An 89,226-nucleotide genomic window follows, 5' to 3' on the forward strand; every position below is an offset into this window, starting at 1 on the left:
CTTTTTTTTCTCCCCCCCACCAAATACTAAACCCCCCCCCCCCCACCACCACCCCCCCCCCCCCCCCCCCCCCCCCGCGGGGGGGGGGGGGGGGGGGGCGCCCCCCCCCCCCGCCCCGCGCCGCCCGCCACCGGGCCGGCTCAGCTCACGCCGAGGCGCAGCACGGTCGTCGAGCGGAACTCCTCCCCCGGCCGCAGCTCAGTGCTGGGGAAGTCCGGGTGGTGCGGGGAGTCCGGGAAGTGCTGGGTCTCCAGCGCGATCCCGGCGAACGGCCCGTACGGGACGCCGCTCGCGCCGGTCACCGCGCCCTGGAACTTGTTGGCCGTGTAGACCTGCAGCCCCGGCTCGGTGGTCAGTACCTCCAGCGTGCGGCCGCCGACCGGCTCCTCCAGCAGCGCCGCCCGGGCGGGGGTGCCATCGGCCGGACGCGGGCGCAGCACCCAGTTGTGGTCGTAGCCGCCGGGGCCGGTCAGCTGCGGGTGCTCGTCGTGCACCGACTTGCCGATCGGCCGGGCGACGGTGAAGTCGAACGGCGTCCCGGCCACCGGCTCGGTGCGGCCGTAGGGGATCTGGCGCTCGTCGGCCGGGGTGTAGGCGTCGGCGTCGAGGGTGAGCAGGTGGCCGAGGATGTCCCCGTTGCCCTCGCCGGCGAGGTTGAAGTACGCGTGGTTGGTCAGGTTGATCACGGTCGGCCGGCCGGTGACGGCGCGGTAGGCGATCGTCAGCTCGCCGGCGGAGGTCAGTGTGTAGTCGACGGTGACGTCGAGCGCGCCGGGGAACCCCTGGTCGCCGTCGGGGCTGTGCAGGCGCAGCCGGACACCGGTGGGCAGTTCCTCGGCCTCCCACATCCGGTGGGCGAAGCCGTCCGGGCCGCCGTGCAGGGTCATGCCGCCGCCGGTCGGGGCGAGCGGGTGCTCCTCCCCGTCGATGGTGACCTTGCTGCCGTCGATGCGGTTGGCGTAGCGGCCGACGACGGTGCCGTAGTGCCGGGCCGGGCCGAGGATCTCGGCCAACCGGTCGGAGGAGAGCAGCAGTTGCCCGGTCCGGCCGGCCCGGTCGGGGCCGCTCAGGGTGTGCAGGGTGGCGCCGAGGGTCAGCACGCTCGCCTCGTACGGGCCGGCCCGTAGGGTCCAGCGCTCGATCGCGGCGCCTGCGCCCGCGGGTTCGAGGGGTTCGTGCCGCACGCTGGTCGGCTGCGAGCCGTTCGCCGGGGGCGTCGACATGTCCTGCTCCTCACTGACGGCCGCGGCGTGCCGCGGCCCCTGGTACCGGGTCCGTCCGGGGCCCGCAGCCCCGTGGGTCAGCCTAGTCAGCGGGCCGGTGGCGAGGGCGCTCATGTCGCCCCCGCGCGCCGTTGTCCCACTGCCGTCCGCCGGTCCCTCGCGCGGCGCCGCTCCGACGCTCCGCCGCGTCGCGCGCGCCGCCCCGGGGTACCGGTCCGACCCGCCGCTCCCCGAGGCGCCGCGTCGGCCCGTACCGCCGGGCTGGTTCGTCCTGTCGTGCTGGATCGTCCTGTCGTGCTGATCCCTGGTGCCGTACTGGTCCGTGCCGCCGGGCTAGTCCGCACTGCCGGGCTGCTCGGGCGGCATGCCGAGGGCGGAAGCCAGGCCGTCCGGCCCGCTGCCCGCCTTGCGGTAGACGGCCGCCAGCCGCCGGTTGACCAGGCTCAGGTGGACGCCCAGCTCCTCGGCGATCCGCTGGGCCGGCAACCCGCGGACGGCGAGCCGGGCGACGTCCCACTCGGGCTGGCTGAGGATCTCCCGGACGTCCGCCAGCCGGTTGGGCCGCAGGCCGTAGTTGGCCAGCTCGCGGCGGGCCTGCTCGACCAGGCCGTCGGCGGCGCAGTGCTGGGCCAGTTCGATGCCCTGGTACAGGTACTCCTGGGCGTCCTCCAGCCGGCCGACCCGGCGCAGCGCGGCACCGAGCTCCACCAGGGCGACGGCGTGCTCGTACCCGGCGGGCGACTGGCCGAGGTGGCGCACGGCCTGCTCCAGCAGCTCCACCGCCTGCTGGCCGTCCTCGATCTGGGCGTGCAGCCGCAGCGCGGTCCCGATCGCCGAGGCGGTGCCGAAGCGGCGGGCGTCGCGGACGGACCGCTCCGCGTAGGCGCGGGCGCTGTCGGGTTCGTCCTGCGCGAGCGCGATGGCGAGGTGGCCGGCCCAGGGCGCCCAGACGGTGTTGTGCCAGCCCCGGGCGTCCAGTTGGGCACCGGCCTGGGTGAGCGCGGCGGCGGCCCCGGCGTTGCGGCCCTTGGCGAGCAGCAGCTTGCCGTAGAGCGAGGCCGCGTCCGGCAGCACCATCGCGGTCTCGTGGTACGGCGGGCTGAACCCGAAGCCGCTCGCGAGCTCCCAGGCCTCGTTGATCCGGCCGCGGGCGATCAGGGTGTCCACCAGGACGCCGACCGCGTCCCAGGCGAGCGGCAGCTTGGGGCCGATCCGCTCGGAGAGCCGCAGCGCGCGGCGCAGGAAGTCCTCGGCCTCGGCGAGCAGGCCCCGGCGGAACCGGGCCAGGCCCATCAGGAAGTACGCGAAGCCGCGGTGCGCGCCGCTCCAGCCGGCCACCTCGAACTGGACGATGGCGTCCCCGAAGAGCCGCTCGGCCTGCGCGATGCGGTCGCTGTAGGTGTACGAGAGACCGAGCGTGGCGGGCAGTTCGAAGCCCCAGGTGTTGTCGGTCCAGCCGAGGCCCTTGGGCAGCCGGCCCTGGTCGAGCACCTGGTCCGCGTGGCGCAGCACCTCGGCGGAGGGCTCGCCGCGCAGGGTGAGGTCCCAGGCGCGCAACGCGAGGACCGCCCGGTCGGCGGCCTCGCGGCCGGTGAGGCTGCGGCAGAGCGCGCCCAGCCGCTCCGAACGGCCCGGCCCGTCCTCCTCGGACTTGCGGTAGGCGTGCCACATGAACGAGGCGGCCTCCAGCCGGAGCCGACCGGCCGGGTCGCCGACCGTCTGCTCGGCCTCCTCCTGGCAGACCCGCGCGGCCTCGCCGAGCTGGCCGCTGTGCGCGAGGACCTCCGAGAGCCGGAAGGTGGCGTCCACCCGCAGGGCGGGGCGCAGCGGGCCCTCCTCGGGGTCGAGCGCGAGCCGCAGCTGGTTGACGGTCGCGCCGGGGTCGGTCAGCAGGGCGGAGCAGCCGAGCTCGTAGAGCACCTCGGCGCGGTCCTCGTCGTCCGGCGGCTCGGCGAGCGCGCGGTGCAGGCAGCGCTGGGCGGCCTCGGGCGCGCCGATCATCAGGTGCTCCTGCGCGGCCCGGCGCAGCTTGCGGACGGTGCGGTCGTCGCCCTCGCCGGGGAAGGTCTCCACCAGGTGGCGGGAGGCCGCGAGCAGGCCGAGTCCGGCGTTCTCGATCTCGGCGGCGGCCACCCCGTGCATCCCGGTGCGGGTGGACTCCGGCATGGTGTTGTAGATCGAGCTGCCGATCAGCGGGTGGACGAACTCCAGGTTCCCGTTGGGCGTCTGGGTGAGGACGCGCTGGCGGCGCAGCTGCTTGATGGATTCGCGGGAGCCCTCGGCGCTCTGGGTGGAGATCCGGGCCGCGAGCTCGGGCCGGATGTCGGTGCCGAGCATCGCGGCGGCCCAGGCGAACCGCAGGGTGGTCGCGCCGAGCCGGTCCAGCCAGCGCTTGAGGGTCATCCCGGTGGCGTCGACGGCGAGTTCGCGCAGTTGCTGGGAGTTCTCCTCGACCGGGTCGAGCGCCTGGTCGCGGACCTGGTCGAGCAGGGCGACGGCCTCGTAGGGATTGCCGTTGACGACGTTCCAGAACTCGTAGCAGAAGGAGTCCTCGGCCTTCGCCCCGAACTCGGCGCGGATCATGTCGGTGACGGAGACCAGCGAGAGCCTGCTGAGCTCGTGCCGGCGGGTGGCGAGCCCGGTGACGGCGCACCGCTGGTCCTGGGCCTCGGGCTGCCAGTCGGCGGCGTCCTCCCGGTAGGCGAAGACCAGCAGGACGGGCAACTCGCGGGCCCGGACGGCGAACTGGGTGAGCCAGCCGAGCGACTCGAGGTCGGCCCAGTGCAGGTCGTCGACGATCATCACCAGCGGGGCGCGCCGCGGGGCGAGCTGGGTGAGGACGTAGTCGAGGCCGTCGCGCACGCCCTGCGGATCGAGTCGGCGGGCCCCGCTCTTCGGCTGCTTGAGGCCCATGGCCGGTCCGACGACCTCTTCCCAGGTGCCCATCACCTGCCGGAACTCGTCGGGGGCGAGGTCGCCGAGGACGGGCTGGAGCAGCTGGCGCAGGACGTGGTAGGGCTCGTTGAACTGGCGCTCGCCGCCGCGGGCGAAGAGCACCGTGGCGCCCTCGCGGAGCTTGGCGATCCGGCGGACCTCGTGGAGCAGGCTGGTCTTGCCGATGCCGGGCCGGCCGGAGAACGTGAGCAGCTCGCCGATCTCGGTCCCGCCGGCCGCGAACTCCCGGCAGAGCTTCTCCACCGCGGCTTCGGCCGACCGGAGTTCGGCGTCGCGGTCGCGCAGCCTGACCCGGGGTGACAGGGCGTCCGCGTCCTGCTTCTCCGCGCCGGCCGCCTCCGCCCGAAGTTCGTGTCGCTGCTCGGTCACCGTCGTGCCTCCGCCTCACCGTTCCCTGCCCGTGGAGCCGAGATTAGCGCCGCTGGGGGCGCGTTGCGCAGCATTCGCGCAGGCTGGGGCCGAGATTGAGGGTTCGGACGGCTTGCCCAGGGCAATTGCCCTATATCCCTAACGTCCGATCATTGCATCCGATACTCTACGGCATTCCCACCGAGTTGATCTTCCTTGTGGGACCCCCTGATGGAAATCCGCCACACCAACTCCCCCACAATCAGCACGAGTACCGCCAGCGCCCCCACCCTCCGCCGCACCGGGAGTCCGATGTCTGACGACACCTCACTTCAGATTCCGTTCCCGCACCGCCGCAGCCCGCACGGCCCGCACGCCGCCGAGCTGCACCGCGCCTGGCTGACCCGGCATCCGCTGCTCCCGGATCCGGCGCACCCCTCCTACGCCCACTGGGACGTGGTCGACCTCGCCGCCCTCGGCTACCCGGACTCGGGGCCGGACGAACTTGCCCTGGCCGCCGACCTGATGGGCTTCTACTTCCTTTTCGACGACCAGTTCGACGGCCCGCTGGGCCGGCGCCCCACCGAGGTCGCCCCGATCTGCGAGCGGCTGATCGCCGTCCTGCACGGCGCCCGCCCCGACGCCTCCTCCCCTGTCGAGACGGCGTTCGCGGACCTCTGGGACCGAAGCGTGCGCGGCATGCCCGCCCGCTGGCAGGCCCGCGCGGCCTACAACTGGGAGTGGTACCTGGCCAGTCACCCGGCCGAGGCCGCCGGACGGATCTCCGCGCGCCCGCCGGACCGCGACGGGTACCTGGTGCTCAGGCGGGGCACCGCCGCGATGGAGACGATCTTCGACATGGTGGAGCGGCTCGGCAACTTCGAGGTGCCCGCCGCCGTGCTCCACCACCCGGTCCTGCGTCAACTGCGCCAGCTCGCCGCCGACATCCCCTCGCTCAGCAACGACGTCCGGTCCTTCCCCCTGGAGGCCCCGCGCGGCGACGTCAACAACCTGGTGATGATCGTGCAGCGGGAGCGACGCTGCTCGGCCGAGGAGGCCTGCGCCGTGGTGATGGCCGAGGCCCAGCTGATGGTCGAGCGCTGCCGCCAGCTGCACGCCCAACTCCCCGACGTCTTCCGGGAGCTGGGCCTGGCCCGGGTGGAGCGGGCGATCGCCGGACGGTACGCCGACGGCCTGGTCACCTGGCTGGCCGGCTACCTCAGCTGGGAGTCGCGCACCGGCCGGTACCAGTCCGCCTGAACCGGACCGCCCCGCGCCGGCCGGGCGGCCCCGGAACGCCCCGCGCCGGCCGGGCGGCCCCGGAACGCCCCGCGCCGGCCGGGCGGCCCCGGAACGCCCGGCCCCGGCCCCGGCCGTGGCGGGAATCGGCCGGAACGCGCACCCTCCGTGGACCCCTCCCGTACGGACGGTAGCCGCGGGGCGCCGTCCGCGGCTAGGGTGCCAGGGCGTGTCCGACACGCCCAGCGGCGGGCGCCCCGGCGGCGCCCGCCCGCGTGCACGGCCGCACCCTCCGCCGGGCCGCCGGTGCGGCCCGGCGCACCGCCCGGCCCGCGTGCCGCGGCGGTGCCCCGACAGCGCGAGGAGGCACCCAGCACATGACGGTCTACCTGCCCCCGGGTCAGCCCGGAAGCATCGTCGCCTACCGGCCCCGCTACGAGCACTGGATCGGCGGCCGCTGGACGCCGCCGGTCCGCGGCGAGTACTTCGAGAACCCCAGCCCGGTCACCGGTGAGGTCTTCACCGAGGTCGCCCGCGGCACCGCCGAGGACATCGAGGCCGCGCTCGACGCCGCCCACGCCGCCGCCCCCCCCTGGGGCCGCACCCCGCCCGCCGAACGCGCCCAGGTGCTGCTGCGGATGGCCGACCGGATCGCCGACCACCTGGAGGAGCTGGCGGTCGCGGAGAGCTGGGACAACGGCAAGCCGGTGCGCGAGACGCTGGCCGCCGACCTGCCGCTGGCCGTCGACCACCTGCGCTACTTCGCGGGCGCGCTGCGCGCCCAGGAGGGCGGCCTCTCCCAGCTGGACGAGGACACCGTGGCGTACCACTTCCACGAGCCGCTGGGCGTGGTCGGCCAGATCATCCCGTGGAACTTCCCGATCCTGATGGCGGTCTGGAAGCTCGCCCCGGCGCTGGCGGCCGGCAACGCGGTGGTGCTCAAGCCCGCCGAGCAGACCCCGGCCTCGATCCTGCTGCTGGTCGAGCTCACCGCGGACCTGCTGCCGCCCGGCGTGCTCAACGTGGTCAACGGCTTCGGCCTGGAGGCCGGCCGCCCGCTGGCCTCCAGCCCCCGGATCCGGAAGATAGCCTTCACCGGCGAGACCACCACCGGCCGGCTCATCTCCCAGTACGCCAGCGGCAATCTGATCCCGGTCTCGCTGGAGCTCGGCGGCAAGAGCCCCAACCTGTTCTTCGCCGACGTCGCGGCCGAGCAGGACGCCTTCTACGACAAGACCCTGGAGGGCTTCGCGATGTTCGCCCTCAACCAGGGCGAGGTCTGCACCTGCCCGAGCCGGGCGCTGATCCAGTCCGCCGTCTACGACCGCCTGCTCTCCGACGGCCTGGAGCGGGTGCGGGCGATCCGCCAAGGCGACCCGCTGGACACCGCGACCCAGGTCGGCGCGCAGGCCAGCGACGACCAGCTGAAGAAGATCCTCTCGTACATCGAGATCGGCCAGGCCGAGGGGGCCAAGGTGCTGACCGGTGGCGAGCGGGCCGACCTCGGCGGCCCGCTGGCCGGCGGCTACTACGTGACGCCCACCGTCTTCGAGGGCGTGAACAGCATGCGGATCTTCCAGGAGGAGATCTTCGGCCCGGTCCTCTCGGTCGCCCGCTTCGAGGACTTCGACGACGGCATCGCCCAGGCCAACGACACCCCGTACGGCCTCGGCGCGGGCGTCTGGAGCCGGGACGGCGCCACCGCCTACCGGGCCGGGCGGGCGATCCAGGCCGGGCGGGTCTGGACCAACTGCTACCACCTCTACCCCGCGCACGCGGCGTTCGGCGGCTACAAGAACTCCGGCATCGGCCGGGAGAACCACAAGGCCGTGCTGGAGCACTACCAGCAGACCAAGAACCTGCTGGTCAGCTACTCCCCGGACGCCCTGGGCTTCTTCTAGGCCGGGCGCCGGACGCCCGGCCGGGCACCGGGCGCTCCCGACGGACGCGAAAGGCGGAGCGGGAAGTCGGACCGGCCGACTTCCCACTCCGCCACCACTCCCCGTGGTCCGCGTCGCGGCGCCCCCTGCGAGGCACCGCACCGCGGTTCTCCCGAGCTCACCCGCCGAGCAGCCGCGCCTTCGCGGTCGCGAACTCCTCGGGGGTGAGCAGGCCCTGCCGGGCCAGCCGGCCCAGGTCGAAGAGCATGTCCGCGATCTGCCGCCCGACCGCCGGCTCGTTCACCGGCTCGTTCACCGGCTCGTTCACCGGCTCGTTCACCGGCTCGTTCACCGGCTCGTTCACCGGTCCGGCGGCCTCGGCCACCGGCCCGCCCGGCGGCCGGCCGGCCGCGGCGCCCAGCACCGGTCCGCGCACCAGCGGCGCGCCCACCGGCCGCTGCACCCGCACCGGCCGGATCGGCCCCGGGGATCGGATCACGGCGTCCTCACTTCCCGGCCGCGCGGTGCGCCTCGGCGGCGCGGACGGCCTCGTCGATGTGCTCGGGCGGGATCCGTACGCCAGAGGCGATCCGCCCGCCGACGGCGCTCAGGGCCTCGGCGGCCTCCCGCGCCCAGACGTGCTCGATCAGCACCAGCAGCGCCACCGTGCCCGGCACCAGCAGTTCGGCCGCCTCCTGGGCGTCCTCCGGCCCGATCAGCGGCAGGTCGGCGTGCCCGTCCGGGACGATGCCGCGCAGGTCGTCGTAGTCGGCGAGTTCGCCGTACGTCGCCTCCCCGTCCACGTGCCGGGTGACCACCAGCGAGTCGACCACCCGGATGTCGCCCCCGGTGCGCAGCTTGCCGAGCACGGTGGCCGCCTCGACGGTGATGGTCTGCCGGGGGAACGCCAGGACGAGCAGTTCGGCCGGACCCATGGGACTCCCTTCCGTGAGCAAATCACCCATATCGGGATCAAAGCACATGAATACCGAAAATCACCGACGCGCCGCCGACATGCCCGGACACGCCCGGCGGATGCCTTAGACAGGAGTCCCGTCCCCCTTCACCCTGGGAGAAACCGTGACCATCGCCATCGCCAAGCTCTCCGACCCGACCGTCCGGGCCGCCGTCGCCGCGATCAACGCCAACGACCGCGCGGCCTTCACTGCCCTGCTCACCGAGGACGCCACGATGTCCGACGACGGCGCCGACCGTGACCTGGCGGACTGGATCGACCGTGAGATCTTCACCAGCCGCGGCCACATGGACGTGCAGTCCGAGTCGGACGGCGGCCGCGCGCTGATCGCCAACTACAGCAACGAGACCTGGGGCGAGATGCGCACCGCCTGGCGCTTCGTCGTCGACGGCAACCGGATCAGCCGCTTCGAGACCGGCCAGGCCTGACGCCGCTCAGGACAGCCCGAGGCAGCCGCGCACCGCGTGGATCAGCCGGCGGGAGCGGACGTCTCCCGTCACCCCGGGCTGCATGCCGTTGGTGACGTAGCCGAACCCGAGGCCGAGCTCCGGGTCGGCGAAGCCGAGCGAGCCGCCCCGGCCCGGGTGGCCGAAGCTCGCCGGCGAGGCCATCAGCGCGGTCGGGCCGTGCCGGAAGAAGCCGAGGCCGAACGTCGAGTTGACGATCAGTACCCGGTCCGGCCCGCTGACCACCGGCCCGGCCGCGCGGGCCAGCACCTCCGGCCCCAGCAACGGTGCCGGCACCGTGCCCGGCGCCCCGCCCTCCCGGTCGGCCGCGCCGACGAGCGCCGCGTAGAACCGGGCCAGCGCCCGCGCGGTGCCGATCCCGCCCGCCCCGGGGATCTCGGCGGCCTGCACCGCCGGGTCGTTGAGGTCCACCCCGGGCCGCACCGAGGCGAACGCCCGGGCGGTCAGCGAGGCTGGGTCCTGGTAGGCGTCCCGGACCACCTGCTTGGGGCGCAGCCGCAGCCCGCTCGGGCCGGTCCGAGCGGCCTCCGGGGCGGGCAGGTCGACCAGCCGGCCGACCCGCGGCGCGGCGCCGGCCGGCAGCCCGATCCACAGGTCGAGGCCGAGCGGCCGGGCGATCTCCTCGGCGAAGTACTGGCCGACCGTGCGCCCGCTGACCCGGCGGACCACCTCGCCGACCAGCCAGCCGAAGGTGTACGGGTGGTAGCCGTGCGCGGTGCCGGGCTCCCAGGCCGGCGCCTGCGCGGCCACGGCCGCGACCGCCCGCTCCCAGGTGAGCACGTCCTCCAGCCGCAGCGGCACGTCCAGCGCCGGCACCCCGGCCTGGTGCGAGAGCAGCCAGCGCACCGGCACCCCGCCCTTGCCCGCCGCGCCGAACTCCGGCCAGTACGAGACCACCGGCGCGTCCAGGTCGAGCTGCCCGCGCTCGGCGAGCAGCAGCGCCGTGGTCGCGGTCAGGCCCTTGGTGACCGAGCGCAGCACCTGCGCGGTGTCCGCCGTCCACGGCACGGCCGGCGCGGGCCGGCCACCGACCTCGGGCCGGGCGTCGCCGCCCCACAGGTCGACCACCTTGCGCCCGCGCACGTACAGCGCGAACGCCGCGCCGAGCTCGCCGTACTCCTGGAAGTTGCGCGAGAAGGCCTCCCGTACGGGCTCGAAGCCCTCGGCCGTCTCGCCCCAGATCTCCGTCACCGCGCGCCCCCGGAGTCGTCCGAATCCTGTCGTGCCCGCGTTCGAACCGGGCCCGGAAACCCTAACCTGTCCGTCATGACCAACCCTGCGGATGAACTGCTGGACGTCGTCGACGAGCACGACCGGGTGATCGGGACCGCCCCGCGCGGGGAGGTGTACCGGCGGGGGCTGACGCACCGCTGCGTGTTCATCCTGGTCCGCGACCGGACCGGGCGGATCTTCGTGCACCGGCGGACCGACACCAAGCTGTTCGCGCCCGGCTTCCACGACATGTTCGTCGGCGGCGTGGTCGGCGCCGGCGAGACGTACGCGAGCGCCGCCGTCCGCGAGGCCGAGGAGGAGCTCGGCGTCAGCGGGATCGAGCCGCGCCCGCTGTTCAAGTTCCTCTTCCGGCGGGAGGGGCTCTCCTGGTGGTGCGACCTGTACGAGGCGCGCTGGGACGGCCCGGTCGCGCCGCAGGAGTCCGAGGTCGCCTGGCACGCCTGGCTGACCCCGGAGGAGCTGGACGCCCGGCTGGCGGCCGACGCGTTCGTGCCGGACGGCCTGGAGGCGTACCGCCGCTACCGGGAACGGCACCCGGCGCGGTAGGCCCGGTTCCCGGCCCCCGGACAAGATCCACGGCGGCCGCCCGGGCCGGATAGGGTGACGCCCATGGCTTCCCGTACGCCGTCGGCGGCGCCCACGTCCCCGCGCACCGCCCGGAGCAGCGGCCGGGCCGCCGGCCGCACCGGTGCCCCGGACGGCGCGACCCCGGACCTCGCGGCACCCGGCGGCACCGCCGCCGGCGCACCGGCCGGGAAGGGCGGCGAGCGCCCGCGCCGGCGGCTCAGCGTGGACGAGCGGCGCGAGCAGCTGATCGCCGTCGCCCTGGACCTCTTCAGCCGGCGCCCGCCCGAGGAGGTGTCGATCGACGACATCGCGGCCGCCGCCGGCGCCTCCCGCCCGCTGGTCTACCACTACTTCCCCGGCAAGCAGGCGCTGTACGAGGAGTCGCTGCGCCGGGCCGGCCGCGAGCTGGCCGGCCGCTTCGAGGAGCCCGCCGACGGCCCGCTCTCCGAGCGGCTGTACCGGGTGATGGGCCGCTACCTGGACTTCGTGCAGAGCCACGGTCCCGGCTTCGCCGCGCTGCTGCGCGGCGGCTCGGTGGCGGCCAGCGCCGGGACGTCGGCGGTGATCGACGAAGTCCGGCGGGCCGCGCACGACCAGATCCTGAGCCACCTGGCGGTCCCCTCGCCGAGTCCGGGCCTGCGGCTGACCGTCCGCGCCTGGATCGCCAACGCCGAGATCACCTCGCTGGAGTGGCTGGGCGAGCGCTCGGTGCCGCTGGAGGAGCTCCAGCTGCACCTGGTCCAGGAGTTCGTCGCGGCCCTGACGCTGACCGCCGCCCGGGAGCCCGCGCTGGCCGCCGAACTCGCCGGCTTCTTCGCCGCCGAGCACCCCGCCGGCCCGGCCGGGCGGCTGGTGCGCGAACTCGCGGGCCTGTTCGCCGTTCCCGGCATCGCGGACGCGGTCGCCGCGCTGGCGGTCGAGCCCGCGAACTGAACCGGCGGACGCCGGTTCTGCCACAGCGGCGGCCTCTGATAGGAATGGGCACGGATCTGACGCCGCGCCGGTCACGAGCGCGCCCGGATCCGCCGAACCACCAACGCACACGCAGCAGAGCGGGGGGCTCATCAGTTGACCCAGGACGGCCAGTTCACTACGGAGGCCAATCCCTTCGCCCCGGCGGAGCAGGTGTCCGCGACGCTCGGCGCGCTCACCGAAGCCCTCTTCGAGAAGCACACCTCGCGCCACCCGGCGGCTTCGCTGACGGCCCTGACCGCCGGCGCCCACCCGGCGGCCGAGGCCCTGTTCAACCTCCCACTGGCGCCCAACGGTCCGGTGCACGACGCCGTCGACCGGCTCGGCACCGTGGTCACCGCCGGGACGGCCCGCCCGGGCACCGGCGCCCCGCTGGCCGAGCTGGCCGGCGACGCGCTGCTCGCGCGCTACGGCGGCGGCCCGGTACGCGGCGCGGTGGCCGACCGGGGCACCGCCACGGCCGCGCTGTTCGGGCTGCCGGTGGCCGGCGAGGTCGCCGCCCCCGAGCTGCGCCCGCCGTTCGCCTCCGCCCTGGCGGCGCTCGCCGCCGGACAGCAGACCCGGCAACCGGTGGAGCTCGCCACCGGCGCCGGCGCCGAGGTCCGCCTGGTCGTCCCGCCCGGCTTCCACCCGCTGACCTCCCCGGGCGGCCCGGTCGGCGTCTCCGCCCGTACCGTGCCCGCCGGCCCGGCCGGGGCCGACGCGGTGGCCACCGCCAAGGGCGTCGACCCGGCCACCGGTGCGGCCGCCGCCGAGCTGGCGGCGCACCTGGCCGAGGTCGCCGAGGAGCTGTTCAGCGGCACCGGTCCGGCGCCGCGCCGCGACTTCGCGGTGATCGCCGCGTCCCTGGCCGACGCCATCACCGCCTCGGGCACGGTCTACGCCGGGGTCTGCGCCCTGGAGGTGGCCGGCCGGCCGACCGAGGCCACCCTGGTGGTCTCGCTCGCCCGCCACCCGCTGCCGATCTCCGGACTGGCCACCGAACTGGCCACCGTCCGCCGGCACGCCGAGGTCTGGACGGTCCTGCTGCCGGCCGGCCCGGCCGCCGTCCTGGTCGAGGGCCGCAGCGTCCCCGTCCCCGGTCCGCTCGCCGACGACGGCCGGCGCCGCTGGGCGGTCACCTCGGTGGTGGAGGCGTTCGTGCCGCTGCCGGACGGTGTCTCGGTGCTCTGCGTCCAGCTCACGACGGCGCAGCCGCAGGACTGGGAGCTGTACACGGAGGCCTTCGCCGAGCTGCTGAAGAGCGTCCAGTTCGGCTGGGACGGCGTGGCCGGGCAGCTGACCCCGCCGGTCCGTGCCTTCGCGCCGGCGCCCACCGCGACCCCCGCCCACGGCGTCCCCGCCGAGCCGTACCCGGTTCCGGCCCCGACTCCGGCCCCGACTCCGGCGGCCGAAGCGCTCGCCGCCACGGCCGGGTTCGCCGCCGAAGCCGTCCCGGAGCAGGCCGCCGCGCCCGTTCCGGACGACGCCACGCCGCTGCCGGTCCACCTGCGCGGCACGCCGGTCAGGGTCCCCCCGGCCGACTTCAACCCCTTCGCCCCGGAGGCCGACCCGACGCCCGTCGAGCCCCTCCTGGTGCCGGACGACAGCCCGGAGGCGGCCGAGCGGCGCCCCAAGGGCACCCCCGTCATGGTCCCGCCGCCGGACTTCGACCCCTTCGCCCCACAGGCCGCGACGCTCACCGACACCACCGTGCCGGAGACCGCCGACGACCCGGAGCGGGGCCCCAAGGGCACGCCGGTGATGGTCCCGCCGCCGGACTTCGACCCCTTCGCCCCGCTACCGGCCGACACCCCCGCCGCCCCCGAGGCCGCACCGGCCACCGCCCGGGCCGCCGACCCGTTCGGCACGGTGACGGCCGAGGACCGGCCGAGCGACCCGTTCGGCACCACCCTCCCGCAGCCCGCCGCCGTGCCGCCGCCGCCCTCGGCGCCGCCGACCGTGCCCGCGCCGACCGTCACCCTGCCGACGGCCGAGGACGGGCCGGACGACCCGGCGCGCGGCCCCAAGGGCACCCCGGTGATGGTCCCGCCGCCGGACTTCAACCCCTTCGCCCCGCTGCCGGCCGACACCCCCGCCCCCGCCGCCCCCGAGGCCGCACCGGCCGCCGCGCCGGAGACCAGCCCCTTCGGCTGAGGCCCGGACCACCGCGCACCGGCGGCCGCCCCGCACCAGGGACGGCCGCCGGTGCGCGTCCGCGCCCGGCCCCACCGACCGGCGACCGCGCCGCCCGCCATGTCCACCACCGTCAACTGGTACAGACCTATTGCCAGTTGCCGACCGGCTCCCTACCCTCGGGGAGCACAGGATCCTGACGGCACCCCGACGGCCGGAGGTCTCCGGTTCCGCGCCGCCCGACGGCCCGGAGCTCCCGCACGCTGCTCCACGCACCTGACACCTCCCCACAGGTAACGGGGCGACCCGGCATGCCCGGAGGCCCCAGGACAGGAGCCACAACCATGCGCCGACGTCGGATCAAGCTGCCGCTGCTGGCGGCCGGGGCCCTGATCGTCCCGCTGCTCGCCGTCTCCCTGCCCAGCACCGCCGCCCACGCCGCCGGGTCCGCCACCGCGACGTTCACCAAGGGCAGCGACTGGAGCACCGGCTACGAGGGCAGCTACACCATCACCAACGGCTCCAGCGCCACCCTGCCCAGCTGGACCCTGGAGTTCGACCTGCCGGCCGCCAACACGGTCGCCTCGCTCTGGAACGCGAGCTACACCACGGCGAGTTCGCACGTCACGGTCAAGAACCCCAGCTGGGCCGGCAACCTGCCGCCGGGCGGCACGTACAACTTCGGCTTCAACATCGCCTACTCGGGCGCCTACAAGCCGCTGCTCAACTGCAAGCTGAACGGCCAGCCCTGCGACGGCGCCGGCGGGGACCAGAGCGCGCCGACCGTGCCCGGCGGCCTCCGGGCCGGCACCACCACCCAGACCACCGTCGACCTCGCCTGGACGGCGAGCACCGACAACGTCGGGGTCACCGGCTACGACGTGTTCCAGGGCGCCACCAAGGTCGCCACCTCGGACGGCGCCACCACGGCGGTCACCGTCCAGGGCCTGACCGCCGGCACCGCCTACCAGTTCACCGTCCAGGCCTTCGACGCCGCGGGCAACCGTTCGGCCGCCGCCGGCCCGGTCACCGCCACCACCAAGCCGCCGACCGACCCGGACCGCCAGGCGCCGACCACCCCCGGCACCCCGCTGGTCACCGGCTCGGACGCCAACAGCGTCTCGCTCACCTGGGGCGCCAGCACCGACAACATCGGGGTCACCGCCTACGACGTCTACAACGGCACCGCGCTCGCCGCCACCGTCACGGGCACCTCCGCCACCGTGGGCAACCTGGCTCCGGACACCTCGTACACCTTCACCGTGAAGGCCCGAGACGCGGCCGGCAACGTCTCCCCCGCGTCGAACGCCGTGACCGGCAAGACCCAGCCCGGCGGGAGCAACCCCGGCGCGCTGAAGATCGGTTACTTCACCCAGTGGAGCATCTACGCCCGCGGGTACAGCGTGAAGCAGCTCGACACCTCCGGCTCGGCCGGCCGGCTCACCACGCTCAACTACGCCTTCGCCAACATCCACCCGACCACCAAGCAGTGCTTCATCACCAACAAGGCCGCCGGACCGGACAACGACCCCAACGCGGGCGACGGCGCCGGTGACGCCTGGGCCGACTTCGGCAAGGGCTGGGACGCCGGCAGCTCGGTGGCCGGCACCACCGACACCTGGGACCAGAAGCTGGCGGGCAACTTCAACCAGTTGAAGCAGCTCAAGGCCAAGTACCCCAACCTCAAGATCCAGATCTCGCTGGGCGGTTGGTCGTACAGCAAGTGGTTCTCCGACGCGGCCGCCACCGACGCCTCCCGCAAGGCGCTGGTGAGCTCCTGCATCGACATGTACATCAAGGGCAACCTGCCGGTCATCGACGGCCGCGGCGGCCCGGGCAGCGCGGCCGGCATCTTCGACGGCATCGACCTCGACTGGGAGTGGCCGGCCTCCGGCGGGCACGACGGGAACATCTTCCGCCCGACCGACAAGGCCAACTACACCCTGCTGGCCCAGGAGTTCCGCCGCCAGCTGGACGCCCTCGGCGCCACCACCGCCAAGCACTACACGCTGAGCGCCTTCCTCCCGGCCGACCCCGCGAAGGTCACCGCCGGCATCGACATCCCCGGGCTGTTCGGCGCCTTCGACTTCGCCACCATCCAGGGCTACGACTACCACGGCGGCTGGGAGATGAGCACCAACCAGCAGTCCGCGATCAAGCTCGCGGCCGGTGACCCGAGCACCCCGGACCGGCAGTTCAGCTCCGAGATCGCCATCAACGCCTACCTCAACGGCGGCGCTCCGAAGAGCAAGCTGACCCTGGGCATCCCGTTCTACGGACGCGGCTGGACGGGGGTGCCGCGCGGCACCACCAACGGCCTGTTCCAGACCGCGACGGGCCCCGGCCCGGGGACGTACGAGGCCGGCTTCGAGGACTACAAGAAGCTCAAGCAGATGGCCACCGGCGGCGGTTACACCATCTACCGGGACCCGGTGGCCGGCCACGCGTACATCTACAACGGGACCGTCCTCTACACCTACGACGACCCGATCGAGATCGCCCGCAAGACCGCCTGGATCAAGTCCCAGGGGCTGGCCGGCGCGATGGTGTGGGCCTTCGACGGCGACACCCCGAACGGCGAACTGATGGCCGCGGTGGACAACGGTCTGAAGTAGGCCACCGGTACAGCCCGGCCCAGCCCGCCCAGCCCGGCCCGGCCCGCCCGGCCCAGGACGACCCTGCCCGGCGCGGCGCTCAGTCGGCGCGCCGGGCCAGGTGCACCACGTCCGGCACTCCCCGGGCGACCTCGATCTCGTGGGTGACCACGTCCGAGAAGCCCGCCGCGCGCAGCGCCTCCTCGAAGTCCGGGGAGGGCTGCGCGCTCCAGACCGCCAGCACCCCGCCCGGCCGCAGCCGGTGCCAGAGCACGGCCAGCCCGTCGGCGCCGTAGAGCCCGGCGTTGGAGTCGGTGACCGTCCAGTCCGGGCCGTTGTCGATGTCCAGGCAGAGCGCGTCGTAGCGCTCGCCGTCCGCCGCCGCCAGGTACTCCAGCAGGTCGGTGTGGAGCACCGCCACCCGCTCGTCCTCCAGCGCGCCGCCGGAGAAGGCACCCAACGGACCACTCCGGTGCCAGTCGATGATCGCGTTCTCGCGCTCGACGATCGCGATCCGGCCCCAGCGCGCCTCGGCCACCGCGTACGCCAGCGAGAATCCGACGCCGAGCCCGCCGATCAGCACCGAGGGGCGCTCCACCGCGGGGCCGGTGCGGTCCAGCTCGTCCAGCGCCGCCTGGACCAGCAACCGCTCGGAGCGGCCGTCGGCGGTGTCCATCAGGAAGCAGCCGTTCGCGATGATCTCGAAGTGCCGTCCGCGCCGACGCAGCACCACCTCGCCGAACGGGCCCTCCCGCCGGTCGAGGGTGACGACGGCCTCCTGGTCGTCCCGTGCGGGCAGTGCGATGGACATGCGGCGATTCCTCCCGGGCTCGGGTGCAGAACGGCTCGGCGAACGAGTACCCGCCCGACAATAGCCGAGGCCACCGCCCCGCCGGTCACGTCGTGATCAGCACCCCCGCGTAGCTGACGCCGGCGACCATCACCCAGGAGGCCAGCCCCAGCAGGGCGATCCGCCCGCCGGTGCGCAGCATGGTCGGCAGGTGCACGGCGCTGCCGAGGCCGAACAGCGCGGCCGCCAGCAGCAGCTCCTGCGCGTCCCCGGCCAGCGTGAGCGCCCGGTCGGGCAGCACGCCGGTGGTCCGCAGCGCGATCATCGCGAGGAACCCGGCCACGAAGAGCGGCACGATCGGCGGCCGCTTGCCGGTGGCCCCGGGGGTGCCCCGGCGCGCCCGCCGCATCGCGACGGCGACCCCGGCGACCAGTGGCGCAAGCAGCACCACCCGCATCAGCTTGACCAGGACGGCCTCGCGCAGCGCGCCCGCCCCGCCGGTCTGCGCGGTGGCGACCACCTGCCCGACGTCGTGCACGCTGGCGCCGACCCAGCGCCCGAACCCGGCGTCGTCCAGCCCGAGCGGCTGGTGGAGCAGCGGGAGGACGGCGATGGCCAGGGTGCCGCAGAGGGTGACCAGCGCGACGGAGGCGGCGACGTCCTCCTCCTCGCTGCCGGCGGCCTGGCTGACCGCGCCGATCGCCGAGGCCCCGCAGATCGAGTACCCGGTGGCGACGAGCAGCGGCTGGTCGCCCGGCAGGCCGAGCCGGCGTCCGAGCCAGACGGTCCCGGCGAAGGTGGCGGCCACCACGGCGACCACCATGGCGACGGTGGCCCAGCCGAGGCCGAGCACGTCGTCCAGGCCGAGCTTGAGGCCGAGCAGCACGATGCCGAGCCGCATCAGCCGCTTCCCGGCCGTCGAGAGGCCCGGCCGGGCCACCCCGCGGACCACCGGGCGCAGCCCGGGCAGGTGGGCGGCGGCCATGCCGAGCACCACGGCGGCGGTGAGCTTGGGCACGGCGGGCACGGCCTGGTGGATCGCGAGCGCGGCGGCCACGCCGAGGGCGGCGAGCAGCAGCCCGGGGACGTCGCCGCCGAGCGGGGGCAGTGCGCGGGTGCGGACGGGCCGGTCCCGGAGGGTCAGTGCCACGGCGTGCTCACCGCCGCCCGTCGGCGGGCAGCCGGTAGACGCGCCGGATGCTGGTGCCCAGCCGGGAGACGTCGGCGCCGTAGACGTGGATCGAGATGGCCGTGGAGGAGCAGGCGTTGCGCACCAGGTGGATGTCGCCGGGCGGGGCGAAGGCGGCGACCGTGCCGGCCGGGCCGACCACGTGCTCGGTCTCCACCAGGTGGGCGGTGCGTCCGTCGGACACCAGCCGGTAGCGGGTCTCGCTCTCCTTGCCCTGGTGGACGCCGGCCACGCACCAGGAGACGTGGTCGTGGATCGGGGTCTCCTGGCCGGGCAGCCAGACCAGCGCGACGACCGAGAACCCGCCGTCGGCCTCGGCGTGCAGGACGTGCTGGCGGTAGCGGTCGGGATCCCCCTCGCGCTGCGCCTCGGTGAGCAGGCCGGCGTCCCCCAGGTGCGGGGCGAGTCGCTCACCGACCAGGTAGGCGGTGAGTTCCGGCGGCAGGCCGCGGTCCACGACCGCGCGGATCTCGCCGACCAGGGCGGTCATGCGCTCGGTGAGCCGGTCGCTGCCGACCGTGGCGGAGGGTGTCATGCCAGCAGGTTGGCCCCGGCCGACCCATCACGTCCAAGGAGGGTTCTTTCGCTCTTCCCCAAACCCCACTTATGGATTGACCCCGGGCCGACGGGCCGGTCGTCGAACGGCGGGGATCAGCAGCCCACCCGCGAGGCCGCTGCGGACCGCAACTGGTCCAGCACCAGCGCGGTGGCCGGGATCCGGCGGTGCTCGCGGAGCACGTACGCGCTCACCTGGCGCCGCAGGTGCGGCTCGACGGCGCGCCCGGTGACCTTGCGGTGGCACATGAAGGAGAGCACCAGCGCGGGCATCAGCGCGATCCCGACCCCGGCGGCGACCAGGCTCTGCACCGCCAGGTTGTCGTCGGTGGAGAAGACGATGTCGGGTGCGAAGCCCTCCTCGGCGCAAACGTGCAGCAGGTTGGCCCGGCAGCGCGGACACCCGGCGATCCAGCGCTCGCCGTCGAGGTCGGCCAGCCGGACGGCGTGCCGGCGGCCCAGCGGGTGGCCGACCGGCAGCAGCACCGTGAGCAGGTCCTCCATCAGCGGGATCTCGTCCAGCTCGGGCGGCAGCTCGGCGGCGACGCCCGGGTAGCGGAAGGAGAGCGCGATGTCGCACTCGCCGCGCAGCAGCCGCTGCACGGAGTCGGGCGGTTCGGCCTCCAGCAGTTCCACCCGGACCCCGGGGTGCTCGGCGAGCAGCCGGGCCATCGCCTGGGGTATCAGGGTCGCGTTGGCGCTCGGGAACGCGCAGACCCGGACCCTCCCGGCGCGCAACCGGGCGAGCGCGCCGAGTTGCTGCTGGGCCGCGGCGAGACTGCCGAGGATCAGTTCGGCGTGCCGGGCCAGTGCCTCACCGGCCTCGGTGAGGCGCAGCCCGCGCCCGGCCCGGGTGAACAGCGGCACTCCGACGGACCGCTCCAGCGCCTTCATCTGCTGGGTGATGGCGGGCTGGGTGTAGCCGAGTTCGCGGGCGGCGGCCGAGTAGGAGCCGGCCCGGACGACCTCGTGGAAGGTCCTGATGTGCCGCGAGTCGAATACCGGCTCCACTGCCCCTCCACCTGCCCGCGCCCCTGGTCCCAGGAATCATAAGCAGACTTTGGAGATGCCGGAGCTATTCCCACCCGCACCTATGGTTTCTCCGGTGCGTTCCCGCCGCTCCTACTCCTCCGGGGGCAGCCCCAGCACCAGTCCGGCCTCGGCGACCGGTGCGCCGCCCTGGGTGCTCGGACTGCGCCGGGTACGGGCCTCGACCCACCGGGCCAGCCAGGAGAGCGCCAGGCACATCCCGATGTAGATCGGCGAGATCACCATCACCACGGGGATGAACGGCAGGTCGTAGTCGAGGTTGGTGGCGATCAGCTTGCCCGCGTGCAGGAACTCCTCGTAGGTGATCAGGAAGCCCAGCGAGGTGTCCTTGAGCGCCACCACCAGCTGGCTGATGATGGCCGGCAGCATCGCCCGGTTGGCCTGCGGCACCAGCACGTAGGACATCACCTGGGTCTTGCGCATGCCCAGCGCGTACGCCGCCTCGCGCTGCCCGGCGGGCACCGCGAGCACACCGGCCCGGAACACCTCGGCCAGCACCGAGCCGTTGTACAGCACCAGACCGGCCACCAGCGCCCAGAGCGGTTCCACCTTGAGCGCGACGAAGATGAAGAAGATCATCACCAGCACCGGCATGGCCCGGAAGAACTCCACCACCAGGGTGGAGAGCCAGCGCACCGCCCGGTGGTCGGAGAGCCGCCCGGCCGCGAACAGCGCGCCGAACGGCAGCGCGAACAGCACCGTCCATCCGAAGGCCTTGAGCGTGTTCCCCAGCCCGCGCAGCAGCAGGTCCTGCACGCCCTCGTACTCGAAGGCCATCCACTTCTGGTACGTGAACTGCTCGGTGTGGAACAGCATGTAGACGATCCACCCGATCAGCGCGGCGATCGCGACCAGCGCGATCATCCCGTACAGCCGGTGCCGGGCCAGCGCCTTGGGGCCGGGGATGTCGTAGAGCGCCGAGGATTCCACCGTCATCGCGACACCGCCACTCGTCGTTCCAGCACGTTGAAGAGCGCGCTGACGGCCAGGGTGATGATCAGGTAGCCGACGGCGATCCAGACGAAGGTCCAGATGATGCTGTACCCCAGCTCGTTGATGGTCCGGTAGCTGCCGAGCAGTTCGGTCACGCTGAACGAGCCGGCGATCGCGGTGTTCTTGGCCAGCGCGATCATCACACTGCCGATCGGGGCGACCACCGACCGGTACGCCTGCGGCAGCACCACCAGGCTCATCGTCTGCCCGAAGGTCATGCCCAGGCTCCGGGCCGCCTCGCCCTGGCCGCTGGGCACGGTGTTGACCCCCGCGCGCATCGCCTCGCAGACGAACGCCGAGGTGTAGCAGCCGAGCGCGAGCACCGCGAAGGTGAAGAACGGCAGCGTGATGTCGAACCGCGGCAGGCCCAGCACCACGATGAAGAAGAGCAGGGTCAGCGGGGTGTTGCGCAGCAGCGTCACCCAGACCGTCCCGAACACCCGCAGCGGCCGCACCGGCGAGACCCGGAAGCCGGCGATCAGCACGCCCAGCACCAGGGCGAGCACGGCGCTCACCACGAACAGCGAGAGGGTGCCGAGGAAGCCCTCCCAGTAGGTCGACCAGTTGTCGGTCAGCGTCTTCACGGGGCGGCCCTCTCAGTACCGGTCGATCGGCGGCGGGGTCGGCGCGGGCACCCCGGACAGGCCGAGGGTGGCGTCGTAGGCCCGCTTCCAGTCACCGTTCTCCTCGTGGTGCGCCAGGGCGTCGTCCAGCGCGTAGCGCAGCACGGTGTCGTCCTTCGGCGTCCCGATCCCGTACGGCTCCTGGGAGAACAGCGGCCCGACCACCTTGAGCTCGTCCGGCACCTTGGCCGCGTAGCCCATCAGGATCGTGTTGTCCGTGGTGACGGCGTCCACCTGGCCGGTGATCAGGTTGTCCACGCAGGCCGAGTAGGTGTCGTAGCCGATCAGCTTGACGTCGGGGTACTGCTTCTGGATCCGCTGGTGCGGGGTGGAGCCCGCCGCCGAGCAGACCTTCTTGCCGTTCAGGTCCTCCGGGCCGTGGATGGTGTCGTTGTTCCTGCGCACCAGCAGCGACTGGCCGGCCAGGTAGTACGGCCCCGCGAACCCGACCAGCTTCTTGCGGTTGTCGTTGATGGTGTAGGTGCCGACGTAGTAGTCCACCTGCCCGTTCTGCAGGGCGGTCTCCCGGTTGGCGGAGGCGATCGTCCGGAACTCGATCCGGTCGGGCGCGAAGCCCAGGTCGGCGCCGACCATCTTGGCGATCTCGATGTCGAACCCGGAGTACTCCCCGGTGGCCGGGTTCTTCTGGCCGAGGTAGGGCTGGTCCTCCTTGGCCCCCACCACCAGGTGGCCCCGGGCGCGCGCCGCGTCCAGGGTGGGCGAACCGGTGATGCCGGCGGCGTCCCGCACCTGGTAGCTGGGCAGCGCGCTGGGCTGCGGACCCTTCGGCGGCGGGGTGCCCTCCTTGCCGCAGCCGGCCAGCAGCACGATCAGGGCCGCGGCGGCGAGCGTCCACTTCCTCGTCACGGCGCCCGCCTCAGTGCTTCAGGATCTTGGACAGGAAGTCCCGGGCGCGCTCGCTCTCCGGCGCGCCGAAGAAGTCCTCGGGGGCACGGTCCTCGACGATCCGCCCGTCGGCCATGAACACCACCCGGTTGGCCGAGGCACGGGCGAACCCCATCTCGTGGGTGACCACCACCATGGTCATGCCCTCGTGCGCGAGCTGGCGCATCACGTCCAGCACCTCGTTGATCATCTCGGGGTCGAGGGCGGAGGTGGGCTCGTCGAAGAGCAGTGCCTTGGGCTCCATGGCGAGCGCCCGGGCGATCGCGACGCGCTGCTGCTGGCCCCCGGAGAGCTGCGCCGGGTACTTGTCCGCCTGGGCGACCAGCCCGACCCGCTCCAGCAGGGCCCGGGACTTCGCGTCCGCCTCCGCGCGCGGCCGGCCGCGGACCTTGATCTGCGCCAGCGAGACGTTCTGCAGCACGGTCTTGTGGGAGAACAGGTTGAAGGACTGGAAGACCATCCCGACGTCCGCGCGCAGCAGGGCGAGCCCCTTGCCCTCCGCGGGCAGCGGTTTGCCGTCGATCGAGATGCTGCCCGACTCGATCGGCTCCAGGCGGTTGATCGCCCGGCAGAGCGTGGACTTGCCGGAGCCGGAGGGCCCGATCACCACCACGACCTCGCCGCGACCCACCGTCAGCTCGATGTCCTGCAGCACGTGCAGTTCGCCGAAGTGCTTGTTGACGCCCCGCAGCTCGATCAGCGGCTCGAAGGCGGACGCCCCCGGCGGTGCCGTCACTTGGTGCTCCGCCCCTTCAGCAACCACCCCAGCGCACCGCCCGCGAGCAGGGTGGCGAGCAGCGCGATCCAGAGCGGCGCGGTCACGGTGAACACCCAGAACTGGATCTTCACCTTGTCGAGGTTGGCGAACAGGAACCACACCGCGAGCACGACGATGACGCCGATCCCGATGTACCGGGTGGGGACGCCACCGATCTCGCTGCGCCGGGTGCTGGAGGAACCGTCTGAAATCTTGGTCACACGCGCAGTCTGGGGGCCGATCGACCGACTTGTCCGGTTACGCGCCCGGGAGTAACCCGCACGGGGCAACCCTGTCCCGTGCGGGTTTGCGCTGTGTCACCGGGAGCGGCCGGCCACCGGTGGCCGGCCGGGGCAGCAGAGCGCCCGGGGGGCCGCTGCCGCCCCCGGTTACCGCTCGTCCCGCCAGGACCGCCAGAGCGCCGCGTACGGACCGCCCGCGGCGACCAGCTCCGGGTGGCTGCCGTACTCGCTGATCCGCCCGCCCTCGACCACGGCGATCACGTCCGCGTCGTGGGCGGTGTGCAGCCGGTGCGCGATGGCGATCACCGTCCGGCCCTCCAGCACCCGCGAGAGCGAGCGCTCCAGGTGCCGGGCGGCCCTCGGGTCCAGCAGCGAGGTGGCCTCGTCCAGGACCAGGGTGTGCGGGTCGGCCAGCACCAGTCGGGCCAGCGCCAGTTGCTGCGCCTGCGGAGCGGTCAGCGCGGTGCCGCCCGAGCCGACCTCGGTGTCCAGCCCCTGCGCCAGCGCGTCCACCCACTCCCCGGCGTCCACCGCGTCCAGCGCGGCGCGCAGCTCGGTGTCGGCGGCGTCCGGCGCGGCGAGGCGCAGGTTGTCCCGCAGGGTGCCGACGAAGACGTGGTGCTCCTGGTTGACCAGGGCCACCTCCGCCCGGACCCGCTCGGCCGGCATCCGCGAGAGCGCCGCCCCGCCCAGCGTCACGCTGCCCCGGCCGGGCGCGTAGATCCCGGCCAGCAGCCGGCCCAGGGTGGACTTGCCCGCACCGGAGGGACCGACCAGGGCGACCCGGCTGCCCGGGGCGACGTCCAGGCTGATCCCGTGCAGCACGTCGGCGCCCTCGCGGTAGCCGAACCGGACCTCGTCGGCCCGCACGTGCCGGCCGTCCGGGTGCGCGGACTCGTCGCTCTCGTGCTCGGGCACCTCGCGGACCCCGACCAGTCGCGCCAGCGAGGCCTGCCCGATCTGCAGCTCGTCGTACCAGCGCAGGATCAGGTCGACCGGGCCGGTGAGCGCCTGGGCGTAGAGCACCCCGGTGGTCAGCTGGCCGACGGTGATCCAGCCCTCCAGCGTGAACAGGCCGCCGAGCACCAGCGTCCCGAGCACGGCCAGGGTGTAGACCGCGTCGATGGTCGGGAACCAGACCGAGCGCAGCCAGAGGGTGTACCGCTCCCAGGCGAGCCACTCGCCGAGCTTGCGGTCGGTGAGCCGGACCCGGTCGTCGCCCAGGCGCAGCGTCTCGACCGTCCGCCCGGCGTCGACCGTCTCGGCCAGCACGGTGTTGACCGCGGCGTAGCCGGCCGACTCGTTGCGGTAGGACTGCGGGGCCCGCCGGAAGTACCAGCGCGAGCTGGCCAGCAGCAGCGGCAGGCCGATCAGCGAGGTGAGCGCGAGCAGCGGTGAGGTCACCACCAGGGCGCCGAGCACCAGCAGCAGCGAGACCACGGCGACGGCCAGCTCGGGCACCGCCTCGCGGACCGACTTGTCCAGCCGGTCGATGTCGGTGGTGCCCCGGGAGACGAGGTCCCCGGTGCCGGCCCGCTCCAGCACACCGGTCGGCAGCGTCACCGACCGGACCAGGAAGTCCTCCCGGAGGTCGGCCAGCACCCGCTCGCCGAGGACGCTGCCGCGCAGCCGGGACCACCAGGTGAAGGCGGACTGCACCACCAGGGCCAGCAGGTACCAGGCGACGGCCACCGCGATGGTGGACCCGGCGGTGCCGGTGGCCAGCGACTCGACCAGCGTGCCGAGCACCCAGGGCCCGACCAGGCCTGCCACGGTGGCCACCGAGTGCAGGCCCACCACGGCGCCGAAGCCGGCCCGGTGCCGCCGGGCGAGCAGCCGCAGGTAGGCGCGGACGGTGGCCGGCGAGCCGACCGGCAGGGTGGTGGCCGGTCCCTGCTCCTGATGGGCGGGGGGCTTCATGCGGTGCTCCTCGGCTGGGCGGGGCGGCGGACGGGTGCGGGGCTCATACGCCCTCCCCGACGGCGACCGGTTCCTCGTCGCGGGTGACCACGGCGCGGTAGGCGGGCTCGGTGCGCATCAGCTCGCGGTGGCGGCCGGCCGCGACGGCCCGGCCGCCCTGGAGCAGCACCACCCGGTCCGCCTGGTCCAGCAGCAGCGGGCTGGTGGCGAACACCACCGTGGTGCGCCCCTCCCGGCTCGCGCGCAGCCCGGTGGCGATCCGGGACTCGGTGTGGGCGTCGACCGCGCTGGTGGGCTCGTCCAGGACGAGCACCGGCGGGTCGGCCAGCAGGGCGCGGGCCAGCGCCAGCCGCTGGCGCTGGCCGCCGGAGAGCGAGCGGCCGCGCTCGGTGATCCCGGCCCGCATGGCGTCCCCCGCGCACTCGGGCGAGCCGTCCACCAGCGCGTCCAGGACGTCCTCGGCGCGGGCGGCGGCCAGCGCCTCGGCGGGGGTGACCCGGCCCGAGGCGGGGACGTCGAAGAGCTCGGCCAGGGTGCCGGAGAGCAGCACCGGCTCCTTGTCGTGGACCAGCACCGCCGCCCGGGCCTCGGCCAGCGGCACGGCGTCCAGCTCGGTGCCGCCGAGCCGGACGGAGGGCTGCGCCCGCTCCCCCTCGCCCAGCGGGACGTGCCCGCCGAGCCGGCCGGCCAGCGCCCCGGCGAAGTCCGGGTCGCCGCAGACGACGGCGGTCAGCTCACCGGCCCGCAGCGTCAGCCCGGTCACCGGGTCGAACAGGTCGGCCCGGCCCGGCCCGGTGAGCACGGCCTCGGCGGTGCCGGTTGTCCGGCTGAGCGAGAGCACCCGGACGGCCCGCCCCGCGGAGACCCGGGCGACGCTCCAGGCGTGCGCGGCCTCGCCGAGGATGCGCAGCGGCGCGGCCAGGTAGGCGGTGGCGCCGTACACCGCGACGAGGGTGCCGATGCCGATCTCCCCGTCCGCGGCCAGCCGGGCCCCGTACCAGGTGACGCCGACCACGAAGAGGCCCGGCAGCAGGACCTGCTGGGCCTGCATCAGCGACCAGACCCGGGCCGAGCGGACGGCGGCCGCGCGGACCCTCTGGGAGGCCGCCCGGTAGCGGTCGAGGAACAGCTCCTCGCCGCCGATGCCGCGCAGCACCCGGAGCCCGGCCACGGTGTCGGCGGCCAGCTCCGTCGCCTTGCCGCCGAGCGCGCGCTGTTCGGAGTAGCGCCGCTCGAAGGGGCCGAGCAGCGGCCAGACGGAGGCGGCCAGCACCGGGACGCCGAGCAGCACGGCGAGGCCGAGCACGGGCTCGGCGACCAGCACCGCGGCGCTGACCGCCAGCCAGACCAGCACCGCGCCGCGGAGCCGGGCGACCAGCTCGACGTACCAGCCGATCTTCTCGACGTCCCCGCTGCCGACGGCGACGATCTCACCGGTGGCGATCCGCCGGGACAGCCCGGCGCCCAGGTGGGAGGCCTGACGGGAGACCAGTTGGCGGACCTGGGTGGCGGCGTGGATCCAGTTCCACACCGCCTGGCGGTGCAGCATGACGGCGCCGAAGGCGGCAACGACGGCCAGGGCCAGCACGGCGGCACCGGCCCGCCGGAGGCCGGCGGCGTCGCCGTCCACGGCGGCCTGGACGCCGAGGCCCACCGGGAGCGGCAGGGCCGCCCGGCTGCCCATCTCCAGCAGCGACCAGCAGGTGGCGAGCACCTGCCCGCGCCGCTGGCTGCGCTGCAGCCAGCGCAGGAAGGCGAGGGGGGAGGAGAGATCCGGGTCGCCGGGATCGGCCAGCGGCAGGGTCTTGAGCGGCATGACGCTCCGTTGGGGGTGGTGCGGGCGAATGGCGACGACGTGCTCGTCGCGCGGTGGCGCCGGGAGCACGTGGTGGGGGAAGGGGAGGACGGGGCCGGTGCGGTCACGGCCGGGGGGCTGCTCAGGAGGTCATGGCAGCGAGCCTGCCAAGGCGACTGTGAGCTGCGCAACAGGTTTTCCGCGTCGCGCGCCCCCTCCCGGACCTCCTGCGCACGCCGGTACAACGCGTCAGAAAATTCTTTGCCCGGCCGGGAACAATCCGGACAACGGGCAGGTTGGTCCACACGAACCTATGGACAACCAGGAGGGCACCCCTTCCCGTGAGCACCATCCCCAGCGTCACCCTCAACAACGGCTCGCAGATCCCGCAGCTGGGCTTCGGCGTGTGGCAGGTCCCGGACGCCGAGGCCACGGCCGCCGTCCGCACCGCCATCGAGTCGGGCTACCGCTCGATCGACACCGCGGCGATCTACGAGAACGAGGCCGGCACCGGCCGGGCGATCGGCGAGGCGATCGCGGGCGGCGGCGTCGCCCGTGCGGACCTCTACGTCACCACCAAGCTCTGGAACTCGGGCACCCGCGACTGGTCCGGCCCGCAGGGCCGGGACGCGGTGCTGCGCGAGTTCGACGCCTCGCTGGCCAAGCTCGGCCTGGAGTACCTCGACCTCTACCTGATCCACTGGCCGCGCCCGATGCACGGCACCTTCCCGAACGTCTGGAAGGCCTTCGAGCAGCTCCTGGCCGACGGCCGGGTCAAGTCGATCGGCGTCTCGAACTTCGGGGCCGAGCAGCTCACCCGCCTGCTCGACGAGGCCTCGGTCGTGCCGGCGCTGAACCAGGTCGAGCTGCACCCGTACTTCCCGCAGGACGAGCTGCGCGCCTTCCACGCCCGGCACGGCATCGCCACCGAGGCCTGGAGCCCGCTGGGCCAGGGCAAGGAGCTGCTCGCCGAGCCGGTGCTGGCGCAGATCGCCGAGAAGCACGGCCGCACGGTCGCCCAGGTGGTGCTCCGCTGGCACCTGCAGAGCGGCGTCGTCGCGATCCCGAAGTCGGTCACCCCCTCCCGGATCAAGGAGAACCTGGACGTGGCCGGCTTCGAGCTGGACGCGGCCGACCTCGCCGCGATCGCCGGCCTCGCCACCGGCGTGCGGATCGGTCCGGACCCGCAGGAGTTCGACTGGAGCTGACACCCTCGGTGAGCACGGCGCCGTCGCCATGCTCCTGAAGGACCGTCAACACCGAAGGCCGCCTTCCCCCATTCGGGTCGGCGGCCTTCGGTACGTTGGCGAATCGTTTTGGCTGGATTTCGAAGGCGAAGGCTAGAGCCTGGCCGCCTTGGCGATCAGCGCCATCGCCGGTTCGTGCTCGTCCTCGTCCAGCGGACCGAGCAGCAGCCGCTGGACCTGGGCGACGCCCGCGGCCGAACGGTGCAGCAGGTCCTGACCCGCCGGCGAGAGCGACAGCAGGTTGCGCCGCCCGTCCGAAGGGTCGCGCCGGCGCTGCACCAGGCCGCGCCGGACGAGCCGGCTGACCATCTCGGCCATCGTGGCCTTGTCCAGCGAGGCCAGCTCACCGACCGTGCGCTGGTCCGCGCCCGGTTCCAGTTCGAGGGCGTCGAGCACCGCGTACTGCGGCGCCGTCAGCTCCGAACCGACGTGCTCCGACCAGAGCTTGGTGTGCACCTGCTGGCTCACCCTGATCAGATAGCCGATCGCCCGCTGGGCGTCCAGCATCGGCCGCGCGTCGGTGAGGACGGCGACCGCAGCGGGTTCAAGCCTGGCTATCTTGGCCATCACCCGGACAATCTCCAGCTGCTCCTCGGCCGCGAGCGGCTCGAAGAGCGTGCGCTGCACGCGGACCACTCCGCCGGTGGCCTCGCGCACCGCCTGTGCGCCGCTCTGCGAGAGAGCGAGCAGTTTGCGCCGGCCGTCGGCCGGATCGCGGCGTCGCAACACCAGGCCGCGCCGGACGAGCCGGGCGACCATCTCGGCCATCGTGGCCTTGTCCAGCGAGGCGCGCTCGCCGACCGTCCGCTGGTCAGCACCCGGTTCGAGGGCGAGGACCAGCAGAACGGCGAACTGCGGAGCCGTGAGATCGGCTCCGACGTGTTCGGACCACAGACGGGTGTGTACCTGCTGTGCAACGCGGATCAGGTGCCCGGGCGACTGCTGCAGTCGCGCGGACACGCGGGTCGTCGGGATCTCCCCCAGCACCATGTATCCGTCCCGATGTCACACCCGGTGTGTGTGGGACACCCGGGTGGGGCAGTAACGGCGAGTGGGCGTCCCGCTGTGAGGGAGGGCGCTCCAGCCGTGCAGCCGGTGGCTGCTGGCGGACACTATACAAACGGCTGGCCCTTGCTGGCAGGCGGGGGCGGATAGTAGACGCAGGTTCGGCAACATTGGCATATTTACGCGCCGTGCCGACCCGTGGGTAACCCGTTCGCAGGAGAAAGCCGACCGGCCGGTCCTTACCCTCGGTCACCTGCGCCTTCCGCCCTGGCCGCGCACCCTACTCGCCGGTAGGGTGTGGCCCACTCAGCGGTCCACCCTCCGCCGGGCGACTCCGCGGGAGCCTCCCGGCGAGATCCGAGAGAGACGAGAGCGAGCATGACCGAGCAGAGCACCGCCCCCAGGGTCGCCGTCGTCACCGGCGCCGCACGCGGCCTGGGCGCAGCCACCGCCGAGCGGCTGGCGGCCGACGGCTACGCCGTCGCCGTGCTGGACCTGGAGGAGGCGGCCGGCCAGGACGCCGTCGACCGGATCACCGCCGCCGGCGGCCGGGCGATCGCCGTCGGAGCGGACGTCTCGGACGCCGGACAGGTGCAGGCCGCCGTGGACCGGATCGCCGCCGAACTCGGCCCGCCGGTCGTCCTCGTGAACAACGCGGGCGTGCTGCGCGACAACCTGATCTTCAAGATGTCCGAGTCCGACTGGGACACGGTCATGAACGTTCACCTCCGCGGCGCCTTCCTGATGACCCGCGCGGTGCAGAAGCACATGGTGGACGCCGGCTTCGGCCGCGTGATCAACCTGTCCTCCTCCTCGGCCCAGGGCAACCGCGGCCAGGCCAACTACTCCGCCGCCAAGGCCGGTCTGCAGGGCTTCACCAAGACCCTCGCCATCGAACTCGGCCGCTTCGGCGTCACCGCCAACGCGGTCGCCCCCGGATTCATCGCCACCGACATGACGGCGGCCACCGCCGCCCGGGTCGGGATGGAGTTCGAGGAGTTCAAGAAGGCCGCCGCCTCGCAGATCCCGGTCCAGCGGGTCGGTGTGCCCGCGGACGTCGCGCACACCATCTCGTTCCTGGCGAGCGAGGGCGCCGGATTCGTCTCCGGCCAGGTCATCTACGTGGCCGGCGGCCCCCTCGACTGAGCCATCGAACCTACACAGGGTTACCACGGAGTGGGAACCGGCGTGGCCGGTCTCCCACTCCGTGTGTTTTGCCCGCCCTTGAGAATGGGCGATCGGTGTTCGCTTGCACATTCGACAGGGGAATATCGGGAAATCGGACTGGAGCGAGGGCGATCCGGTCATTCAAACGCCGCTCCGAAGAATTCCGAATTCCACCGGGAGTCACGCCGGTCCACTGGGTAGGGTCACCCGCGTGCGAGCGCCGAGTGAAGTGCAGGAGAACCCGAACGCCCGCGGCAAGCGCTCCCGCCGCACCTCCGGAGAACCCGGCTGGCCCCCGCTCGGCCGACGGCGCGCGGGGCTGCTGGCCCTCACCTCGCTCGGTTACCTGATGGTGGTGGCGGGCGTCCTCCTCGACACCCCGCTGGTCGACCTCGACTGGGCGGTGCGCCTCGCCCGCCCCTACGAACGGTGGCCCGGGCCGCAGCCGCTGCTCGACAACTGGGTGGTGGCCGGGCAGCGCGGCCCGTCCGCCGTGGCGGCCTTCGCCTGGCTCGGCTGGCGCGCCCTCCGGCTGCGGCGCCTGCGCCCGCTGCTGGTGATGGGGGCGGCCCTGCTACTGCTCAACGTCACGGTGGGCGCGGTGAAGATCGTCACCGGCCGGCTGGGCCCCCACTACGCGCACTACGTCGGCTCGCCCGAACTCTTCTCCGGCGGCACCATATTCCCCTCCGGGCACACCGCCAACGCGGTGGTCACCTGGGGCGTCCTGGCCTACCTGGCGGTCCGGTGGCGGCGCGGCGGCGCGGTGCTCGCCGGCGCCACCGCCGCTTCGGTCGGGCTCACCACGATCTACCTGGGCACCCACTGGGTCACCGACGTCCTGGCCGGCTGGGCCGCGGGCCTGCTGGTGCTGCTCTCGCTGCCTCTCCTGGAGCCCCTGGTGACCGCCCTCGAACAGCGGGCCGCCCGGCGCCGGGGGCCGGCGCTCACCCCTCCCAGCTGCGTTCCACGACCCCGTCGCGCACCGCGAGGTTGAGCCGCCCCTCGCGGTGGTCCATGGTCATCATCGCCCCCGGCCGGAGGACCCGCACCGAGGTCCAGCCGTCCCGGTGGGCCAGCTCCCGCGCCCGCTCGACCCGCAGGCCCGCGTAGCCCTCCGCGTCCGCTTCCGGCATCGCCCCTCCCCCGCTCGTACCCGGACGTACGCTGGAATCGTAGACCGGATCCCGTCCGACGGGAGGTGCGCGGGTATGCGAGCCACGACGCCGCGGCGCTGGCGCAGCGGCACCGAGCCCAGTACCGCCCGGAGCGACCTCAAGCTGCGCTATCTGCTCTCCCTGACCTTCACCCCGCTGTTCGCCGTCGCGACGGTGGCTTTCGCGATATGGGCCGCCAACGCCCCGGCGTACGGCGCGCCCGGCCGGGGCACGCTCACCGGATTCGCGGTGGCCTGCGGGCTCCTCACCCTGTTCGCCGTGGTCGATCTCGTCATCGTCATCCGGCGCCGCCGGACCGAGCTCTGACGCGGTGTCTCCCACGGAGTGGGAAGTCGGCCCGGCCGACTTCCCACTCCGCCGCGGCCCGGCCCGCTCAGCGGTTGCCGACCGCCTGCTTCACCAGCGTCCGCCCGAAGTCCCACATCAGGCCGCTCCCGCGGTGCGCGTCGTCCATCACGTCGGTGAAGGCGTCGATGAACCGGTCCACGTCCCGGTCGGTGATGATCAGCGGCGGGATCAGCTTGATCACCTCCAGGTGGTCGCCGGAGACCTGGGTGAGGATACGGTGCCGCTGCAGCAGCGGGACGACCACCATCTGGGCGAACAGGCCCTTGCGGGCCGCCTGCAGCGCCGTCCACCCGGTCCGCAGCTTCAGCGACTTCGGCCGGCCGAACTCGATGCCGATCATCAGGCCCCGGCCGCGGACCTCGGCCAGCAGCTCGTACCGGTCGACCAGCGCCGCCAGCCGCTCCCGGAACCGGTCCCCGACGGCGCGGGCGTTCTCGACCACCTTCTCGTCCCGCATCACCTCCAGGGTCGCCAGGCCCGCCGCCATCGCCTGCGCGTTGGAGCCGAAGCTGGCCGAGTGCACCAGCACCCGGTCCATCGAGGAGTAGACCTTCTCGAAGATCCAGCCCTTGCCGAGCGTCGCCCCGACCGGGACGTAGCCGCCGGAGAGCGCCTTGGCCGCGCAGACCAGGTCGGGCAGCACGCCCTCCTCGTGCTGGTAGGCGAAGAACTCCCCGGTCCGGCCGATGCCGGTCTGCACCTCGTCGCAGATCAGCAGCGCCTTGTGCTCGTGCAGGAGTTCCTGTGCCGCCCGCAGCCAGCCGGGCGGCGGGGCCAGCACGCCCTTGCCCTGGATCGGCTCCACGATCAGGGCCGCGACGTCGCCCTTCTTCAGCTCCTTGGCCAGTGCCCCGAGGTCGCCGAGCGGGATCGCGGTGTCCGGCAGCAGCGGATCGAAGCCCTTGCGGAACCCGCTCTCGCCGTTGACCGAGAGCGAACCGGTGGTCAGCCCGTGGAAGGCGTGGTCGGCGTAGAGCACGCGCCGGCGCCCGGTGGCGTAGCGGGCGAACTTCAGGGCCGTCTCGACCGCCTCGGTGCCGCTGTTGCCGAAGAAGACCCGGTCCAGCCCCGGCGCGTACGAGAGCAGCCGCTCCGCGAGCAGGCCGGGCAGCGGCGAACAGTCGAACCGGACCAGGTCCGGCAGGTCGAGGTCCATCACCTGCTGGACGGCCCCGCGCACCACCGGGTGGTGCCGGCCGAGCGCGAAGATGCCGAACCCGGCGAGCATGTCGAGGTACTCGTTGCCCTCGGCGTCGTAGAAGTACGGGCCCTCGGCGCGCTCGTAGTACTTGTCGAAGCCGATGGTGTGCAGCATCCGCGGCAGCTGCGGATTCAGGTGGCGGCTGTGCAGCTCGTACCGTTCGCCCCCGCGCTCGGCGAGCAGGGCGGCGAGGTCGAAGCGGGGTTCGTTGCCGGGGTCAGCCTGCATGGCGCTGGTTCGCTCCTCGGGTCGGTAGCAGGTTCTTGGCGAAGGCCGCGGTCTGCGCGGCGACCCCGGTGCCGGTCAGCCCGGCCTCCTCCAGGATCTCGCCCCGGGCGGCGTGGCCGAGGAACTCCTGCGGCAGGCCGAGCACCCGCACCGGGACGTCCACGTCGGCGTCCCGCAGCGCCTGGGCGACCGCCGCGCCGACGCCGCCGGTCCGGCCGTTGTCCTCGACCGTGACGACCAGCCGGTGCGCGGCGGCCAGCGCGGGCAGGGCCGGGTCGACCGGCTTGACCCAGCGCGGGTCGACGACCGTCGCGGTGAACCCCTCGGCCAGCAGCAGGCGCGCCGCGTCCAGCCCGGCGCCCGCCATGGTGCCCACCGCGACCAGCAGGATCTCCGGCAGCTCGCCGGTCCGGAGCAGCACGTCGACGCCGCCGATCCGCTCCACGGCCGGGACGGCCGGCCCGATGTTCCCCTTGGGGAACCGGACCACCGTCGGCGCGTCCGTCACCTCCACCGCCTCGCGCAGCTGGGCCCGCAGCTGGTCGGCGTCGCGCGGGGCCGCCAGCCGCAGGCCGGGGACGACCTGGAGGATCGACATGTCCCACATGCCGTTGTGCGAGGCCCCGTCCGGCCCGGTCACCCCGGAGCGGTCGAGGACGAAGGTCACGCCCAGCCGGTGCAGGGCGACGTCCATCAGGACCTGGTCGAAGGCCCGGTTGAGGAAGGTCGCGTAGACCGCGACCACCGGGTGCAGCCCGCCGGTGGCCAGCCCCGCCGCACTGGTCACGGCGTGCTGCTCGGCGATCCCCACGTCGAAGGTCCGCTCCGGGTGGGCCCTGGCGAACTTCGCCAGCCCGACCGGCTGGAGCATCGCGGCGGTGATCGCTACCACGTCCGGCCGCTCGGCGCCGAGCGCGAGCATCTCCTCGCCGAACACCGACGTCCAGGAGACCCCGGCACTGGGCGCGATGGGCAGGCAGGTGTACGGGTCGATCGGGTTGACGGCGTGGAAGCGGTCCGCCTCGTCCTGCTCGGCCGGGCCGTAGCCGCGGCCCTTGACGGTCAGGCAGTGGACGATGACCGGGCCGCCGAAGCCGCGAGCCTGGCGCAGCGCCTGCTCGACGGCGCCCAGGTCGTGGCCGTCGATCGGGCCGAGGTACTTGAGCCCGAGGTCCTCGAACATGCCCTGCGGGGCGAAGGCGTCCTTGAACCCCTTCTTGGCGCCGTGCAGCGCGTCGAAGATCGGCTGCCCGACCAGGGGGGTGCGCTGCAGCGCTTCCTTGCCGAGGGCGAGGAAGCGCTCGTACCCCTGGGTGGTGCGCAGCGTGGCGAGGTGGTGGGCGAGGCCGCCGATGGTCCTGGCGTAGGAGCGCTCGTTGTCGTTGACGACGATCACCAGCGGGCGGTCCCGCGCCTCGGCGATGTTGTTGAGCGCCTCCCAGGCGAGCCCGCCGGTGAGCGCGCCGTCACCGATCACCGCGACGGTCTGCCGGTCGTGCTGGCCGAGCAGCTGGGCGGCCTTGGCGAGGCCGTCGGCGTAGGAGAGGGCGGTGGAGGCGTGCGAGTTCTCGACCAGGTCGTGCTCGGACTCCGCACGCGAGGGATAGCCGGACAGGCCTCCCCTGGAACGCAGTTTCGAGAAGTCCTGCCGCCCGGTGAGCAGTTTGTGGACGTAGCTCTGATGGCCGGTGTCCCAGACGATCCGGTCGTAGGGCGAGTCGAACACCCGGTGCAGCGCGATGGTCAGCTCCACGACCCCGAGGTTCGGGCCGAGGTGGCCTCCGGTCCGGGTGACGGCATCGATCAGGAAGGCGCGGATCTCGTCGGCGAGGAGTGGGAGGTCGGCGGCCGGGATCTTTCTGAGGTCGGCCGGGGACGTGACGCCGGAGAGCAGTGGCATGTGTTCACCTCACGACTCGGAGCAGTGCTGTGGTGCCCCCCCTGTGGCAGGACCGCCCGGCACGGGGGCGGCCCCGTGCCGGGCGGGGCGCGGTCAGTGACCGCGGTTGGCGCCGACGGTCTCCGTGAGCGCGCGCAGCGACTCCTTGAGCGAGCCCATGGTGGCGAGGACGGCGGTCGGCTCGTAGCCGCAGTGCGCCATGCAGTTGGCGCAGCGCGCGTCCTTGCCGCGGCCGTACTTCGACCAGTCGGTCTTCTCGATCAGTTCGCGGTAGGTGGGCACGTACCCGTCGGCCATCAGGTAGCAGGGGCGTTGCCAGCCGAAGAGCGAGTAGTTGGGGATGCCCCAGGCGGTGCACTCGAAGTCGACCTTGCCCTCCAGGAAGTCCAGGAAGAGCGGGCTGTGGTTGAGCCGCCAGCGGCGCCGGTTGCCGCCGGAGAAGGTCTTGCGGAAGAGCTCCCTGGTCTGCTCCACGCCGAGGAAGTGCTCCTGGTCGGGCGCCTTCTCGTAGGCGAACGCCGGAGAGATCATCATCTCGTCGACCTTGAGGTCGTCGTTGAGGTAGTCCAGCACGTCGATGATGGTCTGCGGGGTGTCGGTGTTGAAGAAGGTGCTGTTGGTGGTGACCCGGAAGCCGCGCCGCTTGGCCTCCTTGATCGCCTCCACCGCCTCGTCGAAGGTCCCCTCCTTGGCCACCGAGGCGTCGTGCCGCTCACGCAGCCCGTCGATGTGCACGGTGAAGGTGAAGTACGGCGAGGGGGTGAACTTGTCCAGCTTCTTGCGCAGCAGCAGCGCGTTGGTGCAGAGGAAGACGTACTTGCGGCGCGCCACCAGCTGGCGGACGATCTCGTCGATCTGCGGGTGCATCAGCGGCTCGCCGCCGGCGATCGAGACCATCGGGGCGCCCGACTCCAGCACCGCGCCGACCGCCTGGGCGACCGGCATCCGCTGCTTCAGCACACCCGCCGGGTGCTGGATCTTGCCGCACCCCTCACAGGCGAGGTTGCAGGCGAAGAGCGGCTCCAGCTCGACGATCAGTGGGAACTTGTCCCGCCGCTTGAGCTTCTGCTGCATGAGGTAGGTGCCGACCCGCACGGTTTGGCGCAACGGCATGGCCATGGCTAGCTCGCCTCCTGAGGGAGCGTCGAGGGTGTGGGGTGGTTGAGGCTTGCGGACCGCGGGCCTGCCTGCCGCGGCCGGTTCTGCTCGTGCCAGTCGACCAGCGCGGGCACGGTGGCCCGCAGCGTCCGCCAGGCGCGGACGCCGGCCGGCAGGGTGACCGGGCGCAGCAGCTCGCGCTCGGGGGTGTCGACCACCACCCGCAGGACGGCGGCGGGCAGGGCCGGGCGGATCTCCTGGAGGGCGGCGAGGACCGCCGCGGCCTCCATGTCGACGGCGAGTGCGCCCTGCAGGTGCAGGGCGCGCCGCTCCAGACCGCGCACCACGTGGTCGGCGGTGTGGTGCACGCCGGTGTGGGCCGTCAGCCCGCGCGTCTTCAGCGCCCGGCTGAGCTCGGGCCCGGAGTCGACCGCGAAGAGGTTCCCCTCGGCATCGCGCACGCCGTCCGCGACGATCACGTCACCGGGTGTTATTCCCGGCGCGACGGCCGCGCCGAATCCGGCCACCACGACGGCGCCGTAGCCGCCGGGGGCCGAGGTGAGCAGCCGTCTGACCGTGTGGGCGGCCCGGCGGCGACCGACACCGGTGCGGACCAGTACCGGCGGCCCGCCGGCGGCGCCGCGCCAGTCCCCTCCGCGCAGGGCCCAGACCTCGGGGCCGAGTGCGCAGAGCACCAGCAGCGGAGCGGGCTTCACCGGACCGCCCCGATCACCGGGCTGCCGCCGGCCGGGGCGCCCTTGGCGCCGGGGACGCTGTCCCGGCCGGTGGCGGGAGTGCCGTGCAGGTACCGGCCGAGCGCGGTGACCGGGAAGACCAGCCGGTAGAGGTGGTAGTTGATGGAGAAGTCCCACGGGAAGCCCGTCCCGGTGAACTGCGGCTCGTCCCAGGTGCCCTCGGGCAGCTGGGTGCGGGCCAGCCAGTCGACCCCGCGCACGACCGCCGGGTTGGCCCGGCCGTCCGGGCCCTCGCCGGCCGCGAGCAGCGCCATCAGCGCCCACGCGGTCTGCGAGGCGGTGGAGTCGCCGCGCCCGGCCCAGCGGGCCGGGTCCTCGTAGGAGCGCATGTCCTCGCCCCAGCCGCCGTCGGTGTTCTGCCGGTCCTCCAGCCAGCGGACGGCGCGGCGGATCGCCGGGTGCTCGTCCGGGACGCCGGCCGCGACCAGGGCGGGCAGCACCGAGCCGGTGCCGTAGATGTAGTTGGTGCCCCAGCGGCCGAACCAGGAGCCGTCGGCCTCCTGGTTGCGCAGCAGCCACTCCACGCCCCGGCGGGTGCGGGGGTCCTTGCCCTTGCCGACCTCGGCGAGCATCTCCACCACGTGGGCGGTGACGTCGGCGGACGGCGGGTCGACCACCTCGCCGAAGTCGCAGAACGGCAGCTTGTTGGGCAGGGTGCTGGTGTTGTCGACGTCGAAGGCGCCCCAGGCGCCGTTCTTGGACTGCATGCCGAGGTTCCAGCCGACCCCGCGGTCGACCGCGCCGGTCACCTTGGCGGGATCGGGGTGGGCCACCCGGCGCAGGGCGAGCACCACCTCGGCGGTGTCGTCGATGTCGGGGTAGGTGTCGTTCTCGAATTCGAACGCCCAGCCGCCGGGGGCGAGCGAGGGCCGCTGGACGGACCAGTCGCCGCGCCGGGTGATCTCCTCGGCGAGCATCCAGTCGACGGCCGAGACCAGCGCGGGGTGATCGGCCGGCAGCCCGGCGTCGGCCAGCGCGATGGTGGCCAGGCAGGTGTCCCAGACCGGGGACTGGCAGGCCTCCAGCCAGCGCCGGCCGTCCTCGGTGTGCACGGTGAAGCGGTCGAAGGAGGAGAGCCCGGCCCGCATCACCGGATGGTCGAGTTCGTAGCCCTCCAGGTGCAGGGCGATCAGCGAGTAGACGGCGGGCGGCTGGATGCCGCCCCAGCAGCCGTCCGCCTCCTGCCGCTCGACGATCCAGCGGCAGGCCTGCGAGAGGGCGAGCCGGCGCAGTGGGCGCAGCGCCCGGCGGTGGTAGGCGTGCAGCACCTTGTCCAGGCGTTCGAAGACGCCGTCCCAGGTGGTGGCGGGGGCGAGCGGGCGCTCGGGGAAGGGGTTCTCCGGGTCGGTGTGCAACTCGGTCAGCGGGAACGGCGCGGGGCGCACCGGGCGGTGCGCCGAGACGATGGTGAGCGGCACGATGGTCTGCCGGGCCCAGCATCCGAAGGCGTAGATGTTCAGCGGGAGCCACTTGGGCAGGAAGATGATCTCCGGTGGCATCTCGGGCAGCCGCGCCCAGGGCCACCAGCCGAAGAGGGCCAGCCAGATCCGGGTGAAGACCCGGGCGGCCGCGATGCCGCCGGCGGACCGGACGTAGCGGGCGGCGGCGAGCATGTGCGGGGCGTCGGGATCGTCACCGGCGAGCTTGAGGGCGACGTAGGCCTCGACCGTGGTGGAGAGCTCCGCCGGTCCGCCGTGGAAGGTGGACCAGGTGCCGTCCTCCCGTTGCTGGGAGCGGATCCACTCGGCGGTGGCCTTGGTCTGCTCCTCCGTCCGGATCCCGAGGAACTGCCGGAGCAGTAAGTCCTCGGCGTCCATGGTGACGTTGGTCTCCAGGTCGCCCTTCCACCAGCCCTCGGAGCTCTGCAGCGAGAGCAGGTGGGTGGTGGCGCGCGCCAGTGCCTCCTCGGCCGAGAGCGGACCGTCCTGCTCCTGGTCGGGCCGGTCGGCCGACCGACCGGCGCTCAGCAGCGCCGGGGGGCGGTCGCCCACCGCGACCGGCTCGGAATCGTACTCAGGGTCGAGCCGGCCGTCCGCGGTTGCTGTCAACGTAACGTCACCTCTCTCGTACCACCACGAATTCGGCGAGTGCGACGAAGTGCTCGCGCACCACATCGGGCATGGGCACCTCGTCCAGAGCGGCGAGGGCAGTCGTGTGCTGGCGGCGGGCCTCCTCCTGGGTCCAGGCACGGCCGCCGGCCTGCTCGATCAGCGCGGCGCGGGCGGCGAGCTCGGGCTCGCTCTCCTCGCCGCGCCCCGAGGGGTCGGCCAGCTGTTCGGCGAGCCGGCGCGAGGCCGGGCCGCCCTCGGCGAGGGCCGCGGCCACCGGCAGGGACTTCTTGCGCTGGCGGAGGTCCCCCCAGTGCGGCTTGCCGGTGACCTCGGTGGCGCCCCAGATGCCGAGCAGGTCGTCCACCGCCTGGAAGGCCAGTCCGAGGTGGTGGCCGTAGCGCTGGAGGGCGTCCGAGACCCGGTCGTCGGCGCCGGCCAGGACGGCGCCGATCGCGGAGGCGGCGGCGAGCAGGGCGGCGGTCTTGCCGCCCTCCATCTCCAGGCACTCGGCGACGGTGACGCTGTCCCGCTGTTCGAAGGCGACGTCCATGGCCTGGCCGTCGATGAGCCGACGGGTGGCGGTGGTGAGGAGCCGGACGGCGCGCGCGGCGTCGGCGGGGCTCGTGCCACCGGCGGTGGCCGCGTCGAGCAGCACCTCGGTACCGAGCGTCGCCAGGGCGTCGCCCACCAGGATCGCCTGGGCCGGTCCGAAGACCGTCCAGGCGGTGGCCCGGTGCCGTCTGGTCTCGTCACCGTCCATCAGATCATCATGGAGCAGGGAGAAGTTGTGCACCAGTTCAACGGCCACCCCACCGGGCACACCGGCCTCCGCCGGGGCGCCGACGGCCTGGGCCGAGAGCAGGGCCAGGGCGGGGCGCACGGCCTTGCCGCCGTCCCCCGCGGCCGGCGTGCCGTCCCGGTCGATCCAGCCGAAGTGGTAGGCCCCGACGGTGTCCATCGGTGCGGCCAAACGGGCGACGGCGGCCCGCAACGGCGGGGTGCAGAGCGTGCGGCTGCGGGCGAGCAGCTCCGGCACCGAGACCGGTTCGGCGTGCGCCGTGCCTCCGACGGCAGTGCCGGTGCGTGACTCCACGTGCGTTCCCTCTCCCTGGTGGTGCCGGGCCGCGCGGGACGGCCGGGCGCTTGCGATGTCGATGAGACCGGTGCGGCCGGCGGTGGGGCGGCCGGATCTCGCGGGGTCGCCGGGACCGGCGGCGGGGCCCTGGGTCACCGGGGCCACCTCCCGTCGCCGCGGTCCACCGGGAGCCGGGTGCCGGCGCCGGCGAGCGCCGCGTCGGCCGCGGCGTGGCCGCTGCGGACGGCGCCCTCCATGGTCGCGGGCCACCCGGTGGCCGTCCACGCGCCGGCCAGCAGCAGGCCGGGGACGTGCGTCCGGGCCGTCGGGCGGACGGCGGCCGTGCCCGGGGCCGGGTCGAAGGTGGCGGTGCGCTCGCGGGTGACGAAGAAGTCCAGCACCTCGGCCCCGCCGGCGGCGGGGAGCAGCCGGGCCAGCTCGGGCAGGTAGCGGCGGCGCAGCTCGGCCACCGGCAGGTCGATCTCGTCCTGGACGGCGGACTGGGAGAGCGCCAGGTACTGGGCCCCGGGGTGGGCGCGGCCCAGCTCGGTGGCGGCCAGCCCGGAGTGCGCGGTGCGGTCGAAGACCCACTGCACCGGCGAGCCGAGCGCGGCGAAGAACGGGCGCCGCAGCACCTTGCGGTCGTAGACCACGTGCACGTTGAGGATCGGCGCGGTGCCGAAGCCGGCCAGCCGCTGCTGGGCGTCGACGGCGTCGGGCGGCAGCAGGGCGGCGGCGGTGTCCTGGGCGCCGGCCAGCACCACCGTGTCGGCGGTGAGCAGCTCGCCGCTCTCCAGCCGGACGGCGTGCTGCGGGGCGGACGGCTTGAGCTCGGTCGCCCGGGCTCGCAGCAGTACCTGCACGCCGGCGCGCTCCAGCTCGGCGAGCGCCCGGTCGTGGTGGATCACGCCGAGCGGGACGGCTGCCATGCCGATGTCGGAGGCGCCCGGATCGGAGAGCAGGCCGGTCTTGAAGACCATCGCGGCCAGCGCCAGCGACACCTGGTCGGCCCGGGCGTTCAGGGTGGCCACGCCGACCAGGTCCCAGAGCGCGGCGATGGTGCGCTCGTTCTGCCCGTGGCGGCGCAGCCAGTCACCGAACGAGACCGCGTCCAGCGCCGGATCGGCGAGGTCGAGGCCCTGGAGCGCGATCGCGCCGCGGACCACCCGGGCCCGGTCGGCGGGCGCCAGGTGCGGGTAGGTGGCCAGGCTGGCGGCCAGGTGCAGCGGGACGGGCAGGCCCGCCCGGCGGAGCCGGCCGAGCGTGCGCACCGGCGCGGCCGCGGGCCCGGACACGCCGAGCACCGGAACGTCCAGCCGATCCTGGAGGTGGACCAGCCGGCTCGCGCCGAGCCGGTCCAGCAGGCCCCGGTAGGCGGTGCAGCAGCGCAGGTAGACGTGCTGGCCGTTGTCGACGGTCAGCTCGCCGCGCTGGAACGAGAAGGCCAGGCCGCCCAGCCGGGGACGGCCCTCGACGAGGGTGACCCGGTGGTCGGCCTCGGCCAGCCGGAGCGCGGTGGTGATGCCCGCCAGGCCGCCGCCGACCACGACGGCGGCCGGGCGCGCGGCATCGGCTCGCCCGGTCATCGGCCCTCCCCCTCACGTCCGGCGCCCGACCCGGTCCGGTCCGGGGCGCTCGTGGTCAACACGGTCGTGCCCAACACGGTGGTCAACACGGCTCTACCCATAAGTGATTCCCCGCTGACACAGCGTGACAGAAGTGCGGCGAGAATCAAGAACGCCCCCCGGCGAGCCCGGAAAGCGCCACGTACGCCTTTTCCCAGCCCGGCAGCGAGACCCGGCCGCGCAGCACCGACTCCGGGTCGGCCGCGATCCGGCCGAGCAGCCGGTGGTAGATCCCGGCCATCGCCGCGGTGCAGGCGCGGCTGCGGCGGTCGAGCATCGGCAGCAGTCGCAGGCCCTCCTCGAAGGCGGCCTGGGCCCGGGCCGCCTCGAAGGCGACCAGACCGGTGAAGTCGGCGCCGGCCGGCGGCCTGGGCAGCGCGAAGCCCCGCTCGCAGCCGAACCGGACGAGGTCCTCCGCGGGCAGGTAGGTGCGGCCGTTGAGGGCGTCCTCGCGCAGGTCGCGCAGGATGTTGGTGAGCTGGAGCGCCAGGCCCAGCGTGTCGGCGTACCGGGCCCCGCGCTCGGGGTCGTCGCAGCCGTACACGCCGAGCGAGATCCGGCCGATCGCGCCGGCGACGCAGCGGCAGTAGACCTTGAGCTCCTCGTACGTCTGGTACTCGGCGCCCTTCAGGTCCATCTCGACGCCGTCGATCAGCTCGTCGAAGCCGCCGAGCGGGATCGGGAAGCGCCGGGCGGTGTCCGCCAGGGCGACCTTGATCGGGTCGGTGTCGTCCTCCGACACCGACCCCGCGCGGATCTCGTCCAGCAGCTCGCGCGTGCGCAGCAGTGCCTCGGCCTTGCGGTCCGCGGGGAGCTCGCCGTCGCCGATGTCGTCGACCCGCCGCGCCAGGGCGTACAGGGCCGACATGGCCAGCCGCTTCGGCTCCGGCAGCAGGCGGATGCCGTAGCTGAAGTTGCGGGCCTGCAGTCCGGTGACTGCCTCGCAGTACCGGTACGCCGCCATGACCTGCGCCGACGCCAGTGGTGATGCCGCCACTCGGGCGTTCACCTTCCCTTCGCGAAGATGGCCGCCGCCTTCGCTGCGAGGCGGCGCTTGTCGGGCTTCGTCTGCTGGGCGAGCACGTCATACCCGGCGCCCTCGATGGCGGCCAGGGCCGCGTACCCGCCGGCGGTGAATCCCGCCAGGAGCAGTCGAAGCCTCCCCCGAACCGTACCTACCAACGGCGCGCCGCGGTCCAGCAGGGTGCGGGCCCGTCCGACCTCGAAGGCGACCAGCTCACGCACCGCGCCGCCGGCGGACGGGGCGGCGAGGTCGGCCTCGGTGACGCCGAAGCGGGCCAGGTCCTCGGCCGGGAGGTAGATCCGGCCGCGGGCGAGGTCCTCGGCGACGTCCTGGAGGTGCTCGACCACCTGGAGGCCGCTGCAGACGGCGTCGGAGAGCTCGATCCGCTCGGGCGTGGAGACGCCCGCGATGGCCAGCACCAGCCGGCCCACCGGGTCGGCGGAGAGCGTGCAGTAGCCGACCAGGTCCCGGTAGGTGGCGTAGCGGGCGGTGGTCTGGTCCACCCGGTTGGCCTCGATCAGACGGCGGAACGGCTCCGGGGTCAGCGCGTGCCGGTCCACCAGCGGGACGAGCGCGCGCATCAGCGGGTGGCGGGGCGCCTCGGCGGCCGCGGGGCGCAGGGCGGTCTCGAAGACCCGGTCGAGGTCCCGCTCCAGCCCGTCGAGCAGTGCGAGCCGGAAGGCGACCTCGTCCGGACCCGGCGGGGCGGGCTGGGCCGAAGGGGTGGTGGCGGGGGGCCGCCCGGCCACCCCGAGCAGCCGGGCGGCGCCGGCCGGGTCGGCGAGGTCGCCGTCGCCGGCGTCGTCCACCAGCCGGGCGAAGCCGTAGACGGCCATCAGGTCGTCGCGCCAGGCGGCGGGCAGGAAGAACGGGGCGACCGGGAAGTTCTCCGCGCTCGCCTTGTCCAGGGTCACTCCCGCTGGACCGTCCGCCGTCCCGTCGCCGGGCCGGGACTCACTACTGGGCTGGGCCGAAGCCGACACTGCTGTCACTCCCCCGTTCTACACCGCTCGGTACGACCGGCCCGAGTCGGACACGCGTCCGATATCGGGGGTCACCTGCGACACACCACCCCCGCGCCTTACAGCCTGACACCACCGCCCGCGCCGGAAAAGGGCGCCCCACCCGGCGCGCGGGGCGCTCACCCGGGCAGCGGCGGGCCACCCGGGGGACGGCGGGGTCCCACCCGGGGTCGGGCGGGCCGGGGAACGACGGAGGGCCGGCGGCCGGGCTGCCCCGGTCACCGGCCCTCCGTGCGGGGCCCTGCGGTCCTACGGCCGGTCGCCGCGCTCGTAGCGGCTCACGACCTCCTCGGTCGGGCCGTCCATCACCAGCTCGCCGGCCTCGATCCAGATGGTCCGCTCGCAGACCTCGCGGATCGAGCTGTTGTCGTGGCTGACCAGGAAGACCGTACCGGCCGAGCCGCGCAGCTCGTCGATCCGCTTCTTGCTGCGCTGCTGGAACGCCTGGTCGCCGGTGGCCAGCGCCTCGTCGATCAGCAGCACGTCGTGGGTCTTCGCCGCGGCGATGGAGAACCGCAGGCGGGCGCCCATGCCGGAGGAGTAGGTGCGCATCGGCAGGGAGATGAAGTCGCCCTTGTCGTTGATGCCCGAGAACTCGACGATGTCCTGGTAGCGCTCCCGCACCTGGGCCGGGGTCATCCCCATCGCCAGGCAGCCGAGGACGACGTTGCGCTCGCCGGTGAGCTCGTTCATCAGCGCCGCGTTGACGCCCAGCAGCGAGGGCTGGCCGTTGGTGTAGATGCCGCCCTTCTCGGTCGGCAGCAGGCCCGCGATGGCGGCCAGCATGGTCGACTTGCCGGAGCCGTTGGAGCCGATCAGGCCGATCGCCTCGCCCTTGTACGCGGTGAAGCTGATCCCGCGCACCGCGTGCACCTCGCGCACGCCCGCGGAGCGCTTGCGGCTGATGATCCGGCTGATCGCGGAGGTGGCGCTGCCCTTGCCGGAGCCGGCGCCGTGCACCCGGTAGACGATGTGCACGTCGTCGACGACGACGGTGGGCTCGCGGGCGACGTCGCTGTCCTGCACGGTCAGGCCCTTTCGCAGGTCGGTGTCAGCCACGGCCGTACTCCTCCTCGGCCTTCCAGAAGAAGACGTATCCGATCACGAACATCCCGACCGCCCAGGCGATGCCGTACGCCCACTGGTGCGGCGGGAGCACCTGGTGCTGGGGGACGTGCTTGTTGTAGATGACCGGCGCGAAGGCGTGCCGGATCAGGTCCATGTAGACCGAGGCCGGGTTGAGCTGCATCACCTTCTGCCAGAACTCCGGCCAGCCGTTGATCTTGTCCTGGATGCTGAACATCACGCCGGAGAGGAACATCCAGGCGCGCATCGCGAACGGGATCAGCTGGGAGATGTCACTGGTCTTGGAACCGATCCGCGCCATCACCAGGGCCACCCCGGTGTTGAACATCGACTGCAGGACGAGCGCCGGGGCCACCGCGAGCCAGGTCCGGCCGGGCTCGATGCCGCTGGCCAGCACCACGCCGACCAGCACCACCATCGAGATCATCAGCTGCTGGAGCTGGATCACCGTGAAGGCGATCGGCAGCGAGGCACGCGGGAAGTGCAGGGCCCGGATCAGGCCGAGGTTGTCGGAGATCGCCCGGGTGCCGGACTGCACCGCGTTCTGGGTGAACTGGAAGACGAAGACACCGATGCAGAGCCACGCGGTGTACGTGCCGTCCGGGAACCCGTCCTTGCTGCGCAGGATCACACCGAAGACCAGGTAGAACACCGCGCAGTTCAGCAGCGGGGTCACGACCTGCCAGAGCTGGCCGAGCTTGGCGTCGGTGTACTGGGCCACCAGGCGGGCGGTGGCGAAGGCCCAGATGAAGTGCCGGCGGGCCCACAGCTGCTTGGTGTAGGCGACGAGGCCGGGTCGTCTGCCGCTGACCGCGAGACCGTACTTGTCCGCAAGCTGCTTGGGGGTCAGGCCCGCGTCCGCCCCCCTCGGGGCTGAGAGGCTGACGGGTTCACTCACTGTCGACACATTCGTCCTTCGCGCGGGATCGTCGGGGAGGCCGGTCGACGGGGGTCCGCCGGCCTTCCGCCGAGGGGGATCCACTCGGATCACGGGGGAGTCCGGCCGGTGCGTGGTCACCGGCCGCTGCGATCGGACGACCGTACGACGACTGAACCGTACGGTTCAAATCATCGCGGGGCCGCCCGACCGTACGATCAGATGACCGGCGGTCGGCCCAGCCTGGTCAGTCGCCAAACGGTACGCCATCGCATGGGCCGCCGCGTACCGCAGGGTTCGCGCCAGCCCGCCCGGAACCCGCCCCACCAGGCCTTCAGCGCCTCCGGGGAGGGGCGGCGGGCCAGGGTCAGCAGGAACCAGGTTCCCAGATAGAGAGGCACGAACAGGGCCGGAAGGTTCCGTCTGGCGAGCCACACCCTGTTGCGGGCCACGTTGTGGAAGTACGTGGCGTGCCGGGCGGGCGAGGTGGTCGGGTGGTGGAGCACCACGTCCGCCCGGTAGTCGATGGCCCAGCCGGCGTCCAGCGCGCGCCAGGCGAGGTCGGTCTCCTCGTGCGCGTAGAAGAACTCGGCGGGCAGCTGGCCTGCCTGTTCGAACACCGTGCAGCGCACGGCGCTCGCGCCGCCCAGGAAGGTGGTCACCCGGGAGGAGCGCAGCGGGTCGCTGGCGCGCAGCCGGGGGACGTGCCGGCGCTGGGTGACGCCGGTGTCGGGGTCGGCGATCCGGAAGCTGACGATCCCCAGCTCCGGGTCGGCGCTGAAGGCCTCGCGCAGCAGCCGGGCCGAGTCGGTGCCCGGGAGCCGGCCGTCGTCGTCCAGGAAGAGGACGGCGTCGACCTCCCGGCCGTCCTTGCCGAACAGCTCGATGCCGACGTTGCGGCCGCCCGGGATGCCGAGGTTCTCCGGCAGCTCGACGCTGCGCACGCCCGGCGGCAGCGGCGGCAGCGGGGCGCCGTTGGCGACCACGGCCAGTTCGACGGTCGGGCCCTCCTGGGCGCGGACCGACTCGATCAGGGCGTTCAGCTCGGCCGGGCGGTTGCCCATGGTGATGATGACCGCGCCGAGCCGGAAGGTGTCGGCGGCGGCCGGGAGGTGCTCCGTCACGGCGCTCACCGGAGCCTGCTGGAGAGGACGATGCTCAGCAGGTGCAGCACGGTCTGCAGCATCGCGATCGCGGCCAGCACGACCACCGCGAGCCGGGTGAAGAGCAGTCCGCCGTGCACGGCGTCCGCGACGCCCGCGGCGAGGATGAGCAGCGAGGCCTCGACCGCGCCCACCAGCCGGTGGAACTTGAGGAAGGAGGCCGCCCGGCGGGCCCTGGCCACGCCGGAGGAACGCGGCACCGAGGCGCTGTCCTCGACCGCCGTGAGACCGCTGCGGGCCCGGGCCACGTCCACCAGGTCCGTCTCGGACTTGATCAGGATGGCGCCGAGCGCGGCGAGCGTGCCGAGGAAGGCCCACTCCCAGTGCGAGGCGGTGCCGCTCCGGTGGAAGAGGTCGCAGCCGCGCAGGCCGAGACCGGTCAGGAGGGCCGCCTCGGACATGTAGTGGCCGACCCGGTCCAGGTAGACGCCGGTGAGCGAGGTCTGCCGGCGCCAGCGGGCGACCTCGCCGTCCACGCAGTCCAGCAGCAGGTAGACCTGGATGAGCAGGGCGCCGAGGACCGCGCCGGTGAGGCCCGGGACGATCAGCGCGGCACCGGCCAGGATGCCGGTCAGCATCATCAGGTAGGTCAGACCGTTGGGCGTGATCGCCGTCACGGTGGAGAGCACGCGGGTGATCCGCAGCGAGATCCGCCGCATGTAGAGGCGGCCCGCCCAGTGCTCCGCGCTGCGGCGCTGGAGCATGCCCTCCGGGTGGATCACCGCGCGCAGCTCCTCGACGGAGGGGCGGCGGGTCAGATCCACCGGGGCCGGGGGCGAGCCCTTCGTGGCGGGGTCAGCTGTTGACGGCTTGGACATAGTCGGCGTACGCGTCCCTGATCGCTGAGGGGGAGAGGTCGAGGTGCTCAAGAATGGTGAAGCGGCCCGGGCGGGTGTTCGGAGCGTAGTGCACCGCCTCGGTGAACTCCGCCTCGGTGAAGCCGATCTGAGCTGCGGTCACCGGCAGGCCGTGGCGCGACAGGCGCTCCACGATCAGACCGGTCAGCTCGCGCTCGCCCCGCAGGAAGCTGGCGAAGGCGGCCCCGAGGCCGACCTGTTCGCCGTGCTGGGCGGATCGCTTGGGATACAGCACGTCCAGGGCATGCGAGATCTCGTGGCAGGCCCCCGACGAGGGCCGGGTGCTGCCGGCGATGTTCATCGCGATGCCGGACAGTACCAGGGCTTCCGCGAGCGCTGTCAGGAGGTCCTGATCCTGAAGGTTTCCTGGGTGCCGCAGCAGGTTCTCGCCCGCCGAACGGGCCATCGCCACGGCCAGTCCGTCCACCGGCTCGCCGGTCTCGGCCTGGGACAGCTCCCAGTCCGCGCAGGCGGAGATGTTGGAGATGACGTCGCCGATGCCGGCCGCCACGAAGCGCGGCGGAGCCTGCCGGATCACGTCGAGGTCGACCACGATGCCGATCGGGCCGGGCACGCCGTAGGACCCCCGGCCGGCGTCGTTGTCGAGGGTGGAGACGGGAGAGCAGATGCCGTCGTGCGCGAGGTTGGTGGCCACCGCGACCACCGGCAGGCCGACCCGCGCGGCAGCGTACTTGGCGGCATCGATGATCTTGCCACCGCCGAGGCCGACGATCGCGTCGTAGTGGCCGCCGCGCATCGCGTCCGCCAGGCGCACCGCGCTGTCGAGGCTGCCGTCGTCGACGTTGTACCAGTCGGCGCCCGGCAGGGCCGGCTCCAGCCGCTCGCGCAGCACCGCCCCGGAGCCGTTGCTGATCGCCACCGCGATCCGGCCCGAGGTGGAGAGCCGCTGGTCGGCGAGGATCCCCCCGAGGGCGTCGAGCGCCCCCGAGCGGATCTCCACGAAGACCGGCGACGGCACCAGCCGCGTCAGTACTGGCACGCGATCTCCCGCGCCTTGGCCAGGTCGTCGTGGTTGTCGACCTCGACCCAGGAGACCTCGCCGATCGGCTGCACGTCGATCCGCAGACCGCGGTCGACCATCTCCTGGTAGCCGTCCTCGTAGTACAGCTGCGGGTCGCGCTCGTAGGTGGCGCGCAGCGCGTCGGTGAGGTCGGCGGCGGCCGACGGGTTGATCACGGTGAGGCCGATGTACTCGCCGGTCGCCTCGGCCGGCTCCATCAGCTTGGTGATGCGCCGCATGCCGGTGGCCGGGTCGACGACGACCTTCATCTCCTCGTCGGCGAGCTTCTTCACCGTGTCGAGGGCGAGCAGGATGCCGGGGGCGCGGCCCTCCTCGGTGAGGCGCCGGTTGCCCTCCAGCATGGTCCGCTGGACGGAGGCCGGGTGCACGGTGTCCCCGTTGGCCAGCAGCAGGCCCTCGCCGAAGAGCTCGCGCGCGCACCAGAGGGAGTAGGCGTTGTTCCACTCCTCGGCCTTGTCGTTCTCGACCAGGGTGAGCTTCACGCCGTACTTCTGCTCCAGGGCCGCCTTGCGGTCCTGGACCGCCTCCTTGCGGTAGCCGACGACGATCGCCGCCTCGCGCAGGCCGACCTCGGCGAAGTTGCCGAGGGTGAGGTCCAGGACGGTCCGCTCCCCGTCGACCGGCACCAGCGCCTTCGGCAGGGTGTCGGTGTACGGGCGCAGCCGGCGGCCGGCGCCGGCTGCCAGAACGAGGCCGATCATGCGGGGTCTCCTGATCCGTCGTGCTGTGCTGATCCGTCGGGCCGAACGCCGCAGCCGCCCGGCGGGCTGTGCGCTGCCGCAAGCCGCCGGACCGTGCGCCGCCGCAGGCCGTCGGGGTGGCGCGCCGATGCCGGCGAGGATGCGGGCACCGTGTCATCAGTGATGGTAGGCGACCGTGGCGACCAGCCCGAACGCGGCCGGTGGCCCGGGCGGACACCGGGTCCGGCGGCGGTGAAGGAGGGGTGCCGTCGAGGTGTCCGTTCACCGTCCGCACGCCGTCGGAATCGAACGGGCGCCGAACGCGTTCCGAACGCCTCTGCTAATCCGTCGCCCATTCCGATACCGGGAATGGTGCGGGAACGGTCATGATCCGCCCTGTTGTGTGTGTGGGACGCCTGCGGACCGCCACCCGTACGGCAGACTGGGGCACGACGCCACCGGTGCTCCCATTGCCCCCGAAAGAGGCCTCATGCCCCAGAGTCCGCCGACCAGCCCGACGCACTTCACCTCGGAGATCGACACCGGTCTCGACGTGGAGACCGACGTGACGGCCGACCCCCGAGCCGCGGCCGGAGCGCCCGCCGGCACCGAGATCCTGCTGGAGCTCGTCGACGACGAGGGCGTCACGATCGGCACCGCCGAGAAGCACTGGGCCCACCAGCAGCCGGGCCGGCTGCACCGGGCGTTCTCGGTGTTCCTCTTCGACCGCCAGGGACGGCTCCTGCTCCAGCGCCGGGCCCTCGGCAAGTACCACTCCCCCGGCGTCTGGTCGAACACCTGCTGCGGCCACCCGTACCCCGACGAGCCGCCGTTCGTCGCCGCGGCCCGGCGCACCGCCGAGGAGCTGGGCGTCGCCCCCGCGCTCCTCTGCGAGGCCGGCACCGTCCGGTACGACTTGCCGGACGAGGCCTCCGGCCTGATCGAGCGGGAGTGGAACCACCTGTTCGTCGGCCTGGTCACCGCCGACGTCGTGCCCGACCCGGACGAGGTGGACGACTTCGCCTTCGTGTCCGCGCAGGAGCTGCGCGAGCTCCAGGACGAGCGGCCGTTCTCGGTGTGGTTCCGGACCGTCTTCGAGGCCGCGCTGCCCGGCATCCGCGAGATCGCCGGCCGGGACTGGTAGGACCACCCGCTACCGCGCGTCCTCCCGGGGGATGGGCAGCGAGGCCCAGACCACTTTGCCGCCCTCCCCCGTCCGCTCCACGTCGCAGACCCCGCCCGCCTGCAGGGTGACGCTCTTCACCAGCAGCAGCCCCCGCCCGCCGGTCCGCCCGGCGTCGCTCTCCAGGGCCTTCGGCCGGTACGGGTCACCGTCCTCGACCGACACCCGGACCCAGCCCGCTCCGACCACGAGTTCGGTGGTCACCTCCGGCGACAGCTCGGCGGCGTGCGTCACGGCGTTGCCCACCAGCTCCGAGACGATCAGCAGCAGGTCGTCCACCAGCTCCTGGTGGCGCACCCCCGCCATCCCCTGGGCCAGCAGCCGGTCCCGCACCGCGTGCCTGGTCCGCGGCACCGAGGCCTCCACCGCCGGCACCGGGAACCGCCACACCCCTTCGGCCGGCCCGCTCCCGGCGCGTCCGGATGCCGGGCATCCGGACGCCACACGTCTGGGCTCGGCCTCCGCCGCCCCGCTGATCTGCTCCACGTCCAGCCGCCCTTCGTCCGCGACCCCGGGAATCAGGCGTTCCGCTCATGGCGCCCTCGGTCCACAGAGGCTAGGAGAGCCGCCCCCGGCACGGCCGCACCGTCGACAACTTGCCCGTGTCGGACCACTCCCGCCCGGTCCCGACCGCCTGCCGGTCACAGTCCGACCGCTTCCCGCCCCTGAACCACCGCTTCGCTCAGTCCTGCGACCCATCCCCGCCACCCCGGTGGTCCCTACCGGGGAAACGCAGGTGAGAAGCACTCCAGAACCCTGGTAATGTTCTCTCTGTCGCCGAGGGGGCGAGCAGAAAGTCCCCGAAGCACACACCCTGTCCGGGTGGCGGAATGGCAGACGCGCTAGCTTGAGGTGCTAGTGCCCTTTATCGGGCGTGGGGGTTCAAGTCCCCCCTCGGACACCAGAACAATTCCCCGCAGGAACTCGAAAGAGTTCCTGCGGGGAATTTCTCTTTGCCCGGACGGGTCGGCGGGAGCCCGCGCCGGCGGCTCTGCGGGAATGGGGCGGCACGGGCGCCGCAGAGTGCAGGTCCGTACGTGTCCGATCTTCGGACACGAGATGGCAACAATCGGATGATCTGAGCTTCATCTGAGGTTTTCGTCCTATTTCGCACCATAGTCTGCTGTGCGTTTGTCCGGAACCCCAGGAGACAGAGGACCGATACGTTGAGCGCGCCTGAGTCGACGACGGCTTCCCATCAGCACTACCGCCGTTCGCTCGGCACCATCAGTCTCACCGCCGTGGGCCTCGGCTCGATCATCGGCTCCGGCTGGCTCTTCGGTGCCGAGCGGGCCGCCCGGCTCGCCGGACCGGCCTCGATCGTCGCCTGGGTGATCGGCGCCGCGGTCGCGCTCACCATCGCGCTGACCTACAGCGAGCTCGGGTCGATGTTCCCCAAGGCCGGCGGGATGGTGCGGTACGGGCAGTACTCGCACGGCTCGCTCGCCGGGTACCTGGCGGCCTGGGCCAACTGGATCGCCATCGTCTCGGTGATCCCCGGCGAGGCCACCGCCTCGGTGCAGTACATGAGCTCCTGGCACTTCGGCTGGGCGAAGGGCCTGTTCGACGGCGAGGAGCTCTCGGTCAGCGGGGTCGCCGTGGCGAGCGTGCTGCTGGTCGGCTACTTCGCGCTGAACTGGTTCGCGATCACGCTGTTCGCCAAGACCAACACCGCGATCACCGTGTTCAAGGTGGTCGTGCCGACGCTGACCGCGGGCGCCCTGCTGCTGGCCCACTTCGACACCGCCCACTTCACGGACCACGGCGGCTTCGCGCCGAACGGCTGGAGCGCGGTGTTCACGGCGGTCGCCGTCTCCGGCATCGTCTGGGCCTTCAACGGGTTCCAGTCCCCGCTGAACCTGGCCGGCGAGGCCCGCGACCCCGGCAAGTCGCTGCCCAAGGCCGTGATCGGCTCGATCCTGATCGCCCTGGTGATCTACGTCGCGCTGCAGGTGGCCTTCCTCGGCGCCGTCCCGACGGCGGACCTGAGCAACGGCTGGAGCGGGCTCGGCTACACCTCGCCGCTGGCCGACCTGTCGATCGCCTGGGGCCTCAACTGGCTCGCGCTGCTGCTGTACGCGGACGCCTTCGTCTCCCCCAGCGGCACCGGCATGATCTACGCCGCCACCACCTCGCGCATGATCCACGGGGTGCAGGAGAACGGCCACCTGCCCAGGATCTTCGGCCGGGTCGACCCCAGGACCGGCATCCCGCGCCCGGCCCTGCTGCTCAACCTGCTGATCGCCTTCCTCTTCCTGGCGGTCTTCCGCGGCTGGGGCTCGCTCGCCGAGATCGTCTCGGTCGCCACCGTGATCTCCTACGTCACCGGCCCGGTCGCGGTGATGGCGCTGCGCCGCCTCGCCCCCGAGCTGCCGCGACCGGTCCGGCTGCGCGCGATGCCGGTGATCGCCCCGGTGGCGATGGTCTTCGGCTCGCTGGTGCTCTACTGGGCCCGCTGGCCGCTGACCGGCAAGGTCATCCTGCTGATGGCCGCCGGCCTGCCGATCTGGGCCTGGTACGAGCTGCGCAAGCCGTGGGCCGAGCTCAAGCCGCACCTCAAGGCCGGTGCCTGGATGATCGCCTACCTGTTCGTGATGGCCGCCGTCTCCTGGGCCGGCAGCGAGGACTTCGGTGGCCGGGGCTACCTCCCCGAAGGCTGGGACCTGCTGATCGTCGCCCTGATCGGGCTCGCCTTCTACCGCTGGGGCGTGGCCAGCGCCTGGGCCAACCCCTCGCTGGCCGCCGTCAAGCGGGAACTGGCCGAGACGGCCGCCGCCGATGCCGCCGGCCCCGCGACCACCCTGCCCCGCCAGACCGGCGAGGCCTCCCGGGTCTGACCGACGCGCCGGGGTGGTCAGCCGCGGCGGGCGCGGCGGATGGCGGCGGTGAGGACCGGGGGGAGGAGGTCGCCCGCGACGCGTTTGGCGACGTTGGCGGGGCGGCGGCGTTCGGCGGCGCGGGCACGGCGGACGGCGAGGTCGACGTCGGCCTCCTGCTGGGCGCGCAGGGCCTCCGCCTCGGCCCGTTCCGCCTCCCGGCGGGCGGCCTCGGCGGCCAGCCGGTCGTGGTGGCGCGAGGGGCGGAACGGGGCGATGCCGTGGGAGCTGCCACCGACCCGGACCACCCGCTGGCCGTTCAGGTGCTCGACGGCGAGCTGGACGCCCTCGGCCAGCCCGGTCCGGTCCAGCAGGGCGCGCCGGGCGGGCTCCGGATCGCCCCAGGTGCCGTAGAACTTGCTCTCGCTCAGCACGATCGGGGTGAGGCCCCCGTTGAACACCGCCTCCCAGGTGGCGGCGGCGACGCCCGGGGTGTGCGCGGAACGGTAGTCGTCCAGGACCACCACGCCCTCCGGCTGGAGCGCCGCCCGGGCCACCCGGAGGTCGTCCACCACGTGCTCGTAGAGGTGCGAGGCGTCGATGTGGACGAAGCGGAACGCGCCGGCCGGGAGGCGGCCGTCGGCCAGTGCCGAGGTGGGCGCCTGGATGATCTCGGGCAGTGCGTCGTGGAAGGACAGGTAGTTGGACTCGAACGCCTTCCGGGTGAGCGACTTCCGGTAGGACATGGACATCTCGGCGGCGTTCTCGTCGTCCGGGGCGTCCGAGTCGAAGAGGTCGCAGACCGTGAAGGTCTCGGTGGGCTGCCGGTGGTCGCCGATCACGATCGCGCTGCGCCCCAGGTAGGCGCCCATCTCCAGCAGGTCCCCGGTGACGCCCGCCTTCTCCTGGCGGTCGAGGAACCACTCGAAGAGGTGGCGGTCGTGGTCCCAGAACCAGCCGGGGACGTCATCGAGCCGGCCCGGCTCGGTGGGCCGGTACTGCTCGGCGCTCAGCGCGGCGTCGGTCACGAAGTTGCTCCTCACACGGTGCGGACGACCACTGGGAACGACCTCCGGCGCGGACCCGCCCGGGCGCACGGGTGCGCGGGCCGGCGACGGACGTCACCGCCCGGCCTTCCGGAGCAGCCTGCGGACCGGCGTGGGCGGACGCCGTTCGAACCCGCTGCCCACGGTAGTGACGCACACCGGAGTGCGCCGCAATCTACCGTCCGCTGTCCGGAGTTGAGGAGATGTCGCACGGACGTTTTCGTCCGGTGCGCGTTTGTGAGCACTCGGCGGGACGGCGGCCCGGGAGGACCGGTTCGTCCATACTGCCGCTCGCGTGCCCGTTTTGTCACCATCCCCGGGGCGGTAGGGGCCGGAGAGGTAGGAGGCCGGGCAGTAGGGGGGTCCGGCTCTTGCGCCGGGCTGCCCGGGCGGCCTTGACTGGCCCTTTGGCCAGCGACCCCCAGCGACCCCCGAGCGACCTCCGGCGGCCCCCAGCGGCGGCCCCCAGCGGCTCCTCGGGCGGACGATCCGATGAGAGGACCACCCGGTGCAGCAGGACGCGGAGCAGGGCACCCAGTACGGCGACCAGTACATCGACGGCGAATGGCGGCCCTCGCTGGACGCCGGGTCGATCACGGTACTGAACCCGGCGACCGAACAGGTGCTCGCCACCGTCCCCGCCGGCGGCACGGCCGACGTCGCCGCTGCCGTGGCCGCCGCCCGCCGGGCGGCCCGGAGTTGGGCCGCCACCTCCCGCGAGGAGCGGCTGGCGCTGCTCACCCGGCTGCGGGACGGCCTGGCCGGGTGCCAGGAGGAGATAGCCGACACGGTGGTCGCCGAGCTGGGCGCGCCGGTCGGCTTCGCGACCGCCGTGCACGCCGGCCTGCCGCTGGCCGTGGCCGGTTCCTACCTCGCGCTGCTCGCCGAGTACCCCTTCGAGGAGCGGATCGGGAACTCGGTGGTGCTCGCCGAGCCGGCCGGGGTGGTCGCGGCGATCACGCCGTGGAACTACCCGCTGCACCAGATCGTGGCCAAGGTCGTGCCGGCCCTGGCGGCCGGCTGCCCGGTGGTGCTCAAGCCCGCCGAGGACGCCCCGCTGGTCGCCCGGCTGTTCGCGCGGCTGGTCCACGAAGCGGGCTTCCCCGCCGGGGTGTTCAACCTGGTCACCGGCACCGGCGCGGTGGCGGGCGCGGCCCTGGTCGGGCACCCGGAGGTGGACGTGGTCTCGTTCACCGGCTCCACCGCCGTGGGCCGGACCGTCGCCGAGACCGCCGGGCGGGGCATCAAGCGGGTCGCGCTGGAGCTGGGCGGGAAGTCGGCCAACGTGGTGCTGCCCGGCGCCGACCTGGCCCGGGCGGTCAACGTCAACGTCGCCAACGTGTTCGCCAACTCCGGTCAGACGTGCAGCGCCTGGACCAGGCTGCTGGTGCACCAGGACCAGTACGAGGAGGCGGTCGGACTCGCCGCGAAGGCCGCCGCCAAGTACCTCCCGGGCGATCCGGCCGATCCGCGGACCCGGATCGGCCCGGTGGTCAGCGCCCGGCAGCGGGAGCGGGTGCGCGGCTACATCACCGGCGCGCTCGCCGAGGGCGCCCGGCTGGTCGTCGGCGGGGCGGACGCCCCGGCCGGTCTGGACACCGGCTTCTACGTCCGGCCGACCGTCCTCGCCGACGTCACCAATGACATGACGGTCGCCCAGGAGGAGGTCTTCGGCCCGGTGCTGGCCGTCCTCGCCTACCGCGACGAGGACCACGCCGCCGAACTCGCCAACGGCACCCAGTACGGCCTGGCCGGCGGCGTCTGGGCGGCGGACACCGACACCGCCGCCGCCTTCGCCCGCCGCCTCGACACCGGCCAGGTCGACCTCAACGGCGGCCGCTTCAACCCGCTCGCCCCGTTCGGCGGCTACAAGAACTCGGGCCTCGGCCGCGAGCTGGGCCGCCCCGGCCTGGAGGAGTTCCTGCAGCTCAAGTCGCTGCAGTACTGAGCACGCCGGCACGCGGCCCGGTCCCCGCGGGGGCCGGGCCGCGCGGGCCTCAGACCAGGTCGACGCCCGGGTAGAGGGGGAAGCCCGCCAGCAGGTCGGCGGCGCGCTTGGCGACGCCCGCGCGGACCGCGTCGTCCAGGGTGTACTGGGCCTTGGACGGCGCGCCGGCGGAGGTCGCGACGGGAGTGGTGGCGCGCAGGACGGTGTCGATCAGGGCGGCGATCTCGTCCATCTCGGCGGTGCCCAGGCCCCGGGTGGTCAGCGCGGGGGTGCCGAGCCGGACGCCGGAGGTGTACCAGGCGCCGTTGCGGTCCTGCGGGACGGAGTTGCGGTTGGTGACGATGCCGGAGTCCAGCAGCGCCGCCTCGGCCTGCCGGCCGGTCAGGCCGTAGCCGGAGACGTCGGCGAGCACCAGGTGGTTGTCCGTGCCGCCGGTGACCAGCGTGCCGCCCCGGCGCAGCAGGCCCTCGGCGAGGGCCCGCGCGTTGTCGACGACGCCGCGGGCGTACGTGCGGAACTCGGGGCGGAGGGCCTCGGCGAAGGCGACCGCCTTGGCGGCCATCACGTGCGAGAGCGGGCCGCCGAGGACCAGCGGGCAGCCGCGGTCGACGTGCTCGGCCAGCTCGGCGGTGCAGAGCACCATGCCGCCGCGCGGGCCGCGCAGCGACTTGTGGGTGGTGGTGGTGACGACGTGGGCGTGCGGGACGGGGTCGTGGTCGCCGGTGAGCACCTTGCCCGCGACCAGGCCGGCGAAGTGCGCCATGTCGACCATCAGGGTCGCGCCGACCTCGTCGGCGATCTCGCGCATGACGCGGAAGTTCACCAGTCGCGGGTAGGCGGAGTAGCCGGCCACCAGGATCAGCGGGCGGAACTCGCGGGCGGTGGCCCGCAGCGCGTCGTAGTCGATCAGGCCGGTGACCGGGTCGGTGCCGTAGCTGCGCTGCTCGAACATCTTGCCGGAGATGTTCGGCCGGAAGCCGTGCGTGAGGTGGCCGCCGGTGTCCAGGGACATGCCGAGCATCCGCTGGTTGCCCAGCGCGTGGCGCAGCTCGGCCCAGTCCTGCTCGGTGAGGTCGTTGACGTTGCGGACCTCGGCGCGCTCCAGGGCGGGGCTCTCGACGCGCTGGGAGAGGACGGCCCAGAAGGCGGTCAGGTTGGCGTCGATGCCGGAGTGCGGCTGGACGTAGGCGTGGTCCGCGCCGAAGAGCGCGCGGGCGTGCTCCGCGGCGATCGTCTCGACCGTGTCGACGTTGCGGCAGCCCGCGTAGAAGCGGCGGCCGGCGGTGCCCTCGGCGTACTTGTCGCTGAGCCAGTTGCCCATGGCGAGCAGAACGGCCGGCGAGGCGTAGTTCTCGCTGGCGATCAGCTTGAGCGAGGCGCGCTGGTCGTCGATCTCCCGGCCGATGGCGGCGGCGATCCTCGGCTCCACCTCGCGGACGACGTCGAGGGCACTGCGGAAGGCGGTGTTGGCGGTGGCACTCGCGGCGGTGTGCGGTGCGGCGGCACTCGCGGCGGTGTGCGGTGCGGCGGCGTCGGGCGCGGCAGGGCTGACGGGGGTGGCCAAGGCGGTCTCCTCGTGACGGGTGGACGAGTACGGACGGCCCAGGCGCTCGGCAACTTGGCGTGCGGGTGCACGGAGCCGCTTCCCGATGGTCGGTTCCATCCGTGCGCGCCAGTCGCGGCTCACCGGGATCGTACCAATGCCCCGGCCGCTGTGGCGGAGATCTCAGAATGCGGGACGGGCCGCCTCCTTTGCCCCGGTATGACCGTTCTTCTGCAACGGCAGTATTGCGGCGGAATGAAGCCGTCACAATTCCCGAAACATTGCACCCGAACTCCGCCTGGAATGATTTGCGGAAATCCGGCGGCGTCCGATCTGATGGCGTTCGGCAGGCCGCCGGGAAACCCCCGCAGGCCGGCCGTCACATGCACACCAGCGCACCCTCACCCACGGGGCGGCGGAGAATTCGGGGAGTACGCCTCTCATGGCAGTGGTCGAGACAGTCGCAGAGCCGTCCGCCGGGACGGCGCCCGCCGCCGCCCGGGCCCCGCAGGGCCTGCTGCGCCGGATCCGCCGCGACCGGGTCGCGGCCACCGCGCTCGCGGTCGTCGTGGTCTTCCTGCTGCTCGCGCTCGCCGCCCCGCTGATCGCCGCCCTCTACGGCAGGAACCCGGTCGAGCACTACGGCCAGAACACTCCCGGCCTGCTCAGCGACGGCGGACTGCCGATGGCGCCGAACGGCGGCATCTCGGCCGACTTCTGGTTCGGCCTGGAGCCCGGGCTCGGCCGCGACGTCCTCACCCAGCTGCTCTACGGCATCCGCACCTCACTGCTGATCGCCTTCGCCTCGGCCGCCGTCACCACCACGCTCGGGGTGCTGGCCGGCGTCGCGGTGGGCTACCTCGGCGGGATCACGGACCGGCTCTTCGGTTTCCTCTCCAACGTGCTGCTGGCCTTTCCGACCCTGCTCCTGCTGCTCGCGCTCAGCCCCGTCATCCAGTCCCGGCTGGTCGACCCGGACACCGCCGAACCCGAGTGGATGCAGTTCCTGGTGCTGATCCTGGTCTTTTCCGCGTTCGGCTGGATTCCGCTCGCGCTTTCCCTCCGGGCCGCCGTCCGGTCACTTCGGGAAAGGGATTTCGTGCAGTCCGCCCGGGCGCTCGGGGCGAGCGGATTCCATATCGTGTTCCGCGAACTCCTGCCGAATGTCCGGGCGCAGCTCCTGGTGCACGCCACGATGGCGGTGCCGACGTTCGTCGCCTCCGAGGCGGTGCTGTCCTTCCTCGGCGTGGGCATCAACGAGCCCGTCCCGGACTGGGGCCGGATGATCGCGCGGGGCTCCGAGGTCTTCCAGGCCGACCCCACCTACATGTTCTTCCCCGGCGTGGCACTGCTGCTCTTCGTGCTCGCCTTCAACCTGCTCGGCGACGCCGTCCGGGACGCGCTCGACCCGCGCGCCGCGCGCTGAGCGCCGCCTTCCCCTCCTCCCTCCCCCTCCCTTTTCACCCGACCGCCCCGTCTCCGGGGCAAGGAGAGTTCCGCCATGCGCTGGATCAAACCGTCCCTCGCCGTCGTCGCCACCGCGGTGCTGGCGACCTCCTGCTCGGCCGGCGCGGGCTCCACCCCGGGCACCGGGGCCGGGGCCACCGCCCGGGAGTCCTCGCCGCTGACCGCCGCGCTCGGCACCGAGAAGGAGAGCGCCGGCCCGGCCCCCGCCGTCCCCGGCGCCCGCGCGGGCGGCACCGTCAACGTCTACAACACCACCGACTTCCGCCACCTCGACCCGCAGAAGGTCTACGCCGGCGCCGCGTACAACACCTCGCTGCTCTGGGGCCGCCAGCTGACCCAGTACCAGGTGGTGGACGGCAAGGCCAGGCTGGTCGGCGACCTCGCCACCGACACCGGGACCCCGGCCGACGGCGGCCGCACCTGGACGTACCGGCTGAAGGAGGGCGTGGCCTGGGAGGACGGGCAGCCGATCACCTCCCAGCAGGTCAAGTACGGCATCGAGCGCTCCTTCGGCAAGGGCTACGAGGTCGGCCCGCCGTACTGGCCGCAGTGGCTCACCGGCGAGGCCAGCTACGACGACGCGCGCAAGAAGTACGCCGGCCCGCAGGACGGCGACCTCGCCGCGATCGAGACCCCGGACGACCGCACCCTCGTCCTGCACTTCCCGCAGCCGCAGGCCGACGTGCCGTACATGGCCGCGCAGTCCTCCTCCTCGCCGGTGCGCAGGGACAAGGACACCGGCACGGACTACGACCGGCTGCCGTTCGCCAGCGGCCCGTACCGGATCGCCGAGCACGTCCAGAACACCCGGCTGGTGCTGGAGCGCAATCCGCACTGGAAGGCGGAGACCGACCCGATCCGCTCGCAGTACCCGGAGCGGTTCGTCTTCACCTTCGGCAAGGAGGCGCTCAACATCAACCAGGAGATCCTCTCCGGCCGGGACGGCGGCGCCGACGCCACCACGGTGGCGACCCAGCTCTCCCCCGAGCTCTACCAGAACGTGGACACCGACCCGAAGGCCAAGGAGCTGGTGGTCTCCGGCCGCCAGGGCGCCTTCGTCACCCAGCTCGTGATCAACAACGAGCGGGTGCCGGACGTCGAGGTCCGCAAGGCCCTGCACCTGGCCTACCCGCGCCAGCAGGCCCGCCAGGTCCAGGGCGGCTCCCGGGTCGGCGAGCTGGCCACCACGCTCAGCTCCCCCGCCCTGGTCGACTGGCAGAAGTACGACCTGTACCCGGCGAAGCCGGAGGGCGACCCGGAGGCCGCCAAGCAGGCACTCGCCCGGGCCAAGCAGCCGCCGGCCGCGCTGACCTACGCCTACGCCTCCACGCCGAACGGGCAGCGGGTCGCCCAGGTGCTCGTGGAGGGCTTCGCCAAGGCCGGCATCACCATCGTGCCGAAGCCGGTCGACCCCAAGGCGCTGCTGGACGAGGCGCACCGCGCCGACTCCCCGTACGACCTGTTCGAGGAGACCAGCTCGGTCGACTGGCCGACCCCCTCCACGCTGGTCCCGTTCTCCTTCGACGGCCGGGCCAACGGCGACCTCAACTCCGCCCGCTACCGCAACGCCGAGGTGGACAAGGAGATCGACCGGATCAACCAGATCGGCGAGCCGCGCGCCAAGGCCAAGGAGCTGTACGCGCTGGAGCAGACGGTGATGAAGGACGTACCGGTGCTGCCCTTCGCCTACCCGGCCGTGAACCAGCTGCGCGGCAGCAACGTCGGCGGGGCGTTCGTCCACCCGATCTACGGCTCGGTCGGGCTGGCCTGGCTCTACCTCAAGTCCTGACCCGCCCGGCCCGCGGGGGCGGGGCCGGGACCGCCCAGGCGGCCCCGGCCGCCCCCGCCGTCCCGTCCCCGACCCCGTCCCCCCTCGACCCCGGACCGGCCATGCTCTCCTTCGCCCTGCGGCGGACCCTCCAGGCCCTCGCCGTCCTGGTCGCGGTCTCCGCCGCCGCCTTCGCCCTCTTCTACGCCGCCCCCGCCGACCCGGCCCGCGCGGCCTGCGGCCCGCGCTGCGACTCCGGCCAGGTCGCGGCCGTCCGCCAGAGCATGGGCCTGGACCAGCCGCTGCTCACCCAGTACACCGACTACCTCGCCGGAGTCGTGGCCGGGCGGGACATCACGGACGTCGACGGCTCGGTCATCCACTGCGACGCACCCTGCCTCGGCTACTCCTACCGGCTCCACCAGCCCGTCACCGAGGCCCTGGTCGACCACCTGCCGGTGACCTTCTCGCTCACCGCCGGCGCGCTCGCCGTCCTGGTGCTGTTCGGGCTCGGCACCGGCTTCGTCTCCGCCCTGCGCCACGGGACCAGGACGGACCGGCTGCTCTCCGGCTTCACCCTGGTCGGCGCCAGCGTGCAGATCTACTTCCTCGGGTACGTCGCCCAGTGGGCGCTGGTCTACTCGACCGGCCTGCTGCCGCTGCCCTCCTACACCCCGCCGGCCGAGGACCCGGCCGCCTGGGCGGGCGGGATGCTGCTGCCCTGGCTCGTCCTCGGCTTCGTCAACTCGGCCGTCTTCGCCCGGCTCTCGCGCTCCCAGCTGCTGGAGACGATGAACGAGGAGTACGTCCGCACCGCGCGCGGCAAGGGCCTCGGCCGGGTGCGCACCCACCTCAAGTACACCTCGCGCGGCGCCGCCGGTCCGCTGGTGCAGCTGCTCGGGCTGGAGGCCGGCGCGCTGCTCGGCGGCGCGGTGATCACCGAGACGGTGTTCGGGCTGAACGGCGTGGGCACCTTCGCCGCCGAGGCCGTCTCCGGGCAGGACCTGCCGGCCGTGGTCGGCGCCGTCCTGCTCGCCGCCTGCTTCGTGGTGCTGTTCGTCGCCCTGGCCGACCTCGCGGTGGCCTGGCTCGATCCCCGCATCCGTCTCAGCTGACCCCTCTGGAGTACCGATGACCCCCTCCACCGAAGCGGTGCTGAGCATCCGCGACCTCTCCGTCGCCTTCGCCGACCCGCGCGGCGGCGCTCCCGTGCACGCCGTCCGCGGCCTCTCCTTCGACCTCGCCCGGGGTGAAGTCCTCGGCCTGGTCGGCGAGTCCGGCTCCGGCAAGTCCGCGACCGGCCTGGCCGTGCTCGGCCTGCACGACCCGCGCACCACCACCGTCACCGGCTCGATCCGGCTCGCCGGCCGGGAGCTGGTCGGCGCCGGTGAGTCCGTGCTGCGCGAGGTGCGCGGCGGCCGGGTCGCCCTGGTCTTCCAGGACGCGCTCACCTCGCTCAGCCCGTTCCACGGCGTGGGTGCGCAGCTGGCCGAGATGTACCGGCTGCACCACCCGGGCGCCGGGCGTGCCGAGGCCCGGCGGCGGGCCGTCGCCATGCTGGACCGGGTCGGCATCCCGGCCGCCCGGGCCGGCGACCACCCGCACCGGTTCTCGGGCGGCATGCGTCAGCGGGTGATGATCGCCATGGCACTGATGAACGACCCCGACGTGCTGATCGCCGACGAGCCGACCACCGCGCTGGACGCCCGCGTCCAGCGGCAGGTCCTCGACCTGCTGGGCGAGTTGCAGCGCGAGCACGGCACCGCGGTGCTGCTGGTCAGCCACGACCTCGGCGTGGTGGCCGGGACGACCGACCGCACACTGGTGCTGCGCGACGGCCGGCAGGTCGAGTCCGCGCCGACCGCCGAGCTGCTGGCGGCGCCGCGACAGCCCTACACCCGGGCCCTGGTGGGCGCGGCGCTGACCGCGGACACCGTGCCGGGCACACCGCTGGCCACCGTCGACGAACCGTCGCCGTCCTTCACCTTCGCGCCACGGGCGGGAGCCGCCCCCGACCGCCCGCTGGTGGAGGTCGAGGAGCTCGCCGTGCACTTCCCCGGGCGGCGGCGCCCCACCGGCCGGCGCGGCGAACCCGTCCGCGCGGTGGAGGGCGTGAGCCTGCGGATCGCGCCCGGTGAGACGCTCGGGCTGGTCGGCGAGTCCGGCTCCGGAAAGTCCACCACCTCACGCGTGCTGGCCGGCCTGCAGCCGGTGACCGCCGGCCGGGTGCGCTACGACGGGATCGACGTCACCGCACCCGACCGGGCGCTGCGCCGCCGGCTCGCCCGCGAGATCCAGCTGGTCTTCCAGGATCCGTACGCCTCGCTCAACCCGCGCCGCACCGTCGCCCAGACCCTGGACACGCCGCTGCGCCTGCACACCGCCCTCGGCCCCGCCGAACGGCGCGAGCGGTCCGCCGAGTTGCTGGAGCAGGTCGGGCTGGCGGCCGGCCACCTGGACCGCTATCCGCACGAGTTCTCCGGCGGCCAGCGCCAGCGGATCGGCATCGCCCGGGCACTCGCCCCCGAACCGCGCCTGATCATCGCCGACGAACCGGTCTCCGCGCTGGACGTCTCGGTCCGCGCCCAGGTGCTCAACCTGCTGATGGAGCTGCGCGAACGCCTGGGCGTCGCCTTCCTCTTCGTCTCGCACGACCTCGCCGTGGTACGGCACTTCTGCGACCGCGTCGCGGTGATGCACGGCGGCCGGCTGGTCGAATCGGCCGACCGCGACCGGCTGTTCGCCGCCCCGCACACCGACTACACCCGGGAGCTGCTCGCCGCCGCGCACTGAGGGTGTGTCGGCGGCCGCCTGACGGCACGATCCGCATACGATCGGCTACCGGCAGCGACCCCCGTCACCCCGGAAGGGGTTCCCGATGACCCTCGTCAGCCAATCCGCCACCCTGCTCCAGCTGTTGGGCCGGCTCCACCCCGAGGCCCTGGACGGCATCCGCCCGCACCTGCCCGTCCTCGGGCCCACCCGGCACGTCCACCTGGCCGCGCACGGCGGCGGGCAGGCCGGGCTCAACCCCCAGCCGCTGCCGCCCGGCGCCACCGAGCTGCGGCTGGCCGTCGCCGGGACGGTCAACGCGGTGGCCAACGCGGCCATCACCGCCCGGCTGTCCGGCGGCGACCCGGGCGGCATCCTCACCGAGGTGGGGGACGACTGGTGCCCCACCCCGCCGGACCGGCGGCTGCCGTGGCCGCGGCACTGGCCGCTCCCCTGGCCGCCCGGCGAGCCGTACCCGATCGACCCGGGCTACGCCACGCCGGCCGTCCAGGCCCAGGCGGCGCTCGCCTTCCAGGCCTACGCGACCGGGATCGCGGACGAGGAACTGGGCGCCGCCTTCGGCGAACTGGCGGAGCGGCTCTGCGAGGCCGCGCTGGGGAACGCCGGCTGAGCCGGCCCGGTGCACGGGGCCCCCGACCGTCCCGTGCACCGAGACCCGCCCCACGACAGCGACTCTGCGTAGTCGCGGCGGTGCTCCGCCCGGGGCCGTACCGTGCGTACCCACGGTCACCCGACCCCCATCAGGCCCACCATCCGGCGGAAGTCCCGGAGCGGGACAGGTAGCGTGGGGACGTCAGTATCCGGTGGGGGGATCCCGCGAGTGTCACGGTGCGTCACAGCGTGTCGACGCGCTCCGTACGGCCACCGCACGGGTGCCGACTGCCGCACCCGCCCGGGTGCGGTACGGACGCTCCGAGGACGCCGCGACATGCCTACCCCGACCACCGCGTACGTCGGCCGACCGGCCGTGGTCGCGGGCCCCCACCTCGTCCGCGCCGAACGGATACGCGACGACATCCTCACCCGCAATCCCGGCTACTCGCCCCGGCAGGCCCAGACGGTACGGATGGCCCTGAGCAACCTGCCCGGCACCCGCCGGTACTTCCAGCCGTACGAGGTCGTCACCTCGCCCGACCGCACCGCCGCCGAGCGCAAGACCACCACCATGGCCGACCTGCTGGCCGCCGCCGAGAGCGCCGCCCGCGAGGCGCTGGCGAACGCGGGGGCGGGCACCTCGGACGTCGACTGCGTCGTCGTCAGCAGTGCCACCGGTGACGGGGTGCCGGGGCTGGACATCCTGCTCCAGCAGCGGCTCGGGCTCCGCCCGGACATCAGCCGCCGGCCGATGACGCAGCTGGCCTGCGCGGGCGGCGCGCACGTCCTGATCGCGGCCCAGGAGTACCTGGCCGGAAACCCGGGCGGCGTCGTCCTGGTGGTCGCGGGCGAGTCGCTCTCCTCGCTCTACCAGGACAGCCGGACGTCGATCGAGGACCAGATCTACAAGGGGCTCTGGGGGGACCTCGTCGGCGCGGCCGTCGTCACGAGCGAGCGGCGCACGCCCGGGCTGCGCCTCGGCCACCGCTTCGAGTACACCGTGCCGGGGTCCACCGACCGGTACCGCAAGCTGACCGACGACCGCGGCGACCACTTCGCCTCCACCCGGGCCTCGCTCCGCTCGGTCACCGACCTGGGGCCGGCCCTGCTCGACTGGCTGGACCGGCACGACGCCCGGGAGCTCGACTTCGGTGTGCTGCACCCGGGCGGCCCCGCGATCCTCGACCGGCTCGGCACCCTGCTCGGCGTGGACGAGGACTTCCTCCGGCACTCCAAGGCGGTGCTCGCCGAGGAGGGCAACCTGGGCGGGGCGACGGTCTTCTCCGTCCTGGCCCGGACCCACCGGACGCCCCCGGCCGCCGGTGGGCGCGGCCTGGTCTTCGGCCTCGGGCCGGGGGTCGCCCTCAGCGCCCTGCTCGTCACCTGGGCCGACGGCCCCGCCGACTGAGCGGGCGGCGGCGGGGCGCCGCCGCCACCCCCCTTGGCGTCGTCAGGAGGTCGCCAGCAGGTCGCCAGGAGTGCGAGCCGCGGCGGGACGCCGAGCCGCGGCCCGCCCGCTCCCGCTAGGCGCTCGGCACGATCCGCTCGACCATCGTCCCGACCAGCGCGGCGAGGCCGTCGACGCCCAGCACCTCGGGGAGGGTGAGGTGTTCGACCAGCAGGCCGGTCATCGCGAGGTAGAGGACGACGACCGTCTCCCGGTCGCCGGGGAGGCCCTCGCCCACGTGGTAGGCGATGTTCGCCTCCAACTGCTCGCGGATCGTGCCGGTGAGCTCGGCGCGCAGGTCCGGCCGACGGGTGGCCTCCAGCCGCAGTTCGAGCAGCGCCAGGTACCCGGCCCGCTCGGCGGTGATCCGGCCCAGCAGGTCGTGCATCAGGGCGGTGACCAGGGCGCGGTCGCGCGGGGCCCGCAGCAGTTCGGCGATGACGGCCGGGTCCGGGGTGAGCCGGTGGTGGATGTGACGGGCGGTCTGGTGGAGCAGGTCGTCGCGGTTGGCGAAGTAGTTGGACGCGGTGCCGGCGGGGACGCCCGCCTGTACGTCGACCGCGCGGAAGGTGAGCCCCCGGGCGCCCTCGCGGGCGAGGACGTCGATCGCGGCGTCGGTGAGGGCGGTACGGCGAGCGGGGTTCTGGACCACGGCCCTGATCCTCCTTCAGAAACATCTAGACAACCACTACAGACTGAGTACTATAGCCGGAGTGGTTGAGGGCGCAGGGCCTTCGACCGGGTCTCCAAGGACGTGAATGCGCAAGCTCACCTACTACGTCGCCGCCACCCTCGACGGTTACATCGCCGCCCCGGACGGTGACTTCGGGTTCTTCGACCCCTACATCCCCGGCGCCCTCCCCTTCCTGACCGGCGAGATGGGCGACGCACTGCCCACCCCCGCCCGGGCCGCGTTCGGCCTGGCGGACGCGCCCAACGAGCGCTTCGACACCGTCCTGATGGGCCGCGCCAGCTACGAGCCGGGCCTGGCCGCGGGCCTCTCCAGCCCCTACGCCCACCTGCGCCAGATCGTGGTCTCCCGCTCGCTCACCAGCAGCCCGGACCCGGCCGTCGAGGTCACCGCGGAGGAGCCGCTCGACCTGGTGCGCCGGCTGAAGCAGGAGGAGGGCCTCGGCATCTACCTCTGCGGCGGCGGCGACCTCGCCGGTCAACTGCTGCCCGAGATCGACGAGTTGATCGTCAAGCTCAACCCCGTCGCGGTCGGCTCCGGCATCCCGCTCTTCCGGGCCGGGTTCTCACCGAACGCCTTCACCCTGGTCGACACCCGGGTGCTGGCCAACGGCGTGCTCGTCCTCACCTACGCGAAGGCGTCCGGGGTGCCCGCGCCGGCAGCCGGCTGACGCTGACCACCAGACAGACGCCGACCACCACGATCGCCCCACCCACCAGGGTGGGGCCGGTCAGCGGTTCGGCCAGCACCAGCGAGCCGAGCAGCACGGCCACCACCGGGTTCACGTAGGCGTACGTGGCGACCAGGGTCAGCGGCGCGGACTGCAGCAGCCAGGCGTAGGCGGTGAAACCGACCAGCGAACCGACCACCACCAGGTAGCCGAGCGCCAGCCAGGACCGGGTGGAGAAGGCGCCGACGTCCAGCCCGTGCTGCTCCCCGCGGGCCAGTCCGATCACCACGTTGCCCAGCCCGCCCACGATCATCTGGTACGCGCTCCCCGCGAAGACGTTGCCCGGCATCGGGATCCGCTTGGCGGCGAACGAGCCGGCCGCCCAGGTCAGCGTGGCGCAGATGACCGCGATCACGCCGGCCGGTGCGATGTCCCCGCCGATCGCGGGCGCGGAGAGCACCGCGAGCCCGGCCAGCCCGAGCAGCACCCCGGACAGCTCCACGGGCTTGGGCCGGTCACCGGTGGCCGCCGTGAGCAGCACCATCCAGAGCGGGACGGCCGCCACCAGCAGCGCCGTCAACCCCGACGGGATGGAGTTCTCGCCGAGCACCACCAGCCCGTTGCCGCCGGTCAGCAGCAACAGGCCGACCAGCGCGGAGGAGCCGAACTGCCGCCGGTCCAGCCGGAGCCCGGCCCGCCCCTCGCGGAACAGCACGAAGCCGCCCAGCACCAGCCCGGCGACGAGGAAGCGCGCCCCGGCGGAGAGGAAGGAGGGCATCGTCTCCAGGGCGATCCGGATCGCCAGATACGTCGAGCCCCACACCACGTACACCACGGCGAGCGCCAGCCAGACCGCCTTCCCCAGGCCGGCCGGACCGGGGACGGCGTCGGCGGGTCCGCCGGCCGGGGCCTTGGCGAGCGTGCGTGAGACGGGTGCTGTCATGGGTGTCCCCCTAGGACGGTACTGGCGGTCAACCGCCATGACAGCGCATCACCGCACCCGCGCGCCAGTGGGTATCACCAGACGGTCGCCGCCGCCCCGGGGGCGCGCGCGGCGCGGGCGCTACGGTGGGCGCTCCCCCGGCCGGGGGAGCACGCACCGGGAGGCCCCTTGTCCGACGCACCGACAACCGACGGGCCGACAGCCGACGCACCGACGGCCGGCCCGCCGGGCGCCCTGCCCGGCGCCCTGCCGTTCTTCGTCTACGGCACGCTCCGCACCGGCGGCCGCAACCACGCCGTGCACCTCGCCGGGCGCTGCGCGGACATCCGGCCGGCCGTACTGGAGGCTGCCGCGCTGCACGACGGCCCGGGGTTCCCGTACGCGGTGCCGGACGGCACACCGGGCCGGCGGATCCTCGGCGAGCTGATCACCGTGCGCCCCGGCGGGTACGCCGCCGCGCTCGCCGCGCTCGACCGGCTGGAGGACTGCCGGGCCGACGGCACCGGCGAGTACGTGCGCGAGCGGCTGGCCGTCCGGACGGCGGCCGGGTCCACCGAGGACGCCTGGGTCTACCTGGCCGGCCCCGCCGTCGCCGCCCGTCTGCGGGCCCACCCGGCGCTGATCCCCTCCGGGGACTGGACCCGCCGCACCGAACGCTGAACGGGGCAGGCCGGGCACCGGACCGGATCGCACGCGGGGGGCGCTGAACTGCCCCCGGACGACGCTGACCGCGGCCACCGGGGCGTGCACCCTGACCGGGTGGTGGCCGTGTACCGCCAGGTAGGCTGCCCCGGCCACGCCTTCGTCGGCCGAGCGGCGCCGACCGGCAGGCCGACCGACCGGCTGTGGCACACGGACCGCAGACCCGCAGACCCGCACGACACTGACCGAACGAGGAGCCCCCGGTGCCCGAGCTGCCACCGCCGATCACCGTCGTCGGGATCGGCGCCGACGGCTGGCCCGGCCTCGCCACCACCTCCCGGGCGGCGCTGCGGACGGCCGAGGTGGTGATCGGCGGCCCGCGCCAGCTGGCCCTGCTCCCCGCCGCCGAGGTGGCCGCCGAACGGGTGCCGTGGCCGTCCCCGCTGCGCCCGGCCGTCCCCGGGCTGCTCGCCGAGCACGCTGGCCGCCGGGTGGCCGTGCTCGCCAGCGGCGACCCGATGTTCTTCGGCATCGGCCGCACCCTCGCCGAGACCGTCGGCGCCGAACGGCTGCGCGTCCTGCCGCACCCCTCCTCCGTCTCCTACGCCTGCGCCCGGCTCGGCTGGCCGCTGGAGGGCACCGAGGTGGTCAGCCTGGTCGGCCGCCCCCTGGACACCCTGACGCTCGCCCTGCACGCCGGCCGCCGGCTGCTCGTCCTCGGCGCCGACGCCCGGACGCCCGCCGCCGTCGCCGCGCTGCTCACCGCACGCGGCTTCGGCACCGCCCGGCTGCACGTGCTGGAACAGCTCGGCTCCCCCGGCGAGCGGCGGCTGGACGGCCCGGCCGACGGCTGGCCGCACCCCGCGGGCGACCCGCTGAACGTCATCGCCGTCGAGCTGGCGGACGGCCCCCGGACCTCGCTGGTGCCCGGCCTGCCCGACAACGCCTACGAGAGCGACGGCCAGCTGACCAAGCGGCACGTGCGCGCCGCCACCCTGGCCACCCTCGCGCCCGCCCCCGGCGAACTGCTCTGGGACGTCGGCGGCGGCTCCGGCTCGATCGCGATCGAGTGGCTGCGCGCCCACCGGGACAACCGGGCGGTGACCGTCGAGCGGAGCGCCGTCCGGGCCGAGCGGATCGGCCGCAACGCCGCCGCGCTGGGCGTGCCCCGGCTGCGGGTGGTCACCGGCGCGGCGCCGGACGCGCTCGCCGGGCTGCCCGCCCCCGACGCCGTGTTCATCGGCGGCGGCCTCACCGCGCCCGGCCTGCTGGACGCCTGCTGGGCGGCGCTGCCACCGGGCGGCCGGCTGGTCGCCAACACCGTGACGCTGGAGTCCGAGGCCCTGCTGACCAGCTGGTACCGGCGGCACGGCGGCGAGCTGCTGCGCCTCGCCGTGGCGCACGCCGTGCCCGTGGGCGGCTTCACCGGCTGGCGGCAGGCGATGCCGGTCACCCAGTGGTCCGCCGTCAAACCTTCGACCGATCCAGGAGCGAGCTCGTGACCGTCTACTTCATCGGGGCCGGCCCGGGCGCCGCCGACCTGATCACCCTGCGCGGTGCGCGCATCCTGGCCCGCGCCGAGGTCTGCCTGTACGCCGGCAGCCTGGTGCCGCGCGAGCTGCTGGACGAGTGCCCGGCCGGTGCACGGCTGGTCGACACGGCCCAGCTCGACCTGGACCGGATCGTCGCCGAGCTGGTCGCCGCCCACGACGCCGGGCAGGACGTGGCCCGGCTGCACTCCGGCGACCCGTCCGTGTTCAGCGCCGTCGCCGAGCAGATGCGCCGGCTCGACGCGGCCGGCGTGCCCTACGAGATCGTGCCCGGCGTGCCCGCCTTCGCCGCCGCGGCGGCCGCGCTCAAGCGCGAACTGACGGTGCCGACCGTCGGCCAGACCGTCATCCTCACCCGGATCGCCAAGCGGGCCACCCCGATGCCCGAGGGCGAGGACCTCGCCACGCTCGGCCGCAGCGGCGCGCTGCTGGTGCTGCACCTCGCCGCCGGGTACATCGACGACGTGGTCGAGCAGGTGCTGCCGCACTACGGCGCCGACTGCCCGGTCGCCGTCGTGGCGATGGCGAGCCGCCCGGACGAGCTGGTGCTGCGCGGCACCGTCGCCGGCATCGCCGAGCAGGTGAAGGCGGCGGGCGTGGTGCGCACCGCCGTCATCCTGATCGGCCGCACGCTGACCGCCGAGCAGTTCCGGGACAGCCACCTCTACTCGGCGGACCGCGAGCGCCCGCACGAGCCCTGCGGCGCGTGAGGGCCCACCTGCTCGTCCTCGGCGGCACGACCGAGGCGCGGGCCCTCGCCGCCGCCCTGGCCTCCGACCCGGCGCCGGAAGGCCCCGGGCCGGGGCTCACCCGGCCGGAGGGCCCCGGGCCGAGGGTCACCAGCTCGCTCGCCGGGCGGGTCGCCGCACCGCGGCTGCCCGCGGGCGAGGTCCGGATCGGCGGCTTCGGCGGACCGGACGGGCTCGCCGCCTGGCTGCGCGCGGAGCGGGTGGACGCGGTGGTCGACGCCACCCACCCGTTCGCGGCCGTCATGTCGCGCAACGCCGCGCTGGCCGCCGCGGCCACCGGCGTCCCGCTGCTGGCGCTGCGCCGGCCCGGCTGGTCGCCGGTGGACGGCGACCGCTGGCATCCGGTGGAGTCGCTGGACGCCGCCGCCGCCGTGCTGCCCGGGCTGGGCCGGCGGGTCTTCCTCACCACCGGCCGCCAGGGCATCGGCGCCTTCGCCCACCTCGACGGCCTGCGCTTCCTGGCCCGCTCGGTCGATCCGCCCGAGCCGCCGGTGCCCGCCGCCCTCGACGTGCTGCTCGACCGCGGCCCGTTCACCCTGGACGGCGAGCGGGCGCTGCTGCGCGAGCACCGGATCGACGTCGTGGTCACCAAGGACAGCGGCGGCGCCGCCACCGCCCCCAAGCTCACCGCGGCGCGCGAACTCGGCCTGCCGGTGGTGGTCGTGGAGCGGCCGGCGCCGCCGGCCGGGGTGCCGGTCGCCGCATCGGTGCCGGCCGCCCTGGACTGGCTCGCGGCGCGCGGTCTCGCTCCCCGGTAAACCGGGCGACGGCCGGCGGCGGCCCTGCCAGGATGGGCCGATGAGAGCCGAAGAGCGCACCCGGACCGAACAGACCGCCGACGAACGCGCCACCCTGGTCAGCTTCCTGGACTTCCAGCGGGACACGCTGGCGATGAAGTGCGCCGGGCTGAGCACCGAGCAGCTCCGCGCGCGCGTCCTGCGGCCGTCCGCGCTCTCGCTGCTCGGCCTGGTCCGCCACCTCGCCGAGGTGGAGCGCGGCTGGTTCCGCAACACCTTCGCCGACGAGGCCAGGCCCGGCTTCTGGAAGCACCCCGACGGCAGCTTCGCCGAGTTCGACGTCGACACGGCCGACCCGGCGGAGGCCTTCGCCGTCTGGCGCGGCGAGTGCGACCACGCCCGGGAACTGGTCGCCGCCGCCGAGTCGTTGGACTCCCTCGGACACCACGGCGAGGAGGCCTTCTCGCTCCGCTGGATCCTCACCCACATGATCGAGGAGTACGCCCGCCACAACGGCCACGCCGACCTGCTGCGCGAGCACCTGGACGGCGCGACCGGCGAGTAGCCGGGCCACGAGCAGCGACGGAGAACCGATGCGGACCCACCGGAAGGACCACGACACCGCCGGGCTGGAGGTCGCCGGCCTGCTGGCCGGCCTCGACGGGTGAGGCCGGCCGGCGGGCGGTCCGTCAGATGTCGCGGAAGGTCTCGATCTGGGCGCCGATCGAGTTGAGGCGCTCGGCGAGGTCCTCGTAGCCGCGGTTGATGACGTACACGTTGCGCAGCACCGAGGTGCCCTTCGCGGCGAGCATCGCGAGCAGGATGACCACGGCCGGGCGCAGCGCCGGCGGGCAGACCATCTCGGCGGCGCGCCAGCGGGTCGGGCCCTGGACGAGCACCCGGTGCGGGTCGAGCAGCTTGATGTCCGCGCCGAGCCGGGTGAGTTCGGTCAGGTAGATGGCGCGGTTGTCGTACACCCAGTCGTGGATCATCGTGGTGCCGTTGGCGGCCGCGGCGATCGCGGCGAAGAACGGCACGTTGTCGATGTTGATGCCGGGGAACGGCATCGGGTGGATGGTGTCGACCGGCGCGGTCAGCTTGGAGGGGCGCACGGTGAGGTCGACCAGCCGGGTGTAGCCGTTGTGGGCCCGGTACTCGGGGGTGCGGTCGTAGTCGAGACCCATCCCCTCCAGCACCGCGAGCTCGATCTCCAGGAACTCGATCGGCACCCGGCGGATCGTCAGCTCGGAGGAGGTGACCACCGCGGCGGCGAGCAGGCTCATCGCCTCCACCGGGTCCTCGGCCGGGGTGTAGTCGACGTCGCGGGTGATCTCGGGGACGCCGTGCACGGTGAGGGTGGTGGTGCCGATGCCCTCGATCTTCACGCCCAGCCGCTCCAGGAAGAAGCAGAGGTCCTGGACCATGTAGTTGGGTGAGGCGTTGCGGATGACGCTGACGCCGTCGTGCCGGGCGGCGGCGAGCAGGGCGTTCTCGGTGACGGTGTCGCCGCGCTCGGTCAGCACGATCGGCCGGTCCATCGGCGCGCCGGGCTGGACGGAGGCGTGGTAGGCGCCGGAGGTGGTGGCGACCTCCAGGCCGAAGCGGCGCAGCGCGGTCAGGTGCGGCTGGACGGTGCGGGTGCCGAGGTCGCAGCCGCCCGCGTACGGGATGGCGAAGCGGTCGGCGCGGTGCATCAGCGGGCCGAGGAACATCAGTACGCTGCGGGTGCGGCGGGCGGCCTCGACGTCCATCGCCGCGAGGTCGAGCTCGGCGGGCGGGGTGAGTTCGAGGTCGCGGCCCTCGTTGGTCCAGCGGCTCTTGACGCCGATGCTGGTGAGCACTTCGAGGATCCGGTACACCTCCTCGATCCGGGCGACCTGGCGGATCGTGGTGCGGCCGGTGGTCAGCAGCGAGGCGCAGAGGATCGCGACGCAGGCGTTCTTGCTGCTGCGGACGTCGATCGCGCCGGAGAGCTGGGTGCCGCCGGCGACCCGCAGGTGCATGGGGCCGGCGTAGCCGAGGGAGACGATCTCGCTGTCGAGGGCTTCGCCGATGCGGGCGATCATCTCAAGACTGACGTTCTGCTTGCCCTGTTCGATGCGGTTGACCGCGCTCTGGCTGGTGCCGAGGGCCTCGCCGAGCTGGGCCTGGGACCAACCACGGTGCTGACGCGCGGTGCGGATGAGGGTGCCGATACGGGTGAGGTAGTCGCCTGTCACTCGCCAGACCATATCTCATGCTTGAGATAGCAACAGAGTCAGGGGCGGGCAATGCGTCACCTTTGTCCATTTCTGCTCCGGATTGACGAGGCATCGGCACACCACCGCCACACTCCTGTTACGGATCCGGCGCCCCGCGACCTCACGGGCCGAGCGGCTCCGCCCGGCCCACGATCGTGCCGGCCCGGTCGATGCAGATGACGTCCACCGCGACCGGCGAGCCGACCAGCACTCCGAGCGCGGTGGCCCGGGCCGCCTCGGCGACGAGATCACCGAGCGGAACGCCGGCCGCGCGGCAGAGCTGGATCGCCTCCAGGGCCGTGTTGGCGGCCGCGACCGCCGCGACCAGCTCCGGCCCGGCGCCGCCGGTTCGGGCCAGGCCCGCCAGGTAGCCCTGGTCGACCTGGGAGCGGGCCGAGTGCAGGTCCAGGTGACCGGCGGCCAGCTTGGAGAGCTTGGCGAAGCCGCCCGCGACCGTCAGCCGCGGCACCGGGTGGCGCTTCAGGTACTTGAGCACCGCCCCGGCGAAGTCGCCCATGTCGAGCAGCGCGTCCTCGGGCAGGCCGTGCACGGTGGCGGCCACCTTCTCCGAGGTCGAACCGGTGCAGCCCGCGACATGGGTGCGCCCGGCCGCCCGGGCCACGTCCACCCCGCGCCGGATGGAGTCGATCCAGGCGGAGCAGGAGTAGGGGACGACGATCCCGGTCGTGCCGAGGATCGAGAGCCCGCCGAGGATGCCCAGGCGCGGGTTCCAGGTGGAGCGGGCGATCTCCTCGCCGTGGTCCACCGAGACCTCCACCACGACGTCCCCGTCGCCGCCGAACTCGGCCGCCACCTCGGCGACCGCGTCCCGGATCATCTGCCGGGGCACCGGGTTGACGGCCGGCTCGCCGACGGCCAGCGGCAGTCCGGCCTTGGTGACCGTCCCGACGCCGGGACCGGCCCGGAACACCACCCCGCTGCCCGGCTCCCCCGCCCACACCGTCGAGCGGATCAGCGCACCGTGCGTCACGTCCGGATCGTCCCCGGCGTCCTTCACCACCGCGGCCATCGCCCGATCGGCCGCCCGCTCCTCCGCCGCCAGCGCGAAGCCGGGCCGCTGGCCCTTCGGCAGGGTGATCACCACCGGATCCGGGAAGGCCCCGGTCAGCAGCGCCTGGTAGGCCGCCTTGGTCGCCGCCGTCGCACAGGCGCCCGTCGTCCACCCGGGCCGCAGCCCGCTGCTCCTCAGCTGCCCGGCCCGTCCACCGACCTCCGCCACGCCGCCCGCTCCTCACCTCGCGCGGACCTTCGAACCGGCCCGCCGGCCTCCGTCGTCCCCGGCCGCCCTCCTCCCCGCCGCGGGCGGGGAGGAGGGCGGGGCTCACACCTCCGGGTAGCGGCGGGGCGTCCAGACCACCTGGGTGCCGTTGCCGCGTCGGACGGCCCGGGTCTGGGAGGAGCCGATCAGCAGGATGGTGCGCATGTCGACCTCGGCGGGGTCGAGGTCGCCGAGGCGGACGGTGCGCACGCGCTCGGTCGGGCCGCCGACGTCGCGGGCCATCACCACCGGCGTCCCGGGGTCGCGGTACTCCAGCAGCAGGTCCCGGGTCAGGCCGACCTGGGTGGTGCGGGACTGCGAACCGGGGTTGTACAGGGCCAGCACCAGGTCGGCCTCGGCCGCCGCGCGAAGCCGCTTGGCGACCACCTCCCAGGGCTTGAGGCGGTCGGAGAGCGAGACCACCGCGTAGTCGTGGCCCAGCGGGGCGCCGGCCCGGGAGGCGGCGGCGTGGGCGGCCGTCATCCCCGGCACGATCCGGACCGGGACGTCGCCGTAGGCCTCCTCGCAGGCGACCTCCAGGACGGCGGTGGCCATCGCGAAGACGCCCGGGTCGCCGGAGGAGACCACCGCGACGTGGTGCCCGCGCCGGGCGAGGTCCAGCGCGAACTCGGCCCGCTCGGACTCCACCTTGTTGTCGGAGCCGTGGCGCTGCTGGCCGGGGCGCTCGGGCACCCGGTCCAGGTAGGTGGTGTAGCCGACCAGGTCGGTGGCGGCGGCGAGGGCGCCGCGCGCCTCGGGGGTGAGCCAGAGCGGGCCGGCCGGGCCGGTGCCGATGACCGTCACGCTGCCGGGGCCCGCGGCCGGCGGGGCCGGCCGCTCCAGCGGCGCGACCTTGCTGGGCAGCACGGCGACCGAGAAGTAGGGGACGCTCTCGGGGTCGACGTCGGCCAGCGGGCCGGTGCGCTCGCCCGCCATGAAGGCCCGCTCGACGTACTGGGCGTCGGCCAGCCGGCCGGCCCGCTCCAGGGCGCGGCGGACGGCGGGGAAGGTACGGCCCAGCTTCATGATGACGGCGGAGTCGGCGGAGGCGATCCGCGCGGTCAGCTCCTCCTCGGGCAGCGTGCCCGGGATGACGGTGAGCGTCTCCTCCGCCTCGGTGAGCGGCACCCCGAGCCGGGCGGCGGCGGCGCTGACCGAGGTCACGCCGGGGACCACCTCGGTGGGGTAGCGGTGCGCGAGGCGCTTGTGCATGTGCTGGTAGGAGCCGTAGAAGAGCGGGTCCCCCTCGGCGAGCACCACCACGCTGCGGCCGGCGTCGAGGTGGGCGGCCAGCCGGTCGGCGGCCTCCTGGTAGAAGTCGTCCAGCGCACCCCGGTAGCCGCCCGGGTGGTCGGTGGTCTCGACGGTGAGCGGGTAGACCAGCTTCTCCTCGATCTGACCGCCCGTCAGGTAGCGCTCGGCGATGGACCGGGCGATGGACCGGCCGTGCCGGGCGCTGTGGTACGCCACCACGTCGGCCTTGCCGATGAGTTCGGCGGCGCGGACCGTGACCAGCGAAGGGTCCCCCGGACCGAGCCCGACCCCGTACAGCCGGCCGGTCTGCTGAGCGTCCGTCACTCTTCCTCACTCGCAATCGCGTTGATGGCCGCCGCGGCCATGGCACTGCCGCCCCGCCGGCCGCGCACCACCAGGTGCTCCAGGCCGGACGGGTGCGCCGCCAGGGCCTCCTTGGACTCGGCGGCGCCGATGAAGCCCACCGGGACGCCGATCACCGCGGCCGGGCGCGGCGCGCCCGCCTCGATCAGCTCCAGCAGCCGGAACAGCGAGGTCGGCGCGTTGCCGACGGCGACCACCGCGCCCTCCAGCCGGGGCAGCCACAGCTCCATCGCGGCGGCGCTGCGGGTGTTGCCCATCCGCCGGGCCAGCTCGGGCACCGACGGGTCGGTGAGGGTGCAGACGACCTCGTTGTCGGCGGGCAGCCGCTTGCGGGTGACACCGCTGGCGACCATGTTCACGTCGCAGAGGATCGGCGCCCCGGCGCGCAGCGCGGCGCGGGCGGAGGCGACCGCGCCCGGCGAGTACACCAGGTCCTCGACCAGGTCGGTCATGCCGCAGGCATGGATCATCCGCACCGCGACCTGGGCCACGTCGGCGGGCAGGGCGGCGAGGTCGGCCTCGGCCCGGATGGTGGCAAAGGACTGGCGGTAGATGGACGCGCCGTCCTTCTCGTACTCGATCACTTCGTGGTCCTCCTGGCCTCGGCGACCGCCTCGGCCGTCTCCTCGTTCGTCACGTCCACGGCCGCCCCGGCGGCTGCCGGACCGTTCACCGTCACCCGGTAGCCCTGCCCGGTGGCGAGCACGTCCACCCACCGCCCGGCCGGGTGGCCGCAGCGCCGTTCACAGCCCGACCAGTGCACGGGCAGGCCCCCCGTCCCGGCCGCCTCCAGGGCGCGCGCGGCGTCGGCCCGGACGTCGGCCCTGGACGACCCGCAACCGGGCAGCCCGGTACAGGCGGTGGCCCGCTCCCAGGCGGCTCCGGGCGCGGTCCGGAAGCCGGCCGCCGCCAGGCCGGCGAGCCGCCCGGGGGCGGCGCCGGGCAGCACCGCACCGCGCCACGGGGTGAGCCGCAGCTCCCCCTCGGCGGCGTCGACCAGCGCCCGCCACTGCGTGCCGGAGGCGGAGCCGAACCGCAGGGCGACCGAGAGGCCGCCGGGCACCGCGCCGAGCGGCGGCGGCGTACCGGCGAACGCCGGCAGCTTCACCGAACCCGGCGGCACCAGGTCGGGTACGTCCCGCAGGTGCCAGGCCTCGCGGCCGGTGGCGCGCAGCACGGCCACGAAGTCCCGGGCGACCGCCAGCGCCGTGTCGACGGCCCGCTCGGCGGGGACGGGCCGGGCGGTGTCCGCCCGGGCGAGGCGCAGCAGCGCGCTGCCGTCCGGGCCTGCGATCAACGTCACATCGGCGTTCAGGGCGGCCACGTCGCCGCGTCCGTCGTCCAGGGCGAACAGGAACTTGCCGGAGAGCGCGGCCGCCCAGGGGCTCGCGCACAGCTTCGCGTCCAGTTCGCGCGCCCAGGCCCGGACGTCGGCGAAGCCGCCGGCCGGGCCCGGCGAGGCGACGATGTTGCGGACCCGCTCATGGGTGTCGGAGGGCAGCAGCCCGACCGCCCGCAGCCGCCCGCCGAGTTCGGCGCCGCACTCCGAAGCCAGGCCCCGCAGCTGGACGTTGCCGCGCGAGGTGATCTCCAGGTGGCCGTCGCCCAGCGACTCGGCGGCCCCGGCCAGGGCCAGCGCCTGACCCTCCGTCAGCAGCCCGCCGGGCAGCCGGACCCGGGCCAGGGCGCCGTCGGCCGCGGTGTGCAGGCGAAGCGCCCCCGGGCAGGCGTCCTCGCGGCCCCGGCCGGACACGGCGGGGTCCGGCGCGGTCGCGTCGGGTGTGGGTGGCATGGCCGCGAGCATACAGATGATCCGATCGCTTGCCGCTGTCCCTCGGGTCACACTCCCGGCCGCTCTCCCCCTGGTCAGCCGCACCCCGTACGATGCTGCCGGGCGGCCCCGCGGGGCCGCCCGCACGCCAGCGACGGCGCAGGGGAGGAAGCCGGTGCAAACCCGGTGCGGTCCCGCCACTGTGACCACGGTTCAACCGTGGGAGCCAGGAACTCCTGCCGTCCTCCACCGGCCCGGGGCGCGGACCCCGAGGAAGGCTTGACGCCATGCGCCGCCGCATGCCCGCGACCCCGCCGTCGCACGTGCCTCCACGGGCGACCCCGTCGTCGCCCGTGACCTTGCCCTTGCCCGCCATCGAGGCCGGGAGGGCCTTCGCATGATCCTGCTGCTGTCGACGTCAGACACCGACCTGCTCAGTGCCCGGGCCGCCGAGGGCCCCGTCCCGTACCGCCTCGGCAACCCGGCCCGGCTCTCGCCCGAGGAGCTGCCCGCCCTGCTGGAGGGCGTCGAACTGGTCGTGGTGCGCCTGCTCGGCGGCCGCCGCGCCTGGCAGGAGGGCCTGGACGCGCTGCTGGCCGGCCCCCGCCCGGTGATCGTGCTCACCGGCGAGCAGGCGCCGGACGCCCAGCTGATGGAGCTGTCGACCGTCCCGGCCGGCATCGCGGCCGAGGCGCACGCCTACCTCGCCCACGGCGGCGCCGCCAACCTGGCCGAGCTGGGCGCCTTCCTCTCCGACACGGTGCTGCTCACCGGCCACGGCTTCGCCCCGCCCGCCTCCGCCCCCGCCTGGGGACCGCTGGAGCGCGAGGCCCGGACGACCGAGGGCCCGATCGTCGCGGTGCTCTACTACCGCGCCCACCACATGAGCGGGAACACCGCCTTCGTCGACACCCTCTGCCGGGCGATCGAGGACCAGGGCGCGCGCGCCAGGGCGTACTACTGCGCCTCGCTGCGCGGCGCCGAGCCGGAGCTGCTGGCCGCGCTGGGCGAGGCCGACGCGCTGGTCACCACCGTGCTGGCGGCCGGCGGCACCCGCCCGGCCGACGCGCAGGCCGGCGGCGACGAGGAGGCCTGGGACGCCGGCGCGCTGGCCGCGCTGGACCGCCCGATCCTCCAGGCGCTCTGCCTCACCTGGTCGCGCGCGCAGTGGGAGGCCAGCGACGACGGCCTCTCCCCGCTGGACACCGCCACCCAGATCGCCGTCCCGGAGTTCGACGGCCGGCTGATCAGCGTCCCGTTCTCCTTCAAGGAACTGGACGAGGACGGCCTCACCGTCTACGCGGCCGACCCCGAGCGCGCCGCCCGGGTCGCCGGCACCGCCGTCCGGCACGCCCGGCTGCGGCACATCCCGGCCGCCGAGCGGCGGCTGGCGCTGGTGCTGTCCGCGTACCCGACCAAGCACGCCCGGGTCGGCAACGCCGTCGGCCTGGACACCCCGGCCAGCGCGATGCGCCTGCTGGCGCGGCTGCGCGCGGAGGGCATGGACCTCGGCTCGGACCTGCCGGGGCTGGACACCGTCCCCGAGAACATGCACGAGGGCGACGCGCTGATCCACGCGCTGATCGCGGCCGGCGGCTATGACCAGGACTGGCTCACCGAGGACCAGCTGGCCCGCAACCCGGTCCGCATCCCGGCCGCCGACTACCGCCGCTGGTACGCGACCCTCCCCGAGGCCCTGCGCACCCGCGTCGAGGAGCACTGGGGCCCGGCCCCCGGCGAGCTCTACGTCGACCGCTCGCAGAACCCGGACGGCGACATCGTGCTGGCCGCGGTCCGCTCCGGCAACCTGCTGGTGCTGATCCAGCCGCCGCGCGGCTTCGGCGAGAACCCGGTCGCGATCTACCACGACCCCGACCTCCCGCCCTCGCACCACTACCTGGCCGCGTACCGCTGGATCGCGGCCGCGCGGCAGGACGGCGGGTTCGGCGCCGACGCCGTGATCCACCTCGGCAAGCACGGCAACCTGGAGTGGCTGCCCGGCAAGACCGCCGCGCTCTCCGCCGAGTGCGGACCGGACGCCGTCCTCGGCGACCTCCCGCTGATCTACCCGTTCCTGGTCAACGACCCGGGCGAGGGCACCCAGGCCAAGCGCCGCGCCCACGCCACCCTGGTCGACCACCTCGTCCCGCCGATGGCCCGCGCCGACTCCTACGGCGACATCGCGCGGCTGGAGCAGCTGCTCGACGAGCACTCCAACATCGCCGCGATGGACCCGGCCAAGCTGCCCGCGATCCGGGCCCAGATCTGGACGCTGATCCAGGCCGCCAAGCTCGACCACGACCTCGGCCTGGACGAGCGCCCCGAGGACGACGGCTTCGACGACTTCCTGCTGCACGTCGACGGCTGGCTCTGCGAGATCAAGGACGCCCAGATCCGGGACGGCCTGCACGTCCTCGGCCAGGCGCCGGCCGGCACCGACCGGGTCAACATCGTGCTCGCCATCCTGCGCGCCCGGCAGATCTGGGGCGGCGTCAGCGCCCTGCCCGGCCTGCGCGAGGCGCTCGGCCTGGACGAGGCCGCGCTGACGCTGGGCGCCACCGACGCGGCCGAGGCCCAGGCGCGCGCGCTGGTCGAGGCGATGGAGGCCGAGGACTGGGCGCCGGAGGCCGTCGAGAAGGTCGCCGCCGGGCTGCCGGCCGCCGTCGCCGACGTGCTCGCCTTCGCCGCCACCCAGGTGGTGCCGCGCCTGGCGGCCACCACCGACGAGCTCGACGCCGTGCTGCACGCGCTCGGTGGCGGCTTCGTCCCGGCCGGGCCCTCGGGCTCGCCGCTGCGCGGCCTGGTCAACGTGCTGCCGACCGGCCGCAACTTCTACTCGGTCGACCCGAAGGCCGTGCCCAGCAAGCTCGCCTGGGAGACCGGCCAGGCGCTGGCGGCCTCCCTCGTCGAGCGCTACCGGGCCGACAACGACGGCGCCTGCCCGCCCTCGGTCGGGCTCTCGCTCTGGGGCACCAGCGCGATGCGCACCGCCGGCGACGACATCGCCGAGGCCTTCGCGCTGCTGGGCGTGCGCCCGGTCTGGGACGACGCCTCGCGCCGGGTCACCGGCCTGGAGGCGATCTCCCTGGAGGAGCTGGGCCGCCCGCGGATCGACGTCACCCTGCGCATCTCCGGCTTCTTCCGGGACGCCTTCCCGCACGTGGTCGCCCTGCTGGACGACGCGGTGCGCCTGGCCGCCGCCCAGGAGGAGGACGCCGCGGACAACTACGTCCGCGCCCACGTCCAGGCCGACCTCGCCGTGCACGGCGACGAGCGCAAGGCCACCGTCCGCGTCTTCGGCTCCCGCCCGGGCACCTACGGCGCCGGTCTGCTCCAGCTGATCGACAGCCGCGACTGGCGCACCGACGCCGACCTCGCCGAGGTGTACACGGTCTGGGGCGGCTACGCGTACGGTCGCGGCCTGGACGGGCGGCCGGCCCGCGAGGAGATGGAGACGGCGTACAAGCGGATCACCGTCGCCGCGAAGAACACCGACACCCGCGAGCACGACATCGCCGACTCGGACGACTACTTCCAGTACCACGGCGGCATGGTGGCCACCGTGCGGGCGCTCACCGGCAAGGCCCCGACCGCCTACATCGGCGACTCGACCCGCCCGGAGACCGTCCGCACCCGCACCCTGACCGAGGAGGCGGCCCGGGTGTTCCGCGCCCGGGTCGTCAACCCGCGGTGGATGGAGGCGATGCGCCGCCACGGCTACAAGGGCGCCTTCGAGATGGCGGCCACCGTCGACTACCTCTTCGGCTACGACGCCACCACCGGCGTGGTCGCCGACTGGATGTACGAGAAGCTGACCCAGGAGTACGTCCTCGACCCGGTGAACCGCGAGTTCCTGGCCGATGCCAACCCCTGGGCGCTGCACGGCATCAGCGAGCGCCTGCTGGAGGCGGCCGAGCGCGGTCTCTGGGAGCAGCCCGACCCGGAGCTGATCGAGCAGCTCCAGGCCGCCTTCCTGGAGACCGAGGGCGACCTGGAGGGCGACGAGGGCTGACGGGAGACGACGAGGGCCGGCGAGGCCTGACGGGCGCTCGGAAGTCCCGGGCCGGTTCTTCCCGGGGCCTGTCCTGCCAGGGTCCTGTCACCCATTCGGGTGACAGGACCCTGGCAGTGATCGCCGCTGAAGCGGACAATACGGGGCATGTCCCGCCGCCTCACGCTGCCCCGGCCCGCCCTCCGGGCGCCCACCCCTCCGGACCGTGCCGTCCGGGCCCACCGCTACCGCGAGCGGGGGGCCGCCCTGGCCGCCGGGGCGCTGCCGGTGTTCGCCTTCCCGGCCCCCGGGCTGGCCGCGCTCGCCTGGGTCGCCCTGGTGCCCGGCCTGCTGCTGATGCAGCGGGCGCCGAGCGCCCGGGAGGCCGCCGTCCGGGGCTGGTGGTTCGGCGCGGGGTTCATCCTCACCGGGATGTACTGGCTGATCCCCTCCATCGGCCCGGCGCTGCCGCTGCTCGCGGTGGTCTTCGGCGTGCTCCAGGCCGGGGTCGGCCTCGCCGTCCACCGGCTGCTGCACCCGCCGCTGACCGCCCGGCGCGCGCTGCTCGCCCTGGCCGTCGTCCCCGCGGTCTGGCTGACCACCGAGTACGCCCGCTCGTGGCACGCCCTCGGCGGCCCGTGGGCGCTGCTCGGCGCCACCCAGTGGCGGCACCCGGCCGTCCTGGCGCTGGCCTCGGCCGGCGGGATCTGGCTGGTCAGCGCGGCCGTGGTGGCCGTGAACACCGGTGTGCTGATCGTGCTGACCGCCACCGGGTGGCGGCCGCGCGCCCTGGCGGCGCTGGCCACTGTGCTGGTGCTGGCGGCCGGCCCGCTGCTGTTCGCGCTGCGCGCCGCGCCCGCCGGCGCCGGGGCGGTCACCGTGGCCCTGGTCCAGCCCGGCATCGTCGAGGACCCGCAGGCCCGGTTCGAGGCGAGTGCCGCCGCCACCGCCGCCCTGGGCGGGCGGCCGGTCGACCTGATCGTCTGGGGCGAGAGCAGCACCACCGCCGACCTGGAGCGCGACCCGGCCGCCGCGGCCCGGCTGAGCCGGCTCTCCGCCGTCACCGGCGCGGAGATCCTGGCCGGGGAGGACGCCCGCAAGGCCGACGGGCGGATCTCCAAGGACGCGGTGCTGGTCTCCCCCGCCGGGACGGTCGACCGCTACCGCAAGATCCGGCTGGTGCCGTTCGGCGAGTACATCCCGCTGCGCCCGCTGCTGGGCTGGATCGCCGGCGTCAGCCGGGCGGCGGGCGAGAACCGGGCCCCGGGGAACGCGTTCCACGTCCTCCCCGCCACCGACCGCACGGGGGCGCCGCTGCCGGTCGGGGCGCTGATCTGCTTCGAGTCGGCCTTCCCCGACATGTCCCGGACGGCCGCCCGGGACGGCGCCCGGGTGCTGGTCTACCAGTCCTCGACCTCGACCTTCCAGGACACCTGGGCACCCGAGCAGCACGTCTCGCTGGCCGCCATCCGCGCCGCCGAGACCGGCCGGCCGGCCGTCCAGGCCTCGCTCACCGGGGTCTCGGCCGCCTTCGACGCGCAGGGCCGCGAGCTGGCCCGGTTCGGGACGGACCGCACCGGCGCGCTGACGGTGCGGCTGCCGCTCACCGCGCCGTCGACGCTGACCTGGTACGACCGGATCGGTGACGTGGTGCCGGCCGCCGCCCTGCTGGTGACGGCCGGGGCGGTGCTGGCCGCCGGGCGCGGCCGGGTGCGCCGGGCGGGGCAGTAGCGGGGGCGGCGCTGACGCTGGGCGGTAGCGGGGCGGTAGCGGTAGCGGGGGCGGCGCGGGGCGGTAGCGGGGGCGGCGCGGGGCGGTAGCGGTAGCGGCGCGGGGCCTCGTTCACGCCCGGCCGGCGCGGAAGGCCGACCGGGGGGCGGGTTCAGCCCTCCGCGCCCGCCAGGTGCACCGCGAAGGCCGCGCCCTGCGGGTCGCGCAACACGGCGACCCGGGGCCCGTCCGGCATCGAGGTGGGCGGCAGCAGGACGTCGGCGCCCAGGTTCCCGGCCCGGAAGGCGGTGACGTCCACGTCCGCGACCGCGAAGTAGGGCAGCCAGTGCGGCGGCACCTGCGGCGGGAACCGGTCGTCCATCGTCAGCATGCCGCCGAAGTCGGCGCCGGCCAGGCCCCACTGGGGGTAGACCTCGGACGGGCGGACCGTCCAGCCGAACACCGCCGGGTAGAACGACCGGGCGCCGTCCGGGTCCCGGGTGAGCAGTTCCACCCAGCCGAGCGCGCCCGGGTCGTTGAGCACCTCCAGGCCCGCCAGCGCGTGGCCCTGCCAGAGCCCGAACACCGCGCCGGACGGGTCGGCGGCGATCACGAACCGGCCGAGACCGAGCGCCTCCGTCGGTCCGATGACGACGCTCCCGCCGGCCCCGGTGATCCGGGCGGCGGACGCGTCCGCGTCGTCGACCGCGAAGGAGACCGTCCAGGCCGTCGGCTGCCCCTCCCCGTAGAGCGGGGCGACGGCGGCGGCGATCCTGCCGTCCAGCTTCATGAAGGTGTAGTCGCCGGCCTCCGGCGGTGCGTCGAGGTCGGCGGCCCGCCAGCCGAACAGCTCGCCGTAGAACCGCTGGGCGCCCTCCGGGTCGGAGCTGCCGTGCTCCACCCAGCAGGGCCCGCCGACCGTCACCGTCCGCTGCTTCATCCCGCCTGCTCCCAGCCGATGTCGAGGATCAGTTTGCCGCGCGCGTGCCCGGACTCCACCAGCGCCAGTGCCTCGGCCGCGTGGGCCATCGGCTGCCGGCCGGTGAGGTGCACGTCGAGCTCGCCGGTCGCCGCCAGCGCGGCGAGGGCGGCGAGGCTCGCCGGGGTGGTGGCGCGGGTGACGAAACGCCCCCCGAGCTCCGCGACGGTGCCCGGGTCGACGGTGGAGACCAGCTTCGAGCGGTCGGCCAGCGTCTCGGCCGCGGCCCGCAGGTCGGCCCCGCCGACCAGGTCGAGGATGCCGTCCACACCGTCCGGGGCGGCCGCCGCGATCCGCTCCGCCACGCCCTCGCCGTACCGCACCTGCACCGCGCCCAGCGACTCCACGTAGCCGCGGTTGGCGTCGCTCGCCGTGCCGACGACCCGGATGCCCCGGCTGCGGGCGAGCTGCGCGGCCACGCTGCCCACACCGCCCGCGACGCCGAGGATCAGCAGCGTCTGCCCGGCTCCCACGCCGACGTCCCGGAGCCCGTCGTCGGCCGTCGCGGCCGCCACCGGGAGGGTCGCCGCCTCGGCGAACCCGAGCGCGGCGGGCTTGACCGCGCTCATCGCCGCGAGCAGCAGGGTCTGCTCCGCGAAGGCGCCCGCCGCCGCGATCCCGAACACCTCGTCCCCGGGGGTGAACCCCGTGACGTCCGGGCCGATCCGCTCGACCACGCCCGCCGCCTCCTGGCCCAGCACGGCGGGCAGCTCGCGGTCCCGCCCGAGGAGTCCCCGGCGGATCTTCCAGTCCACCGGGTTCACCCCGGCCGCCCGGACGCCGACCGCCAGCTGGCCCGGGCCGGGCTCCAGCACCGGCCGGTCCAGGAACTCCTGAGTCTCCGGCCCGCCGTAGTCGACGAACCCGAACGCCTTGACCATCCTCGATCCACTCCTCCGCTGGCCCCCTCCCCCGCCCCAGCATGCGGCCCGCCCCGGCCCCGGTCCGCCGCTGCTGCGCCGAACGGGCGTGCGGGGCGCCCGCGGGAGCCGGTGCGCGCGCCGATCGAGCGGTGCCGGGACCGGCCGCGGGGTGGTGCACCACCGTCACCACGCGGCCGGGCGGGTGGTGGCCCGGGACGGCCGCTTCCTGGGCTGACCCGGGGCCGGCGCTCCCGCTCCCGGGCCGTCAGCCCCGGTTGTGGTCCCCCGTCCGCCCGTCGATCAGCTCGCGCAGGATGTCCATGTGGCCCGCGTGCCGGGCGGTCTCGGTCGCCATGTGGATCAGCACCCAGCGCAGCGACACCTGGTCGCCGAACCAGGCCCGGCCCAGGTCGTCGAGCTCGAACTCCTCGATGACCTGGTCGGCACTGGCCCGAGCGCGGGCGTAGAAGGTCAGCAGATCGGCGGTGGACTCGTCCGGGCGCACCCGCAGGTCGGACTGCTCGTCCTCGGCGAGATCGAACGGCAGCGGGCCGGTGTCCCGGCCGAACGTCCGGCAGAACCAGCCGAGTTCGACCCCGCCGAGGTGCTTGACCAGCCCCAGCAGCGTCGTCCCGGACGCCGTCATCGGCCGGCGCAGCTGCTCGTCGTCCAGCCCCTCCAGCTTCCACAGCACCGCGTCGCGGTGCCGGTCGAGCGCAACGAACAGACTCTCCTTCTCGGCCCCCTGGAAGGGCACACGCTTCGTCATGCGCGGACCCTAACAGGCGGCCGGGCCGACGGGACCGTCAACGTCCCATCGGACCGGCCCAGTTCACCATGCGGCAGGGCTCACCGGGCGACCCGCTCCACGCCGGTCCACAGCTGCGCCTCGGCGACGCCGTCGGACAGGAAGCGGGTGCGCAGGATCTCCGGCCCCGGCCGGGTCTCGTAGGGGTTGGACGGGAACCACTGGGTGTAGACGTCCCGCCACATCTCCTGGAGCGCCTGCGGGAACGCCCCGGTGACGGAGAAGACGGCCCAGGTCCCGGCCGGCACCTCCCGCACGTCCAGATCCTCCGGCACGACGGCGTCCGCACCCGCCACCACCGCGTGGTAGTAGTCGAGTTCGACGCCCTCCTCCCGGCTGTCCGAGAAGAACTCGGTGACCGAGACGACGCCGTCCGGGTCCTGGTCCGAGAGGGCGGCGATCCGGTCGACCACCTCCGGTGCGATCCCCCGGATGAACGCCGCGATGGCCGGATTCACCCCCTCGTGGACGAGCGGGACCCGGGCCCGCCGACCGACCACCCGGAACCCGGGCTTCTCCACGATGCGGTATTCCATACTGCTGCTCCCTTCGACGACGAGTCGGAAGGACATCCGGGGCTGGGACCGCAGCACCACGCCGCCGCGCCGGGCCTCACCCGGTCCGACACCGTGCATCGCCCGGAACGCCCGGGCGAACGCCTCCCCCGAGGTGTAGCCGTACCGGACCGCCACATCGAGCAGCGTCCGCTCACCGGCCAGCACCTCGGCCCCGGCCACGGTCAGCCGCCGGCGCCGCACGTACTCCGACAACGGCATCCCGGCCAGCGCGGAGAACATCCGCCGGAAGTGGTACTCCGACGTCCGCGCGATCCGCGCCAGCTCACCCACGTCGATCACCCCGTCCAGGTGCTCCTCGACGTACTCCATGGCCCGGTTGACCTGCTCCAGCACCCCGACCCCGTCCTTCCCTCTCACTGCCCACCACCGTAGGAACCCCCCACCCTCCCCCACCCGACATCCTGTGCCCGCTCCGGTCGGGTCCGGGAGCGGAACGGGTCGCGTAGTCGGAGACCCGCCCGCGCTGGACCCGGCCGGGACGTCGGTGTACTCGCCCAGGTGGCGGTGGAGCTCGGTCATGAAGGACTGGCAGAACCGCATGATCTCGGCATCCGCAATCACACATGAGGCGCCCCACGCGGGGACCCCGGCGGTCCCCCTCGCCATTGATGGCATCGCACTGTCGGGCACGCCGAAACGGCTTACGGACCGCTGTTGCGGGGGAGGGTCTTCCAGTGTCGACACCCGATGTCCGACCCCATCCACCTGCTAAAACCCCTGTCCGATCCGCGACCGCCCCAGGATGCGCGGAAGGGGCGGTGGACATCCACGTGGATGTCCACCGC

75 protein-coding genes, 1 tRNA gene and 2 riboswitches are annotated in these 89,226 nt (G+C 74.0%); of the genes, 29 read left to right on the forward strand and 47 right to left on the reverse strand.

Translation table 11 applies throughout. From position 1 onward, the window contains the following. Nucleotides 1-140: 140 nt before the first annotated feature. Together ABT263_RS21910 and ABT263_RS21915 are read right to left on the reverse strand one after the other, a co-directional pair. On the reverse strand, nt 141-1,223 hold the full coding sequence (locus tag ABT263_RS21910; protein ID WP_329490753.1) for an aldose epimerase family protein: 1,083 nt from the start codon (nt 1,221-1,223) through the stop codon (nt 141-143). Nucleotides 1,224-1,556: 333 nt separating this feature from the next. Next, nucleotides 1,557-4,547, reverse strand: coding sequence for an ATP-binding protein (locus tag ABT263_RS21915; RefSeq protein WP_352292408.1), 2,991 nt, complete (start codon nt 4,545-4,547; stop codon nt 1,557-1,559). A 291-nt stretch (nt 4,548-4,838) separates the two neighbouring features. Here ABT263_RS21915 and ABT263_RS21920 point away from each other — a divergent pair, with 291 nt between their 5' ends. Beyond that, nucleotides 4,839-5,786 (forward strand): terpene synthase family protein, encoded by a 948-nt coding sequence (locus tag ABT263_RS21920; RefSeq protein WP_352292410.1) that lies wholly within the window; start codon nt 4,839-4,841, stop codon nt 5,784-5,786. A 356-nt stretch (nt 5,787-6,142) separates the two neighbouring features. Then, the gene (gene exaC / locus ABT263_RS21925) at nt 6,143-7,666 is read left to right on the forward strand and encodes an acetaldehyde dehydrogenase ExaC (RefSeq protein WP_352292412.1); all 1,524 of its coding nucleotides are present in this window, start codon (nt 6,143-6,145) and stop codon (nt 7,664-7,666) included. A 157-nt stretch (nt 7,667-7,823) separates the two neighbouring features. On the opposite strand, the gene ABT263_RS21930 is transcribed toward exaC, so the two are convergent. Further along, nucleotides 7,824-8,144 carry an SHOCT domain-containing protein gene (locus ABT263_RS21930; RefSeq protein WP_352292414.1) on the reverse strand — a complete coding sequence of 107 codons (321 nt, stop codon included), beginning with the start codon at nt 8,142-8,144 and terminating at the stop codon, nt 7,824-7,826. A gap of 7 nt (nt 8,145-8,151) precedes the next feature. Beyond that, nucleotides 8,152-8,580 (reverse strand): DUF6325 family protein, encoded by a 429-nt coding sequence (locus ABT263_RS21935; protein WP_352292416.1) that lies wholly within the window; start codon nt 8,578-8,580, stop codon nt 8,152-8,154. Nucleotides 8,581-8,725: 145 nt separating this feature from the next. Between ABT263_RS21935 and ABT263_RS21940 the strand changes: the two genes are divergently transcribed. Further along, complete coding sequence (locus tag ABT263_RS21940; RefSeq protein WP_329490747.1) at nt 8,726-9,049, forward strand: nuclear transport factor 2 family protein; 324 nt, start codon at nt 8,726-8,728, stop codon at nt 9,047-9,049. Nucleotides 9,050-9,055: 6 nt separating this feature from the next. Here ABT263_RS21940 and ABT263_RS21945 read toward each other — a convergent pair whose 3' ends face one another. Next, nucleotides 9,056-10,279 (reverse strand): serine hydrolase domain-containing protein, encoded by a 1,224-nt coding sequence (locus tag ABT263_RS21945; RefSeq protein ID WP_352292418.1) that lies wholly within the window; start codon nt 10,277-10,279, stop codon nt 9,056-9,058. A gap of 75 nt (nt 10,280-10,354) precedes the next feature. On the opposite strand from ABT263_RS21945, the gene ABT263_RS21950 reads away from it, so the two are divergent. The 4 genes from ABT263_RS21950 (at nt 10,355) to ABT263_RS21965 (ending at nt 16,590) form a co-directional block, all read left to right on the forward strand. Further along, nucleotides 10,355-10,867 (forward strand): NUDIX hydrolase, encoded by a 513-nt coding sequence (locus tag ABT263_RS21950; protein WP_352292420.1) that lies wholly within the window; start codon nt 10,355-10,357, stop codon nt 10,865-10,867. Between the two features lie 63 nt (nt 10,868-10,930). Continuing rightward, nucleotides 10,931-11,821: a TetR/AcrR family transcriptional regulator gene (locus ABT263_RS21955; protein ID WP_352292422.1), complete on the forward strand. Its 891-nt coding sequence runs from the start codon at nt 10,931-10,933 to the stop codon at nt 11,819-11,821. Nucleotides 11,822-11,956: 135 nt separating this feature from the next. Beyond that, nucleotides 11,957-13,996, forward strand: a complete 2,040-nt coding sequence (locus ABT263_RS21960; RefSeq protein WP_352292424.1) for a hypothetical protein — start codon at nt 11,957-11,959, stop codon at nt 13,994-13,996. 323 nt (nt 13,997-14,319) lie between these two features. Further along, a complete protein-coding gene (locus ABT263_RS21965; protein WP_352292426.1) occupies nt 14,320-16,590 on the forward strand; it encodes a glycosyl hydrolase family 18 protein in 2,271 nt (756 codons plus the stop codon). Nucleotides 16,591-16,669: 79 nt separating this feature from the next. On the opposite strand, the gene ABT263_RS21970 is transcribed toward ABT263_RS21965, so the two are convergent. The 11 genes from ABT263_RS21970 to ABT263_RS22020 all read right to left on the reverse strand — a co-directional run bounded on the left by ABT263_RS21970 (nt 16,670) and on the right by ABT263_RS22020 (nt 27,410). After that, on the reverse strand, nt 16,670-17,380 hold the full coding sequence (locus ABT263_RS21970; protein ID WP_352292428.1) for a spermidine synthase family protein: 711 nt from the start codon (nt 17,378-17,380) through the stop codon (nt 16,670-16,672). Nucleotides 17,381-17,465: 85 nt separating this feature from the next. Then, nucleotides 17,466-18,503 (reverse strand): YeiH family protein, encoded by a 1,038-nt coding sequence (locus ABT263_RS21975; RefSeq protein ID WP_329492353.1) that lies wholly within the window; start codon nt 18,501-18,503, stop codon nt 17,466-17,468. Nucleotides 18,504-18,516: 13 nt separating this feature from the next. Further along, nucleotides 18,517-19,083, reverse strand: a complete 567-nt coding sequence (locus ABT263_RS21980) for a cysteine dioxygenase family protein (RefSeq protein WP_329490740.1) — start codon at nt 19,081-19,083, stop codon at nt 18,517-18,519. Nucleotides 19,084-19,199: 116 nt separating this feature from the next. Further along, nucleotides 19,200-20,114: a LysR family transcriptional regulator gene (locus ABT263_RS21985; RefSeq protein WP_329490739.1), complete on the reverse strand. Its 915-nt coding sequence runs from the start codon at nt 20,112-20,114 to the stop codon at nt 19,200-19,202. A gap of 111 nt (nt 20,115-20,225) precedes the next feature. Continuing rightward, nucleotides 20,226-21,089: an amino acid ABC transporter permease gene (locus ABT263_RS21990; RefSeq protein ID WP_352292430.1), complete on the reverse strand. Its 864-nt coding sequence runs from the start codon at nt 21,087-21,089 to the stop codon at nt 20,226-20,228. Next, nucleotides 21,086-21,730 (reverse strand): amino acid ABC transporter permease, encoded by a 645-nt coding sequence (locus ABT263_RS21995; protein ID WP_329490737.1) that lies wholly within the window; start codon nt 21,728-21,730, stop codon nt 21,086-21,088. The genes ABT263_RS21990 and ABT263_RS21995 overlap by 4 nt, the downstream gene beginning before the upstream one ends. Nucleotides 21,731-21,742: 12 nt before the next feature. After that, nucleotides 21,743-22,636 carry a glutamate ABC transporter substrate-binding protein gene (locus ABT263_RS22000; RefSeq protein WP_352292432.1) on the reverse strand — a complete coding sequence of 298 codons (894 nt, stop codon included), beginning with the start codon at nt 22,634-22,636 and terminating at the stop codon, nt 21,743-21,745. A 10-nt stretch (nt 22,637-22,646) separates the two neighbouring features. Then, a complete protein-coding gene (locus ABT263_RS22005) occupies nt 22,647-23,411 on the reverse strand; it encodes an amino acid ABC transporter ATP-binding protein (protein ID WP_359806889.1) in 765 nt (254 codons plus the stop codon). Further along, nucleotides 23,408-23,653: a LapA family protein gene (locus ABT263_RS22010; protein ID WP_329490736.1), complete on the reverse strand. Its 246-nt coding sequence runs from the start codon at nt 23,651-23,653 to the stop codon at nt 23,408-23,410. The genes ABT263_RS22005 and ABT263_RS22010 overlap by 4 nt, the downstream gene beginning before the upstream one ends. A gap of 168 nt (nt 23,654-23,821) precedes the next feature. Continuing rightward, nucleotides 23,822-25,594 (reverse strand): ABC transporter ATP-binding protein, encoded by a 1,773-nt coding sequence (locus tag ABT263_RS22015; protein ID WP_352292434.1) that lies wholly within the window; start codon nt 25,592-25,594, stop codon nt 23,822-23,824. 43 nt (nt 25,595-25,637) lie between these two features. After that, nucleotides 25,638-27,410, reverse strand: a complete 1,773-nt coding sequence (locus ABT263_RS22020) for an ABC transporter transmembrane domain-containing protein (RefSeq protein WP_352292436.1) — start codon at nt 27,408-27,410, stop codon at nt 25,638-25,640. A 320-nt stretch (nt 27,411-27,730) separates the two neighbouring features. Here ABT263_RS22020 and ABT263_RS22025 point away from each other — a divergent pair, with 320 nt between their 5' ends. Continuing rightward, nucleotides 27,731-28,597, forward strand: coding sequence for an aldo/keto reductase (locus tag ABT263_RS22025; protein ID WP_352292438.1), 867 nt, complete (start codon nt 27,731-27,733; stop codon nt 28,595-28,597). 132 nt (nt 28,598-28,729) lie between these two features. On the opposite strand, the gene ABT263_RS22030 is transcribed toward ABT263_RS22025, so the two are convergent. Continuing rightward, on the reverse strand, nt 28,730-29,596 hold the full coding sequence (locus ABT263_RS22030) for a MarR family winged helix-turn-helix transcriptional regulator (protein WP_352292440.1): 867 nt from the start codon (nt 29,594-29,596) through the stop codon (nt 28,730-28,732). A gap of 423 nt (nt 29,597-30,019) precedes the next feature. Here ABT263_RS22030 and fabG point away from each other — a divergent pair, with 423 nt between their 5' ends. Both fabG and ABT263_RS22040 read left to right on the forward strand, forming a co-directional pair. Beyond that, nucleotides 30,020-30,787: a 3-oxoacyl-ACP reductase FabG gene (fabG, locus tag ABT263_RS22035; protein WP_352292442.1), complete on the forward strand. Its 768-nt coding sequence runs from the start codon at nt 30,020-30,022 to the stop codon at nt 30,785-30,787. A 232-nt stretch (nt 30,788-31,019) separates the two neighbouring features. After that, complete coding sequence (locus tag ABT263_RS22040) at nt 31,020-31,805, forward strand: phosphatase PAP2 family protein (RefSeq protein ID WP_502885843.1); 786 nt, start codon at nt 31,020-31,022, stop codon at nt 31,803-31,805. Here ABT263_RS22040 and ABT263_RS22045 read toward each other — a convergent pair. Further along, nucleotides 31,756-31,944, reverse strand: a complete 189-nt coding sequence (locus ABT263_RS22045; RefSeq protein WP_352292444.1) for an I78 family peptidase inhibitor — start codon at nt 31,942-31,944, stop codon at nt 31,756-31,758. The genes ABT263_RS22040 and ABT263_RS22045 overlap by 50 nt on opposite strands. Nucleotides 31,945-32,019: 75 nt before the next feature. Between ABT263_RS22045 and ABT263_RS22050 the strand changes: the two genes are divergently transcribed. After that, entirely contained in the window at nt 32,020-32,292 is a 273-nt protein-coding gene (locus ABT263_RS22050; RefSeq protein ID WP_329490728.1) for a DUF6343 family protein, read from the forward strand. Nucleotides 32,293-32,359: 67 nt separating this feature from the next. On the opposite strand, the gene ABT263_RS22055 is transcribed toward ABT263_RS22050, so the two are convergent. The 15 genes from ABT263_RS22055 to ABT263_RS22125 form a co-directional block, all read right to left on the reverse strand. Next, the gene (locus ABT263_RS22055) at nt 32,360-33,763 is read right to left on the reverse strand and encodes an aspartate aminotransferase family protein (protein ID WP_352292446.1); all 1,404 of its coding nucleotides are present in this window, start codon (nt 33,761-33,763) and stop codon (nt 32,360-32,362) included. Beyond that, the gene (dxs, locus tag ABT263_RS22060; RefSeq protein WP_352292448.1) at nt 33,753-35,663 is read right to left on the reverse strand and encodes a 1-deoxy-D-xylulose-5-phosphate synthase; all 1,911 of its coding nucleotides are present in this window, start codon (nt 35,661-35,663) and stop codon (nt 33,753-33,755) included. Before dxs ends, ABT263_RS22055 begins: the two co-directional genes overlap by 11 nt. Nucleotides 35,664-35,756: 93 nt before the next feature. Further along, nucleotides 35,757-36,782: an adenosyl-hopene transferase HpnH gene (gene hpnH, locus ABT263_RS22065; protein WP_329490725.1), complete on the reverse strand. Its 1,026-nt coding sequence runs from the start codon at nt 36,780-36,782 to the stop codon at nt 35,757-35,759. Nucleotides 36,783-36,784: 2 nt separating this feature from the next. After that, complete coding sequence (locus ABT263_RS22070) at nt 36,785-37,477, reverse strand: 5'-methylthioadenosine/S-adenosylhomocysteine nucleosidase family protein (RefSeq protein ID WP_352292450.1); 693 nt, start codon at nt 37,475-37,477, stop codon at nt 36,785-36,787. Then, complete coding sequence (gene shc, locus ABT263_RS22075; RefSeq protein ID WP_502885844.1) at nt 37,474-39,564, reverse strand: squalene--hopene cyclase; 2,091 nt, start codon at nt 39,562-39,564, stop codon at nt 37,474-37,476. The genes ABT263_RS22070 and shc overlap by 4 nt, the downstream gene beginning before the upstream one ends. Nucleotides 39,565-39,571: 7 nt before the next feature. Next, nucleotides 39,572-40,660: a polyprenyl synthetase family protein gene (locus tag ABT263_RS22080; protein WP_502885845.1), complete on the reverse strand. Its 1,089-nt coding sequence runs from the start codon at nt 40,658-40,660 to the stop codon at nt 39,572-39,574. Between the two features lie 134 nt (nt 40,661-40,794). After that, the gene (hpnE, locus tag ABT263_RS22085; RefSeq protein ID WP_352292452.1) at nt 40,795-42,228 is read right to left on the reverse strand and encodes a hydroxysqualene dehydroxylase HpnE; all 1,434 of its coding nucleotides are present in this window, start codon (nt 42,226-42,228) and stop codon (nt 40,795-40,797) included. A gap of 145 nt (nt 42,229-42,373) precedes the next feature. After that, nucleotides 42,374-43,231: a presqualene diphosphate synthase HpnD gene (gene hpnD / locus ABT263_RS22090; RefSeq protein ID WP_329492348.1), complete on the reverse strand. Its 858-nt coding sequence runs from the start codon at nt 43,229-43,231 to the stop codon at nt 42,374-42,376. Between the two features lie 41 nt (nt 43,232-43,272). After that, nucleotides 43,273-44,205 carry a squalene synthase HpnC gene (gene hpnC / locus ABT263_RS22095; protein WP_329490722.1) on the reverse strand — a complete coding sequence of 311 codons (933 nt, stop codon included), beginning with the start codon at nt 44,203-44,205 and terminating at the stop codon, nt 43,273-43,275. 357 nt (nt 44,206-44,562) lie between these two features. Next, nucleotides 44,563-45,372: an ABC transporter ATP-binding protein gene (locus tag ABT263_RS22100; protein ID WP_329490721.1), complete on the reverse strand. Its 810-nt coding sequence runs from the start codon at nt 45,370-45,372 to the stop codon at nt 44,563-44,565. Continuing rightward, complete coding sequence (locus ABT263_RS22105) at nt 45,365-46,306, reverse strand: ABC transporter permease (RefSeq protein ID WP_352292454.1); 942 nt, start codon at nt 46,304-46,306, stop codon at nt 45,365-45,367. The genes ABT263_RS22100 and ABT263_RS22105 overlap by 8 nt, the downstream gene beginning before the upstream one ends. Before the next feature lie 188 nt (nt 46,307-46,494). Then, a complete protein-coding gene (locus tag ABT263_RS22110) occupies nt 46,495-47,340 on the reverse strand; it encodes a glycosyltransferase family 2 protein (RefSeq protein ID WP_329492347.1) in 846 nt (281 codons plus the stop codon). Between the two features lie 65 nt (nt 47,341-47,405). After that, entirely contained in the window at nt 47,406-48,143 is a 738-nt protein-coding gene (locus tag ABT263_RS22115) for a CDP-alcohol phosphatidyltransferase family protein (protein ID WP_329492346.1), read from the reverse strand. A 91-nt stretch (nt 48,144-48,234) separates the two neighbouring features. Then, nucleotides 48,235-49,296: an iron-containing alcohol dehydrogenase family protein gene (locus tag ABT263_RS22120; protein WP_352292456.1), complete on the reverse strand. Its 1,062-nt coding sequence runs from the start codon at nt 49,294-49,296 to the stop codon at nt 48,235-48,237. Continuing rightward, nucleotides 49,284-50,039 (reverse strand): phosphocholine cytidylyltransferase family protein, encoded by a 756-nt coding sequence (locus ABT263_RS22125; RefSeq protein ID WP_329490718.1) that lies wholly within the window; start codon nt 50,037-50,039, stop codon nt 49,284-49,286. The genes ABT263_RS22120 and ABT263_RS22125 overlap by 13 nt, the downstream gene beginning before the upstream one ends. 469 nt (nt 50,040-50,508) lie before the next feature. On the opposite strand from ABT263_RS22125, the gene idi reads away from it, so the two are divergent. After that, complete coding sequence (idi, locus tag ABT263_RS22130; protein ID WP_329490717.1) at nt 50,509-51,162, forward strand: isopentenyl-diphosphate Delta-isomerase; 654 nt, start codon at nt 50,509-50,511, stop codon at nt 51,160-51,162. Nucleotides 51,163-51,171: 9 nt separating this feature from the next. Here idi and ABT263_RS22135 read toward each other — a convergent pair whose 3' ends face one another. Continuing rightward, nucleotides 51,172-51,645, reverse strand: a complete 474-nt coding sequence (locus tag ABT263_RS22135) for an ATP-binding protein (protein WP_352292517.1) — start codon at nt 51,643-51,645, stop codon at nt 51,172-51,174. A gap of 372 nt (nt 51,646-52,017) precedes the next feature. Here ABT263_RS22135 and ABT263_RS22140 point away from each other — a divergent pair. Both ABT263_RS22140 and ABT263_RS22145 read left to right on the forward strand, forming a co-directional pair. Beyond that, a tRNA-Leu gene (locus ABT263_RS22140) sits at nt 52,018-52,105 on the forward strand. Between the two features lie 262 nt (nt 52,106-52,367). Then, nucleotides 52,368-54,038, forward strand: a complete 1,671-nt coding sequence (locus tag ABT263_RS22145; RefSeq protein WP_352292458.1) for an APC family permease — start codon at nt 52,368-52,370, stop codon at nt 54,036-54,038. Between the two features lie 17 nt (nt 54,039-54,055). Here the strand turns inward: ABT263_RS22145 and ABT263_RS22150 are convergent, their stop codons facing one another. Beyond that, a complete protein-coding gene (locus ABT263_RS22150) occupies nt 54,056-55,045 on the reverse strand; it encodes a class I SAM-dependent methyltransferase (protein WP_329490715.1) in 990 nt (329 codons plus the stop codon). A 526-nt stretch (nt 55,046-55,571) separates the two neighbouring features. Here ABT263_RS22150 and ABT263_RS22155 point away from each other — a divergent pair. Further along, complete coding sequence (locus ABT263_RS22155) at nt 55,572-57,011, forward strand: aldehyde dehydrogenase family protein (RefSeq protein ID WP_352292460.1); 1,440 nt, start codon at nt 55,572-55,574, stop codon at nt 57,009-57,011. Nucleotides 57,012-57,060: 49 nt separating this feature from the next. On the opposite strand, the gene ABT263_RS22160 is transcribed toward ABT263_RS22155, so the two are convergent. Further along, nucleotides 57,061-58,575: a glycine hydroxymethyltransferase gene (locus tag ABT263_RS22160; RefSeq protein ID WP_352292462.1), complete on the reverse strand. Its 1,515-nt coding sequence runs from the start codon at nt 58,573-58,575 to the stop codon at nt 57,061-57,063. Nucleotides 58,576-58,604: 29 nt separating this feature from the next. Then, a riboswitch (ZMP/ZTP riboswitch) is annotated at nt 58,605-58,701 on the reverse strand. Between the two features lie 295 nt (nt 58,702-58,996). Between ABT263_RS22160 and ABT263_RS22165 the strand changes: the two genes are divergently transcribed. The 6 genes from ABT263_RS22165 (at nt 58,997) to ABT263_RS22190 (ending at nt 66,584) form a co-directional block, all read left to right on the forward strand. Further along, entirely contained in the window at nt 58,997-59,980 is a 984-nt protein-coding gene (locus tag ABT263_RS22165; protein WP_352292464.1) for an ABC transporter permease, read from the forward strand. A 75-nt stretch (nt 59,981-60,055) separates the two neighbouring features. Continuing rightward, on the forward strand, nt 60,056-61,810 hold the full coding sequence (locus tag ABT263_RS22170) for an ABC transporter substrate-binding protein (protein WP_352292466.1): 1,755 nt from the start codon (nt 60,056-60,058) through the stop codon (nt 61,808-61,810). A 101-nt stretch (nt 61,811-61,911) separates the two neighbouring features. Continuing rightward, on the forward strand, nt 61,912-62,904 hold the full coding sequence (locus ABT263_RS22175; protein ID WP_352292468.1) for an ABC transporter permease: 993 nt from the start codon (nt 61,912-61,914) through the stop codon (nt 62,902-62,904). A 16-nt stretch (nt 62,905-62,920) separates the two neighbouring features. Then, complete coding sequence (locus ABT263_RS22180; RefSeq protein ID WP_352292470.1) at nt 62,921-64,582, forward strand: dipeptide ABC transporter ATP-binding protein; 1,662 nt, start codon at nt 62,921-62,923, stop codon at nt 64,580-64,582. A gap of 85 nt (nt 64,583-64,667) precedes the next feature. Further along, on the forward strand, nt 64,668-65,192 hold the full coding sequence (locus ABT263_RS22185; RefSeq protein WP_352292472.1) for a hypothetical protein: 525 nt from the start codon (nt 64,668-64,670) through the stop codon (nt 65,190-65,192). Between the two features lie 318 nt (nt 65,193-65,510). Further along, on the forward strand, nt 65,511-66,584 hold the full coding sequence (locus ABT263_RS22190) for a PhlD (RefSeq protein ID WP_352292474.1): 1,074 nt from the start codon (nt 65,511-65,513) through the stop codon (nt 66,582-66,584). Between the two features lie 115 nt (nt 66,585-66,699). Here the strand turns inward: ABT263_RS22190 and ABT263_RS22195 are convergent, their stop codons facing one another. Further along, a complete protein-coding gene (locus ABT263_RS22195; RefSeq protein WP_352292476.1) occupies nt 66,700-67,275 on the reverse strand; it encodes a TetR/AcrR family transcriptional regulator in 576 nt (191 codons plus the stop codon). A gap of 106 nt (nt 67,276-67,381) precedes the next feature. On the opposite strand from ABT263_RS22195, the gene ABT263_RS22200 reads away from it, so the two are divergent. Further along, the gene (locus ABT263_RS22200; protein WP_352292478.1) at nt 67,382-67,984 is read left to right on the forward strand and encodes a dihydrofolate reductase family protein; all 603 of its coding nucleotides are present in this window, start codon (nt 67,382-67,384) and stop codon (nt 67,982-67,984) included. Here ABT263_RS22200 and ABT263_RS22205 read toward each other — a convergent pair. After that, on the reverse strand, nt 67,938-68,927 hold the full coding sequence (locus ABT263_RS22205; protein ID WP_352292480.1) for an EamA family transporter: 990 nt from the start codon (nt 68,925-68,927) through the stop codon (nt 67,938-67,940). The genes ABT263_RS22200 and ABT263_RS22205 overlap by 47 nt on opposite strands. Before the next feature lie 168 nt (nt 68,928-69,095). On the opposite strand from ABT263_RS22205, the gene ABT263_RS22210 reads away from it, so the two are divergent. From ABT263_RS22210 to ABT263_RS22230, 5 genes are all read left to right on the forward strand, one after another. Next, nucleotides 69,096-69,587 (forward strand): gamma-glutamylcyclotransferase family protein, encoded by a 492-nt coding sequence (locus ABT263_RS22210; protein WP_352292482.1) that lies wholly within the window; start codon nt 69,096-69,098, stop codon nt 69,585-69,587. A gap of 245 nt (nt 69,588-69,832) precedes the next feature. Then, on the forward strand, nt 69,833-71,071 hold the full coding sequence (cbiE, locus tag ABT263_RS22215) for a precorrin-6y C5,15-methyltransferase (decarboxylating) subunit CbiE (protein WP_352292485.1): 1,239 nt from the start codon (nt 69,833-69,835) through the stop codon (nt 71,069-71,071). Continuing rightward, nucleotides 71,068-71,829 (forward strand): precorrin-4 C(11)-methyltransferase, encoded by a 762-nt coding sequence (gene cobM, locus ABT263_RS22220; protein WP_352292487.1) that lies wholly within the window; start codon nt 71,068-71,070, stop codon nt 71,827-71,829. The genes cbiE and cobM overlap by 4 nt, the downstream gene beginning before the upstream one ends. Further along, nucleotides 71,826-72,626: a cobalt-precorrin-6A reductase gene (locus tag ABT263_RS22225; protein ID WP_352292489.1), complete on the forward strand. Its 801-nt coding sequence runs from the start codon at nt 71,826-71,828 to the stop codon at nt 72,624-72,626. Before cobM ends, ABT263_RS22225 begins: the two co-directional genes overlap by 4 nt. Before the next feature lie 40 nt (nt 72,627-72,666). Further along, nucleotides 72,667-73,170, forward strand: coding sequence for a DinB family protein (locus tag ABT263_RS22230; protein ID WP_352292491.1), 504 nt, complete (start codon nt 72,667-72,669; stop codon nt 73,168-73,170). Between the two features lie 124 nt (nt 73,171-73,294). On the opposite strand, the gene ABT263_RS22235 is transcribed toward ABT263_RS22230, so the two are convergent. The 5 genes from ABT263_RS22235 to ABT263_RS22255 form a co-directional block, all read right to left on the reverse strand. Then, on the reverse strand, nt 73,295-74,824 hold the full coding sequence (locus tag ABT263_RS22235) for a UDP-N-acetylglucosamine 1-carboxyvinyltransferase (protein WP_329490699.1): 1,530 nt from the start codon (nt 74,822-74,824) through the stop codon (nt 73,295-73,297). A 142-nt stretch (nt 74,825-74,966) separates the two neighbouring features. Beyond that, nucleotides 74,967-76,085: a cobalt-precorrin-5B (C(1))-methyltransferase gene (locus tag ABT263_RS22240; protein WP_352292493.1), complete on the reverse strand. Its 1,119-nt coding sequence runs from the start codon at nt 76,083-76,085 to the stop codon at nt 74,967-74,969. Between the two features lie 102 nt (nt 76,086-76,187). Then, on the reverse strand, nt 76,188-77,702 hold the full coding sequence (locus tag ABT263_RS22245) for a precorrin-2 C(20)-methyltransferase (protein WP_352292495.1): 1,515 nt from the start codon (nt 77,700-77,702) through the stop codon (nt 76,188-76,190). Next, nucleotides 77,699-78,325 (reverse strand): precorrin-8X methylmutase, encoded by a 627-nt coding sequence (locus tag ABT263_RS22250; protein ID WP_352292497.1) that lies wholly within the window; start codon nt 78,323-78,325, stop codon nt 77,699-77,701. Before ABT263_RS22250 ends, ABT263_RS22245 begins: the two co-directional genes overlap by 4 nt. Continuing rightward, on the reverse strand, nt 78,322-79,533 hold the full coding sequence (locus ABT263_RS22255; protein ID WP_352292500.1) for a ferredoxin-like domain-containing protein: 1,212 nt from the start codon (nt 79,531-79,533) through the stop codon (nt 78,322-78,324). Before ABT263_RS22255 ends, ABT263_RS22250 begins: the two co-directional genes overlap by 4 nt. Nucleotides 79,534-79,677: 144 nt before the next feature. After that, a riboswitch (cobalamin riboswitch) is annotated at nt 79,678-79,748 on the forward strand. A gap of 161 nt (nt 79,749-79,909) precedes the next feature. Here ABT263_RS22255 and cobN point away from each other — a divergent pair. Both cobN and lnt read left to right on the forward strand, forming a co-directional pair. Then, nucleotides 79,910-83,524, forward strand: coding sequence for a cobaltochelatase subunit CobN (cobN, locus tag ABT263_RS22260; protein WP_352292502.1), 3,615 nt, complete (start codon nt 79,910-79,912; stop codon nt 83,522-83,524). Nucleotides 83,525-83,671: 147 nt separating this feature from the next. Beyond that, a complete protein-coding gene (gene lnt, locus ABT263_RS22265; protein ID WP_352292504.1) occupies nt 83,672-85,234 on the forward strand; it encodes an apolipoprotein N-acyltransferase in 1,563 nt (520 codons plus the stop codon). Between the two features lie 151 nt (nt 85,235-85,385). Here lnt and ABT263_RS22270 read toward each other — a convergent pair whose 3' ends face one another. From ABT263_RS22270 to ABT263_RS22285, 4 genes are all read right to left on the reverse strand, one after another. Further along, nucleotides 85,386-86,153, reverse strand: coding sequence for a VOC family protein (locus ABT263_RS22270; protein WP_352292507.1), 768 nt, complete (start codon nt 86,151-86,153; stop codon nt 85,386-85,388). Continuing rightward, nucleotides 86,150-87,073, reverse strand: a complete 924-nt coding sequence (locus ABT263_RS22275; RefSeq protein ID WP_352292509.1) for an NADP-dependent oxidoreductase — start codon at nt 87,071-87,073, stop codon at nt 86,150-86,152. The genes ABT263_RS22270 and ABT263_RS22275 overlap by 4 nt, the downstream gene beginning before the upstream one ends. 247 nt (nt 87,074-87,320) lie before the next feature. After that, nucleotides 87,321-87,824, reverse strand: a complete 504-nt coding sequence (locus tag ABT263_RS22280) for a DinB family protein (RefSeq protein ID WP_352292511.1) — start codon at nt 87,822-87,824, stop codon at nt 87,321-87,323. Nucleotides 87,825-87,904: 80 nt separating this feature from the next. Further along, the gene (locus ABT263_RS22285) at nt 87,905-88,774 is read right to left on the reverse strand and encodes an AraC family transcriptional regulator (protein ID WP_352292519.1); all 870 of its coding nucleotides are present in this window, start codon (nt 88,772-88,774) and stop codon (nt 87,905-87,907) included. Between the last annotated feature and the right edge of the window lie 452 nt (nt 88,775-89,226).

The organism is Kitasatospora sp. NPDC001603, assembly GCF_040298365.1.
Taxonomy (GTDB): domain Bacteria; phylum Actinomycetota; class Actinomycetes; order Streptomycetales; family Streptomycetaceae; genus Kitasatospora.

What these genes read in the sequence shown, in the direction of transcription:
- ABT263_RS22270 (WP_352292507.1), bottom strand. Translation starts at nt 86,153, where the DNA reads ATGAAGCAGCGGACGGTGACGGTCGGCGGGCCCTGCTGGGTGGAGCAC.
- hpnE (WP_352292452.1), bottom strand. Translation starts at nt 42,228, where the DNA reads ATGACCGGGCGAGCCGATGCCGCGCGCCCGGCCGCCGTCGTGGTCGGC.
- ABT263_RS21920 (WP_352292410.1), top strand. Translation starts at nt 4,839, where the DNA reads ATGTCTGACGACACCTCACTTCAGATTCCGTTCCCGCACCGCCGCAGC.
- ABT263_RS21955 (WP_352292422.1), top strand. Translation starts at nt 10,931, where the DNA reads ATGGCTTCCCGTACGCCGTCGGCGGCGCCCACGTCCCCGCGCACCGCC.
- exaC (WP_352292412.1), top strand. Translation starts at nt 6,143, where the DNA reads ATGACGGTCTACCTGCCCCCGGGTCAGCCCGGAAGCATCGTCGCCTAC.
- ABT263_RS21965 (WP_352292426.1), top strand. Translation starts at nt 14,320, where the DNA reads ATGCGCCGACGTCGGATCAAGCTGCCGCTGCTGGCGGCCGGGGCCCTG.
- ABT263_RS22115 (WP_329492346.1), bottom strand. Translation starts at nt 48,143, where the DNA reads ATGCTCCAGCGCCGCAGCGCGGAGCACTGGGCGGGCCGCCTCTACATG.
- ABT263_RS22165 (WP_352292464.1), top strand. Translation starts at nt 58,997, where the DNA reads ATGGCAGTGGTCGAGACAGTCGCAGAGCCGTCCGCCGGGACGGCGCCC.
- ABT263_RS22125 (WP_329490718.1), bottom strand. Translation starts at nt 50,039, where the DNA reads ATGATCGGCCTCGTTCTGGCAGCCGGCGCCGGCCGCCGGCTGCGCCCG.
- ABT263_RS22020 (WP_352292436.1), bottom strand. Translation starts at nt 27,410, where the DNA reads ATGCCGCTCAAGACCCTGCCGCTGGCCGATCCCGGCGACCCGGATCTC.
- cobN (WP_352292502.1), top strand. Translation starts at nt 79,910, where the DNA reads ATGATCCTGCTGCTGTCGACGTCAGACACCGACCTGCTCAGTGCCCGG.
- ABT263_RS22180 (WP_352292470.1), top strand. Translation starts at nt 62,921, where the DNA reads ATGACCCCCTCCACCGAAGCGGTGCTGAGCATCCGCGACCTCTCCGTC.
- ABT263_RS22175 (WP_352292468.1), top strand. Translation starts at nt 61,912, where the DNA reads ATGCTCTCCTTCGCCCTGCGGCGGACCCTCCAGGCCCTCGCCGTCCTG.
- fabG (WP_352292442.1), top strand. Translation starts at nt 30,020, where the DNA reads ATGACCGAGCAGAGCACCGCCCCCAGGGTCGCCGTCGTCACCGGCGCC.
- ABT263_RS21935 (WP_352292416.1), bottom strand. Translation starts at nt 8,580, where the DNA reads ATGGGTCCGGCCGAACTGCTCGTCCTGGCGTTCCCCCGGCAGACCATC.
- hpnH (WP_329490725.1), bottom strand. Translation starts at nt 36,782, where the DNA reads ATGGCCATGCCGTTGCGCCAAACCGTGCGGGTCGGCACCTACCTCATG.
- ABT263_RS22205 (WP_352292480.1), bottom strand. Translation starts at nt 68,927, where the DNA reads ATGACAGCACCCGTCTCACGCACGCTCGCCAAGGCCCCGGCCGGCGGA.
- ABT263_RS22200 (WP_352292478.1), top strand. Translation starts at nt 67,382, where the DNA reads ATGCGCAAGCTCACCTACTACGTCGCCGCCACCCTCGACGGTTACATC.
- ABT263_RS22275 (WP_352292509.1), bottom strand. Translation starts at nt 87,073, where the DNA reads ATGGTCAAGGCGTTCGGGTTCGTCGACTACGGCGGGCCGGAGACTCAG.
- ABT263_RS22015 (WP_352292434.1), bottom strand. Translation starts at nt 25,594, where the DNA reads ATGAAGCCCCCCGCCCATCAGGAGCAGGGACCGGCCACCACCCTGCCG.
- ABT263_RS22050 (WP_329490728.1), top strand. Translation starts at nt 32,020, where the DNA reads ATGCGAGCCACGACGCCGCGGCGCTGGCGCAGCGGCACCGAGCCCAGT.
- dxs (WP_352292448.1), bottom strand. Translation starts at nt 35,663, where the DNA reads ATGCCACTGCTCTCCGGCGTCACGTCCCCGGCCGACCTCAGAAAGATC.
- ABT263_RS21990 (WP_352292430.1), bottom strand. Translation starts at nt 21,089, where the DNA reads ATGACGGTGGAATCCTCGGCGCTCTACGACATCCCCGGCCCCAAGGCG.
- ABT263_RS21970 (WP_352292428.1), bottom strand. Translation starts at nt 17,380, where the DNA reads ATGTCCATCGCACTGCCCGCACGGGACGACCAGGAGGCCGTCGTCACC.
- ABT263_RS22055 (WP_352292446.1), bottom strand. Translation starts at nt 33,763, where the DNA reads ATGCAGGCTGACCCCGGCAACGAACCCCGCTTCGACCTCGCCGCCCTG.
- ABT263_RS21980 (WP_329490740.1), bottom strand. Translation starts at nt 19,083, where the DNA reads ATGACACCCTCCGCCACGGTCGGCAGCGACCGGCTCACCGAGCGCATG.
- ABT263_RS21910 (WP_329490753.1), bottom strand. Translation starts at nt 1,223, where the DNA reads ATGTCGACGCCCCCGGCGAACGGCTCGCAGCCGACCAGCGTGCGGCAC.
- ABT263_RS21950 (WP_352292420.1), top strand. Translation starts at nt 10,355, where the DNA reads ATGACCAACCCTGCGGATGAACTGCTGGACGTCGTCGACGAGCACGAC.
- ABT263_RS22110 (WP_329492347.1), bottom strand. Translation starts at nt 47,340, where the DNA reads ATGGGCAACCGCCCGGCCGAGCTGAACGCCCTGATCGAGTCGGTCCGC.
- ABT263_RS22280 (WP_352292511.1), bottom strand. Translation starts at nt 87,824, where the DNA reads ATGACGAAGCGTGTGCCCTTCCAGGGGGCCGAGAAGGAGAGTCTGTTC.
- idi (WP_329490717.1), top strand. Translation starts at nt 50,509, where the DNA reads ATGCCCCAGAGTCCGCCGACCAGCCCGACGCACTTCACCTCGGAGATC.
- ABT263_RS22255 (WP_352292500.1), bottom strand. Translation starts at nt 79,533, where the DNA reads ATGCCACCCACACCCGACGCGACCGCGCCGGACCCCGCCGTGTCCGGC.
- ABT263_RS22190 (WP_352292474.1), top strand. Translation starts at nt 65,511, where the DNA reads ATGCCTACCCCGACCACCGCGTACGTCGGCCGACCGGCCGTGGTCGCG.
- ABT263_RS22170 (WP_352292466.1), top strand. Translation starts at nt 60,056, where the DNA reads ATGCGCTGGATCAAACCGTCCCTCGCCGTCGTCGCCACCGCGGTGCTG.
- ABT263_RS22230 (WP_352292491.1), top strand. Translation starts at nt 72,667, where the DNA reads ATGAGAGCCGAAGAGCGCACCCGGACCGAACAGACCGCCGACGAACGC.
- lnt (WP_352292504.1), top strand. Translation starts at nt 83,672, where the DNA reads ATGTCCCGCCGCCTCACGCTGCCCCGGCCCGCCCTCCGGGCGCCCACC.
- ABT263_RS22045 (WP_352292444.1), bottom strand. Translation starts at nt 31,944, where the DNA reads ATGCCGGAAGCGGACGCGGAGGGCTACGCGGGCCTGCGGGTCGAGCGG.
- hpnD (WP_329492348.1), bottom strand. Translation starts at nt 43,231, where the DNA reads ATGGCGGCGTACCGGTACTGCGAGGCAGTCACCGGACTGCAGGCCCGC.
- ABT263_RS22185 (WP_352292472.1), top strand. Translation starts at nt 64,668, where the DNA reads ATGACCCTCGTCAGCCAATCCGCCACCCTGCTCCAGCTGTTGGGCCGG.